Below are 115343 nucleotides of genomic sequence, written 5' to 3'. Positions count from 1 at the left end.
GCCTGGCGACCGGGTCCTATGTCTTGTTCAGTCTTGTTCTCGGCCCCCTGCTGTCCCCACTCGGAGATCGCCATAGCCGAATCAAGGTCTTTGGCTATGGTCTGGCAAGTAGCGGGATCTATTATTTCTTATGGGGTACAGGCCTGCTTGGCCTGGGCTATAGCAGGTCCGTGCTTCTGCTGCTGTCGCTTACCAATGCGTTCACGATGACCATCGTCGGACCGATTCGCATGGCCATTTTTCTGGACGCCAAGGGGGCTTGCGACGCACGCCGAGTGGTCTCACTTCAACGCACCCTGGACAACGTGGGACGCAGCCTGGGGCCGATACTGGCCGGGAGCGTCGGGGCCTGTTTCGGATTCGTGGTGGCATACCTCTTACAGCTGTCCTTTTTTGCCGCCGCAGTCGTCTTCTATTTAATGGCAGGCAGAGGGTTTTCCAGCACATTTCAACCGACAGGTCATTCGAGGCGAATTCGCGGGTGGATGGAAGATGTTCTTCTGGGGTTCCAACTCCGCTGCAGCGGCACGGGGCCACGGCTGCTTACGCTGACGCAGGTTCTCTATTCTGCTGTGGTGGCTTCATGCCTGGCCGTCGTGCTGCCACAGATCGTCCTCGACAACGGACGGGACAGTACGCAGCTTGGACTGATGTCCTCTGCTTCTTTCGTCGGCGGACTGCTCACCGGCATGGCCATGCTAGCGCCGCGCTTTCCAGCCGGGGCAAAGTGGGTCACCTCTTCCATGGCTCTCACGGCCATCTCGATCTTCGCGCTGCAAGTGCCACTGTCGTCATTCGCAACCCTTGTCGTCGCCTTCCTCATTGGCGCATGCACGGAGATCTACACACAGCGGGTCGGCTTCCGGATTGCGCTGAGCTATCCCGCCGACGTACGCGCGCGCCTGGCTGCTTCCGGGCAATTCATTGCAACCGCGAGCATTGCCTTATGGTGCGGGCTGATCGTTCCAGTGCATGCACAACTGGGCTTGGCAAGCACCCTGGCCGTTCTGACAACACTCATTCTGATTGCTGCGCTACTAAGCCTGCATCCGCTCATCGATTCGTTCCTGAGATGCCCGGACCATGAACTGGGACACTTCTGGGGCCGGCATGGTGGGCTGAGGGCGGCGGATGAGCCTGCATAGGCCGTGAAATGGCTCGGGCACGAGTGAGATCAATCGGCCTCTGAGCATCCAATGCACGCCTTCCACCCTTACAGCATGACCTGGGTGCCCAGTTCCACCACCTGGTTGGCGGGCAGCTTGAAGTAGCTGGCGGCCCCTTCCGACTGGCGCATCATCCAGGCGAACAGGCCGCAGCGCCAGCGTGGCATGCCCCCCGGGCCGTCGACGATGCGGGCGCGGGCGACGAAGTAGGTGGTGGTCATTTCCTCCAGTTCGAGGCCGTACCTGGCAGCCAGGGCCAGCGCAGCCGGCAGGTCGGGCTCCTCGCGGAAGCCGAAGCGCGCGTCCACGTTGTAGAGGCCGGGCGCCAGCTGGGTGACGGCGACGCGCTCGTCGTCGTCCACCCGCGGAATGCCTTCGTTCACCACGTGCAGGAAGATGATGCGCTCGTGCATCACCTTGTAGTGCTTGAGGTTGTGGAACAGCGCGCTGGGCACCAGGCTCGGCTCGGAGGTGAGATACACGGCGGTGCCGAACACCCGCGGCACGTCGGGCAGCGGGCCGCGCACGAAGCCGGCCATCGGCACGTCGATCTTGCAGCGCTGGTTGGCGAGCAGACGGCTGCCCTCCTTCCAGGTGGTGAGCATGAGGAAGATCGCCGCGCCGAGGGCCATCGGCATCCAGCCGCCTTCGCCGAGCTTGGTGAGGTTGGAGCTGAAGAACAGCAACTCCAGCGCACCGAACAGGGCCAGCGCGGCGAGCAGGCCGACACGGACCCGGCCTTCGGCCATCAGCAGGATGAAGGCGGTGAGCAGCGTGGTGATGATCATGGTGCCCGACACGGCGATGCCGTAGGCCGCCGCCAGCGCGCCGGAAGAGCGGAACTGCAGCACCAGCACGATGACCGCCACCAGCATCAGCCAATTGACGCTGGGGATGTAGATCTGGCCTTTCTCGGTGTCCGAGGTGTGCAGGATGCGCAGGCGCGGCAGGTAGCCGAGGCGGCCGGCCTGCAGGGTCATGGAATAGGCGCCGGTGATGGTGGCCTGGGAGGCGATCACCGTGGCGACGGTGGCGAGGCCCACCAGCGGCAGCAGGAACCAGTCCGGCGCGAGCAGGTAGAAGGGGTTCTCGATGGCCACCGGGGAGCGCAGCACCAGCGCACCCTGGCCGAAGTAGTTGAGCACCAGCGACGGCCACACCAGGCCGTACCAGGCGAGGCGTACCGGCCGTGCGCCGAAGTGGCCCATGTCGGCGTACAAGGCCTCGCCGCCGGTCAGCGACAGGAACACCGCCGACAGCAGGATGAAGGCGGTGTGCGGCCGCTCGATGGCGAACTGGAGGGCGTAGCGCGGATCGATGGCGCGCAGCACCTCCGGCGTCTGCAGGATGCTGCCGACGCCGAGGGCGCCGAGGGCCAGGAACCACACCACGGTGATCGGCCCGAAGAACTGTCCGACCCGGCCGGTGCCATGCTTCTGGATCATGAACAGGCCGACCAGGATGCCGACGGTGATCGGCACCACGTAGTGCTCGAACTGCGGCGTGGCGACGCTGAGGCCTTCCACCGCCGACAGCACCGAGATCGCCGGGGTGATGATCGCGTCGCCATAGAACAGCGCGGCGGCGAAGATGCCGCCGCCCACCGCAGCCAGCGCCCAGCGCGGCCGGTGGGAAACCCGCTGGGCCAGCGCGGTGAGGGCCAGCACGCCGCCCTCCCCTTCGTTGTCGAAGCGCAGCACGACCCACACGTACTTGATCGAGACGATCAGCAGGCCGGCCCAGAAGAAGGCCGACAGCGCGGCCAGTACATTGACCTCGGAGGGGTCGATGCCGTGGGGGCCGGTGAAGGCTTCCTTGAAGGCGTACAGCGGGCTGGTGCCGATGTCGCCATAGACCACGCCCAGCGCGGCGAGGGCGAGGCCGACCAGGCCGGAACGGGAATGACTGTCGGATTGGCTCATGCAGGACTCCGGAAGGACTGATGCGATGGCTGCGGGTTTCAGAGCTGGAAGCGGTAACCCACTCCCGTTTCGGTCAGAAAGTGACGGGGCTGCGCCGGATCGCTCTCCAGCTTGTGGCGCAGGTGCCCGACATAGATTCGCAGGTAATGGTTACTGTCGCTGGAGGCCGTGCCCCACACCTCGCGCAGCAGCTGGCGATGGGTCATGACCTGGCCGGCGTGGGCAAGCAGCACGGCAAGCAGGCGGTATTCGATGGGCGTCAGTTTGACTGCCTCGCCCTGGCGGCTGACCAGGCGCCGGGAGAAATCCACCTCCACGTCGCCGAAGCTGACCTGCGCCGCTTCGGCGTCGGCATTGGCGCGCCCGCGCCGCAGCAGCGCCCGCACACGAGCCTGCAGCTCACCGATGGAGAAGGGTTTGGTCAGGTAGTCGTCGGCACCGGCGTCGAGTACATCGATCTTGTCGTGCTCGGTGGAACGGGCCGACAGCACCAGCACCGGCGCCGACGACCAGCTGCGGAAGTCCTGCACGAAGTGGGCGCCATCGGTATCCGGCAAGCCGAGGTCGAGGATCACCAGGTCGGGCCGGCAATGGCCCGCCTCGATCAGGGCCTGGCGGCAGCTGTCCGCCTCCTGCACGCGGCAGCCCTCGGACTCCAGCGCCGAGCGCACGACGCGGCGGATCTGGCGTTCGTCCTCGACGACGAGGATCTGCGGGCCGCTCATGGCAACACTCCGGATTCCAGCGCCTCGACATCGATGGCCGGCGGCGTGCCGAGGGGCAGCGTGAAGGCCACGCAGCCACCGCCCTCCGGTGGGTTGAAGGCGCGAATGGTGCCGCCATGGACCTCGACGATGCTGCGACAGATCGCCAGGCCAACGCCGATGCCGGCCACCGGCCCCTCGCTGCCGCCACGCTCGAACAGCTCGAAGACCTGCTCCAGGCGGTCCGGCGGAAAGCCGTCGCCGCCGCTCCTCACCTGCACTTCGAGCAGCTCGGCGCCGGCGCGGGCGCTGACCTGGACCGGCGTATCCGGCGGCGCGTACTTGGCGGCGTTCTCGAACAGGTTGCAGAAGACCCGCTCCAGCAGCACCGCGTCGAACTGCACCAGCGGCAGCTCGCCAAGGCCGCTGGTGCGCACCGGATGGCGGGCCATCGCCGGGCCGAGCAACTGCAGGCTGGAGCCGACCACTTCCTCGATGGACTGCCATTCCCTGCGCAGGCTGACGCGGCCGCTCTGCAGGCGGGCCATGTCGAGCAGCTTGTCCACCATGCCATTGACGCGCAGGGCCTGGTCGCGGATCGCCGCCGCCAGTTCGTGCGCCTCGTCGGGCAAGACCTCGTGCTGCATCGCCAGGGAGTCCGCCATGCCGTAGAGGGCCGTCAGCGGCGTGCGCACGTCGTGGGACAGCGCCGACAGGATGGAACTGCGCAGCCGTTCGGACTCCGCCTCCAGCTGCGCCGACTGTGCCGCAGCCACGAAATGCAGGCGCTCCACCGCCGTCGCCGCCAGCGAGGTGAGGGCTTCCAGCAGCGGCAGCTCGTCGATCGCATCCTCGGCCAGCGAGACGATCAGCACGCCGCACACCTCGCCGGCCCCGGCCAGCGGCAGGAAATGGCGGCGCCGGCCGGACCGCTCTGACGCCCCCGACTCGATGACGCGGCCGCTGTCGAGCACCATGCGGCCGATCTGCATGTCCAGCGTGCCGAGCGTGCCGGCCGCCAGGCTTTCCGCCTGCGGGGCGCCGTCGGCATCGGGCAACAGCAGCCACGCGCCGGCCCCCAGCTGTTTGCCGATGAAGTCCCGCAGCGCCCGGTCTACCTCACCCGGCTGGCGCGCGCCGGCCAGACGCTTGGCGAGGTCGTACAGCGCACGGGTGATGCTTTCCCGATGGCCCGCATCGTAGGCCTGCCGACGCTGGCCGGCGGTGAGCTGGCCGATCAGCAGCGACACCGCCGACATCACCAGAAAGGTCACCAGGTACTGGCCATGGCTGATCGCCAGCGAGAAGCGCGGCGGCACGAAGAAGAAATCGAACAGCGCCACACAGGCGAGGGACGCCACCACCGCCGGCCCGCGCCCGAGGCGGCTGGCCACCAGCACGACGGCCAGCAGGAAGATCATCACCGCGTTGGCCAGATCGAGCACGTCGCGCAGCGGCAGCGCCACGCCGAGCGCCAGCACGCAGGCGAGCACGGCCAGCAGGTAGCGGAAGCGCACCGATTGCGACTCGAACAGCAGGCGGGACAAGGGGACGGGCATGGGGCACGGCGCCGGTCGGGACGCCCGAAGGGAAGACAATGCAAATTGTTGCACCGCCCACATAAAAAAGGCGTAAACACGCTGATCGGCAAAACCGGACTGTTTGGATATACTGTATTTTTATACACAAACACACCGATGAAGCCTGCTCCACTCCGCGGGCGCGGCAGCCGCCTGAACCCGGACAACCGCTTCGCCGCCTGGCGCCGCGACGGTTTCGACGACGGCTGGGAAGGCTCCGCTGACGCTGCAGACGACGCCACGGACCCACCCAGGGGCCCGGCGACGACGCTGATCCTCGACCAGGCCAAGTCGGTGATCACGCGCAACAGCTCGCCGGACGTGCCCTTCAACCAGTCGGTCAATCCGTACAAGGGCTGCGAGCACGGGTGCGCGTACTGCTTTGCGCGGCCAAGCCACGCCTACCTGGGCCTGTCGCCGGGGCTGGACTTTGAAACCAGGATCGCCTGGAAGCCCGATGCACCGGCGGTGCTGCGCCGCGAGCTGGCCGCCCCCGGCTACCGCTGCGAGCCGATTGCACTGGGCATCAACACCGACGGCTGGCAGCCGGTGGAGCGCCGCCTCGGCCTGACCCGCCAGCTGCTGGAGATCCTCGCCGAGACGCGCCACCCGGTATCCATCGTCACCAAGTCGGCGCTGATCGAGCGCGACGTGGATCTGCTCGCCGACATGGCGCAGGACGACCTGGTGCACGTGATGTTCTCGATCACCACCCTCGACCCGGCCCTGGCCCGCAAGCTGGAGCCCCGCGCACCGACGCCGGCCCGGCGCCTGGCGGCGATGGAACGCCTGCACGCGGCCGGGGTGCCGGTCGGCACGCTGTTCGCACCGCTGATCCCGGCCATCAACGACCACGAGCTGGAAGCGGTGCTCGAAGCGGCCCACGCAGCCGGCAGCGATACCGCCGGCTACGCGCTACTGCGCCTCCCCTACGAATTGAAGGATCTGTTCGCCGACTGGCTGGACAGCCATTTCCCGGACCGGGCCCGGCACGTGATGAGCCTGCTGCGCCAGTTGCGCGGCGGCGAGCTGTACGACAAGCGCTTCGGCCACCGCATGCGCGGCCAGGGCGTCTTCGCCGAGCTCTACAGCCGACGCATGCAGCGGCTGGCCGAAAGGCTTGGGCTCAACCGTTCGCGGCGGCACCTCAACACCACGGCGTTCCGCCCACCACCACGGCCCGGCGACGACCGGCAGTTAGCGCTTTTCTGAAAGGGGAATGCAGCGGGACTCAGCGCCGGATGCGCCCGCCCCAGCCGATGCCACCGTAGCCGCGCCAACCCGGGTAGCCCGGCGGATAGGCGTAGGGATAAGGCCAGAACGGATCCCAGTAGGGTTGGGGTTGCGACTGGCGGCGGTAGCGTTCCGCCTCGGCCTTCGCCTTGTCGAGGGCGGCGGCCTGTTCGGTGTCGCGGCGGACCTTGTCGGCGGTGGCCTGGTCGCGGGCCCAGCGCTCCTGGGCCGCCGCCAGTGCGTCGAGCACTTCCGGCGCCACGCCCTGCTCGCGCAGACGGACCGCCTCGGACGGACTAAAGGCATGGCGGGTACCGGTGGCACTCAGGGTTTCCAGCAGCTTCGCGGTCGGCACACCGGCGCGGGACTGGCGCACGACCTCCTCGAGGCTCAAGGGCGCTCCCGGACGGGCGGCCTCCAGACGGGCCAGTTCGGCCGGATCGAGCCGCTGGACGGCCTGCGGCGAGGACGACGGTGTCGCGCAGGCCGCCAGCCCGCAGGCGGCGGCGAGAACGATACCCCGCAGGACCGTACGCCCTGTGGCACGAAGCCGCCGCGCCAGCACGATCAACCGCCGGTACCGCCGACGGTCAGGCCGTCGATGCGCAGGGTCGGCTGGCCGACGCCCACCGGCACGCTCTGGCCGTCCTTGCCGCAGGTTCCAACACCGGGATCGAGCTCCAGATCGTTGCCGATCATCGACACACGGGTCAGGCAGTCCGGGCCGTTGCCGATCAGCGTGGCGCCCTTCACCGGGCGGGTGACCTTGCCGTCCTCGATCAGGTAGCACTCGGAGGTGGAGAAGACGAACTTGCCGGAGGTGATGTCCACCTGGCCGCCGCCGAAGTTGGCAGCGTAGAGGCCGTTCTTCACCGACGCGATGATCTCCGCCGGTTCGTGCTGACCGGCCAGCATGATGGTGTTGGTCATGCGCGGCAGCGGCAGGTGGGCGAAGGATTCGCGGCGGCCGTTGCCGGTGGGCGCAACACCCATCAGGCGTGCGTTGAGCATGTCCTGCATGTAGCCGACCAGGATGCCGTCCTCGATCAGCACGGTGCGCTGGGTCGGGTTGCCCTCGTCGTCGATGGTCAGCGAGCCGCGGCGGTCCTGCAGGGTACCGTCATCGACCACGGTGACGCCCTTGGCCGCCACCTGCTGGCCGATGCGGCCGCTGAAGGCCGAGCTTTCCTTGCGGTTGAAATCGCCTTCCAGGCCGTGGCCGATGGCTTCGTGCAGCAGGATGCCGGGCCAGCCGTTGCCGAGCACGACGGTCATGGAGCCGGCCGGCGCAGGGCTGGCGCCGAGGTTGACCCGCGCCTGGTGCACCGCCGCCTTGGCGAAGCCGGTCAGCACCGCGTCGCTGAAGTAGCCGTAGTCGTAGCGCCCGCCACCGCCGCCGGAGCCCTGCTCGCGGCGGCCGTTCTCTTCCATGATCACGGTGACGGAGACACGCACCAGCGGCCGCACGTCGGCGGCCAGGTGGCCGTCGCTGCGTGCCACCAGCACCACTTCCCAGGAGCCGACCAGGCTGGCCATGACTTCCTTGACGCGCGGGTCCTCGGCGCGGGCCATCGCCTCGAGGCGCTCCAGCAGCTTGACCTTGGCCACGTCGTCGAGGGAATCATGCGGGTTGTCGGCGCGGTACAGGGCCAGCGGCGCCTTCTTGACGGCCTCGATCTTGTGGGTCTTGCGGCGGCCACTGTCGGCGATCGCCCGGGTCGCGTCGGCGGCATCCTTGAGGGCCTTCAGGCTGATGTCGTCGGAGTAGGCGAAGGCGGTCTTCTCGCCGGTGATGGCGCGCACGCCGACACCCTGCTCGATGTTGAAGCTGCCCGATTTGACGATGCCCTCCTCCAGGCTCCACGCCTCCGAGCGGTGGTACTGGAAATACAGATCGGCGTAGTCGAGCTTGTGGCGGAACAGCTTGCCGAAGACCTTATCGAGATCCTCGAAGTCCAGGTCGTAAGGTTTCAGCAGCAGCTTGCTGGCAAGCTTGAGGGGGTTGGGCGGGGGATTCTGGCTCATGGTCTCTCGGGGAAAATGTGTTCTTCGGGTCAGCCGATCTTGCGGTGTTGCAGGGCCGGCAGGCTGGCGCGGACTTCGGCGATGCGCGCCGGGTCGAGGTCGGCCACCACCACGCCGGGGCCTTCCGGCAGGCGGGCGAGCACCTCGCCCCACGGGTCGATGATCATGCTGTCGCCCCAGGTACGCCGCCCGCTGGGGTGCTTTCCGCCCTGGGCGCTGGCCAGCACATAGCACTGGTTTTCCACCGCGCGGGCGCGCAGCAGCATTTCCCAGTGGGCCTTGCCTGTAGTGTAGGTGAAGGCCGCCGGCAGGACGATCAGATCGACGGTACCCATGGCGCGGAAAAACTCGGGGAAACGCAGGTCGTAGCAGATCGACAGGCCGACACGGCCACAGGGAGCCTCGAAGCTGACCACCTCGTTGCCGGCCTCGATGGTGGCGGATTCGTCGTAATACTCTTCGCCCTTGCGGAAGCCGAACAGGTGGATCTTGTCGTAGCGGGCCACGCGCCGGCCCTCGTCGTCGTAAACGAGGGTGGAGTTCTTGACCTTGTCGGGCTCCGAGGCTTCCATCGGGCAGGAGCCGCCGATCAGCCACACCTTGTGCTGGCGGGCGGTCTCGCGCAGGAAAGCCTGGATCGGGCCGCTGCCGTCATCCTGCTCGCGGATGCGCACCTTGGCGGTTTCGTCGGCGGTGATCAGCGGGAAATACTCGGGCAGCGCGACGAGCTGGGCGCCGGCCGCGGCGGCCTCGGCGATCAGGCGCCCGGCTTCGGCCAGGTTGGCGTCCACGTCGGGGCCGGAGACCATCTGTACGCTGGCAATACGGCAAAGCGGTTTCGTCATGGTCGTCTCCTCGACGGACTAGGGAGGTGTGGCAAGCGGCCGGACCGCCAGCTTGTCGACCTTGGGATCGGACCAGCTGCCGGTCACCCCGTACTCGAAGCTGAACAGCTTCTCGACCGGATCGCGCAGGACCTTCTGGACCAGGTAGGCGGCCAGCCCGATCGCCGGGTGAATCGCGCCGGTGGTGGCAATGGCGGAGCCGACCGCGATCGACTCGGACAGGGTGGGCTGCACCTTGACCCGCAGGTTCTGCGTTTCCCGCACCGCGTCGGCTTCGCCACTCATATAGACGCGGGCGGCGGGGCCGAACAGGTCGAGGTCATCGGTACGCAGCACGCCGTTATTCATCTGGATGCTACCGGAAATGCGGTCGAAGGCGAATCCTTCGGAAAACACGTCACGGAAATCCAGCGTGATGCGGCGCGGCAGCGACTGCAGGCTGAGCACCCCGAGCAGGCGCCCGACGCCGGGTTCGAGCTGCGTAAACTGCCCACTTTCCACATTGACCTGCAGCTTGCCCCCCAGGCTCGGGAAGTGGATGGACGTCGGCGCCCCGCGCCAGGACACGTCGCCCTCCATCTGGGCCTTGCCGCGCTTGACCGCCTCCGGGTAGCCGAGGCGGCTCAGCATTTTTTCGACGCTGCCCACGTCGAGCTTGAAATTGAGGCGGGTCTCCTCGCGGCTGCCGGGGCGCCAGCTGCCGTCGCCGGACAGGCTGCCGTCCGGGTTGACGATGCTGAGCTGCTCCAGGCGCCAGATGTCGCCCCGATTGGCGGCCTTCAGTTCGAGCTTGCCGAGGGGGTGGCCGCGCAGCACGAAGCTGTCGGCGCTGATGTCCAGGCCGGGCAGCTCGGACAGGCGCTCCTCGTCGGCGCGGGACGCGGTGTCGGCCGCCCCGTCCTTGCCACCGGCCGTACCGATGGCCAGCTGCTTGAAGCGCCCCTGCAGACGGCCACGGCCCTGGTCTCGCCAGACCACGTCGCCGCTGGCCTCGCGGCTGGCCAGCCGAGCCTGCCAGCCGCCCTCTTCCATCACTGCGCGCAGGCTCACGTCGTTGAGGCGCTGGCCGAGGAGGCGCAGCTCGCCGGCCCGCAGGGCCAGGCCGGACAGGGGAAAATCGCTGCTGTCCTGGCTGCCGTTGGCGGGCTTGCCGGCCGACTTGCCGGCCAGGGCCTTGCGCCACGCATCGGCATCCAGCCGGTCGGCATTGGCGGACACCAGCACCCCCTTGTCGCCGAGGCGCACCGGCTCGTTGAGCGCCATGCCGCCACGCACGACCACCGTGCGGTTGCCGTCGCGACGACGCTGGAACTGGGCCTGGAAGGCCTGGCCGGCGGCCAGCTTGAGGGTATCGCCGCCCGGCGCGCCATTGACGCCGGGATTGACGAGCATTTCGAAGTGGAACGGCAGCGCCGCGGCCGCCGACTTGTTGAGCGGATCCGGCAGGCTGGAGCTCACCCCTTGCAGGCCCGTGTCCAGCACGAAAGCCACGCCGCCCTGCTTCGGCACGGTGATCGCCCCCTTCCAGGCCGCGGAGCCCGACAAATGATCGAGCAGCGGCAGGTCCAGCTCGCGCCGCAGGGCCTGGGCGCTGAGGGTGCCCTGGGCATTGATCAGCACGCTGCCGTCGGCCCGGCTGCCACCCGCGACACTGACCGGATCGCCGAGTACGCGGGCGGTGCCGCTCTTGATCTGCAACTGGCTCTCGGTGAAAGACAGCTTCCCGCTCGTCTCGGTAAACACCGGCATCGCGGGATCGACCTGCAACTGGTTGTGGGTGAACTGGTACTCGCCCTTGACGCGCGAGTTCTCCATCTTCTGCAGCGGCAGGCTCAGGTGCAGGTCCAGGCTACCGCTGCCGTCGGCACGGAAGGGGTCGGTGAAATGGTTGATCTTGCCGGCAATCGGACTTTCGGAGAGAAAGCGCAGGAAATCCTGGGTCGGCCCGCTGGCGCTGCCGCGGATGCTCAGCACCTCATTGGTCTCGAAGTCCGGCAGCACCACCGCCACATCCTTCAGTTCGGCACCGAAGATGCGTCCGCGCTGGGCCTTCACGGTCATGCCGGCGCCCTCGAAGATCAGCTCGCCGGTGATGCCCTCGATCTTCGGCCAGCCCGCGGCGTACTCCAGGCTGCCGTCGGCAACCCGCGCGGTGACGCGGAAGATGCCGTCCTTCGGGTTGCGGAACGGGAACCTGGCCAGATTGCCCTTCAGGACCAGCCGCGTGTCCAGCGCCTTACCGCCGGTCAGGCCGTGTTGCAGCCAGTCGCGGGCATCCTTGCTCACCACGCTCGGCATGTAACGCCACACCGCCGTGCTCTCGGCCTCCGACAGGCGCGCCTGCAGATCGATCTCCCCCAGGGTGTCCGGCGTGGCCCGATAGCGTCCGGAGGCGCTGCCGCGGGCATCCTTGTTGGCGAAGCTGACCTTGCCCAGACTCACCTCCAGCGCCCCGCCGGGATGACTCCAGGCCCCCTCGGCCGCCAGCTCGGACAGGACCAGCCGGGGCTCGGCAAAGACCTGCGGCAGATCGACGGCCGCATCCTTGCCGTTTAGCGTGAAGCGACCGCCCCGGTCATTGCCCTCGATGCGCCCGGACAGCCCGGCAAAGCCCGGCCACGGCCCCACCGGCGCAATACCCAGGCGGCCGAACGAAGCATCCACCGCGTAGGTGGCAACGGACTGACCGTCGCTGGCGCCACTCCACTTCACGTTGAGCGGCGCCACCGTGCCGCTCGGCGCCAGCTCGGCCAGCCGTTTGCGAAAGTCCTCATCGAGGGGCAACCGACCAGCCAGGCCCGACAGCGCGGCCAGATCGAGCTGATTGGCGACGAACTCACCCTTGCTGGGCGTGCCGCCGCGGCGCTCCTGCAGGCGCAGGAAGAAGTCGGTCGGCGCCACGCTCAGGCCGTCGCGGGTCTGCAGGGACAGGCGCCGGGCGCTGGCCTCCATGACGCCGTTGTCGTTGCGGAAGCGCAGCCGCCCTTCGGCCCGCGTCAGCGGAATGTCGTCGAGGTCCTTGCCGAGACGGGCGTGGGCGTCGCGCAGCGCGAAATCGGCGGTCAGCGCGGTGAACTGGCCCTTCGAAAAATCCAGCCAGACCCGCAGCCCGCCCGCGCCGTCGGCATCGAGGGGGTAATCGACCCACTGCCGCCACGCGCCGAGATCGGCGTAGTCGAGACCGGCGTAAAGCTCGCCGCTCCAGCTGTCGAGGCGGGCCGGATCGCGGCCACGCAGTTCGCCACGCACGTCGAGGGTCGCCGCAAGCCCGGCCGGAGGTTGGGCCACCAGGCCGAAACGATGGCTGGAACCCCGGTTCTCCAGCCGGAACGACAGCTTGTCGAGGCTCAGCGGCGCGGCCCCGCGCAGCGCATCGGACCATTCCACCCGCGCGTTGCGGATCACGATCTCGCGCTGATCGAGCAGCCAGGCCGGAAAGTCGCTGGGTTCGCCGGCCGCATTGACCTGCAGCCCGGCCACGAAGATGCGCCCGTCGGCGAGGCGCCGGATGGCCAGCTCGGGCGCCTCGATCTCCAGCCGGTACAGGCGCAGGCGCATGAACAGCAACGACGACCAGCCCACCTCGGTGTCCACCCGGTCGAGGCTGAGGGCCGGCTGGCCGGCCTTGTCCTTGATGACCAGCCCGCCCAGCTGCAGGTGCGGGTGCAGCCCGTGCCAGTCGGCGGACAGGCTGGCGATGTCCACCGGCAGGCCGAGGGAACGGGACAGCAACTGGGCAACCTCGCCGCGGTAGGCCGGCACCATCGGCAACACCACGTGGCGCATGCCGAGAAAACCCAGCCCGCCGACGAAATAGACGATCAGCCCGATGCCCACCAGCCGGCGCACGCACAGGCGGGGCAGATGCAGCAGCGACCAGCGCAGGAACTCAGGCACGCGCGGCACAATCACCGGCGGCAGGCTTGACGAAAATCAGTCCGGCAGACATAACTCGGGGCGAACATAAACAGTCCCGCATTCTATCAATCGGCCCCGCCCATGTCCGAACCAAACATCATTCTGCCCGCCCCCGTCGACAGCGCCCTCGCCTGCTCCCGCTTCCTGCGCCGCCAGCTGGACAGCCGCCCGTGGCTGGCCGGGCAGCTCGCCGCCAGCATCGGCGCGCCCCTCGACGCCACCGCGCTGCGGGATTACCTGCGCACCGAGAAGGTGGACGACAACAACCTCAAGACGGTGCTGCGCAAGCTGCGGGCGTGGGTGATCTGCCACGTGCTGGTGCGCGACATCGCCCGCCTGGCCGACCTGGCCGAAGTCACCGAGACGATGACTCTGCTCGCCGACATCGCCGTCGAAACCGCCCACGACGTGCTGCGCGACCAGCTGGTGGCGCGCCACGGCATGCCGGTGTCGGCCGACGGGCGCGAGCAGGAGTTCATCATCATCGGCATGGGCAAGCTGGGCGGCCGCGAGCTGAACGTGTCGTCCGACATCGACCTGATCTTCGTCTATCCCGAAGACGGCGCCACCGCCGGGCCGAAGATCATCGACAACTTCGAGTTCTTCACCAAGCTCGGCCGCGGCGTGATCCAGGCCCTCAACGACCTCACCGGCGACGGCCAGGTCTTCCGCGTGGACATGCGCCTGCGCCCCAACGGCGACTCCGGCCCGCTGGTGGCCAGCTTCGACATGCTGGAAAACTACTTCATCACCCAGGGCCGCGAGTGGGAACGCTACGCGTGGATCAAGGCGCGCGTGATGACCGGCATCCGCGGCGCCGAGCTGTCGGCCATCGCCCGCCCCTTCATCTTCCGCAAATACCTGGACTTCGGCGCCATCAACGCGATGCGCGACCTGCACGCGCAGATCCGCCGCGAGGTCGCCCGCAAGGACATGGCCAACAACGTCAAGCTGGGCCCCGGCGGCATCCGCGAGATCGAGTTCCTGGCCCAGGTCTTCCAGCTGATCCGCGGCGGCCGCGACAGTGCGCTGCAGATCAAGCCGACCCTCAAGGTGCTCGACCGCCTCGCCGAGCGTGGCATCATCGCCCGCCAGGCAGAGCGCGAGCTGGCCGCCGCCTACGACTTCCTGCGCCGCCTGGAGCACCGCCTGCAATACCTGGACGACGCCCAGACCCACAATCTGCCGGCCAGCCCGGCGGATCAGGCGATCATTGCCCGGGCAATGGGCTTCGCCTCCTACGAAGCGCTGCTGGTGGAGCTGGACGATCACCGGGAGGTGGTCGGCCGCCACTTCAACGGCGTCTTCGGCGACCCCACCGAGGCCGGCCACGACCTCGACACACTGTGGTCCACCGCCTGTGACGAGACGCGCAGCAGCGAGGAGTTCCAGCGCCTTGGCTACCCCGACCCAGCCGCGGCCGCACGACGCCTGGCCGCGGTGCGCACCGGCAACCGCTACCAGCAGATGCCGCCGTCCATCAAGATGCGCTTCGACCCGCTGATCCCACGGGTCATCGAGGCCGCTGCCGAAACCGCCGATCCCAACGCCACCTTCGAGCGCCTGCTCGACATGCTCGACGCGATCAGCCGGCGCGGCTCCTACCTGGCGCTGCTGCAGCAGTATCCGCAAACCCTGCACAAGGTCGCCGAGCTGGTCAGTGCCTCGGCCTGGGCCGCCCAGTTCCTCAACCGCCACCCGCTGCTGCTCGATGAGGCCCTCGACCCGCGCATCCTCGAGGAAGAACTCGACCTGCCGGCCTTCCGCGCCGACCTGGCCCGCCAGCTCGACGAGATCGAGCCGGACATGGAGCGCCAGATGGACCTGATGCGCGAACAGCACCACGCCCAGGTGTTCCGTCTGCTCACCAAGGACATCGCCGGCAAGCTGACCGTCGAACGCCACGCCGATTTCCTGTCGGCGCTGGCCGACATCATCGTGGACCTCACCATCGCCGTGTGCTGGCGCAAGATCAAGAACCGCCACCGGGACGACCCGAAGTTCGCGGTGCTGGCCTACGGCAAGCTGGGCGGCAAGGAGCTCGGCTATGCCTCCGACCTGGACATGGTTTTCGTCCATGACGACGACGCCTCCGAGGCGGCCGAGGTCTACACCCGCCTCGGCCAGCGTACCAACACCTGGCTGTCCGCCCAGACCCCGGCCGGCCAGCTCTTCGAAACCGACCTGCGCCTGCGCCCCAACGGCGATTCGGGCCTGATGGTGGTGTCCCTCGAAGCCTTCCGCCAGTACCAGCTGGAAAACGCCTGGGTGTGGGAACACCAGGCCCTGACGCGGGCCCGCTTCTGCGCCGGCGACCGGGAGATCGGCCGCAAATTCGAGGAGATCCGCATCGAGGTGCTGCGCCAGCCCCGCGACCTGACCAAGCTGCGCGAGGAAGTGCTGGCGATGCGCCAGCGCATGGCGGATGCGCACACCAACAAGTCGGACCTGTTCGACCTCAAGCACGGCCGCGGCGGCCTGATCGACGTGGAGTTCATCGTGCAGTACCTGGTCCTCGGCTACGCTCATGAGCACGCCAGCCTGACCGGCAACCTGGGCAACATCGCGCTGCTCAAGATGGCCGGCGAGCTGGGCCTGATCCCCGCCGACGAAGCCACCGCGGTGGCCGACAGCTACCGGGAATACCGCCGCCTGCAGCACGGCCTGCGCCTCAACAACCAGGTCTCGCGGGTGGACCGGGCGCTGGTGGCAGAACAGGCCGCAGGCGTGCGGGCCCTGTGGAACCGGGTCTTCGGCGATACGCTGGACTGAGGAGGTGTCGCCGATGGAGAGGGCGCCAACCCTCCTCTTCGGCGCCTTCGATCGCCACAACGTCGGCAACCTGGCGCGGGCGCTGGATGCACCGGACACCGTGAGCAAACGCCTGGCACGGAAACTGGCCGCGGGCGATCAAGAAGGATGGACCGCACTCCTGAAGCCGGCCGCCGTCCCGTGGGGGCGAATTCATTCGCCCTCAGACTTCGCTCAACCGACTGAGGGCGAATGAATTCGCCCCCACAAAGCAGCCGCCCCCACAAAGCAGCCGCCCCCACAAAGCAGCTGCCCCCGCAAAGCAGCGGCATCCCGACCCGGCCCCCGCCCAGCCTCCGGGCCAGCCACCTGATGGCCAGCCAGTCGTCAGGCAGGCCGACCGTTCAAGCGCTCAGGCCCTGTCGCGCGTCTCCAGCCATACGTCGAGACCTTGGGCATTGAGCTCCACGTCCAGCGCCAGGATGCGCCGCCACTCGGCTTCCGGCACCGTCCAGCCCTGGCGCTGCGCCTCCTCGCCGACCAGCGTCCAGATGTCCGCCTCGATCGCCGCCTTGCGGTTGGCTCCGGCGGCCACATGGCGCTCGGCGATGGCCACGTGGGCGTCGATCAGGCGGTGCAGGTCGGCGGCCAGGCGCGGCACGTCCTGCACCTGGGCATAGTGGGTCAGGTACATGGCGGTCGGCTGCTCGGCTTCCATCCGGGCCACGGAGGCGTGCATGGCATCCGGTTCGAACTGCACCGGCGTGGTGGTCGGGAAAATGCTCGGCCGGCCGGCCACGTCGAGGGTCCGGTAGGACAGGCCGAAGGTGTCGCCGGTGAAGAAGGCGCGGCTACAGGTGTCGAAGTAGCACACGTGGTGGCGGGCATGGCCCGGCGTGTCGAAGACGCGGATCGTGCGTCCAGCCAGGTCGAGTTCCAGCCCGTCGGTGGCCTCGACGATCCGCCCGGCCGGCACCGGCACCAGCTCGCCGTAAAGCGCCCTGGCGCGCTCCGGCCCATACACTGCCGACACACCGGCAAACAGCTTGGACGGCTCGATCATGTGCCGCGCACCGCGCGGATGGACCACCAGCTTCGCGTTGGGAAAGGCCTGCATGAAAGCCCCGGCGCCGCCGGCGTGATCCAGGTGGATGTGGGTCAACAGCACGTAATCGACGGACGCCGGCGTCAGCCCGGTCTCGGCCAGCGCAGCCAGCACGTAACGCAGGGATTCGTTGTTGCCGGTGTCCACCAGCGCCGCCCGGCCCCCCTCCTCGATGAGGTGGATCGCCGCCACATCCGGCCCCGTGTAACCCGAATCCACCGCGTAGATGCCACTGCCGAAGCCAATCAAGCCATGCATGAAAATTCCTTCAAATAAAACGTGATTTTATCCACGAAGCGGACTTAAATTAGATTTGCCTTCCACCGAAGACCGTATCTGACGACGACCGTCCGGCCTCCCGCACCATCGGCGGAAAGCAAGCAGGAGAACGCCATCATGTTGACACTGCAAGACTGCATCGAGCTCTCTGACCTGAGCGAAGACGAAATTCTCGCCATTGCCGAGCACGAACACGTACCCGAAATGCTCGCGGTAGAAATGGGCTGCTATCTCTGCCACTCTCCCGAAGGCGACCGGCGCATCCGCCACATGATCGCCGACGACATCAAGCACTCCCGCGAAAAGGGCGACGAGGAACACACCGCAGAACTGCGCTCGGTGCTCAAGCACTACATCAACGAACACCACGGGGCCGTCTAGACATCATTCTGAGGTCGCTTCCAACAGAACGGGTTGGCATAATCGGCCAACCCGTTTTCATTTTCAGCCCCAATGGCGATTCTCCGATGCAACAAGTGCGGCCATGTGGCCGAAGCGCCGACCGAGGTGATCGGCACATCGATCGACTGCCCTGCCTGCGCAAATCCGGTCCCGGTCTACGACACCGTGCTCTTCGTGCGGAAAGTGCTGCAGCAATATTTCGCGCAGCAGGATGAGATCAAGCGCCTGCGCGCCACCGGGGAACCCACCACTGCAACGCCCCGCGGGGCGGACGTGGCCCCCCTTGCCACGCTCGACATTCACAATACGGACCACCTGGCCAGCGAAGAATGGCACCGGCAGATCGTGAGCTGGTTTCAGCGCCGCCAGATTCAGGTCCGCCCAAGCCTGGAAGCGGTCAATACCACTGGCTTCTTCGACGAGATCGCGGTCGAGATCGGCGACAACCATGATCTCCTCGGCGACGTGGTCGACAAAATCCGCTGGGGCCAGCAGAAGGATGTACCCCATTTCAGCCTCAAGCTCGGCGAACGCAGTCAGAAGGAAGGGCAAGCCATCAACGCCTTCTGCAAGCGCCTCTACGAGCACACCTTTCTTGCCAAGTACTTCTACCAGAAGCAGGACAAGATCGGCCGCGCGACCATCCAGTCGGTTCCGGCTATCCGTGCTTTCTTTGCGGGCGAATGGCTGGAGTGGTATGCACTGATGAAACTCCTCGCCTTCTTCCAGCAGAAGGGAAGGCCTTTCTCGTGCACCCGCAACCTGTCGGTCGTCTTTCCGAACGAAGACCTCCACGAACTCGACGTGTTCTTCCTGGTGGATGGCAACACGCCCATCTGCGTCGAATGCAAGACCGGCGAGTTCCGCCAGGATATCGACAAGTACCTCAAACTGAGGAAGCGCCTGGGCATCGACCGCAGCCAGTTCATCCTGTGCTGCACCGGTCTCGCCGACGAGCAGGCCGCCGGCCTGTCGGGCATGTACGAACTCACTTTCGTCAATCCCGCAGGACTATCCGCACATATCGCAAAGCTGTTCTGACCTGCAGCGCCGGGCGGGGTAAAATCCCGCCCCTATGAGCCGCGCCCGCGAAACCCTATTCCACGTCTTCGGTTACACCCAGTTCCGCGGTCCCCAGGAGGACATCGTCGAGCACGTGGCCGCCGGCGGCGACGCCCTGGTGCTGATGCCCACCGGCGGCGGCAAATCCCTGTGCTACCAGATCCCGGCGCTGCTGCGGCCGGGCGTGGCCATCGTCGTGTCGCCGCTGATCGCGCTGATGCAGGACCAGGTCAGCGCACTGAAGGAAGTCGGCGCGGCAGCGGACTTCCTCAACTCCAGCCTGAGCTTCGAGCGGGCCATGGAGATCGAGCGGGCGATGCTGGCCGGCGCCCTCGATCTGCTCTACGTGGCGCCGGAGCGCCTGGTCACGCCGCGCTTCCTCGACCTGCTCGATCACCTGCACGAGTCCGGCCAGCTGGCCCTGTTCGCCATCGACGAAGCCCACTGCGTGTCCCAGTGGGGGCACGACTTCCGGCCCGAATACCTGCAACTGTCGATCCTGCCGGAACGCTATCCGCAGGTGCCGCGCATCGCGCTGACCGCCACCGCCGACGCCCAGACCCGCCGCGAGATCGCCGAGCGCCTGCGCCTCCTCGATGCCCGCGAGTTCGTGTCCAGCTTCGACCGGCCGAACATCCGCTACACCATCGTCCCCAAGGACAATCCCCGCGCCCAGCTGCTGGCCTTCCTGAAGGACGGACATATGGACGAGGCCGGCATCGTCTATTGCAGCTCCCGCAAGAAGGTGGACGAGACCGCCGCCTGGCTGCAGGAGAAGGGCATCGCCGCCCTGCCCTACCATGCCGGCATGGGCGCCGACGAGCGGGCGCTCAACCAGGACCGCTTCCTGCGCGAGGACGGCATCGTGATGGTCGCCACCGTCGCCTTCGGCATGGGCATCGACAAGCCCGACGTGCGCTTCGTCGCCCACCTCGACCTGCCGCGCTCCATCGAGGGCTACTACCAGGAAACCGGCCGTGCCGGCCGCGACGGCCAGGCCGCCGAGGCGTGGATGGCCTACAGCGTGGCCGACCTGGTGCAGCAGCGCCGCTTCATCGACCAGGGCGAGGCCGGCGACGAGGTGAAGCGCGTCGCCACTGCCAAGCTCGACGCGCTGCTGGGCCTCTGCGAGACCACCGGCTGCCGCCGCCAGCGCCTGCTCGGCTACTTCGATGAAGACTCGGAACCCTGCGGCAACTGCGACACCTGCCTGCATCCGCCGCAGGTGCGCGACGCCAGTGAATCGGCCAAGAAGGCCCTGTCCTGCGTGTTCCGCACCGGCAGCCGTTTCGGCGCCGGCCACGTGGTGGACGTGCTGCTCGGCAAGACCACCGACAAGGTCAAGGAGTGGCAGCACGACCAGGTCAGCACCTTCGGCATCGGCTCCGAACTGGACGACAAAGGCTGGCGCACACTGATCCGCCAGCTGGTGGCCCACGGCGCGCTGGCGGTGGATCACGAACGCTACGGCGCGCTGACCCTCACCGAGGCCGCCCGCCCCATCCTGCGCGGCGAAGCCAGCTTCACGCTGCGCATCGACACCGCCCCCGCCAAGAAGGGCCGCAAGGGCGACACCACCCGCAAACTGCGGGAATGGCCGGAAGCCACCGGCGAAGAAGCCGCCCTGCTCGACCGCCTGCGCGCCTGGCGCGCCGCCACCGCCAAGGAACGCAACGTGCCTGCCTACGTGATCTTCCACGACGCGACGCTGCGCGACATCGCCCGCCAGCGCCCGGACAGCATCGAGGCACTGGCGACCATCTCCGGCGTAGGCGACCGCAAGCTGGATGCCTACGGGGAGGACATCCTGGCAGTGCTGGCCGAAACGTAAGAGCCCCTCTCACCCTGTAGGGGCGAATTCATTCGCCCGCAGACGTCGAGTGAGCCTCCGTGGGCGAATGAATTCGCCCCTACAGCTGATGTTGCGCGTGGCACCGCACAACAAATCAAAAAGGGCGCCATGGCGCCCTTGCTCATTCTCGCAATCCGCTACCGGATCACTTCAGTGCCAGCAGCTCCACTTCGAACACCAGCGTGGCGTTCGGCGGGATCACGCCGCCGGCGCCGCGGGCACCGTAGCCCAGGTTCGGCGGAATGGTCAGCTTGCGCTTGCCGCCGACCTTCATGCCCTGCACGCCTTCGTCCCAGCCGGCGATCACGTGGCGGGCGCCGAGGGGGAAGACGAAGGGGTCGTTGCGGTCCTTGCTGGAATCGAACTTCTTGCCGTCGGTGAGCCAGCCGGTGTAATGCACCTGCACGTGCTGGCCGGCGGTGGCTTCGGCACCGGTGCCGACTTCCAGATCTTCGATGACGAGGCCGCTCGCCGTGGTGACTTGGGTCATGAAACACTCCTTGTAATTGACCGGCGGATTCTATTTCAACTGGCCTTCACCCGCTTGGCGAACTTGCTGCGGAACTTCGCCACCTTGGGCGCCACCACGTACTGGCAATAAGGCTGGAAGGGATTCCGCGCGAAATAGTCGTCGTGGTAGGCCTCGGCCGGCCAGAAGGTCGGCGCCGGCAGCACTTCGGTGACGACAGGGTCGCGGAACACGCCTTCGCGGGTCAGTTCGGTGATCTTCGCGCGGGCAACGGCGTCCTGCCCGGCACTGGTGGTGAAGATCGCCGAGCGGTACTGGGTGCCCACGTCGTTGCCCTGGCGGTTCAGGCTGGTCGGATCGTGGATCGCGAAGAACACGTCGAGCAGGTCGGCGAAGCCGATTCGCGCCGGGTCGAATTCGACGCGCACCACTTCGGCATGGCCGGTGTCGCCGTCGCACACCTGCTGGTAGGTCGGCGAGTCGGCATGTCCGCCGATGTAGCCGGATTTGACCGACAGTACACCTTCCGCGTCTACGAACACCGCTTCCAGGCACCAGAAGCAGCCGCCACCGAGAATCGCGACTTCAGTCGCCACAGCTTGGGTTGTCATGTTCTCTCTCTTGAAATTGGGGTGTTCCACGCAGACCTCAGTCCGGCGGAAAAATTTCAAGATAAAGCAGATCGCTGGCAAAGGCGAGGCACGGCAGGGACAGCACCAGCAGCGGCGGACACAGGGCGGTAGCGATCAAGGCACCGGCGAGGCTCAGGCCCCACGCCAGCATCGCCGGGAAATTGCCGAACACCGCCCGCACACTGGCCGTCACCGCGGGTACCAGTGTGGCGCGGCGGTCGAACAGCAGCGGGATCGAAAAGGCCGACACGCAGAACACGATGAACGCCAGCACCGCCCCCATCAGGCTGGTGAAGGCATGGAAACGCAACACCCGGGCGGGGGTCGGCGGCTCGCTGCCGATCATGAAGCTGTACACCGTCGCCGCGTCGGTCAGCCAGATCATCAACAGCAGCGTGCACACCGCCGCCATCACCCACAGGCCGCGCGGCGCCTGGCGGAAGCCGGCCAGTGCGTCGGCCAGGCGGGCGCGCTGCCCCGCCCCGTGGGCCCGCCGCAGGCCGAAGAAGCCGGCCAGCAGGGCCGGACCGACGAGCAGGAAGCCGCCGGCAAAGGGCAGCATCATCGGCGTCAGGCCGAAGTGCCACAGCAGACCATGGATCAGCAGCCCCAGCGCGGCGAACACCCCGGCCAGCGCGACGGCCGGCTGCAGGCAATGGCGCAGGCAGCGCCAACCCTCACCGATGGCGGCGAACACGGCGGCAACGGGAATCCGGCGGGGGTCGAGGTTGGCGGGCACGGCACGGCTCCAATGGACGGGCCATCATCTCGCCGCAGCAGCCGGCCGCCGTCCATGACCGGGATCAAGCCGCTCCGCCGAGCTCAGCGGAAGGACACCGAAAACAGCATGTCCACCGCGTTCTCGCTACCCGCCCGGCCGATCACCGAGATGCCGCGGGTCAGCTGGTAGGTGAGCTTGACGATGCTGGTGGTGCCGGCAATCCCTTGTTCGAAGGACAGCAGCGCCCGCGTGGACAGCCGCTTGCCGATGGAGACCACCTGACCGGGCACCGTCGTCCCCGCCGAGCGGGACGACGCGCTGGAGGCCGTACCGGTGACGCTGCCGTTGGCCACGCTGCTGGTCTGCACACGGCTGCGCGGGTCGTTGCTGGCCCCGAAGGAGAACTCGTCGAAGCCCAGGTTGCGCGCCAGCGTGGCCGGCAGGCCACCGCCCGTCTCACCGAGCAGGGCCTGGGCGGCCGGCAGCAGCAACGCCATTTCGCCACCGGAGCCCTGATCGGGCGGCCGCCCGAGGACGATCCAGCCGAGCTTCTCCGGGTCCGGCACATTGGGTTCGGAGACCAGCCGCACCACCGGCCGGCGCGCCGTGCCGCCGATGCCGACACCGGCCTCCACGCTCAAGCCCTTGCGCAGCGCTACCACGTTGAGGCTGGGATTGGCGATCGGCCCGGCGAAGGTGACGATGCCGCGCTCGATGGACAGTTTCTGCCCGTAGCCCTCGAAGACGCCGCCCTGGGCGGTGATCACGCCGCTGGCGTGGAGGGGCTTGCCCTCGCCGGCCTGCAGGCGCAGCTCGCCAGCCAGCCGGGTGTCCACGCCGAGTGCCTTCACGTACAAGGCGTTGCCGAGATTGACGACCAGGTCGCTACCCATGTGGAAGGGGCTGGCCGACTTGCCGTTGTGATGAGGATCGATGACCTCCACGTCGTCGCCGAGGCTCGGCGCCGGCGTGCGCGACAGTTCGACGAAACCTGCATCGGCGACCAGCCGGCCCTTCAGCGTGGCGTAGTTCCAGCCGGTCAGCACCTCGCCCTCGCCGCTCAGCACCAGCCACTGGTCCACCCGCTGCAGCAGCGGCAGGCGCTCGGCACGGAAGCTGAAGCGCCCTTCGCCACTGGCCAGCTGCACCTCGCCGCGGGCATTCAGGGTGCCCGGCTGGCGGGTCAGGCGGGCCACGTCGATGCGGCTCTCCCGCGGCCGGACGCGGTTCGGCGAGACGAAGCTGAAATCCTCCAGGCGCAGGCGATCCTTGTCGAAATCCGCCGCCAGCGTGCCGCCGGACAGGTGCAGCCCCTGGTCGGCCATCACGAAGCCGAGCCGCTCGCCGCGGATGCGCCCGGAGGTTTCCGGCCGCGCCGGCGTGCCGGCCAGCGAGAATTCGCCCTTCAGGCTGCCCTCGGTCTTCATGTTCTGGTCGGCCAGCGGACCGGCCCAGGCGATGTTGGGGATGTCGACCTTGGCCGAGCCGAGCAGCGGCGCATCCGGCACCAAACGCAGCTCGCCCGACGGCGTGCGCTCGGCCAGCGCGGTGCCGGCCCCGGCGGCGCTGCCGAGCTGGCTGCCGTGGGCGCTGAAGCCGAAGGCCAGGCGGTTGGCCGCCGCCGACACGGACAGCTGCAAGTCGTCGAGCCCGAGGCGGACCGGCGAATCCCCTTGCAACACCAGGTCGCCCTTCTCCCGGTAGAAACGCACCAGGCCGTTGGCCTGCTCGCCGATGTCCACATCCCACTGGCCGCCGATCTGCAGGGAGTCGCCGGTGGATTTGACGGCCCGCGTCGCCGGATCGAGCATGAAGCCGACCTGCACGCCGCTGACGCTGCCGCGGGCGATCAGATGCCTGGCCTGCCAGCGGGTCTCGTCGAGGCGGATGCGCCCGCCGGCCCCGCCGCGCAGTTCGGCCGGGCCCAGCCGGATCAGATCCGCCGACAACACCAGCGGCGCCGCCGCCTGCAGACTCAGCGGATAGTCGCCGCGCGCCAGCAGGCTTTCCAGCCGGCCTTCCCAGCGTGGCCCGTCGGACAGGGCGCCAGCCAGGGCCAGGCTGACGGAATGACCCTTCAGCCCGCTGGCGTCCACGCGAATCCGGTTGGCGCTACGGGTCCCTTCGAAGCTGAGACTGCCACGGCTGAGCAGGGCCTCCGCCGCCGTCGCGCCCTGCAGCCCGGCCAGCCCGACGGAAACCGAAATGGCCCCATCGCGCCCTTCGGCCAGCCGGCCGCGGCCGTCCAGTCGCTCGATGCGCAGGCCAGCCAGCACCAGCTTCTCGCCCAGCAGCTCGAACTCGCCGGCGGGCTGGGCGGGCGTGCCGCGCAGCACGCCGTCCGCCTTCAGCCGTCCGGCCACACCACGGCCGAGGACGGCCAGCACCGGCGCATCCACATGCAGGGCCAGCGCGTCGCCCGGCTTGCCGTAGCGCCCCTGGGCGGACAGGCGGTTGCCGGCCAGATCGAGGTTCACATCCGCGTTGGCGATGCGCTGGCCGTCGATGGCCAGCTCGCCCTTGCCGAGCAGCGGCTTGCCTTCGAGACGGCTCGGCAGCAGTTCGAAGCCGACGCGCCCGACAAGCGTCGGCTGGCGGCGGCCACTGGCGTCGAAGCGGGTGTTCAGATCGGCAGCCGGCGCGCGGGTCACGAAGGCATGGGGGTCGAAATGGCTCAGCCGGCCGCGCAGCTCGAAGCGCCCGGCGCCGTCGAGGGCCAGCTTGCCGGACGCGTCCAGCCGGGCCTGGCGCGCGGTGGCGACGAGTTCCTCGACACTCAGCGCCCCCGCCGCATGGCGCGCCTTGATACGCAGTGCCAGTTGCGGGTCGCGCAGATCGGCGCTGAAGTTCTGCCCGGCGGCCTCCGCGTCGGCACGGAGATGGCCGTCGATGCGGGTCGCCACGGCGCGCCCATCCAGGTGGCGGGCATCGACGCCGCTCACCTGCAAATCGGCGTTCAGGTGGCCGAAACCCGCCTCAGCCTTGCCCTTCTCCTCGGCTTTCACGGGCGCCTGCCAGGCCAGGCGACCGCCGATCCGACCTTGGCCAGGCAGCAGTACCACCAGGTTGGACGCTGCCAGTTCGCCGCCGGCCCAGCGTAGCCGCGCACTCAAGGATTCGAGCGGCAGCTTGCCCTTGTCGTAGGGGCCGGGCTGGTGATTGCGGACGGTCAGCGGCCCGCCGACCACCCAGTCCTCCACCGCCAGCGGGCGACCGTCGGCCGGCTTCGCCGCGCTGGGTTCGAGATCCGCCTCCACGTCGAGCTGGGCCGCCGGCACTGCGGCATGGAAACGGCTCGGATCGACGCCCTGTACGCTGAGCTTGGCCGAGCGCAGCGGCAAGGCCGCGAAAGGCGTAGCCAGCACCTTGGCCGCCCCCTCCATGCCGGCCCCTTTGGCCTTGGCATGGAGCGCCAGCGTTTCCAGCGTGCCATCCGCCTGCGCCTCGATCGCGTAGGCTTCGCCAGCCTGACGGGTGTTCAGGCTGGCCATGGCTGTCAAGGCGAAAGGCCGCCGACCGTCGAGACGGCCGCTGGCGGCCAGCTGGCCGAAAGGCGCCGTGGCCTTCAGCTTCGAGAAATCGTGATGGCGCCCGTCCGATTCGAGGCTGCCGTCGAGCCCTGTGAGTTCGAAGTCCGGCGGCGCGGCCTGACCATCGATCAGCTTGCCGGTGAGCAGGCGATCGACGCGGACGCTGCCGAGGTGGACGGCGATGGGGAGTTCCAGGCTGAGCGGCAGGCTCAGCGGCGTGTCGTCGGGAAGGCTCGCGACGCGCAGCTCGGACGCCGCCAGCGAGGCCACGTCGAGACGACGGCTCGCCAGCGCGCCAGGACGCCAGTCCACCGCCAGATTGCGGATCTCCAGCTGCAGCGTCGGCGTGCGCAGTTGCAGGCTGCCGAGCTTGAATTCACCGAGGAGATAACCTTGCGGCTTGTCGAGGCTCAGCAGGCCGCCGCTGACACCATTGGCCAACCCGGCCAGCGCCCGCAGGCCGGACTCGCTGGCGCCGAGCCAGCCGAGCAGCAGCACGACGACGGTGAGCAGGCCGAGCACGGCCGCCAGCGCCCCGCGCAGCAGGCGGGCGGAAGGCGCGTCCCGACGCGGGGCCGGGGCAGGCGACGGAGCGCCGTCCGGCGCCGGATCGGCAGCGGGCTGCTCCGGCGCGTCACTCATGGATCAGCCGAACAGGCTGGCCAGGCCAGTACCCGGATCGTCGACACGCATGAAGGCTTCGCCGACCAGGAAGGCATTGACCTTGTTGGCCCGCATCAGCGCCACGTCGGCCGGCTGCAGGATGCCCGACTCGGTGACGACGATGCGCTCCGCCGGGATGCGCGGCAGCAGGTCGAGAGTGGTCTGCAGGCTGACCTCGAAGGTGCGCAGGTTGCGGTTGTTGACGCCCATCAGCGGCGTGCGCAGCTGCAGCGCCAGATCCAGCTCGGCGCCGTTGTGCACCTCGACCAGCACGCCGAGGCCGAGGCTTTCGGCGATGGCTTCCATCTCCTGCATCTCGGCCAGACTGAGGGCGGCGGCGATCAGCAGGATCGCGTCGGCGCCCATCGCACGGGCTTCATAGACCTGGTAGGGATCGACCAGGAAGTCCTTGCGCAGCGCCGGCAGGCTGCAGGCGGCGCGGGCAGCCTGCAGGTATTCGGGAGCACCCTGGAAGAACTGGCGGTCGGTCAGCACCGACAGGCAGGCGGCGCCGGCCTTCTCGTAGCTGGCGGCGATCTCGGCCGGGCGGAAGTCGGCGCGGATCACGCCCTTCGACGGGCTGGCCTTCTTGATCTCGGAAATCACCGCGGCCCGGCCGGCGGCGATCTTGGCGCGGATCGCACCGACGAAATCGCGGGCGGCGGGCTGGGCTGCCGCCTGCTCGCGCACCGCGGCGTCGGAGACGGCGGCGCGGGCGGCGGCCACTTCCTCGCGCTTCACGGCGAGGATCTTGTTGAGGATGTCGGACATTCAGTTCTCCTGTGGGGGGCGAATCGACTCTCCTGTGGGGGCGAATTCATTCGCCCGCGGAGGTCGATCAACGCACTGCGGGCGAATGAATTCGCCCCTACGGGGTCAGGCGAGTTTCCTGGTACAGGCGACAAAGGCTTCCAGCCTGGCGCGAGCCTCGCCGGAGACCAGCACCTCGCGGGCGCGGGCGATGCCCTCGTCGATGGAGCCGACCACGTTGGCCGTGTACAGCGCGGTGCCGGCGTTCAGCACGACGATCTCGCGGGCCGGCCCGGCGTGGTTATCGAGCACGCCGAGCAGCATCTCCTTCGATTCGTCGGCGGTGCTGACCTTGAGGCTGCGGCTGGACTTCATCAGCAGACCGTAGTCTTCCGGATGGATCTCGTACTCGCGGATCTCACCATCCTTCAGCTCGCCGACCAGCGTCGCCGCGCCGAGGGAAACCTCGTCCATGCCGTCGCGGCCATACACCACCAGCACGTGCTCGGCGCCGAGGCGCTGCATCACGCGCACGCAGATGCCGACCAGGTCGGGGTGGAACACGCCGAGCAGGGTATTCGGCGCGCCGGCCGGGTTGGTCAGCGGGCCAAGGATGTTGAACAGCGTGCGCACGCCCATCTCGCGGCGCACCGGCGCCACGTTCTTCATCGCGCTGTGGTGGTTGGGAGCGAACATGAAACCGATGCCGGTCTCCTGCACGCACTCGGCCACCTGCTGGGCGTTGAGGTTGAGATTCACGCCCAGGGCTTCCAGCACGTCGGCACTGCCCGACTTGCTGGAGACGCTGCGCCCGCCGTGCTTGGCGATCTTGGCGCCGCCGGCGGCCGCCACGAAGATGGTGGCGGTGGAGATGTTGAAGGTGTGGGAGCCATCGCCGCCGGTGCCGACCACGTCGAGGAAGTGGCGGTCGTAGGGCACCGTGACCTTGGTCGCCAGCTCCCGCATCACCGTCGCTGCGGCGGAGATTTCGCCGATGGTCTCCTTCTTGACCCGCAGGCCGGTGAGGATCGCGGCGGTCATCACCGGCGAGATCTCGCCGGCCATGATCTGGCGCATCAGCGACAGCATCTCGTCGTAGAAGATCTCGCGATGGTCGATGGTGCGTTGCAGGGCTTCCTGGGCGGAAAACGTCATGGCCAGCTCCGGTCAGGCTTGGGATTGTTCGAGGAAGTTGCGCAGCAGGTCGTGGCCGCGCTCGGTGAGGATGGATTCCGGGTGGAACTGCACGCCCTCGACGAACAGCGTCTTGTGGCGCACGCCCATGATCTCGCCGTCGTCGGTCCACGCGGTGACTTCCAGGCAGTCGGGCAGGCTTTCGCGCTCGATGGCCAGGGAGTGGTAGCGGGTGCAGGTCAGCGGATTGGGCAGGCCCTTGAAGACGCCCTTGTCCAGGTGATGGACCGGCGAGACCTTGCCGTGCATCAGCTTCTTGGCGTGGATGATCTTGCCGCCGAAGGCCGCGCCGATGCTCTGGTGGCCGAGGCACACGCCGAGCAGCGGGATCTTGCCGGCAAATTCCTTGATCGCCGCCACCGAGATGCCCGCCTCCGCCGGCGAACACGGGCCGGGGGAGACGACGAGCTGGGCGGGCTTGAGCTGGGCGATCTGCTCGAGGGTGATCTCGTCGTTGCGATACACCTGCACGTCGGCACCCAGTTCGCCAAAGTACTGCACGAGGTTGTAGGTGAAGCTGTCGTAGTTGTCGATCATCAGCAGCATGGCTGCGCATCCTTTCCGGAGCGGCGCCCCGCCGGCTGGGCGGGGGCCTTTGAGGGGTGTCGGGCCGGGGCGGCCGGGCATCGCGGGGCGACGCGCAGGGCCAGCCGGGCCACGGCGTTCTCTGTGCTTACAGGGCCGTATCGAGTCCGGCTTCGGCGATCTCGGCGGCGCGCAGCATGGCGCGCGCCTTTGTCTGGGTTTCCACCCATTCGGCCTGGGGGTCGGAGTCGGCAACGATGCCGGCGCCCGCCTGCACATGGATCTGCCCGTCCTTCAGCACCGCGGTGCGGATCGCGATGGCCAGGTCCATGTCGCCATGGAAGCCGATGTAGCCGACCGAGCCGGCGTAGATGCCGCGCTTGGTCGGCTCCAACTCGTCGATGATCTCCATCGCGCGCAGCTTGGGCGCACCCGACACGGTGCCGGCCGGGAAGGTGGCGCGCAGCACGGCCAGCGGATCAAGGCCGTCCTTCAGCTTGCCTTCCACATTGGAGACGATGTGCATCACGTGGGAGTAGCGTTCCACCGTGAACTGCTCGGTGACGCGCACCGAGCCGGTCCTGGCGACGCGGCCGCAGTCGTTGCGGCCGAGGTCGAGGAGCTGCAGGTGCTCGGCGCGCTCCTTCTCGTCGGCCAGCAGTTCCTTCTCAAGCGCCTGGTCCTCGTCGTGGGTCGCGCCGCGCTTGCGGGTGCCGGCGATGGGACGCACGGTGACGTCCTTGTCCTCGAGGCGCACCAGGATCTCCGGCGACGCGCCGACCACCTGGAAGTCCTCGAAATTGAAATAGAACATGTAGGGCGACGGGTTGAGGCTGCGGATCGCCCGGTACAGGGCCAGCGGGCTGGCGCCGAAGGGCTTGCTCATGCGCTGGCTGAGCACCACCTGCATGATGTCGCCCTCGACGATGTAGTCCTTGCCCTTCTGCACGGCGGCCTTGAAGGCCTCCTCGCCGAAACTCGACACCGGCTCGGACGGCTCGGCGCGGACTTCGACCGGCACAGACACCGGCTCGCGCAGCTTGCCGACCAGCTCCTTCAGGCGCTTCTGCGCGCGGCCGTAGGCGTTCGGCACGCCCGGCTCGGCATACACCACCAGGGTCAGCTTGCCGGACAGGTTGTCGACGATGGCAATTTCCTCGGACAGCAGCAGCAGGATGTCCGGCGTTCCGAGCACGTCCTTCTTTTCGGTCTTGGCCAGGCGCGGCTCGATGTAGCGCACCGTGTCATAGCCGAAGCAGCCCACCAGGCCACCGGCGAAGCGCGGCAGGCGTGCGCGCGGCGGCACCTTGATGCGCTCCATGAACTCGGCGATGTATTCGAGCGGATCGCCGCCGTCGCGGCGCTCGACGACGCGGTCGTTGGTCAGCAGCAGCACGGAGCGGCCATGCACCTCGATGCGCGTCGGGGCGGACAGGCCGATGATGGAATAGCGGCCGAAACGCTCGCCGCCCTGCACGGATTCGAGCAGGTAGGTGTTGGGCGCGTTGGCCAGCTTGAGATAGACGGAAAGGGGGGTGTCGAGATCCGCGAAGGTTTCGACGGTAACCGGGATGCGGTTGAAACCCTGGGCGGCCAGGGCGTGGAATTCGGCTTCGGTCATGGAGACTCCGGAAGGGCGTGGTGCTTTTTTCGCGAGGGTATCACGGGGCAGGCCCGCGACAGTTCTGGGCAGCTCAGGCGAGCAGCCATGACCGGCCGCCGCATCCGCCAGAGCGGGGGATACGAACGGCAGGGAACTCCTCTACGAAGAACACGCGCTTGCGGGTCACGATGATGGATGGGATCCGGTGATGTCAGCCCAGGATGCGCGGCAGCGCATCGGTGAGGCTCGATAGTAGCCCGTCGCATTCGATGCTGTCCACCGCCACGCCCTCGCTGTAGCCATAGGTGACGAGCAGCACCGGCATGCCGGCGGCGCGGGCGGCTTCGGCGTCGTTGGCCGAGTCGCCGATCATCAGCGCTTCGTCCGTCGCCGCGCCGAGCAGCGCGCAGGCGTGCAGCAGCGGCGCCGGGTGGGGCTTCTTGTCGGCCAGCGTGTCGCCGCTGACGGTGGCGCCGAAGAAGCCGGCGATGCCCATCCGTTCGAGCAGCGGCCCGGTGAAGGCGGCCGGCTTGTTGGTCACGCAGGCCATCGCCACGCCGCGCTCGCGCAGGGCCTCCAGCGCCGGAACCACGCCGTCGTAGATCAGCGTGCATTCGCCGTTCACGTCGGCGTAGTGGCGGCGGAAGGCGGCCACCGCCGCATCGATCTCCGCCTCCTCGGCCGAACCGCTCTCTTCCAGGCAGCGCCGCACCAGGTTGAGCATGCCCTTGCCGACGAAGCTGCGGATCACCTCGATGTCGTGGGGCGGACGACCGAGCTCCAGCATCATGCGCCGGCAGGCTTCCGACAGGTCGGGGATGGAATCGAGCAGCGTGCCGTCCAGGTCGAACAGCACGGCACGGACGGCGCGGGAAGCGGGGGCAAGGGCAGCGGACATGGCGGAACTCATCAGGCGGAACGGGAACGGGGGCACTTCTGCCGCCCCCGGACGCGCAGGATAAGGGAGATCAGGCCGACGGCGCCAGCAGCGGGCGGCGCCAGGCGCGCAGCAGCGCCACCGCGACCATCAGCACGGGCAGCGCCGCCAGGATATTGACCCGCTCCCAGCCCAGCCCATCCACCAGCGGCCCGGCGGCGAAGGTGGCCACACACACGGCGAGGAACACCAGGCTGTCGTTGAGGGCCTGCAGGCGCGCCCGGTCGGCCTCCTGCCAGCATTCGGCGAGGCGCGTCGTGGCGCCCACGTAGAGGAAGTTCCAGCCCAGCCCGACGCCGACCAGGGCCAGCTGGAAATGCCCCAGCGCATCGCCGCCCAAGGCCACGCCGACCGCCAGCAGCAGCGCGGCGCAGCCAGCCAGCATCACCGGCAGGCTGCCCCAGCGGCGGATCAGGTGGCCGGTGACGAAGGACGGCGCGAACATCGCCAGCAGGTGCCACTGGATCACCTCCGCGGTGGCGTCGAAGTCCAGCCGGGCGCACAGCATGGCCAATGGCGTGGCGGTCATCAGCAGGTTCATCACGCCATAGCCCACCGCACCGGCCGCCAGCGCCAGACGCACCCGCCCGTCGCGCAAGATCACCGCGATGGGGCGGGACGGGCCGGCGACGCACGCGGCCGGCTCCGGCAGGCGCAGCTGGCTGGCCAGCACCGCCGCCAGCAGCGACAGCCCGGCCAGGATCAGGAAGCTGGCCAGGAACGGGGTGTGGAAAAGATGGCGCGTCTCGCGGGCCAGGAACGGGCCGAGGAAGGCCGCCAGCACCCCGCCGCTGAGGGTCAGCGATACCGCCAGCCCGCGCTCGGCGGCGGGCACGGCCTCCAGCGCGGCGAAGCGGTAATACTGGCCGGTCGCCCCGTGCACGCCGATACCGATGCCGGCCAGCACGAACAGCGGGAAATGGCCCAGCGCGACGGCCAGCGCAGCCAGGACCAGGCCGGCCGCGCCGCACAGGGCGCCGGCCACGAAGATCGTCTGCCGGCCGAAGCGCGCCAGCAGGCGGGCGGCGACCTGCAGCGCAAGCAGCGTCGCCAGGTATTGGGCGGCCAGGGGCACGGTCGCCAGACCGGCCGCCACCGACAGGTTGTGGCTGATCGACACCGACGCGGCCAGCACGAAGCCGATGACGGTCATCGTCAGGGCCTGGCACAGGGCCAGCAGGAGGACATTGCGGTTCATGGAACGACTCCGGGAACTTGGACAGCGCCATCGTCGCAGGCTAGAGTCATGGCAGAAATGACCAACAAGCCACTTTTTCTGCCATGACGCGCTGCATCGCCCTCCTCGTCTATCCCGGCTTCCAGCTGCTCGACGCCGCCGGCCCGCTGAGCGCCTTCGAAGCCGCCAACGGCGTTATCCCCGGCAGCTACCAACTGGAAGCGCTGTCCCTCACCGGCGGCCCGGTGGCGAGCTCCAGCGGCATCCAGCTGCTGACCCGCGCGGCGGCGGCCAGCGACGCCATCGATACCCTGCTGGTGGCCGGTGGAGATGGCGTGGATGCGGCTTCGGCTGATCCCGCCGCCCTCGCCTTCATTGGCGCCGCCTGCACCGCAGCCCGGCGCGCCGCCAGCGTGTGCTCGGGGGCCTGGCTGTTGGCGGCGGCCGGTCTGCTCGACGGTCGCCGCGCTACCACCCACTGGCGGCGCTCCCCCGCCTTCGCGCGGCGCTTTCCGCAGGTCAGCCTGGACGCGGACCGGATCTACATCCGCGACGGCAAATTCTGGACCTCGGCGGGCATCACCGCCGGCATCGACTTGAGCCTCGCGCTGATCGCCGACGACCTCGGCGACAGCGTCGCGCGCCAGGTGGCGCGGCAGCTGGTGGTGTATTACCGGCGCCCCGGCGGGCAATCCCAGTTCTCCGAAATCGCCGGCATGCAGGTGGCCGGCGGCACTTTCACGGACTTGCTCGATTACGTCCGGCACAACCTGCAGGCGCGCCTCGACGTGGACGAACTCGCCGCACGGGCGTGCATGAGCCCGCGCCACTTCGCGCGGCGCTTCAAGGCGGAAATGGGGGTGACGCCGGCCCGGGCGGTCGAGCGACTAAGGGTGGAGGCCGCCGCCGCGGCGCTGGAGAGCGGCAGCGCGTCGGTACAGGCGGTGGCGCGCAGCTGCGGCTTCGGCGACGCGGAACGGATGCGCCGCGCCTTCCTGCGGATTCACGGCGTGCCGCCGTCAGCCCGGCGGCGCGGCCGTGTGGAAGAAGATCAGACGCCGGCCAGCGCGCCGCGCAGTTCGCCGATCACCGAATTGTAGCGCTGCGGGTCGCTGTCCTTGCCGGCCCCGAAGACGGCCGAGCCGGCCACGAAGGTGTCGGCACCGGCGCGGGCGATCTCGGCGATGTTGCCGACCTTCACGCCACCGTCGATCTCCAGCAGGATCTTGCGGCCGCTGCGCTCGGCGTAGGCGTCGATCTTGGCGCGGGCCTCGCGCAACTTGTCGAGGGCGCCGGGAATGAAGGACTGGCCGCCGAAGCCCGGGTTCACACTCATCACCAACACCACGTCGAGCTTGTCCATCACGTGGTCCATCCAGTTGAGGGGCGTCGCCGGGTTGAACACCAGGCCAGCCTGGCAGCCGCTGTCGCGGATCAGGCCGAGCGTGCGATCGACGTGCTCGGAGGCTTCCGGGTGGAAGGTGATCACGTTGGCGCCAGCCTTGGCGAAGTCCGGCACGATGCGGTCCACCGGCTTGACCATCAGGTGCACGTCGATGGGCGCCGTGGTGTAAGGACGGATCGCCTCGCAGACCAGCGGGCCGATGGTCAGGTTGGGCACGTAATGGTTGTCCATCACGTCGAAGTGGATCCAGTCGGCGCCGGCGGCGATCACGTTGGCAACCTCCTCGCCGAGCTTGGCGAAATCGGCGGACAGGATGCTGGGAGCGATGCGGTAAGTCATGGTAAGTCCTGGCGGGGGAGACGCGGGAGGGGCGCCAGTTTACCCGCCCTGCTCCAGCTCCGCCAACGCGGGCAGGCACGCTTCCGGAGCACCGCCGTCGCGGTTGCAGCTGCGGGGCAATTCAGTTTCAATAAGGGCTCCCCAACCCGAGCACCCACAAAAATGACAAACGCCATCGACCAGGAAGCCATCGAGGTCACCGCGGTTTCCCGCTTCATCGAAGAGCAGTCGGACCTGGAAACGAACCGCTACGTGTTCGCCTATCACATCACCATCCGCAACGTCGGCCGGGTCACCGCCCAGCTGGTCAGCCGCCACTGGGTCATCGCCGACGCCGAAGGCACGGTGCAGGAAGTCCAGGGCGCCGGCGTGATCGGCCAGCAGCCGGTGCTGCAACCCGGCCAGTCCTTCGAATACACCAGCGGCTGCACCATCGCCACGCCGGTGGGCACGATGAAGGGCAGCTACCAGATGGTCGCCGAGGACGGCACGCCCTTCGACGCGGACATCCCCGAATTCACGCTGGCCATGCCGCGCACGCTGCACTGAGGGCCGCGCGGCCGCCTGTCGTTCACACGACGAACTGGCCGATCGCCTTGCTCATGCGGTCCACCGACTGATCCAGGCTCGCCACCGCGCTCTGGGTCTGACTGACCACCGCCACGTTCTGGTCGGTCATCGACGCCACCCGCTCGATGTTCTGGGCCATCAGGGTCATCGCGCTGCGCTGCTCCGCGGACGAATGGGTGATGTCGTTCACCATGCCGAGGGTGCGCTCCATCTGCGCGTTGATCTCCTGCAGCGCACTCTGCGCCCCCTGCACCAGCAGCACCCCGTCGCGCACCTGGCCGGCACCGTCGCGCATGCCATCCACCGCCTTCTGGGTCTCGCCCTGAATGCCGGCCACCATCGTGCTGATCTCCTGGGTCGCCTTGCCGGTGCGCTCGGCCAGCTTGCGCACTTCATCGGCCACCACCGCGAAGCCGCGCCCCTGCTCGCCGGCCCGCGCCGCTTCGATGGCCGCATTGAGGGCCAGCAGGTTGGTCTGGTCGGCGATCTCGCGGATCACCCCGGTGATGCGCGAGATCTCCACCGACTGCTGCCCCAGCAGTTCCACCTGCCCGGCCGCCTCCCGCACGGTGTCGGCGAGGATCATGATCATGTCGCAGGCCTTGGCCGACACCTGGCCGCCGCGCTCCGACACTTCGCTGGCGGTCTGGGCCGCACCGCGGGTGGCACCGGCATGCTCGGCCACCTCGCCGATCGCCACGGTGATCTGCTGGATGCCGGCCGCCGCCGACGAGGTCGCGTCGCTCTGCACCCGCGCAGCCTCGTTCACATTGCTGACCCCCGACGCCACCTCGCCCGACACCACCGCGACCTGCCGGGCCGTATCGCCCATGCCCTGCACGGTGGCCTGCACCGACGACACGAAGCGGTCCGCATCGCGGGCGATCTCGCCCAGCACGTCGCTGCGTGACAGCTCGAAGCGCTGCCGCAGGTCGCCGGTGGCCAGCAGGCTGCCCAGATAGACGTGCAGCGCTGCCGCGTCCCGCGCCAGCCCCGGCACGAAACCGAGCAGGAAGAACAGGCCCCACAGCACGCCCAGGCCACCGGCGGCGAGCATGAACTCGCGCAGGAACGGCAAGCTGACGAAGCCCTGCAGCAGCGCACCGGCGGCCAGCGTCAGCAGCAGACAACCCGCCCCCGCCAGCTGGACCGGCGCGGACCGGAACACGGCCCACGGCGAGCGGCGCGCCGGCACGACCCGGCCATGCTCGATGCGGATCGAACGCTCGCCGTCGCGGATACGCCGGTAGGCGTCTTCCGCCGCCCGCACGTCCTCCCGGGACGGACGCGAACGCACCGACTGAAAGCCGACCACCCGGCCGTTCTCGCGCACCGGCGAGGCATTCGCCACCACCCAGTAGTAGCCGCCGTCGCTGCGCCGGTTCTTCACCAGGCCACGCCACGGCAGGCCGGCCTTGAGGTCGCGCCACATGTCGGCGAAAGCCTCCTTCGGCATGTCCGGGTGGCGCACCATGTTGTGGGGCTGGCCGAGCATGGCCTCGCGGCGGTAACCGCTGATGTTGGCGAAGGCCTCGTTGGCCTCGACGATGTTGCCTTGAAGGTCGGTGCGGGAATAGATGAACTCGCCTTCGGGAAGCAGTGTTTCAACGTTCGTGACGGGAAGGTTCGTGCGCATTCTGAATCACCGTGTTCGTGGGTTTGCCCGGTCTGCACCAGATCTGGCTCAAACAACGGTGCAGGGAAGAGTCCTGGGGGATCAAATGCAGATCCTGTGCCATGCCCCGGAGCCCCCTGTGGCACAAACCGGTGCCGGCATGGTCAGGCCCCCCCGGCAGCATCGGCGGGTGCAAGCCCCCGAAATTCGCAAAACGAGCCCCGTCAGGCCTGTTCTGCGGCGCATCCGGATTTCATCCGGGATATGAACAAACTCACTCATCAAAAATGAAAAAAAGAAAAAATGCTTAGTGATTTTGTCGACAATCTTACTTTTACACCCCAATTCGAGCCTTATTGCAGTGCACCACACTCGTTTGACGCACCACTCCAGTGCGTTTTGCCGGGAATTCCGGCAACGAACGCGGCCTGCGAGCGGGCATGGTGTTTGCTGAAGTGTAGCTACCCTCCATTGCAGCTCTTCGCAGGCCATCACCGTGCAAGCACAACTCGGACGCTCCCGTCGAACCAGCCTCCTCACCCCTCGGGCCGTGGACAGGACTCGCATCCTCGACACGCTGGTGAACAACCTGGAAGGCATGGTCTATCGCTGCAGGGACGACGCCTCCTGGACGATGGTCTTCGTCAGCCAGGGAAGTTCCGAGCTGTGCGGCTACGCCCCGGCGGAAATCGTCGACAACGCCTGTATCTCATGGGAAGAGATCACCCATCCCGACGACCGGGCCCGGGTCCGGGCGCAGATCCGCAGCGCGGCCCGCAACGGCCAGCGCTTTGCGGTGCAGTACCGCATCACCACCGCCAGCGGTCACACCAAGTGGGTGCTGGAACGGGGCATCACGGTGCCCGACGAGCAGGGCAAGAGTGTCATCGAGGGCTACGTGGAGGACGTGACCCCGCGGCGGGCCACGCTGGAAGCGCTGGAGCGCACCGAGCTGCGCTACCGCCACATCTTCGAATACGCCTCGGAAGGCATCTTCCAGACCACCCGCGAAGGCCGCTACCTGGCCGCCAACCCGGCCCTGGCCCGGCTTTACGGTTATGAAACCCCGCAGCAACTGATGGCCGACCTGTCCGACATCGAGAGCCGGCTGTACGTGGATCCGAGCCGCCGCGACGCCTTCCGCCACCTGATGGAAAACAACGGCGAAGTGATCAATTTCGAATCCCAGGTGCGCCGCTGCGACGGCTCGATCATCTGGATCTCCGAGAACGCCCACACGGTGCGTGGCCCCCAGGGCGAATTCATCTGCTACGAAGGCACCGTCCAGGACATCACCGAGCGCAAAAGCGCCGAGGAACATCTGCGCCTGCTGGCCACGGTGTTCTCCAACAGCAACGAGGCAATCATCGTCACCGATGCGCAGAACCGCATCGTCGCCACCAACCAGGCCTTCACCAAGCTCACCGGCTACCAGCAGGACGAAGTCGTCGGGCGGAACCCGCGCGTGCTGTCGGCCGGCAACACGCCGCCGGAAATCTATAAGGAGATGTGGGACAGCCTGACCCACAGCGGCGCCTGGCAGGGCGAGCTGTGGGACCGCCGCAAAAGCGGCGAGCCCTATCCCAAGTGGCTGTCGATCTCGCTGGTGCGCGACGCCAACGGGGAAGTGCAGAACTACATCGGCAACTTCATCGACATCTCGGAGCTGAAGGCCTCCGAGGAGCGCATCCGCCATCTCGCCCACCACGACACGCTGACCAACCTGCCCAACCGCTTCAGCCTCAACGAGAAGCTGGAGCAGGCGATCGGCTTCTGCCGCCGCAACGACATGCAGATGGCGCTGATGCTGATCGACCTGGACCGCTTCAAGGCCATCAACGACACCCTCGGCCACCACGTCGGCGACGAGTTGCTGATCCAGGTCGCCAACCGCCTGAGCAGCACGGTACGCAAGAGCGACATCGTGGCCCGTCTCGGCGGCGACGAGTTCGTCGTCGTGCTGCCCGATGTGGACACCCCGGCCGACGCGGCCTACGTGGCCGACAAGATCGTCAGCGCGATCTCCGCGCCTTACCTGATCAACGGCCAGGAACAGCGGACCTCGCCGAGCATCGGCATCTGCATGTACCCGGACGACGCGCTGGAGATCGGCGACCTGCTGAAGAACGCCGACGTGGCCATGTATCACGCCAAGGCCAAGGGGCGCGGCAACTACCAGTTCTTCACCGAAGGCATGAACGCCGCCACCACCCAGCGCCTGGCCCTCGAGTCGGAACTGCGCATCGGGCTCGAGCGGGAGCAGTTCGTGCTGTACTACCAGCCGCAGGTGGACCTGCGCAGCGGCCGTCTGGTTGGCGTGGAAGCGCTGGTACGCTGGCAGCATCCGACCCGCGGGCTGATCCCGCCGTCCGAGTTCATTCCGGTGGCCGAGGAAACCGGCATCATCGACGCGCTGGGCGACTGGGTGCTGCAGGAGGCCTGCCGGCAGCTGCGCGACTGGCGCAACAAGGGCCTCGGCGCGATCCGCATGTCGATCAACCTGAGCACCGGGCAATTCCTCGACAAGACCCTGCCGCGGCGCATCCACGCGCTGCTGGAATACCACGGTCTGCCGGCCGAGCTGCTCGACCTGGAAGTCACCGAATCCGTCTCGATGGCCTCCCCCGACGAGACCATCGAGGTGATGAAGGCGCTGACCGAGAGCGGCCTGACCCTGTCCATCGACGACTTCGGCACCGGCTACTCGTCGCTGGCCTACCTCAAGCTGTTCCCGATCCGCACCCTGAAGATCGACCGCTCCTTCGTGAAGGACATCGAGACCGACCCCAGCGACGCGGACATCTGCGACGTGACGGTGCTGCTGGCCCACAAGATGGGGCTGGAGGTGATCGCCGAGGGCGTCGAGACGGAAGCCCAGCTCAAGTTCCTGCTCAGCATCGGCTGCGAGAAGATCCAGGGCTACCTGATCAGCGAACCGCTGCCGGCCGACAAGGCCGAGGCCTTCCTGCTGCAGCGCGCACCGATGACCGGGCTGGGCACCGTGGATCTATGGACGACGCCGTAAACGCCACGGGCGCCGCCTGAGGCTGCGCCCGTCGAGCCGCCGCGCGGGGTCGGCAATCAGGCCAGCGCCGTCACCGGCACTTCGAAGTGCTCCAGCAGCATCTGTACCACCGCCGCCAGCGGCAGGTCTTCGGCACTGGTCGGCACCGGCCGCAGCGGCGCACCATCGGGCTCGGGGAAATCCAGGTTGATGCCGTAGCGCCCGGAGCGCTGGCCATAGGCATACACATAGGCGGCCAGCCCGACGTCGGCATGGCTGAAGAAACCCACCGCCTGTTCGTTGTCGCGCCACGCCTCGCTGACCACCACGCTGGCGCGGGACAAGGGTCCTTCCACCTGTTCCATCAGGTGGGCAATCGAGCGGAACTTGTTCATCGCGGTTCTCCTGTCGGGCTTCGTTCAGTTGGCGGTGTGGCGCAGCAGCTTCAGGCAACCGACGGTGGACGCCAGGTCCACCGCGCGGGCGTCGTCGAAGTTGCGGATGTAGGGGTCGGCTCCGGCGGCCAGCAGCACCTCGACCACCTCCGCACGGCCACTGGACGCGGCGTACATGAGGCAGGTCGCCCCGGTGTCATTAACGTTGTCCACGTCGATGCCAGCCGCGATGAGGCGCGCCAGCGTCGCCTTGTCGCGCGACACGCAGGCCAGCCACAGGGCGTTGTTGCCATCGCCGTTGCGGCGCGCCGGATTGACGCCGGCCGCCAGCAGTTCCTCCACCAGTCCGGCGGAGCCAGCATAGGCCGCCCGCATCAGCGGCGTGAGGCCCTGGGCACGTGCGGCATCCAGGTCGGTCGGGTCGAAGTCGAACTCGGCGACGAAAGCCTTCAGCGCCTCGCTGGCCTGCGGCGGCAGGGCCACCGAGGCGAGGCCGCCAGTACGCTGTGCCAGCGCCGCGTTGAGGGGCTCGAAACCGCCATCGACGCTGTACACCTCGGCGAAGCGGAAGTCGGCGAACATCTCCGCATACACCTGGCTGGCATTGCCGTGGTAGCAATAGATCAGCACCGGCGTGCTCTTCGGCAGGCGGCGGATCGTGCCGCCGAGCAGGGCCTCGGTGAGATGTTCGGCCCCGGCGATGTGGCGCCGCTCGAAGGTCGTACGGTCGCGCACGTCGAAGACGGCCAGGGCCGGCAGCGTGGTGTTGCCGCGACGGTGGATCAGGTCGGCGGCGGTATCCGCATCGATGCGGACGAAGCCGCCGGCATGGGTCTGGGCAGAAGAGGGAGTGGTCGTGGAATTCATCGCAGGGCATCCTTGCGCCCCGGGTAGGGGGGCGTGGTTTCAACGCGGCCGTCGATCACCGGCAGGCCGATGGTGAAGTGGTAGAGGGTCTGGAACACGCCGTCGTCGAGGCCGGCCACGCTGTGCACCGGATCGTCGAAGAAGCAGCCGATGCCGGTGCCGCGCAGGCCCAGCGCCTCGGCTTCCAGGTAGAGCACCTGGCCGAGGGCGCCGGCCTCCCGGTACAGGTCGCGGTAAGCCGGCGGATCGGCCTCGACCCGCTCGGCGAAGGGCGCCAGCATGCCGAAGGCGATGCTGGCGTTCGACGCGATGTCCTGGTGGCAGTGCAGGCTACGGGCCACCCGACGCAGCTCCAGCGGGTCCGCCGGGGCCAGGCTGAAAAGCGCGTCGGCAGCCGGCAGTCCGTCCACCGGCAGCAGCTTGTAGCGGGCCTGCAGGCGCTGCGCCAGGCCACCGTCGAGAGCGCCGCGTGGCAGGAAATAAACCCCGGGCGCCAGGCCGTCGACCCGATGGATGAACATCAACAGCCCGATGCGCGCGTCCGCCGCCGGCCGCAAGGCCTCCAGCAAGCGCTCGAATTCGGCCCGCCCCATCACGTGGGCGGGATCGAAGCGCTGGGCGCTGCGCCGTCGCAGAATCAGCGCCGCCGGCTGCACGCGCGGGATGCGCTGGGGGTTGGACGCAGCACCGCTGTCGTCGGCCCGCCGCGTCGCCGCGGCCACATCGGCAATGACCGGCCAGCGGAACATCGGAAAACGGTCGATCAGGCTGGCCACACCCTGCCAGCGGGCCGCCGCGCTGGCTTCGTGCAGGGCTGCGGGCTCCAGCCGGGTGGCACAGCCGGCGAAATCCAGCACCAGCAGCAGTTCCGCCTCCTCCTGGCTGACCTCGGCCCGCTTGCCGGGAAACTCCGCCGCCCGGTCCAGCCCCAGCAGGCTGGCCAGTGTGTGGCTGCCGACCTGCGGCTGCTCGACCGTATGCCAGCCCAGCAGAGCCGCGGCATAGCCGAGGCAGGCCTGGGCATGCCCGGCGTCCAGCTGGCAGTAGCGGAAGGCCCGCTCACCGTACTTCCAGGCCTCCCGCCACATCACGCAGGACAGGCCGACCGCCAGCACAGGGCCAGCCGCCACCGGCTGCAGATGGACCGCCCGCAGCTCCAGCGCATGGATTTCCGGGCGGTAGTGGTAAAGCCCGTCGGCCAGTTCCGGAATACCGGCCACGATCACGTAGGCCTCGACCGGGTGCAGGTTGCCGCTCGACGGATTGGCACGCACCGCCCAGCGGTCCGGCCCGAGGGTCTTCCAGGCGGTCAGGCCGAAGGACAGATGCAACAGCGCGCCGATGCTGGCCAGATCGGGAATGGCCGGGGTGACCGGCGCCGCAGTCAGGTCCTCGGCGCGGGCCAGCGGCAGCTCGATCGGCGGCACGCCCTCGTAATGGCGGAAAGCCGCCGGCTGGGCATCCCAGTCCAGCGTACCGGGGCTGGCGGCATAGGCTTCGAAGCGGTGCTTGGTCCGCTGATGGTAGGCCTGCACCACCGCCGCGGCGGACAGAGGGGCAGGCATGACATCGGGCGGGGCGGCGAGGGTCTCGGGCATGATGCGGAGGCAAAATGGGTTTGCCCCGATTCAGCAAGATCGGTGCCCGCCCCTAAAGCTTGCGTGTAGCGAGCAAGGACGCGGCTCCGCGTGTATGCCGTGGTCCGAAGCCCGGTCAGAGCGCCCGACAAACAGTCGCGTTTTGTCGGTTTCATGACAGCTGGCCATCGCAGACATGAGGTCCGCCCCCAAAGCCATTTGCGCAAAACACCGACCGTACGGGGCACGCTCGACCCGACGCACAAAAACATCAAAAACATCAATATCATCAAACATATTGACCTTTCACAAAGCGTAACGGAATTCCCGGCAGGACAATGCAGACATTCCCGACGCCTGCCGCTATAAGGCAGGGCGCCATGTCGAGGCGAAATGAATCGCCCCCGCACCGGGGTCACGCTTACCCATCAGCACAGTCAGGCAACACCATGTGGATCAGCAGGACAGCATACGAGAACCTCCAGGCTCAACTCCGCAGCGCCGGAGATCGAGAGGCAAGACTAAAAGGCGAGAACGAGGCGCTCCAGCAGGAAATCGACGGCTTGCGCAAAGCGGAAGACGCAAAGCGCATCCAGTGCGAGAACCTGCTCGGTGTCGTCCAGCGCATGGCCGAGTTCGGCTCGTCGCTGAGCGGCGCCCAGGGCAGCCTGGCCGAGATGGCCGGCCTGCTGCACGAGGAAAAGGACAAGGCCGTCGAGGCCGCCCATGTGTCCAAGGCCAGCGGCCAGGCCACCACCGAGATCGCCGAGAGCCTGCAGCGCCTGGCCGCCGAATCGGACAAGTCCGCCGCCGAAGTGGACACCCTTGCCCAGCGCGCCGACGAGATCGGGGCCATCGTCAATCTGATCCGTGGCGTGGCCGACCAGACCAACCTGCTGGCCCTCAACGCGGCCATCGAGGCCGCCCGCGCCGGGGAGGCCGGCCGCGGCTTCGCGGTGGTCGCCGACGAGGTGCGCAAGCTGGCCGAGCGTACCTCCAGCGCCACCGCCGACATCTCGACCCTGGTGGAACGCATCCACGACGACTCGACCAAGGCCCGCGACAGCATGCAGCGCCTGGCCGAGGCCTCCGGCCGCTTCAGCGACCGCGGCCAGAAGGCCACCGAGGACATGCGTCTGCTGATGGGCCTGTCGGCCAACATGGAGAATGTCATCGCCGGCAGCGCCGCGAAGAGCTTCGTCGAGGTCGCCAAGATCGACCACATCGTCTTCAAGTTCCGCATCTATCTGGCGGTCTTCGGCCTGCTCGATCTAAAGGCCCAGGATCTCGCCACCCATACCGCCTGCCGTCTCGGCAAGTGGTACTACGAAGGCGAAGGCCGCGCCTGCTTCAGCCAGCTGCCGGGCTACCGGGAAGTCGAGCCACCCCACATCGAGGTGCACCGGGCCGGCGTGGAGGTACTGAAGGCCCATGCCGACAACGACATGGACGCCGTCCTTCGGCACCTGGACAGCATGGAGCAGTCCTCCATGCGGGTCCTCGACAACCTGCAAAGGATGGGCGAGGCGGCACTGAACGACCCGTCCATCCTGTGCCTGGAAGAAGGCGGGCACCGCCACTGATGCCGACGGAACAGGGGCGCGCCACGCATTGACGCGCCCTCCCGCACCGCCGAGAATCGGGCGCCATGCCCAGCCTCGACACCCTCCTCGCCTTCCTCGGCATTTCGGTCCTGATCACCCTCGCGCCAGGCCCTGACAACCTGATGGTCATTGGCCACAGCCTGGCCCGCGGCCGCCGCGCCGGTCTGGCCTTCGGCATGGGCTGCGCCGCCGGCTGCGCGACCCACACCGCCTGGGCGGCCCTCGGCATCGCGGCGGTAGTGCGGGCATCGCCCGGCCTCCTGCTGGCGGTCAAGCTGGCCGGCGCGGCGTGGCTGCTGTGGCTGGGCATCCAGGCCTTGCGCAGCGGTGGCCGTCTCGCCCCGACCGGCGGCCTGCCGGCCCAGCCGTGGCGGCGCGACCTGCGCCGCGGCTTCGTCGCCAACGCGCTGAACCCCAAGGTCGGCCTGTTCTTCCTGGCCTTCCTGCCCCAGTTCACCGATCCGGCCACCGGCACCCCAAGCCTGCAGATGCTGGCCCTTGGCGCCGTCTTCGCCGCCCAGACCGTCATTGTGTTCGGCGGACTGGCGCTGGCCGCCGGCACCATCGGCCGCCTGCTGGCCCGCCGCCCGCGCCTGGGCCCGTGGCTCGACCGCCTGTGCGGCGTACTGTTCATCGGCCTCGCCATACGCCTGGCGGCCAGCGACAACTAAACGCCCGTTGGGGCGGATTCATTCGCCCTCGAACGCCATCGAAGCAGCGGAGGGCGAATGAATTCGCCCCAACGATGAAGTCGCCCCTACAATCGGCTTCGTCAATTCACGCAGCGGGGCACATGCAGCCGCCCCCACATTCAAAGAACAATGCGACGCTCCCCTTCCGGCCCCGCGCCCCTGCCCGCCAGCGGCGAACGCCATGACTGGCAGACCATCCAGAAGCTGCTGCCCTACCTGTGGGCCTACAAGTGGCGGGTGCTGTTTGCCCTCACCTGCCTGATCTCGGCCAAGTTCGCCAATGTCACCGTGCCGCTGATCTTCAAGCAGCTGGTGGACGGCCTCGACATTTCCCGCTCCCAGGCCTTCATCGTGGTGCCGGCGGCACTGCTGGTGGCCTACGGCGCACTGCGCTTTTCCACCTCGCTGTTCACCGAACTGCGCGAGATCGTCTTCGCACGGGTCACCCAGGAATCGGTGCGCGAGATCTCGCTGCAGGTCTTCGGCCACCTGCACGCGCTGTCCCTGCGCTTCCACCTGGAACGCCAGACCGGCGGCCTGACCCGCGACATCGAGCGCGGCACTCGCTCCATCGGTTCGCTGATCAGCTACACGCTGTATTCGATCCTGCCGACCTTCGTCGAAATCGGCCTGGTGCTGGCCATCCTGCTGGTCAAGTACGAGCCCAGTTTCGCGATCATCACCGTCGTCACGCTGGCGCTGTACATCACCTTCACCTTCAAGGTCACCAACTGGCGCACCGCGCTGCGCCGCCAGGCCAACGAGCTGGACTCGGCCGCCAACGCGCGGGCCATCGACAGCCTGATCAACTTCGAGACGGTGAAGTACTTCAACAACGAGGCCTTCGAAACCCGCCGCTACGACGTCGAGCTGAAAAAATGGACGGCGGCCCAGATCAAGAACCAGAAGTCCCTGTCCTTCCTCAACATGGGCCAGGCGGCCATCATCGCCGTCGGCGTCACCGCCATGATGTGGCGCGCCGCCGACGGCGTAGCCGCCGGGCGCATGACCCTCGGCGACCTGGTGCTGGTCAATGCCTTCCTGATCCAGCTCTACATCCCGCTCAACTTCCTCGGCGTGCTGTACCGGGAGATCCGCCAGGCCCTCACCGACATCGAGCGCATGTTCGGCCTGCTCGCCACCCACCGGGAAGTGGCCGACACACCCGGTGCCCATGCACTGACCCGCGGTCCGGCCAGCGTCAGCTTCGACGACGTTAACTTCGCCTACGACCCGAGCCGCCCGATCCTCCACGACGTCGACTTCACCATCCCCGCTGGCAAGACGGTGGCGGTGGTCGGCCACTCCGGCTCCGGCAAGTCCACACTGGCGCGCCTGCTGTTCCGCTTCTACGACGTGCAGGGCGGCGCAGTGCGCATCAACGGCCAGGACATCCGCAGCCTGACCCAGGACAGCCTGCGCGCCGCGATCGGCATCGTCCCGCAGGACACCGTGCTGTTCAACGACACCCTGCTCTACAACATCCAGTACGGCCGCCCCGATGCCAGCCGCGAGGAGGTGGAGGCCGCCGCCCGCGCCGCCCAGCTGGAGGATTTCATCGCCCGCCTGCCGGACGGCTGGCAGAGCCGCGTCGGCGAGCGCGGCCTCAAGCTCTCCGGCGGCGAGAAGCAGCGCGTGGCCATCGCCCGCACGCTGCTGAAGAACCCGGACATCCTGATCTTCGACGAAGCCACCTCGGCCCTCGACTCGAAGACCGAGAAGGCCATTCAGACCCAGCTCGACGCCGCCGCCCGTGGCCGCACCACGCTGGTCATCGCCCACCGTCTGTCCACGGTAATGAACGCCGACGAGATCCTGGTCCTCGACCAGGGCCGCATCGTCGAGCGCGGCAGCCATGCCGAACTGCTCGCCCACGGCGGCGCTTACGCGCAGATGTGGGCCCTGCAGCTCGAAGAACGGGCGGCCGAAGAGGAAGCCGCCTGAGCGACATTGCAAACCTTTGCAAACGGACGGAGGTGTAACCTCGGCGAAATGCAGGCCGCGTAGCTTCAGTCGATTCAGCTACCCGACCTGCAAGGAGTTTTTCCGATGTTCGCCCCCCGTCTGCTCGCCCTGCTCATGCCGGCCCTCGTGGCCACCTCCGCCCACGCCGGCGTCGCCCTGATCGGCACGGGCAGCCTGTCCGGCTCCGACCTGTCCGGCCTCACCGGCACGCTGGAAAACGGCGCCGCCGCCAACCTCCTCGGCGGCCTCGGCTCCGCCGTCGCCTGGGCCGGCGGCGACACCTTCCTGCTGACGCCCGACCGCGGCCCCAACGCCGTCAACTGGAACGCCGCGGTGGACAACACCACCAGCTGGATCCCGCGCTTCCAGACCGTCAGCCTGGGCCTGTCTTCCGCCACCTTCAGCGCCGCCAGCGTGGCCACCCTCGCCCCGACGCTGAACGCCACCACCCTGCTGTCCAGCACCACCGCCCTCAACTACGGCAGCGCCCCGGTGCTGACCGGCAGCGCGGGCCAGAACTACTTCACCGGCCGCTCCGACGCCTTCGCCGCCGGCCTGTCCACCAACAGCGCCAACGCCCGCTTCGATCCGGAAGGCATTCGCGTCGCCGGCGATGGCAAGAGCGTCTACATCTCCGACGAATACGGCCCCTACATCTACCGCTTCGACCGCGCCACCGGCGAGCGCACCGGCGTGATCGCACTGCCCGACAAGTTCGCGGTGTCCAACCTGTCCGCCTCCGGCGACGCCGAGATCGCCGGCAACACCAGCGGCCGCGTCGCCAACAAGGGCATGGAAGGCCTGGCCATCACCCCGGACGGCAAGACCCTGGTCGGCATCATGCAGAGCCCGCTGGCCCAGGACGGCGGCACCAACGCCGGCGTGGTGCGCATCGTCACCGTGGACCTGGCCACCGGCAAGGTCACCCACGAATACGCCTACCAGCTGGAGAACATCGGCACCGCCGCCAAGCCCAAGTACACCAGCATCAGCGAGATCGTGGCCATCAACGACCACGAATTCCTCATCGACGAACGCGACGGCAAGGGCCTCGGCGACGACTCCAAGGCCGGCTTCAAGAAGATCTTCCAAGTGGACCTGAGCACCGGCCAGGACGTCAGCAGCATCACCGGCGAAAGCGCGCTGGCCGCCAAGACCGTCGGCAAGAGCCTGTTCGTGGACCTGGTGGCCCTGCTGAAGGCCAACGGCTACACCGACCGCACCATCCCGGCCAAGATCGAGGGCCTCGCCTTCGGCCCCGACGTGCTGGTAGATGGCGTGCTGCAGCACACCCTGATCGTCACCAACGACAACGACTTCCTGGATACCGTCGGCGTCAACGGCACGCCCACCGCCAACCCCAACCAGTTCTTCGTGCTCGGCATCACCAGCGACCGGCTCGCTGGCTACCAGTCCCAGCACATCCCCGAACCGGCCAGCCTGGCGCTGGCGGCCCTGGGCCTCGGCGGCCTGATGCTGCGGCGCAAGAAGTAAGCACCGCGCCGCCACGGACCGGGACTCGCTAGCCCGGTCCGTGGCGGCCTGTGGGACTGGCCCGGGTCGGCGCACATCCGAAAGCCGCCCCTTGATGCACAATGAAGTCCCTTGCGGCTTCAACCGGACCCATGCCCCCGCTTCCTCGCAGCATCGCCCACCTGGACATGGACGCGTTCTACGCGTCGGTGGAGCTGTTGCGTTACCCGCAGCTGCGCGGCCTGCCGGCTGTGGTGGGCGGTCGCCGCGCCGCAGCGGTCGAGGACCCGACCCGCTTCCCGCGCCTGCGCGACTACGTCGGCCGCGGCGTGATCACCACCGCCACCTACGAGGCGCGGGCCCTCGGCGTGCATTCCGGCATGGGCCTCATGAAGGCCGCCCAGCTGGCGCCGGACGCACTGCTGCTGCCCGCCGACTTCGACACCTACCGCCACTACTCGCGCCTCTTCAAGGCCGCGGTGCGGGACATCGCGCCGGAGCTCGAAGACCGCGGCATCGACGAGATCTACCTGGACCTCACCGCCCTCAACCCGGACGGCAGCCGCGAAGGCGCCCGCACCATCGCGCTGCGCCTGCAGCAGGCCGTGCGCGACGCCACCGGCCTGTCCTGCTCCCTCGGCGTGGCGCCCAACAAGCTGCTCGCCAAGCTGTGCTCCGACCTGGAAAAGCCGGCCGGCATCACCGTGGTGGCCGCCGACGACCTGCCGGCCCGCATCTGGCCGCTGCCCGCCAAGCGCATCAACGGCATCGGGCCGAAGGCGGCGGCGCGGCTGGAGGCGCTGGGCATCCAGCGTATCGGCGAACTGGCCGCCGCCGATCCCCAGTGGCTGCAGGAACAGTTCGGCGAACGCTATGGCCAGTGGCTGCACCGCGCTGCCCGCGGCCAGGACGACCGCCCGGTGGTCACCCACAGCGAGCCGAAGAGCCTCTCCCGCGAAACCACCTTCGAGCGCGACCTGCACCCCCGCCAGGACCGCAGCGAACTGTCGCAGCGCTTCACCCGCCTGTGCGAGCAGCTCGCTGCCGACCTGGCGCGCAAGGGCTACTTCGGCAAGACCATCGGCCTCAAGCTGCGCTTCGACAACTTCCACACCGTCACCCGCGACCTGACCCTGCCCGGCCCCATCGGCGACGCGGCGGCGATCCGCCGGGCCGCCGGCGAATGCCTCAAGCGCGTGCCACTGGAACGGCGCATCCGCCTGCTCGGCGTGCGCGTCGGCAACCTGGTGAGACGCGACGCCATTCCCGAACACGAACCGCCAGCACCGGTCCAGGCCGAACTCTTCGCCTGAACGCACCTACACAACAGGACCTCCAGGAGACCCGCATGCAGCACCCGAACCTCGAACCGGCCATCCCAAGCGCCATCGAACCCTGGCGCCAGAACCTCCGCGGCGAACACGATGCCCTGCTGCGCGGCCCGCGCCCGGCCTGGTGGTGGACCGGGCTGGCCCCGGAGAATTGCCCCGGCATGCAGCCCGACGGCCGTCTCACCGCCCTGCCCCAGCCCGACCTCGCCACCTGTACCCGCGAATCGGTGCTGGCCACCTTCGACAACGGGTGGACGCTGACCGAGGTGCTGTTCGCCAGCCTGCAGGGCGAGGAAGCCTTCTACCGCCCGCCCTACCATCACCTGCGCCACCCGATGGTCTTCTACTACGGCCACCCGGCGGTGCTGTACGTGAACAAGCTGCGCGTTGCCGGCCTCATCGACACCCCGATCAATCCCTACTTCGAACGCATCTTCGAGACCGGCGTGGATGAAATGCGCTGGGACGACATGTCGAAGAACGAGATGCGCTGGCCCGGCTTCTCGGAAGTGCACACCTACCGCCAGCAGGTCTACCTGACGGTGCGCCGCCTCATCGAAACCCACCCCGGTCTGGTCCGCGGCCATGCCCCCATCACCATGGACGACCCGCTGTGGGCGTTGTTCATGGGCTTCGAGCACGAGCGCATCCATATCGAAACCTCATCGGTACTGATCCGCGAACTGCCCATCGACGACGTGCGCCGCCCGGAAGAATGGCCGGCCCTGCACGCCAGCGCCGGCACGCCGGCGCATTTTCCGCCGCTCGCCGGGCAGGACTTCCCGGCGCCGCGCCTGGTGGACATCCCGGCCGCCGTCGTAAAGTTAGGCAAGCCCCGCGACTGGCCGAGCTTCGGCTGGGACAACGAATATGGCGAACGCCGCGTCGCGCTGCAGGCCTTCAAGGTCGAGAACCAGCTGGTCAGCAACGGGGCCTTCCTGGAGTTCATCCAGAACGGCGGCTACCTGGAGCGCCAGTACTGGACCGACGCCGGCTGGGAATGGCGCGGCTTCCGCAACAGCAAGTGGCCCTGTTTCTGGGTGCCGGACGGCCCCGCCGGCCTGCACCGCTACAAGCTGCGCACCCTGTTCGAGACCATCGACATGCCGTGGAACTGGCCGGCCGAGGTCAATGCCCACGAAGCCGCCGCCTACTGCGCCTGGCGCAGCGCCCGCGACAGCATCCCCTGTAGGCTGCCCACCGAGGCCGAGCACCATGCACTGCGCGACGCCTCGTGGGCCGAAACCGATCCCCCCGCCCACCACGACGGCGCCGCCCTCGCCGCCGCCTGCGGCTGCAACAGCCAGCTCGCCCACGGCTCCCCGTGGCCGGTGGATGCCGGCACACCCAGCCTGGCCGGCGTGCATGACGTGTTCGGCAACGTCTGGCAATGGCACGGGGACGACTTCAGCCCACTGCCCGGCGCCCGCGTCCATCCCTATTACGACGACTTCTCGACCCCCTGCTACGACGGCCAGCACCAGATGATCCTCGGCGGCTCATGGATCTCCTGCGGCGACGAGGCCAGCGTGTGGGCGCGCTTCCACTTCCGCCCGCACTTCTTCCAGCACGCCGGCTTCCGCGTCGTGCAGGCCGCCCACGACGGCAACGTGGTCAAGCTCGACGGCGCGGACAGCACCAGCCAGGTCTATGAAGATGCCCGCATGGTGGACGACTACATGCTGCTCCACCACGGCGAACCGCAGACCCAGATGCCGTGGGCCGGCGGCCCCCAGCGCAGCACCTCCTTCCCCCAGCGCTGCGCCGACTGGCTGCTCGACGGCGCCAAGCAGTACCAGACGGGCACGGCCCGCGCGCTGGACGTCGGCTGCGCGGTCGGCGGCGGCAGCTTCGAACTGGCTCGCGGCTTCGGCGAGGTACTCGGCGTGGACCTGTCCCGCGCCTTCATCGACGCCGCCAGCACGCTGCAGCAGGACGGCAGCCGGCCCTACTTCCGGCACGACGAAGGCGAGCTGGGCGAAACGGTGACGGCCCGCATCGACCCGGCCATCGACCGCAGCCGGGTCAGCTTCCGCCAGGCCGACGCCTGTTCGCTGCCCGCCGAGCTGGCCGATTTCGACGCGGTGCTGCTGGCCAACCTGCTGTGCCGCCTGCCCAGCCCCATGTCCCTGCTCGGCCGCCTCGGCGGGCAGCGCGGGCTGGTCAAGGTCGGCGGCCTGGTGGCCCTGTTCTCGCCCTACTCGTGGCTGGAGCAATTCACGCCGCGGGAAGCCTGGCTCGGCGGCTACGAGAAGGACGGCCAGGCGGTGCGCAGCGCCGACACCCTCAAAGCCTTCCTGGCCGCCGAAGGCTTCGTGCTGCGCCGGGAGGAAGAGGTGCCGCTGGTGATCCGCGAACATGCCCGCAAGTACCAGTTCATCGTGACCCACGGCATGCTGTGGCAGCGGGAGCGCTGACGCAGCGCCTCACATCGCCAGCGCCTCGCGCATCCATTCGACGAACACCCGCACCCGCGCCGGCAGCAGGCGCGCGTGCGGGTAGACCACGCTGACCGGGCGCGGCGTCGGCTCGAAGTCTTCCAGCACAGGCTGCAGCCGCCCCGCGGCGAGGTGGCCGGCGATCTGGTAGGACAGGAAGCAGCCGAAGCCCAGCCCGGCCACGCAGGCGTCCACCGCCGGCGCCACGTGGTTGAACTCCAACCGCCCCTTCACCGGCACGCCGAATGAGCGGCCCTTGTCCTCGAAGCGCCACCAGCCCCCCGAACCTGACAGGAAGCCGATGCAATCGGCCTGCAGCAGATCCTTCGGATGAGCGGGTAGCGGACGCCCGCGCAGGGTGTCCGGACTGGCCACCACCATGCGCCGCACCGCGCCGACCGGATGGGCGATCAGCGTCGAATCCTCCAGCGCGCCGATGCGGATGCCCACGTCGATGCCTTCTTCCAGCAGGTTCACGACCCGGTCGAAGAGCAGCAGACGGCAGCGCAGCTGGTCGTGGCGCAGCATGAAGCGATTCACCGCCGGCGCCACGTACATCTGCCCGAACAGCACCGGCGCCGTCACCGTGAGCTGGCCGGACAGCTCGCCGGCCTCCTCCTTCAAGGCGGCTTCCGCCTCGTCGAGGGAAGCCAGCAGATTGCGGCAGCTCGCCAGGTAATGCCGCCCTTCCTCGGTCAGCGCGATGCGGCGCGTCGTGCGGTTGAACAGGCGTACGCCCAGTTCGGCCTCCAGCGCCGCCAGCGTGCGCACCACCGCCGGCAGCGAACTGCCCAGGCTGCGTGCCGCGGCACTGAGGCTACCGTCGTCGGCGATGCGTACGAAGGTCGCCATGGCCTTCAGCTTGTCCATGGTCATTACTCCATCTATCGGATGAGTGAAATCAGGATTGCGCCATTTATCCATAAATCGGATCAACGCACACTAGCTGCCATCACCCACACCAAAGGAAGAAACCATGAACACCCCCGCCCAGCCGATCAAGCTGTACCGCTTCCCGCTCTCCGGCCACAGCCACCGGGCCGAGCTCTTCCTGTCCCTGCTCGGCCTGCCCGTCGAGCCGATCGACGTCGACCTGGCCGGCGGCGAGCAGAAGACGCCCGCCTACCTGGCGATGAACGCCTTCGGCCAGGTGCCGGTGATCCAGGACGGCGACCTGACCATCGCCGACTCCACCGCCATCCTGGTCTACCTGGCCCGCCGCTACGGGGATGCGCACTGGCTGCCGACCGACGCGGCCGGCGCCGCCCAGGTCCAGCGCTGGCTGTCGGTGGCCTCCGGACAGGTCGCCTACGGCCCCTGCGCGGCCCGCCTGATCACGGTGTTCGGCATGGACTTCAACCCGAAGGAAGTCATCGCCCGCGCCCACACGCTGTTCGCGGTGATCGAGAAGGAACTGGCCGAACGCCCCTTCCTCGTCGGCGACCACGCCACCATCGCCGACGTGGCCAACCACACCTACATCGCCCACGCGCCGGAAGGCAATGTGTCGCTGGCCGACTACCCGAACATCCGTGCCTGGCTGGCCCGTGTGGAAGCGCTGCCCGGCTTCATCCCGATGCCGGCCACCGCCATCGGCCTGGCGGCCTGACGACCATGGCTGGCCCCAGCTTCCACACCGGCGAACAAGCCCTGCAGGCCCGCGCCGGCAGCCGGGAACGGCTGGCCGAGGTCGGCCCGCGGGTGATCCGGCCGGCCATGCCGGAAACCCACCAGGCCTTCTTCGGCCAGTTGCCCTTCGTCGTGGTGGGCGCGGTGGATGGCGACGGCCAGCCGTGGGCGTCGCTGCTTGCCGGCGCACCGGGTTTCATCACCGCACCGGCGGACGATCGCCTGCACATCGCAGCGCGGCCGCCGGCCGGCGATCCTCTCGAAGGTCTATTGGAAAACGGCGCCCGCGTCGGCCTGCTCGGCATCGAGGCCCACACGCGGCGCCGCAACCGGGCCAACGGGCGGGTCGTTGCGGTGGATGGGGCCGGTATCGACGTCCACGTCGAACAGAGTTTCGGCAACTGCCCCAAGTACATCCAGCCGCGCCAGGCCGAGTACACGCCCGGTCGTCCAGCCTTCCCGGAACACACGGATTTCACCGGTCTGGGCGAACCCGTACGAGCGCTCGTCGCGGCGGCCGACACCTTCTTCATCGCCAGCGCCCACCCGGACGACGACGGCCTGCCGGCCCACGGTGTGGATGTGTCCCATCGGGGCGGCCCGGCCGGCTTCGTGCGCATGGACGGCGACACGCTGACGGTGCCCGACCTGGCCGGCAACAACTATTTCAACACCCTCGGCAACCTGCTGCTGGCCCCGCGCGCCGGCCTGCTGTTCATCGATTTTGTGCGTGGCGACCTGGCCTGGCTGGCCGCCGATGCGGAGATCGTCGACGACGAGGCTGCCCTCGCCACCTTTCCCGAAGCCCGGCGCCTGCTGCGCCTTCACGTACGCACGAGTCGCCTCGCCCGGCAGGCCGCAGCCCTGCGCTGGCAGCCACCGCCCGCCTGAGCAAGCATCCGGCTCAGCGCTGCAACGCCTGCAGGGTGATCTTCTTGATCGCGCCGTCGCAGCGCTCGGCGACCCGGCGGTATTCCTCCGGCGTGTCGATCTGCGCCTGCACGAGCTCCACCTTGTTGATCTCGCGCCGCACGTAAGGCCCCCAGCGCTCCTCCAGCTCATTGGCGATGCGCGTCCGCGCCTGGCCGATCGGGCCGCGCCACGGGCCGCCGGTGGTGAAGCGGCGGGACAAGGTATCGGCAAGCTCCTTCTCGATGCCGGCCAGGTGCTGGCGATAGGCATCCACGTGGCGTTGCTCGTGCTGGTAGATCTCCCGGTAGGCACAGCTGTCCTTCGGAAATTCCTTCGCCACATACACCGTCAAGGGGCTGAAGCCGTAGGTCACGCTGATCTGCGGACTGGCGCACTCCCACTGGCGGGACGCATCGACGCGGGACACCACCCTGGTCTCGAAACGCACGATGGCCGCCCCGCGCGTCAGGCCGAGCACCCGCTGCCCTTCCTGCAGGGAACGCGGCCCCATCAGGCTGAGGGTGCGCAGGCCGGTTACGGTACCCAGCCCGACCGGCTCCTCGTGCAGCTTCACCGTCACCGACGGCTTCGGCAGCTCGTCGCAGACGTCGGCGAAACTGTTGCAGCAAAACAGGGCGAGCAGCAGGGGCAGGAAACGCATCGGTTCGACATGCGCACAAGCGTTGGAGCCGTGCTCAGGAGTGCCCATGATCTTCAAGCTGCAGCGCAGCAGACACCTGCCGCTGCAGCTGCGGCAGATCGCGGTGGATCGTCCGCCAGACGATTTCAAAATCCACTTTGAAGTAACCGTGCGCAAGGGCATTACGCATCTGATAGGCGAATGCCAAGGGCAGCTCCGGATGAGCGGCGGCGAACTCCGGATAGTGCCTTTCGATGTTGTTGCTGGCCTCGCCGATGATCTCGAAATTGCGGATCACCGCGTCCTGTACCAAGGGGTTATCCAGGAAGGCCACTTCCTCCATATCCCCGGTATACCGGTCGATACGCTCGATGGCTTCGAGGATGTGTGCCAGATAATCGGCCACTCGCTGCCGATCACGACTCATACCGGCCGGGCTTCCGCGAGCACAGCGGCTCGAAACGTGTCCGGCAATGCATTGGGAGTCAGCACGTCCACCGGCACACCGAGCAGCTTGCCCAACTCGTGGCGGATCGCCCCGATGTCGAACAGCGTTGTCTCCGGCGTCGGGTCGATGAGGATGTCCAGATCGCTGCCCTCCTTATCCAGCCCATGCAGCACCGAACCGAATACACGCGCATTGCGGGCACGATGGGACTCCACGACACGGCGGATCGCGGCGCGATTCGAGTCCAGCACTGCCGACGGTTTCATGCGTTCTCCCACACCAGATCCGGCTTGACGATAGAGCAGCCGTCGGCGCTTTGCAACCGCCAGGCGGATGCTGCGACATGATGGTTCTGGCCCCCGTCCATCAACCACCCGGCGCATCGAAACGCACACCCTGGGCCAGCGGCAGCGCGCTGGAGTAATTGATGGTGTTGGTGGCCCGCCGCATGTAAGCCCGCCAGGCGTCCGCGCCGGCCTCGCGGCCGCCGCCGGTCTCCTTCTCGCCGCCGAAGGCGCCACCGATCTCGGCACCGGACGGGCCGATATTCACGTTGGCGATGCCGCAGTCACTGCCGGCCGCCGACAGGAAACGTTCCGCCTCGCGCAGATCGGTGGTGAAGATCGCCGAGGCCAGCCCCTGGGGCACCCCGTTATGCAGCGCGAGCGCCTCGTCCAGCGTGCGGTAGCGCAGCACGTAGAGGATCGGGCTGAAGGTCTCGCGGCGCACCAGCGCGCTCTGGCCGGGCATCTCCACCAGCGCCGGGCGCACGTAGCAGCCGTCGGGGCAGTCGGCCACCGCCACCACCTCGCCGCCATGCACGCAGCCGCCCTCCGCGTGGGCCTGGACCAGCGCCGCGCGGTGGGCGTCAACGGCCACACTGTCGATCAGCGGGCCGACCAGGGTGGCGGGCTCCAGCGGATTGCCGACCGGCAGGCTGGCAAAGGCCGCCGTGAGGCGCGGCAGCAGGTGCGCCGCGACGGATTCGTGGACGATCAGGCGGCGCAGCGTCGTGCAGCGCTGGCCGGCAGTGCCGGCGGCGGCGAAGACGATGGCCCGCAGCGCCAGCTCCAGGTCGGCGCTGGGTGCGACGATCATCCCGTTGTTGCCGCCCAGCTCCAGCAGACTGCGCCCGAAGCGCGCCGCCACCCGCGGCGCCACGCTGCGCCCCATCGCCGTCGAACCGGTGGCCGACAGCAGCGCCACGTCCGGATGATCGGCCAGCGCCGTGCCGAGGGCGCCGGGGCCGATCACCACCTGGCTGAGGTCCGGCGGCACGTCGCCCGCCTCGGCCATCGCCTGGGCCAGCAGTTCCTGGCAGGCCAGCGCACACAGCGGCGTGCGCGACGACGGCTTCCACACCACCGCATCGCCGCACACCAAGGCCAGCGCGGCGTTCCACGCCCACACCGCAACCGGAAAATTGAAGGCGCTGATGACGCCGCACACGCCGAGGGGATGCCAGCTTTCCATCAACCGGTGGCCGGGCCGCTCGCTGGCCATCGTCAGGCCGTAGAGCTGGCGCGACAGGCCGACCGCGAAGTCGCACATGTCGATCATCTCCTGCACCTCGCCCTGCCCTTCGGACAGGATCTTGCCGCTCTCGATGCTGACCAGCCGGCCGAGTGCTGACTTATGCCGGCGCAGCGCATCGCCGAAGCGCCGCAACAGCTCGCCGCGGCGCGGCGCCGGCACAAGGCGCCAGGCCAGGAACGCCGCCCGCGCCCGCGCCACCACGGCATCCAGATCGTCGCACTCCACGCAGCTGCCGATGCGGCTGCCATCGATCGGCGAACGGGCCACCAGCCTACCGGCCCCCGGCACCGGCAGTCCGAAACCGGCAAACAGTACAGCGACTTCGGAAGACAACAGCGGATGCAGCATGGCGCCCTCCCAGCAAGGTGATCACGCCTGTTGGACACGCGGGAGCCAGGAACAATCCCGGCAGGGTCAGGCGCATTCCCCCCAACGACAGTCCCGCAATTCAAAAGCAAGCCGCGGAGTGCAAGCCGGCCCGGCAAGGGCTAGATTTCGGGTATCGCAGCAGCCCATCAAGACCCGACCATGGATGCCCCTCTCCACAGCCACGCCGCCCAAACCCTGGCCGACCCGCGCTGGGCCGCCGTGCTGGCCCGCGACCCGACGGCCGACGGCCACTTCTTCTACTCGGTGAAGAGCACCGGCGTGTATTGCCGTCCGTCCTGCGGCTCGCGCCGGCCACGGCCGGAGAACGTGGATTTCCACGCCAGCGCGCCGGACGCCGAAGCGGCCGGCTTCCGCCCCTGCCGACGCTGCCGGCCAGACCTGCCGCCCCTCGCCGAGCGCCAGGGGGCGCTGGTCGCCGAGCTGTGCCGCTTCATCGAGGACGCCGATCACGTGCCGAACCTGGACGAGCTCGCCCGCCAAGCCCAGCTCAGCCCCTTCCACCTGCAGCGTCTGTTCAAGGCAACGACCGGACTCACGCCACGCGCCTACGCCGCTGCGCTGCGGGCCCGCCGCCTGCGCGACGGCCTTGCCGCCAACCCATCGGTCAGCGCCGCCCAGTACGACGCCGGCTATGCCTCCAGCGGACGCTTCTACGCCGACACCGACGCCGCGCTGGGCATGACGCCAAGCCAGTACCGGGCCGGCGGCGCCGACACCGAGATCCGCTTCGCCATCGGCCAGAGCGCCCTCGGCGCCATCCTAGTCGCTGCCAGCCCGCGCGGCGTCTGCGCGATCAGCCTCGGCGACGATGCCGACGCCCTCGCCCGCGAACTGCAGGACCGCTTCCCCCACGCCGAGTTGGTCGGCGACGATCCCGACTTCGCCGCGCTGGTGGCCCAGGTGGCCGGCTTCGTCGAAAGTCCGGCCACGGGCCTCGACCTGCCGCTGGACCTGCGCGGCACCGCCTTCCAGCTGCGCGTGTGGCACGCGCTGCGGGAGATCCCGGTGGGCAGCCGGCTGAGCTACACCGAACTGGCCCGCCGCCTTGGCCTGCCACGGGCGGTGCGGGCGGTGGCCGGCGCCTGTGCGGCCAACACGCTGGCGGTGGCCGTGCCCTGCCATCGGGTGGTACGCAACGATGGCGGCCTGGCCGGCTACCGCTGGGGCGTCGCGCGCAAGCAGGCCCTGCTCGAACGCGAGGCCCGGCCATGACCCTCGACCTCTTCGCGGCGACCGACCCGTACCAGCCCATCGCCCCCGGCGCGATGCTGCTGCACGGTTTCGCGCTGGCCGACGCGGACGCCATCCTGGCGGACGTGCAGGCCATCGCCGCCCGCGCGCCCTTCCGGCGCATGTTCACGCCGGGCGGCCAGGCCATGTCGGTGGCGATGAGCAACTGCGGCAGCCTCGGCTGGATCAGCGACCGCCATGGCTATCGTTACGTCGCCGCCGACCCGGACAGCGGCCAGCCGTGGCCACCGCTGCCGCCGCGCCTGCTGCGCCTCGCCGGCGCCGCGGCGGAACGGGCCGGCTTCCCCGCGTTCGTGCCGGACGCCTGCCTGATCAACCGCTACGCGCCGGGCACCCGCATGTCCCTGCACCAGGACCGGGACGAGCAGGACTTCACACAGCCCATCGTCTCCGTGTCCCTCGGCCTGTCGGTCACCTTTCTGTTCGGCGGCCTGGCTCGCAGCGACAAGGCCGCCCGCCTCACCTTGAGCCACGGCGACGTGCTGGTGTGGGGCGGGCCGGCGCGGTTGCGCTTCCACGGCGTGCTGCCGCTGCTGGACGGCCGGCACCCGGCGACCGGTGCGTGCCGCATCAACCTGACCTTCAGGAAGGCGGGCTGACGGTGGCCGGGACGGTTCTTCCCGCCCCCACAGTCCAACCCACAGTCCAAACCGCAACCCAAACCCTCAGGTCTGCCCCTGAACCGGGGACCTGAGCACCGGGCCCGCAGAACCCCCACGGCTCCGCCAAGGATCACCGCCATGCGCCTCGCCCTTCCCGCCTCCTTCCGGCCCGCCGACATCCTGGCCTTCCAGGCCCGCGACCCGCAGCAGCTGGCCGAGCGGGTCGAGGCCGGCGGCTTTGCGAAGGGGCTGATCTGGCATGGCGCGCCGGCCTGCCTGCAGCTTGCGTTTCAAGCGGGGCACGTGGACGTGGAACTGGAGGTGGACGGCCCGCCGGCCAGCGCCGGAGCGGTCGCCGGCCTGGCCCGGCACGTCCTGGGCCTCGACCAGCCGGTGGACGCCTTCGAGGCGGCCCACCGCCACCATCCCCAGCTCGGCCCGCTGCTGAGCCGCCACGCCGGACTGCGCGTGCCGCAAGCCGCAACGCCCTTCGAGGCGCTCAGCTGGGCGGTCACCGGCCAGCAGATCAGCACCGCTGCAGCGATCTCCATACGCCGCCGGCTGATCGCCAGCATCGGGGTCCGCCACAGCGGCGGCCTGGCCTGCTACCCGGACGCGGCGCAATTCGCCGCGCAGGACGAGGCTCAGCTGCGCAGCGCCGGCCTGTCGCAATCCAAGGCTGGCACGCTGCTGAGGCTCGCCCGCCTGATTGCCGACGGCAAGCTGCCGCTGGAAGCCTGGCTCACCACCACGCCTGCCGAGGAGATCCGCGAGCGCCTGCTGGCCATCCGCGGCATCGGCCCGTGGACGGTGGATTACGCGCTGCTGCGCGGCTTCGCGCATCTGGATGGTTCGCTGCACGGCGACGCGGCGGTACGCCGCGGCCTGCAGAAACTGCTGGGAAGGGCAGAAAAAGTCGGCGAAGCCGAAGCCCGCGCCTGGCTCGCCGACTTCGCGCCCTGGCGGGCGCTGGCCGCGGCCCACCTGTGGGCGGTGGCGAAGGAGGCCTGAGGAAACCCACTCATGCGGGTTACTGCGGGGCTGGGCTGTGGGAGCGAATGAATTCGCCCCCACAGAAAAGTCTACTTGAGCCCGGCCGCCACCATCTTGCGGCGCAGGAAGGCGATCTGTGTCTGCAGCGGCAGCCCCTTGGGGCACACATCGTGGCAGCCGAGCAGGGACATGCAGCCGAACACGCCGGCGTCGTCGCCGATCAGTTCGTAGTAGTCCGCGTCGCTGCGCTCGTCACGGGGGTCGAGGCGGAAACGGGCGATCTTGTTGAGGCCCACCGCGCCGACGAAGTCCTCGCGCATGCGCTGCGTGCCGCAACCTGCCACGCAGCAGCCGCACTCAATGCAGCGGTCGAGCTCGTAGATGGCTTCGGCCAGCTCGGGCGCCATCGGCGTCTCGACGGCGGTCAGGTCGGGCTCGGCCTGGCTGTGGATCCAGGTTTCCAGGCGCTCGGCGGTACCGCGCATCCAGCTGCCGGTATCCACCGACAGGTCGCCGATCAGCGCGAACACCGGCAGCGGCGCCAGCGTGATCAGCGGCCCGAGGTCGCGGGTCAGGCTGCGGCAGGCCAGCCCCGGCCGGCCGTCGATGAGCATGCCGCAGCTGCCGCAGATGCCGGCCCGGCACACGAAGTCGAACTGCAGGGACGGGTCGAGGGTGTCGCGGACTTCGTTGAGGGCGATGAACAGGGTCATGCCCTCCGCTTCCTCGACGCGGAAGTCCTGCCAGTGGGGTGCCATCCCCTCGCTCGGACTGCTGCGCAGGATGCGCAGCGTCAGTTGGCGGGGCGTGTCGGTGGTCATCGGCGTATTCCTTGGCAAGGCGCTCAGCCCCGGTGCAGGCGCCGGCTGTCGTCGCGCAGCGCCCCCCAGCCGTCGGCGTGCTCGCCGGGCAGCACGCTGATCTGGGTACCGAGATCGCGGGTGAAGGTCGAACACGGCACGCCGGGCTGGCCATCGACGAACACCCGGCAGGTACTGCAGGCGCCGGCATGGCACATGAAGTTGTCGAGGCGGGTGGCCGGCAGGCTGCCACGCAACTGGCGGATCGCCCGCAGCAGGGTCATGCCACGGGTTTCGACCAGCGTGAAGGCGTGCAGGCTGCCGTTCAGCAGGGGCAGGCGCAGCGTGAGGACGCGCATGTCGGGTTTGGGGGCATTCATGATGCGTCTCCCAGTCTTTCATTGCGGCCCCGGAAACGCACCGGGACCAGGTGCTCGTAGGGCATCAGGGCCTGCTGCACGGTGAAGCGCTCGGCATGCCCGAAGGCCTCGCGGATGGCGGCGATCTCGGCCGCCCGGAGCGCCGTCGCCGGATGCTCGATGGCATCCCGCGCGCCATAGCCGCGCCAGCCCGGTGGCAGCTCCATGTGGCGCACGTCGAGGGCCTCGTAGGCCAACGTGGGCAGGGTCTGGAAGGGGTCGCTCCAGCTGGCGAGGGTGCGCTTGAGCCAGTTGGCGTCGTCGCGGCGTGGGTGGTCTTCCCGGTAGTGGGCGCCGCGGCTCTCGGTACGCTGGAGGGCGCCGTAGGCGACGCACAGGGCCAGCTTGAGCATCTTCTGCACGCGGTAGGCCGCCACCAGCTCCGGGTTGCTGCCCGGGCGCCGCGTTGCCACGCCGATCCGGCGGCTGCGCTGGAGCAGCGCCTGGAGCTCGTCGACGGCCTCGGCCAGCAGGTCGCCGCGACGGAAGATACCGACCTTGTCGGTCATGATGTCCTGCATGCGCCGCCGGATCTCGGTGGCGCTCTCGTTGCCATTGCCCTGCAGCAGAGTGTCGAGCTTCGCCTGTTCCGCAGCGAGGAATTCCCGCACGAGAGCCGTCGACACCTGCAGCTCGCCCGCGGACGATTCCACGAAGTCGGCGATGTTCTCGCCGACGATCATGCCGGCCACCACGGTCTCGGCCACCGAGTTGCCACCGAGCCGGTTGAAACCGTGCAGATCCCAGCACGCCGCCTCGCCACAGGCGAACAGGCCGGCCAGGCCGTAGGCCTCGCCGCGGGCGTCGGTGCGGATACCGCCCATCGAATAATGCTGGGCCGGCCGCACCGGGATGAAGTCGCGAGCCGGGTCGATACCGAGGAAGTGGCGGCAGATCTCCTTCACCTCGCGCAGGCGGCTGTCGATGTGGGCCGCGCCGAGCAGCGTGATGTCCAGCCACAGGTGTTCGCCGAAGCGGCTGTTCACACCGTGGCCGGCGCGGATGTGCTCCTCCATGCGGCGGGACACTACGTCGCGGGAGGCCAGCTCCTTCTTCTCCGGCTCGTAGTCGGGCATGAAGCGGTGGCCGGCGGCGTCCTTCAGCAGGCCGCCGTCGCCGCGGCAGCCCTCGGTGACGAGGATGCCGGCCGGGAAGATCGTCGTCGGATGGAACTGCACCGCCTCCATGTTGCCCAGGCAGGCCGCGCCGGTCTCCAGCGCGATCGCCGCGCCGATGCCCTCGTTGATCACCGCGTTGGAGGTAACCCGGTAGATGCGCCCGAAGCCGCCGGTGGCGATGCAGGTAGCCTTCGCCACGTAGGCGACGAGTTCGCCCGTCACCAGGTTGCGCACGATGGCGCCATGGCAGCGCCCGCCCTCATGGATCAGCGCGATGGCCTCCATCCGCTCATGCACCGGGATGCCTTCGGCCACCGCCTTGTCGCTGACCGCATAGAGCATCGCGTGGCCGGTGCCGTCGCTGACGTAGCAGGTACGCCATTTCTTGGTACCGCCGAAGTCGCGGGCGGCAATCAGGCCGTGGGCCTCGGGCCGTTCGCTGAGCGTGACCCGACGGCCATCCATCACCACCTCGCGCTCGCCGGCGCGCACCCGGTTCCACGGCACGCCCCAGGCCGCCAGCTCGCGCACCGCCTGCGGCGCGGCATGCACGAAGAGGCGCGCCACCGCCTGGTCGCAGCCCCAGTCGGAGCCGCGCACGGTGTCCTCGAAATGCACGTCCTCGTTGTCGCCTTGGCCCTTGGCGGTGTTGCCGAGGCTGGCCTGCATGCCGCCCTGGGCCGCCGCCGAATGGGACCGCTTGGCCGGCACCAGGCTGAGGATGACCACGTCGTGGCCGCGGCGCCGGGCGCCGACCGCCGCCCGCAGGCCGGCCAGACCGCCACCGATGACCAGCACGTCGGTATAGAGGATACGCATGTCAGCCTCCCCGGCGGACGGGCGCCATCGCCGGCGCCACGTTCATACCCGAGGCGACGTTGGCCGGCGTCCCGTCGCCGGACGGTACATAGCGCTCGCCGGCGCGATCGGCGTGGGCGATGCCCAGCCGCACATAAGCCAGCAGGCTGACCAGGCCCAGCGCGATGAAGAACAGGCTGAAAGCGGTTTTCAGCGCACGCAGGCGGCGCCGACCAGCCACCGGATCGCGGCCGGGCAGCCAGTCCCATTTCAGCGCCAGCCGGTACAGACCGATGCTGCCGTGGATTTCCGCCGCGAACAGCAACAGCAGGTACAGCGGCCACATGCTGCCGGTCCACACCCGGTCGGCGGATTCGTAGGGGCCGATCAATTCCGGATGCACCAGCATGCCGTAGAGGTGGATGCTGGCCAGGAAGAACAGCGCGAAGCCGGTCCATAGCTGGATCCACCACAGGCCGGTGTCGTCGTGGCGCAGGCCCGCCCGGTGCTCGGCAAAGGCCTTGTACTGGCGAAAGTTGGCCGGGAACTTGCGCAGCGCCAGCCAGGCATGCAGCACGAACACCGCCAGCACCCCGCCGACCACGCAGGAGACGATCCACGGCTGCGGCGTGGCGAGGAAATAGGCCCCCTCGAAGAAGCGCGCCACGGTGTAGAAGGCGTCCTGGCTGATAAGGATGGACGACACGAAGAACATGTGGGCTACCAGGAACAGCGCCAGGAACAAGCCCGACGCGCTCTGCAGCAGATCCAGCCGGGCCGGCCAGCGGCTGCGGCGATGCAAGGGTGCGGAGGGCGCTGCCGCCACGGGAAGCGGAGTCTCCGGCGCCAGGCTGCCGGCGGGGGTTGGCAGCGCACCGCTTCGTTCGAGCATGCGGCTCATGGCGATGGACCTCAAAATGCCACTCCCTTTGCGGGGGAGAGAAACCGGCCGGGCCGCAAGCGAATGCGCACACCGGCAACCCGGACTCCGGGCGGATGCCCAGCCTGCCGGAGCAAGGGCTCCGATATCGACCCGGCATCTCAATCTAACACAACACTATTGCACTGCAGCATATGCCCACCCCGCAACACCTACCGTGACAAAGCCCCTGAGCGCCGACAAATGGCGCAGCGATGTCGCATACGCGCCACACGCCCCGGCGCCAAGTCCTTGATTCCTTTTGCTGCGGCGCACTGGCGCAGAACCTGCTTGAAGGGGCACACCCTATTTGCGGAGCGCATCATGCCGAAACCGAAAAAGCACATCCTCGTCTGCGTCCAGGGCCGCCCGCCCGGCCACCCCCGCGGCTCCTGCCAGGAAAAGGGCTGCAACACGGTGTGGCAGGCCTTTCAGCAGGAATTCCAGCAGCGCAATCTGTGGAACGACTTCCTGCTCACCAACACCGGCTGTCTCGGCCCCTGTCAGGCCGGCCCCAGCGTGCTGGTCTATCCGGACAACGTGATGTACAGCGGCGTGACCACCGCCGACGTGACCGCCATCGTCGAAGAGCACATCCTGCTCGACCAGCCGGTGGAACGCCTGAAGGCCCCCGAAGGCGTCTGGTGACCCCCGTCGTCGGGCGCGGCGCGCGGTAAACTGGCGGGCCTCAGCACACCGGGCCTCCCGCCATGCAGATCTGGATCGACGCCGACGCCTGTCCGGCGGTCGTCAAGGACATCGTCTTCCGCGCCGCCGAGCGCCTGGAAATACCGACCATCCTGGTCGCCAACCGGATGTTGCGCACGCCTCCGTCGCGCTTCATCCGGGCCGTCCAGGTGCCGTCGGGCTTCGACGTGGCGGACGCCCACATCGTCAGCCAGGTGGCCGCTGGCGACCTGGTCATCACCGCCGACATTCCGCTGGCCTCGGCGGTCCTCGAACGCCAGGCTCACGCGCTGAATCCGCGCGGCGAGATGTACACCGTCGCCAACATCGCCGAGCGCCTGTCGATGCGCAACTTCCTCGAAGAACTGCGCGGAGCAGGCGTGCAGACCGGCGGCCCGCCCAGCTTCAGCCAGGCCGACCGGCAAGCCTTCGGCGCCGCGCTGGACCGCTTCCTGGCCCGCGCGATACGCAGCTGAACAACGGTACGGGCTCTCCCCGACAGCTCAGAAAGAGCGACCCGCCGAAAGGGGCAAGCGCTGGGGCTACAGGCTGTGGGGCTGAACCGTGGGGCGGCCCCTGCGGAAGGGAACACCTGCGGAAGAGAACAACTGTGGGGGCACTGTGGGGGCGAATTCATTCGCCCTTCATGCGTTGATCAAGCTCCGCGGGCGAATGAATTCGCCCCCACAGGCTCGAGCCCAACTGAGCCCACTCCAACCCAACCCAACCCAACCCAACCCAACCCAACCCAACCCAACCCAACCCAGCTTGGCTCAAGCCAGCTCAGTTCGGGCCACTCCCGCTCAACCCAGCTTCAGCGGTGCGGCACAACCGTCGTCGATGCCTTCGATCTCGATCTGGATGGTCGGGTGCTGGATGTGGAAGCGCGTCTCCAGTTCACGGGCGAGGTCCGTGAAGAAGGCGTCGCCGGGGTGGCCGGCGGGCATCACGAGGTGGGCGGTCAGGGCCACGTCGGCGGTGCCAAGGGCCCAGATGTGCAGGTCGTGGACGCCGTTCACGCCAGGCAGCGCGCGCAGCCAGGCATGCACTTCGAGCAGGTCGATGCTGTCCGGCACGCCGTCGAAGACGAGGTGCAGGGACTGACGGAACAGGCCCCAGGTGCCCAGCACGATGACCACCGCGATGGCCAGGCTGACCAGCGGATCGAGCCAAACCCAGCCGAAGTGGAGGTACAGCGCACCGGCGGCGACCACCCCGAGGGACACCAGCGCGTCGGCCGCCATGTGCAGGAAGGCGCCGCGGATGTTGAGATCGTCCTTGCTGCCGGACATGAACAGCGCGGCGGTGATGCCATTGACCACCACGCCGATGGCCGCCACCACGATGATCGTCCAGCCGCCGACCGCCTCCGGCGCCTGCAGGCGCTGCACGGCCTCCAGGGCCAGCGCCCCCATTGCGAACAGCAGCAGCATCGCATTGGCCAGCGCGGCGAGGATGGACGCGCGCTGCCAGCCGTAGGTGCGCTGGTGGGTCGGACGCAGGCGACCGGCCAGCGCGGCGCCCCAGGCGAGGATCAGGCCGGCGACGTCGGACAGGTTGTGGCCGGCGTCGGCGAGCAACGCCAGGGAGTCCGCGCTCCAGCCGTAAAAGGCTTCGATGAGGACGAAGCCGATATTCAGGCAGATACCGATCGCAAAGGCCCGGTCGTAGGACACCGGGCCATGGTGATGGTGACCATGCCCGTGTCCGTGGGCATGGCCATGATCCGCTGCGTGTTCGTGGTGGTGGTGATCGTGGCCGCAGGCGTGGTCGTCGTGGTGATCGTGATCGTGGGTGGCGTGGTTGTGATTCATCAGGCTTGCAGCATCAGTTCATCCACGCTCTTGCGCACCGAGCGGGACCGGGGGACAGGGGACATGCCGACCCGGCAGAAGAAGGTCAGCGCCTGCTCGCGGCCGAAACCGCCGATGCGCTCGAACTCCTCCGCCAGCGCCGCGGCGCCGCTGCCGATCTCGGGCAGCGCCGAAAAACTGCGGCCGGCACGGGCATACCAGCGGAAGATCAGCGGCGTCATCTCGGGCTGCAAATGCAGGCCGACGGCGGTGGCGGTCAGCCACAGGCGCTGCATCGCGACGCCGCCGCGCACGTAGTCCTCGACGCTCACCGGCGGCCGCTCGGGGCGGATCAGCACGTGGGACGCGCAGGCCAGCGCCGGGATGTAATCCAGCTGGACCCGCGGCGCAATGGTGCCGCCCAGGTACTTGTTGAAGAACTCCACCCGCCCCCAGCTGGTCATCACCCATTCCATCAGGCGCGCGGTGAGGCTATCCACGCCGACCGCCTGCTCCGGAATGCGGTCCTTGCTGTAGCGGCTGCGCCACTCGATGATTTCCTTGTGCACCGGGAAGGCTTCCGGGCAGGTCAGGCGCAGGTAGGCATTGCGCCACAGCAGGCCAGCCACCCGGCGGCGCGCAGCGAAGGATTCGAAGAACTGCACGCTGTAGCCAGCCCCCGGCGCGGCGGCCAGGGCCTGGCGCTGGACCTCGGTCAGCGGCGTGGTGCGCATCGGGCGGCGCTGCACCACGCGCGTCTCGATGAAAGGCAGCAGCGGGTCGGGCGCCAGCCCGGGCTGCTCCGTCAGGCGTACGTCGAACACCGGTGCCGCATCGCGGGAAGCCGGCCGCAAACTCCAGCTCGCGGCCAGCCCTTCGCCACTGGCGGCGACGCGCAGGGTTTCCAGCAGTGCGCCATGGGCCATGTGGCTGGCGTGGCCGTCGAAGTCGTAGAGGCACCAGTCGCGGGTGTCGTTGCCATGCACGGCAAGGTGGTCGTCCGCGACGATTTCGAAGCGCCACGGCTGGGTGTTGTCGCCGCTGGGCGCCCAGCGGGCCAGGTCGAGGATCTTGAGCAGGGTTTCGCGGCGGCTCATGGCCGGTCTCCTCAAACGCGCGCCGCCTCGCGCATCGCCCGCAACTGACGGCGGGCGATGGCGAGACCGATGCGCTGGATCGGGTTGTTGTTGCCGCCGGGCCGCCAGGTCTTCACGTAGCGGTTGCGGTAGGCATCGAACTGGAAGCCCCACGGCACGCACAGCACCTCGCCACGGCGCAGCAGGATCTTCAGGGATTCGGTGGCGGTCACCCCGGCACACAGCTGACAGGCGGCGATGGTGCTGGGGCCGCGCCGGGCGACGAAATCGACCCGCGACGGGTCGGCCAGGTAGGCGCGCTGCAGCATGGCCGGCGACAGCCCTAGCAGGAAGCGCACCGCCATCTCGTCCTCGTCGCAGCCATCGAGGCGGAAGTACTCTTCGAAGCTCATCCGCCCCGGCAGGAAGCTCAGCACCGCCGTGCCCATGCCCAGCGGCGCCGCGGTCACCGCCGGAATACCGAGCCGGTGACAGGCATTGAAGGTATCGCGCCGGGCGGTAAAGGCGAAGAAGTCGAGGCCATCGACGTAGAGATCGACGCCGGCCAGGAACTCATCCAGGTTGCCGGCATTGACGCCGCTGCCAAACACGCGGATGTCCACATCCGGGTTGATGTCGCGGGCCATCTCGGCCATCACCTCGGCCTTCGGTCGGTCCAGCGTGGACATCATCGCGCCGGCCTGGCGGTTGAAATTCACCAGGTCGAAGGTATCCATGTCGGCCACATGGAAGGCCCCCACGCCCAGACGGGTCAGGGTCAGCAGATGCACGCCACCGACCCCGCCGACGCCGGCAATGGCGATCCGCTTGCCGCGCAGGGCGGCCTGCTCGGCCTGGGTCACCCAACCGATATTGCGAGAGAAGGCTTCGTCGTAGTCAAAAGCGCGGCGCGACATGCTGTCTGTATCCTTCAGGCAGTGGAATCCTATGATACGACAGTTCCCTGCCGCCCCAGCCGGCACATCCACACCCCATACCGGGCGACGGAGAACGCCATCATCATGCTCACGTACTACAATTGGAACAGAGGCCCATTTCCCTTCAAGGAATCAGTATTACCAGCCGTAAATGGGTATCGCCAGTAATTCAGACTTCAAGGGCTACCGCCATGTCGCTACTCGATCGCTTCAGCCTCGGTGAAGGATTCAGGAAGTACTTCGAGATCGCCACCGCCTTCGACGATACCGGCCGCAACGACGTGTTCGGCATCCGGCACGAGGTGTATTGCGAGGAACTGGGTTTCGAGCCGGTCCGCCCGGACCGCCGCGAGACGGACGAATACGACCGTCACAGCCTGCACTGCCTGATGCGCACCTCCACCGAACCGCATTCGCTGGTCGGCTGCAACCGCCTGGTGATGGCCCGCCCCGAAGAGCCGGATTACCCGCTGCCCTTCGAGCGCACCTGCGCCGCCACGCTGGACCGCTCCATCATCGATCCGGCCAAGGAGCCCCGCGGCGCCATCGCCGAAGTCTCGCGCCTCGCCGTGCGCGCCTACTACCGCCGACGCAAGGGCGAAACCAAGGCCGCAGTGGCGATCAGCGACGAGGATTTCGGCACCCGGGAACAGCCGCGTTTCCCGTACATCCCGATCGGCCTCTACCTGGGCGTGATCGCCCTCGCCAAGCACGAGGGCATCGAGACCCTGTTCGTCCTCACCGAGCCGCGGCTGGCAGATCATTTCGCCAAGCTGGGCGTCAAGATCACCCAGATCGGCGGCCCGGTCGAGCATCGGGGCATCCGCGTGCCCTCGATGATGAACGTGGACAGCATCATCAAGGGCCTGCGTTTCTTCGTGAAGCCCATCTGGCGCGTCGTCGCCGAGGAAATCGAAGCCGGCTACACCACCAGCCGGCCGGCCTTCCGGCCGACCTGATCTTCCCCGACCCGGGGATTCCCCAGTGGCACCGGGTTCCGGAGCTGGCCCGTCTCTTGCAAAGGACGAGTCAGCACCAACCAAACCCAAACTGTCCTAGGAGAATCCCTCATGAGCAAGATCGGTCTTTTTTACGGTAGCGAGACGGGCAACACCCGCAAGGTGGCCAAGTCCATCGTGAAAAAGCTCGGCGAAGATGTGGTCGAGCTGTTCAACGTGTCCAAAGCCACCGCTGACGACGTTGCCAAGTTCAGCTCCCTGATCCTGGCGACCCCGACCCTCGGCGACGGCGAGCTGGTGGACTCCTGGAAAGAGTTCTTCCCGACCTTCAAGGGCGTTGATCTGTCGGGCAAAACCGTCGCCATCTTCGGTTTCGGCGACCAGGACGCTTACGGCCACGAGTTCTGTGACGCGATGATCCTGCTGTACGACGCCGCCAAGGCCCAGGGCGCCACCATCATCGGCGGCTGGTCAACCGACGACTACGAATTCTCCAAGTCCAAGTCCATCGTGGACGGCGAATTCGTCGGCCTGGCCCTCGACAACGACAACCAGAAGGATCAGACCGAAGAACGCGTCGACACCTGGCTGGACCAGATCAAGCCGGAACTGCTTGGCTGATGGCCACGCCCGCGCCTGTCGTAAACACGACAAACAGCGGGCGCGGTGTCAGGCATGTCACAGGTCGGGGGCGCCCATGAGTGGCGCCCCCGATGCCTTTGGCGGCGCCCGCCTGATCTTCGCCCACAAGCACCCCACCAGCGCACGCCTGCGTTTCGTCCGCTTCGAGCACGGCATGTGCGGCTTTGCCCCCTTCCCACCCGCAGCCAGCCTGTGCCCGGACGAGGAAGTGCCCGAATCCCCGGTCGTCACGCTGCCGTCGGTGCATCTGGCAGAAGCCGAACGGCGCCTGGGCCTTCCCTCCGGCGGGCTCAAGATCGAGCCGGAGTTCCGCCAGTGCGTGGATGTCGGCGAGGCCTGCGTGGAGGTCCACCTGGCCATGTTCACCGCCATGGATCCCCCCTTCGAGGCCATCGCCGGCGCTGGCGGCCGCTTCGTGGCGATCACCGAAGCCCGTGGCTGCCCGCAGATCGAGCTGGAACTGCTGCGCAAGGCCTACGAGGCCGTCCTCGGCGGCTGAGTCCTGCCCACCGGCCGGCCTGTCGCGGGCCGGCTCCCCATCACGCCGAACGGGCCTTCAGGTGCGCCGCCAGCGCCGCGTCCATCGTCGCCGCGTGCAGGTCGAACCAGCCCGGCACCTGCTCGCGGATATAGGCCTTGGCCATCATCGTCGAGCCCTTCTCGACCCGCTCGCGGAAACGCCGCAGATCGCCGAGCACGCGGCGGTGCTCGCCGGCATGCTCGCCCTCGGCCGGAAAGGCGCTGTCGCGCATCCATACTTCCTCATTGGCGAAATGGCTTTCGGTGTGTTCGCACAGGGCCGCAAAGGCCGCCACGAAGGCCGTACCACTGGCTGCTCCGGCCGCATTCACCAGGGCCACGAACTCCCGGTGGGTGTCATCCATTGCCGCCAGGCCAAGCAGGTGGCGCTCGTCGGACCATTCCATCGCATTCTCCACATCAAGATGCGCCGCCAGCCGGCGCCTCCCCGGTGTCAGCGAAAACCATGCCGGGCGTGGCACCGAAATTGCTGCGCTAGGGCATCACCACCCTAAACCGGAGAAGATCCATGGAAGACATCGGCCAATACCAGCTCGGAGACGTGGTGTTCTGCCGCGAAGACCTGTTCAGCGACGGCGGCCTGCCCGGCTATGAAGAAGGCGCCCTGGTCGCCGCCGCCGGCACCCGCGGCGTGGTGGTCCAGTTCGGCCACGTGGAGGCCATGCCCAGCGAGGAGATCTACCTGGTCCGCTTCGAGGGCGAGGACCAGAACCTCGGCCTGCCGATCGGCTGTCTGCCCGAGGAGCTGACCCAGGACGAGACCGAGGCGGCCAGCCTGCGTGCGGCCCACTGAGCGGAGCCCCTGCCGATGAAGATCGCCATCCCCGTCACCGGCGAGCGCCACGTCGCCGGCCATGCCGGCCAGGCCCGCAACTGGCTGCTCTACGACTGCGTTCCCGGCACGCCGCTGCCCGCCCCGAACGCCATCACGCTGGCCCGCGAGCAGGTCCTGCACCATTTCGAGGACGATGGTCCGCACCCGCTGGACGGCGTCGAGGTGGTCATCGCCGCCAGTGCCGGCGACGGCTTCGTGCGCCACATGGCCAAGCGCGGTGCCGAGGTGCTGCTGACCGGCGAACAGCAGCCCGACGATGCCCTGGCCCGCATCCTGGCCGGCGAAGCGCTGCCCGACCCGCGCTTCGACATTACCACCACCCTCTGCAAGATCCGCGACCTCTTCTCCCGGCACTGAACTCCCGCAGGGATGGCGGGTCTGTCACGTGCCTGCAACTACCGGGCCGTAGCCTGAGGCGGCCCCATCCCCGGAGAATGCCATGTACCTGTCCCCGTCCGACATCCAGCAGACCCGTCTCGCCACCCTCGACAACCTGCATGCTGCCTCCCGCGCCTGGGTCGAGGCCACCGAAAAGCTCGCCGAACTGACCCTACGCAACGGCCGCCAGCTCTTCGAGGAAGGCCGCAGCCACCTGGAGGAGCTGGCCTCCCGCAGCGAGATCAAGCTCGACACGCTGCCCGTCGAGCGCCTGTCCGACTGGCGCGCCGACTCCGCCAGCCTGGTCCGCGAGTACTTCGCGATCATCGGCGACGCGCACCAGTCCATCCTGCAGCTGGCCCGCGACCAGGTCGCCGTCCTCGATCAGGCCGTCAATCGCCAGCTCGAACACGCCGCCCGCAGCGCCGACGCCAACGGTGAAGCCGCCATCGGCCACGTGAAGAAGGCCTTGCGCCAGGCCGAAGCCGGCTTCAACGAACTGGCCGACGCCGCCGCCCGCGGCGCAGACCTGGTGGAAGAACAGGTCCGCCAGGTGTCGGAAGCCCTGAGCAGCGATGACGCGGACGACAATGTGGCCAGCGGCGAAACCGCCGTCGCGCCGCGCAGCCGTCGCCGCAGCAGCGCGGAATAAGCCGCCACCGCCGGCGGACCGGGCCGGTCCGTTGGCGGTAAAATCGGGATTCCCGGCGACGGGGCCTGGCGCCCCGCCGCCCGCCTTCACCATAGCCAGGAATCCCATGAGCACCGCATCCCTCTACCAGGCCCGTTACGGCAGCGCCGACGTCGCCGTACCGTCCGCCGGTTCCCCCATCATCGACCATCTGCTGGCCCACCGCTCGGTGCGCGCCTACCTGCCCGACCCGGTCAGCGACGACACCTTGGCGGCGATCATCGCCGCCGCCCAATCCGCCGCCAGTTCGTCCAACCTGCACGCCTGGAGCGTCGTGGCCGTCCGCGATCCGGCCCGCAAGGCCCGTCTGGCCGAACTGGCCGGCGACCAGGAACACATCCGCCAGGCCCCGCTGCTGCTGGTGTGGCTGGCCGACCTGGCCCGCCTGGAGGCGGTCGCGCAGAAGCTCGGCGAAACGCCGGCCGCGCTGGACTACCTGGAAATGTTCGAAGTGGGCGTCATCGACGCTGCGCTGGCGGCCCAGAACGCCGTCACCGCCGCCGAATCCCTCGGCCTCGGCACCGTGTATATCGGCGCGATGCGCAACCGCCCGGAAGACGTGGCCGCCGAACTGCAGCTGCCGTCGAAGGTCGTCGCGATGTTCGGCCTGTGCGTCGGCACACCCGACCCGCAGCAGCCTGCCTCGGTCAAGCCGCGCCCGCTGCAGTCCGTGGTGCTGCACCAGGAAACCTATTCCCTGCCCGCCCAGCAGGCCGGCCTGGAGTACTACGACAGCGCGATGAGCGCCTTCTACACCAGCCAGGGCATGAAGGTGCGCGGCACCTGGTCCAACCATTCGACCAAGCGCGTCCGCGACGCCGGCTCCCTGTCCGGCCGCGACCGCCTGGTGGAAGCCCTCAACACGCTGGGCTTCGCGCTGAAGTAAGCACAGCCTTCCGCGGCCTCAACGACAAACAGGCCCTACCCGGGCCTGTTTGTCGTTGGAGTCAGATCGCCGTTCAGGCCGCCTTCTTCATCTGCTTCTGGTACAGGAACTCGAGGATCGCCGCGCGGCATTCCGCGAAGTGCGGGTCGTGGGCCAGTTGCAGGCGGTCCCGCGGCTTGGCGAGCTTCACTTCGAGGATCTCGCCGATGGTCGCCGCCGGGCCGTTGGTCATCATCACTACGCGGTCGGACAGCAGCACTGCCTCATCCACGTCGTGGGTCACCATCACCACGGTGGCGCCGGTCTTCTCCATCACGCCGATCAGCTCATCCTGCAGGGACGCGCGGGTCAGCGCGTCGAGGGCGCCGAAGGGCTCGTCCATCAGCAGGATCTTCGGTTCCATCGCAAAGGCGCGGGCGATGCCGATGCGCTGCTTCATGCCGCCGGAGATCTCATGCGGCATCTTCTGCGCTGCATGGCTCATATGCACCATCTCCAGCGCCGCGTTGGTGCGGGCCTTGAGCTTGTCCTTGCCCTCCTTCGCACCAAAGACACGCTCGACGGCCAGATGGACGTTCTCGAAACAGGTCAGCCAGGGCAGCAGGGAATGGTTCTGGAACACCACCGCCCGCTCCGGGCCGGGGCCGGCGATCTCGCGGCCGTTGCAGATCATCGCGCCGGAGCTCGGCAGCGTCAGGCCGGCGATCAGGTTGAGCAGCGTGGATTTGCCGCAGCCCGAGTGGCCGATCAGGGACACCACCTCGCCCTGGCGGATCTGCAGATTGACGTTCTGCAGCGCGACGAAGCGGCCTTTCTTTGTGTCGAAAGTCATGCCGACGTTTTCGACCTTGACGATTGCGTTCATGGTGAGCTCCTCATTCCGGATTCAGTCAGTTGTTGCCATAGCTGAAGCGGCGGGCGATCAGCAGCAGGAATTGTTCGAGCACGAGACCGACGATGCCGATCACGAAGATGGCGATGATGATGTGCTCGACCTTGAGGTTGTTCCACTCGTCCCACACCCAGAAGCCGATGCCGACGCCGCCGGTGAGCATCTCGGCGGCCACGATGACCAGCCAGGCGGTGCCGATGGACAGGCGGATGCCGGTCAGCATGTAGGGCAGCACGGACGGGAAGAGGATCTTGGTGATGATCTTGAACTCGGACAGGTTGAGCACCCGCGCCACGTTCAAGTAGTCCTGCGGCACGCGCTGCACACCCTGGGCGGTGTTGAGGATCATCGGCCAGATGGAGCAGATGAAGATGGTCCAGGTGGAGGCCGGGTCGGCGGCCTTGAAGACCATCAGGCCGATCGGCAGCCAGGCCAGCGGCGAGACCGGGCGCAGGATGCTGATGATCGGTTCGAGCATGCTGTTCATGAAGGCGAAGCGGCCGATGATGAACCCCATCGGGATGCCCACCAGGGCCGCCACGCCGAAGCCGATGGCAACCCGCTTGAGGGACGACAGGATGTTCCAGCCGATGCCCTGGTCATTCGGGCCATTCTGGTAGAAGGGATCGGAAAACAGCGTGATGGCGGCATCGAGGGTCTTGGCCGGGCCGGGAAAATCGCTCGACTTCATCGCCACCAGCGCCCACAGGCCGATGATGAAGGCAAAACCAAGCAGCGGCGGCAACACCGCGCGCAGGAAAGCGCCGCAGCGCTCGCCGAAGGAGGTCGATGGCTCGGCAGGCTCGGCAGGCTCGGCTGCCGGAGCGTGGGTAAGGGGCGCGGCAGCCATGGGGGCCTCCTGCTTGGCAGCAATGACTTCGTCCCGCGTGTCGGGAGCGGCTTGGGTGTCCGGCCCGACAGTCACGAGGCCGGAGGTGAGGGTCGCAGTGCTCATCTGGGTCTCCAGAAATCTGCGGGGGTGAATCCCCGTGGGGGCGAGTTCATTCGCCCGCGGATTTTGTTCAACCGGACAAGGGCGAATGAATTCGCCCCCACGGTCAGGCGTGGATCTTGAAGCTGGCGGCGTACTTCTTCGGGTCCTTTCCGTCCCACACCACGCCGTCGATCAGCTTGGAGGTGCGGAAGTCGGACTTGGGCACCGGCACGCCGACGATGCCGGCGGCCTGCTTGTACAGCTCGGTCTTGTTGATCGCCTTGGCAATCGCCAGGTAATCCACATCCTGCTTGAGCAGGCCCCAGCGGCGGTGCTGGGTGAGGAACCACATGCCGTCGGACAGGTAGGGGAAGTTCACCAGACCGTCGTTGTAGAACTTCATGTAGTTCTTTTCGGACCAGCTCTTGCCGAGGCCGTTTTCGTACTGGCCGATCATGCGGCTGCGGATCACATCCACGTCGGTATTCACGTAGCTCTTGGCGGCCACGGTCTCAGCGGTCTTGGCGCGGTTGGCAGCACTGGCATCGATCCACCTGGAGGCTTCGAGGATCGCGCAGATCATCGCGCGGGCGGTGTTGGGGTACTTGGCGGCGAACTCGGCCGTGGCGCCCAGCACCTTTTCCGGGTGGTCGGTCCAGATGTCCTGGGTCGTCACCGCGGTGAAGCCGATCTTGTCCACGATCGCGCGCTGGTTCCACGGTTCGCCGACGCAGTAACCGTCCATGTTGCCGACACGCATGTTGGCGACCATCTGCGGGGGCGGCACGACGATGTTCTTGACGTCCTTGAAGGGGTCGATGCCGTGGGCCGCCAGCCAGTAGTACAACCACATGGCGTGGGTGCCGGTCGGGAAGGTCTGGGCGAAGGTGTATTCCTTCTCCTTCTTGGCGATGACCTTGGCCAGCGAGGCGCCATCCACTGCACCCTTGTCCTTCAGGCCGTTGGACAGGGTGATCGCCTGACCGTTGTTGTTGAGGGTCATCAGCACCGCCATGTCCTTCTTCGGGCCGCCGATGCCCAGGTGAAGGCCGTAAATCAGGCCGTACAACACGTGGGCGGCGTGCAGCTCGCCGTTGGCCAGCTTGTCGCGCACGCCAGCCCAGGAGGCCTCCTTGCTGGGGGTGATCTTGATGCCGTACTTCTTGTCGAAACCCATCACCGACGCCATCACCACCGAAGAACAGTCGGTCAGCGGGATGAAGCCGATCTTCACCTCTTCCAGTTCGGGCTTGTCGGAACCCGCAGCCCATGCACCGCCCATCGGGAGCATCGTCCCCATCGCTGTCATACCTCCAAGGGTCGCCCCGGCCTTGAGAAAGCCGCGGCGGGAAAGAATCGTGTCGTCGAATTGCGCGCTCATCACATGCCCCTGATCCGCTTACCCAAAAAAAGAGGCGTCACATCACTCCACGCACTTCGCGCAAGAGGGATGGACGCCTTTGTCCAAGTTTGATCGCCTGATCAAGCCGGACCGCCGTTGGTCCGACTTCTGTCTGGATTTAGCGAGGACCGTGCCAACAACAACAAACCATTGAATAAAAAAGAAAAGCCTAAAACAGGCATAAATCTACCCCCTAGGAGGTAGCAATACCGCGCCCCATGGATGCACTCCCGCAGTGCAGCAATCGAGCTGCCGGCACCATTCCGGCCCATTTCGAGGAAAGACCGGGAAATCTTCAAGAAAAAAGGGCGGCAACGCCTTCGCGCCACCGCCCTTCAACATCCACGCCCTACTGGACCCTACCCCATTCAGAGTAGGAGGTTGGCCATGTCGATCACGTCCTGGGCCACGTCGGCCACCTTGCGGCCGCGCTCCATCGCCAGCTTGCGCAGCGCGTGATAGGCCGCATCCTCATCGAGCCCGCGGGCCTTCATCAGCACGCCCTTGGCCTTGTCCACGACGATACGCTCGCTGAGCTTGCGGGTCGCATCGTCCCGCTCGGCGCGCAAGTGCTGGAAGGCCTCGAACTGGGCAATGGCCACTTCGACCAGCGCATCGAGCCTTTCGGACGACACCGAATCGACGACGTACGACGACACGCCGGCCTTCACGGCCCGGCGGATCGCCGCCGAGTCGGAGTCCTGCGAGAACAGCAGCACCGGGCGCGGACAGTCCCGGTTCATGATGGCCAGATGCTCGAGGGTATCGCGGCTCGGTGAATCCGCCTGGATGAAGATCACGTCCGGCTTGGTGGCCAGGACCTGCTCGGACAGATCAAGGGCATTCGACAGCACCGCCGCCACCTGATGGCCGGCCAGCGCCACCGCTGCGCAGACGTCCGCGGCACGCTCGCGGGAGGAGTCGACTACAAGCACTCGAAGCATGAGAAAAAACCCTGGAAAGACATGGCACTTTAAAGCATGAAGTGCGCCAGCGCAGGGCGATTTCACTCGCCCGCCAAAACATATCGACGCCTGGAGAGCGAATGAATTCGCCCCTACCGCATAGGCTGTCCTGTGCTACACCGCCCTGGCAAGGGCTTCCCCCGCCACCTGGCAGTCGAGGATCAGCACCGACACGTCGTCCCCGGCCGACTGGCGCCCCAGGTGACGAGTCAGCGCCTCGCGCAGTCCGGCCACCCGCGACGCCCGCGGCGTTGCGCACAGGGTCTGTTCCAGACCCGCGGCGCCGAAGGGCTGCCCCTGGCGACTCTCGGCCTCGGTCAGGCCATCGGAGCAGAGCACGATCTGGGACGGCACGCTCCAGCCGAAAGCCTCACAGGCGATGCCCGCCTCGGCGGACGGCAGGATGCCGAGGGGCAACTGGCGGGAGACAAAGCGCTGCACTACCGACCCGCTGTCGTCGATCAGCAGCACGTCGGGGACACCACCGACCCAGATCTGGCCTTCCGGTGCGGCCGCTTCCAGGCGCACCAGCGCCGAAGCCACGAAGCGCCCCGCCGGCAGCAGGCCGCACAGCAGATCGTTGAGTTCGGTCACCAGGTTGCTCAGGGGCGCATTGCGCGCGGCCCCCCGGTAGAAGGCGCCCAGTGCGGGCAGCACGCTCACTGCGGCGGCCAGGCCGTGTCCGGTGGCATCGGCCAGCATCGCGTAGAGCGAACCGTCCGGCGCACGCGCCACGGCCACCACGTCGCCGGAAAAGTTGCGTGCCGGCATCACCGCGTACTGCACCGCGCTGTCGTGCAACCAGTCGCTGCGGATCTGGCGTTCCATGATGCTCATCGCCAGTTCCTGCTCGCGCTCCGACTCGTCGTGGTAACGCTGCAGGCGCGCCGCATCCTCGGCCAGCTGGCGCTGGATGCGGCGCGCCTCGGAGACGTCGCGGACGACGCCGATGAACATCCGCCGGTTGGGCAGCTGGAGATCGGACATGCCGACCTCCATCGGGAAGATCGTGCCGTCCTTGCGCCGCCCGAGCATCTCGCGGATCTGGCCACCGGCCTTCATCTGCCCGGACGACAGCAGGCCGGGAATGGACAGTTCGGCGGATCCAAACTCGCCGTCGGACATCAGCATGCCGAGGGGCTGGCCGATCATCTCCGACGAGGGATAGCCGAAGATCTGGCTGGCCGCCCGGTTGACCGACAGGATGCGCCCGCTCTCGTCGGCCGAGATGATGCCGTCGATGACCCCATTGGCCACCGCCCGGACCTGCTCGAGGGAGCTCGCCAGCCGCCGCTGCATGTCGAGCAGGCGGCGCAAGGCCTTGAAGCGCGCCGCGAACACCGGAAAGGACAGCGGCTTGGCCAGGTAGTCGTCGGCACCGATGTCGAGGCCATGCACGATGTCGCCCTCGCCGCTCAGGGCGGACAGGATGATCACCGGCACCCAGCGGTCGCCGGCAATGCTGCGGATCTGACGGATCGCCTCGAAGCCGTCCATGCGCGGCATCATCAGGTCCATCAGCACCACGTCGGGCGATTCGCGCCGGAACAGCTCCACCGCCTCCACGCCATCCTCGGCGTAAATGGGAACGCAGTTCAGGTGGACCAAGAAGGTGCCCACGATGCTTCTGTTCGATGCGATGTCATCCGCGACCAGCACGCGCAACGGTTTTTCTGCCATTACAGAGTCTCTGCAGTTGGCGCGCACGCCCCTCACGGGCACGTACACGCAATATCCATCCAGTACGGATCAGGCCAGGCCCTGGACCTTGGGAACCGTAACCACCACCTGGTTGCCCGGCGGCAGGTAGGTCAGACTGGCGAAGGCCAGCTGGCGGGACAGGGCGATGCCGCGTCCATTGGGCGCGAAGGCGCGCTCCGGGTCGAAATCGAGGAACTTGCGCCAGTCGAAGCCCTCGCCGTCGTCGCGGATCTCGAACACCCAGCGGCTGTCGTCGCAGCGCACCCGCAGGCGCACGACCTTGTCCCGGTTTTCCGGCAGGGCGAGCCGGCGGGCGATCTCCTCCTCCCAGCTGTCGCTCTCGCGCAGGCGGCTCTTCTCGGAGAACTCGATGCCCAGGTTGCCATGCTCGACGCCGTTCACCAGCAGCTCGGACAGGCCCATCGCCAGGGTGTCCGGCTGGGGTCCCAGCAAGGCGATGAAGGAGGCCAGCACCCGTGCCTCTTCGAGGGTGCGGATGCGGAACTCGCCCTCCTTCATGCAGCGGAAGGCCTGCGCCTGCTCGGCAAGGCTGGCGGTCAGCTCGCGGCGCACGCGCATGTCGTCGAGGGCCGAGCGGATGATGGTCTGCAGTGCCTCGCCCTCGAAAGGCTTGGTGAGATAGTAGAAGGCGCCGGCGGCCAGGCCTTCACGGACCTGCTCGGGCGAGGTGGCGGCGGTCTGCATGATCACCGGGATGGAACGCAGGCGTTCGTCGCCCTTGATCAGGCGCAGCACGCTGATGCCGTCCATGCCCGGCATCATGCGGTCGAGCAGGACCAGGTCGAAGCGGGAATCGGGCTGGCGCAAGGCCTCCCAGGCCGCTTCGCCGGAATCCACCATCACCAGGTCGAAACCCATTTCGTCCAGGTATTCGCCGACGATGTCCAGATTGAAGGGCTCATCGTCCACCACCAGTATCCTTGCCTTGCTCATGTCTCTCCCTCTTCTGCCTTCGCCAGCAACGGCTTGTCCTGTTCAGTCAGCGGCAACGCAACGATGAATTCTGCACCGCCCGCCGCATTGTTGCGCGCCCGGATGTATCCACCATGGGCCGTGACGATCTCCTGGCAGATCGCCAGACCCAGCCCTGTTCCACCGGCGCCGGTGCGGGTTCGGCTGCTCTGCACGAACTTGTCGAAGACCGCCCCGAGCTCGCCTGCCGGAATGCCCACCCCCTCGTCGGACACGCAGAATACCAAGGCCGGGCCATCCTCGTACCCCGTCACCTCCAGCGCGCCGTCGGACAAGCGGCCGACCTGCAAGGACAGGAGAATGCCCTTGCCCTCCGGCGTGAACTTGGCTGCATTGGACAGCAGGTTCATCACCACCTGCCCCAGGCGCGCCGCATCCCCCCGTAACGATGGCAGATCGGCCGCCCGCTCCACACGGATCTGCAGGTCACGCGCCTGGAAGAGCGCCTCGAACTCCCGCAGGCCATCCTGCACCACCCTGGACATGTCGATCGTTTGCAGGTTCAGCACCATCCGGCCGGCCTCCAGTTTGGACAGGTCGAGCAGGTCGTTGAGCAGCAGGAGCAGCCGCTCGCCACTGACCCGGATGCGGTGGAAATAGCCGCGCAGCTTTTCGTGCCCAGCCTGGGCGACCCGGCCTTCCCCCAGGCGGGCGTAGCTGAGCACCCCGTGCATCGGCGTGCGCAGCTCGTGGGACATGTTGGCGAGAAACACCGACTTGGCCTCGTTGGCCGCCTCGGCCGCCTCCTTGGCGGCCTGCAGGTCGCGGGTGCGCGCCGCCACCAGCGTGGCCAGATCGAAATTGTGGTCGAGGATCTGGGCCTCGCGGGCCTTCACCTCGTCGATATCGGTCTGCGTGCCGATCATCCGCAGGGCCCGCCCGCTGTCGTTGCGTTCGACCACCAGCCCGCGCGCCAACACCCACTTGTACTGACCGTCCTTGCAGCGCAGCCGTGCCTGGTGCGTGAAATAAGGGGTGTCGCCGCGCAGATGGGCATCGCGGGCGGCCAGTAGCGCCGACAGGTCATCGGGATGGACACGCCATGCCCATTCGCTGCCGCTCTCTCCGGCCTCCTCCATGCCATAGCCGAGCATGCTCAGCCAGCGGGGGGAGCGGAAGATCCGGCCGGTCACGATGTTCCAGTCCCACACTCCATCGCCGGCGCCGTCCAGCGCGAACTGCCAGCGGGCCTCGCTTTCGCGCAGGGCCAGCTCGGTTTCCTTCAGATCGGTGACGTCGCGGATCACCGCCAGCGCACCGCCGGTGCGCACGGCCCGGAAACGGGCCTCGAAATGCCGCAGTTTGCCCCCACGGGTGGAGGTGTATTCGACACGCTGCAGACGCCCGCTGCGCGACGCGGCCTGCGCCGCCTCGGCGAAGCGGCGTGCCATGTCCGGCGACAGGGATTCGTCCAGGCGCTTGCCGAGGAAGGCCTCCGGCGGCATCGACAGGGCCTCCCGGCTGTCCGCGTGGTAGCGCACGATGCGCATCTCGCTGTTGAGCTGGAACAACATATCGGGCATCGCGGCAATCAGGGACTCGTTGGTCGCATGTGCCTCCTGGATGGCCTGCTGCTCCGCCTTGCGGGCCGTCACATCCTCGACGATGACCCAGCGCAGCCCGTCGCTGCCGCCGACCACGGAGGTGGTCACCAGCACCGGTACGCACCGCCCGTCCTTGCGCGCGAATTCCGTCTCGCGGGCAAGGGCCGCACCGGCCGGGTCCGCCCCGGCGGTGGCAACCAGCGGCGCGCCCTGCTCCAGTTCGACCCCGGCCCGCAGCGCCTCCTCGGCATAAGCGGTGATGCGGCAGAAGGCCGGATTGGCCTGCAGGTACCGCCCGCCCGCATCGATCAGGGCCATACCGAGAGAGGCATGCTGGTACAGCGCATCCAGACGGGCGTGGGAATCGATCACCGCCTGGCGGGCGCGCCGCAGGGCGGTGACGTCCGACGCGGCACCGGCGGTGCGCAACGGCCGGCCCTCACCATCCAGCTCGGCCTTGCCGGCCAGGTGGAACCAGCCGGTGCTGCCGTCGATGCGAGCCAGGGGCACCACGCAGTCGAGCGCCCGGGAATTGCGCAACAGGCCGCGGAAGGCCTCGATGAAATCGTGCCGCCCCTGCACCGACATGGAGCGCAGGATGCCGCGCCCGCTGCGCGGCAGGCCGCCTTCCGGGTAGCCCAGCAGACGGTCGCAGCGCGGCGACAGGAAGATCTCGCGCCGGCCGACCTGCCATTCCCAGATCCCTTCATCGGTCGCCGAAACGGCCAGCTCGAAGCGCTTCTCGCTGGTGCGCAGCTCCCGGGTCATGTCGGCGGCCAGGCTCTCGGCCCGCTTCTGCTGTCCGGCCAGGCTCGCCACCACCAGGGCCAGCAGAACGCTCGCGGTACAGCCGCCGACACCGGCCAGCGTTGACGAGGCCCACTGCCCCGTCGTCGGCGGCGCCAGGATCGACAGACGCCAGTCGCGTTCGCCGAAGTGCACTTCCCGCACGGCCACCGGTGGCGTGTGCATGGCGCTCTCGTCCATGTACACGCGCACGGGGGTGGTGTCGGTAACGTCATCCACCACCAGATCGTAGCCGGCGATGGCCGAAGCCCGCAGGCTGTCGAACAGCGGGGTCACGGCGATGGCCAGCACCACCAGGCCCTCGGCGCCCACTTCGGTCGCACTGAACTCGTCGATCGGCCGCGCCGCCTGATACAGCACGACGCCCGACACCCGCTCGCGCGATTCCCGCCCGGTCACCCTGGCCGGTGCGCTCATGGCCATTTCGCCGGATTTCAGCGCAGCATCCATGGCCTGCCGACGTACCGGGTCGGCGTAGGCGTCAAGGCCGATCACACTGTCCGCCCGCTCGTTGAGCGGCCACAGGTACACCAGCGGAAAGCTCAGCGGCCGGTGGCGCGGATCGGGCGCGGGCTGCACCCGGGTCGGCTTGCCGTAACTCGCCGACAGCAAGGCTTCGACGGCGGGGATGCGCGCCGGCTCGACACGCCGCGCAAAGCCGACCCCCAGCACCTCGGGCAGCGACTCGGTCGGCTTGAGGCCGGCCACATAGGTTTCGAATTCCCGACGCTCGACGATGTACTGGGCGGAGAACATCCCGGTGACACCACGCAGGATGAAATCCACCTTACCGAAGCGCTCCTTCAACTGGTGCTCGAGGCGGTCGACGGCCGCCTCGTGGCGGGCCTGCTCGAGTTCCGCATCCTGGTCGCGCAGGTAGGACCAGCCCCAGCCGGTGGCCAGCAGGCCCAGCCCGAGAACCAGCCCGAACCAGCGCCGCTCCCGCCCCGGCAGGCTGCCCAGGTGGCGGAGAACAGCGCGGATCCGGGCCAAATGGATTGCGGCGGTCGAACTCATCACCCGGAGGTGTACGGCCCGCCGCCGCAAAGCTTGAGCAACCCCGCCGGAGCGAGGCTCAGCGGTTGCCGACCTCGTCCTTGACGCCGAACTTGCGCAGGATGTTCTCCAGCGGACAGAAGCGTGTGAAACCGCTCTGCAGCAGGTTGGCGCCGACGAAGGCGGTGAACCACAGGAAGTTGTGACTGACGAAGAAGGGGCTGCCCTCCACGCCGAGGCCGAGGGAGACGAGTACAAAAGTGCCAGCGAAGACCCGCACCCACTGGTTGATGTTCAGTTTCATGATGACTCTCCGCCGTGCGCGCCGCGTCCGTGGGTAGCGGCAAAATACAGGACCGGAATGACGACCAGGGTCAGCAGCGTGGACACCAGCACGCCGAAGATCAGGCTGATCGCCAGCCCGTTGAAGATCGGGTCGTCGAGGATGAACAGCGCGCCGATCATCGCCGCCAGGCCGGTCAGGCCGATCGGCTTGGCGCGCACCGCCGCCGCGTGGATGGTGGCCTCCGCCATCGGCACGCCGGCCACCACCTGCTGGTCGATGAAATCCACCAGCAGGATCGAGTTGCGCACGATGATGCCGGCCAGCGCGATCATCCCGATCATGCTGGTGGCGGTGAACTGGCTATGCAGCAGCGCGTGCCCCGGCATCACGCCGATGAGAGTCAGCGGGATCGGCGCCATGATGATCAGCGGCACCAGGTAGCTGCGGAACTGGGCCACCACCAGCACGTAGATCAGCACCAGGCCCACCGCGTAGGCGGCGCCCATGTCGCGGAAAGTCTCGTAGGTGATCTGCCATTCGCCATCCCACTTGATGGCGTAGGCCGCGTAGGGGTCGTCCGGCTGGTGGATGAACCACTCGTCGAGGGTGCCGGCCAGGCGTTCGCCGACCAGCGGCAGGTCCTTCACGCGGCTGCGAATGTCGAACATGCCGTACAGCGGCGAGTCCAGCTTGCCGCCCATGTCGCCGGTCACATAGACCACCGGCAGCAGGTCCTTGTGGTAGATCACTTGCTCCCGCCGCGTCGGCTCCACCTGAACCAGCTCCGACACCGGCACCAGCGCGCCGCCAGCCTCCGCTGCGCGGGCTCGGACACGCATCTGCAGGATCTGCTCGATGCCCGACAGGTCTTCCGACGGCAGCGTCAGGCGCACCGGAATCTCGTACTTGTTGTCGCCGCCATGCACCGGCGTGACGTTCTCGCCGCCGAGGCCCAGGCGCACCACTTCGACAATGTCGGCCTGGGCCACGCCGAGCTGGGCCGCCTTGGCTTGATTGACGCGCAGCACCAGCTTGGGCGCCGCCTCGTCCACCGTGTCGTCCACGCCGACGATGTCCGCGCTGGTCTCGAAGGCCGCACGCACCTTGCCGGCCACCGCCACCTGCCCGGCGTAATCGGGGCCGTACACCTCGGCGACGATCGGCGACAGCACCGGCGGCCCCGGCGGCACCTCCACTACCTTGGCATTGCCGCCGTGCTTTTTGGCGATGGCAGCCACCGCGTCGCGCACGCTCACCGCGATCTCGTGGCTCTGCCGGCTGCGGTGATGCTTGTCCACCAGGTTCACCTGAATGTCGCCCATCTCGGGCTGGGCACGCAGGTAATACTGACGGACCAGGCCATTGAAGTTGATCGGCGACGCGGTGCCGGCGTAAGCCTGGAAGTCGGTGACCTCATCGACCTTGGCCAGCTCGGCACCGATTTCTCGCAACACCTCGGCCGTGGCCTCGACCGGCGTGCCGACCGGCATGTCGAGGACCACCTGGAACTCGCTCTTGTTGTCGAAGGGCAGCATCTTCAGCACCACCAACTGCACCACCGCGAGCGACACCGACAGGGCGATCGCCAGCACCACGCCGAACCACAGCCTGGCGCGCACACGGCCGCCGCGGACCGGATCGAGCAGCGGCGTCATCAGGCGGCGGAACAGGGCTTCGAGGCGGTGGGTGAGGCGGTCGGGGCCGTGGTCGGACGGGGTTTGGGCGATTGAAATCGCCCCCACGGGGGAGGCGGCGTCAGGAACGTGCCCGCCCTTCATCAGCTTGCCGGCCAGCCACGGGGTCACCACGAAGGCCACCGCCAGCGAAATGAACATGCCCATCGATGCGTTGATCGGGATCGGGCTCATGTAGGGGCCCATCAGGCCACTGACGAAGGCCATCGGCAACAACGCCGCGATGACCGTGAAAGTGGCCAGGATGGTCGGCCCGCCGACCTCGTCCACCGCCTTCGGGATCAGCTGCCACAGGGGCTTGCCCGGCTCCAGGGCGTGCCAGCGGTGGATGTTCTCGACGACCACGATGGCGTCGTCCACCAGGATGCCGATGGAGAAGATCAGCGCGAACAGGCTGACCCGGTTGAGCGTGAAGCCCCAGGCCCAGGACGCGAACAGGGTCGCCGCCAGAGTCAGGGTCACCGCCGCGCCGACGATCACCGCCTCGCGTTTGCCGAGCGCGAAAAACACCAGCAGCACCACCGCCGAGGTGGCGAAGACCAGCTTGCCGATCAGCTTGTCGGCCTTCTCGGTGGCCGTTGCGCCGTAGTTGCGGGTGATCGTCACCTCGACGCCGTCCGGCACGATGCTGCCCTTCAAGGCCGCGATGCGGCGGATCACGCCGTCGGCCACGTCGGCAGCGTTTTCGCCCGGCTTCTTGGAGATGGACAGGGTCACCGCCGGGAAGCGCTCGCCGGCCGCCGCGCCAGCATCGGGCGCCCCCTTGCCGAGGCCGTGCCACACATAGCGGGACGGCTGGTCCGGCCCGTCGAGCACCGTCGCCACGTCGGCCACGTGCACCGGCTTGCCGCCGGACACGCCAACCACCAGGCGCCGCACGTCGGCGGCGCTCTCCACGTAAGTGCCGGTCTGCACCAGCACCTCCTGATTGGCGCGGGTCAGCACGCCGCTCGGCTGGGACGCGTTGGCGAGCAGCAGCGCGCCCTTCAGGTCCTGCGGCGTGATGCCGAAGGCGTTCATCCTCCCCACGTCGAGCAGCACGCGCAGCACGTGACCGGGGCCGCCGATGGTACTGACGTCGCGGGTACCCTTGACGCGCTTGAGTTCGACCTCCACCGCCTGCGCCACCTGCTGCAGGTCGAAGGCCGAACGGGCCTCGTCGCGCGTCCACAGCGTAAGGGCCACAATCGGCACGTCGTCGATGCCCTTCGGCTTGACGATCGGCTCGGCCACGCCGAGCTCGGGGGAGATCCAGTCCCGGTGGCTGTGAATGGTGTCGTACAGGCGCACGATGGCGTCCTGGTTCTTGACGCCGACCTTGAACTGCACGGTGATCACCGCCATCCCTGGACGCGACACCGAGAAGACGTGGTCCATGCCGGCGATGCGCGACAGCACCTGCTCCGCCGGCCGCGCGACGAGGGCCTCCACGTCCTTCGCCGAGGCGCCCGGGAAGGCCACCATCACGTCGGCCATCGTCACGTCGATCTGTGGCTCCTCCTCCTTCGGCGTGATCAACGCGGCGAATACACCGAGCAACATCAGCACCAGAGCGAGCAGGGGTGTGAGGGCGTTGCGCTGGAACAGCGCCGCAAGACGTCCGGCGATGCCCATGGTTAGCGCGCCTTCCGGGCCAGGCCGGCACGCACCGGATCGAGCGCCACGCTCTCGCCGCCGGCGAGACCCGCCAGCACCTCGACGCTGCCATCGTCGAGCGCATTGCCGAGGCGCAGCTGGCGCAGGCTGAAGCCGCCCTTGCCGTCCGCCACGTAGATGCCGGTCAATTCGCCGCGGCGCAGCACCGCCGCCGCCGGCACCGCGATGCGCGGCGCCTCACCGACCGCGAAATGCACGCGCGCCGCCATGCCCGGCACCACGCCGGCCACCTCGGCCGACAGATTCACCCGCACGCGGGCAGTGTGGGTACGCGGGTCGGCCGCCGGCAGCACTACGACGGACGCCGCATCCAGCCAGCGCCCGGACTCAGGAAACTCGACCCGCGCCTTCATGCCGGCCTTGGCCAAGTCAGCCAGACGGGCCTGGGGCACGTCGGCCACCGCACGCAGGCTGCCCGGCTCATAGACGATCAGCAGCGGGCGCCCCGGCTGGGCCATTTCACCCGCCTCCGTGAGGCGCTGAGCAACGACACCATTGAGCGGCGAAGTGACGGTGGCGAAACCGCGCGAGGCGGCCGCCTGAGCGCGCCCGGCCTCGGCCGCCTTCTGCTGGGCCAGCGCCGCGTCGTAGGCGGCCTGGGCCTGGTCGAGGGCGGCAGCACTGACGAAATTGCGTGCTTTGAGACTGCGTGCGCGCTCCAGGCTCAAGCGGGCGTCGCCGAGCCGCGCCTGGGCCGCGGCCACGTTGGCGGCAGCGCCAGCTACCGCCTGGTCGGCCTCGCGGGTATCGATGCGCATCAACACCTCGCCCTGGCGCACGCGCGCGCCGGCATCCACCTTGGCCTCCAGCACGCGCCCCTGTACTTGGGACGCAACAGTGGCCTGGCGGACCGCCTCGATGACGGCTTCGCTGGCATAGGTGCTGGCGCGGGCTAATACACGGACCTGGACAGTGGGAACAGCATCCGCGCCATCGGCCGCCAGCAGCGGCCCATGGGTGAGCATCAGGCCGGCCAACAGGCCGGCGCCGAGAAGAGAGAAGTATCGCGACATAAATATTAGAATAATCTAATATTTAAAACCGTCAAGCCCTGGCAGAATCCCACAAGCGCGGCTGACTGCAGTAGGGGCCAATTCATCCGCCCCCACGACTTGAAGCCCCACCTCCATTCCACCGGTCAGGCGGATGAAGCCGCCTCCACAGCCTTGAGCCCCCCCACCGCCAGTAGTCAGGCTCCTGCTGAATAAGCGGCCATCGCCCGCACGACGCCGTCGTCCTCCCCCACTGCCGCCACCAGTTCGATACGACAGTCCGGATGACGGGCCCTGGCGGCCTCGACCAGGGCCGGCACATCGCGCTTGAGGTGGCCGCCCTGGGCCAGGAACAGCGGCACGATGCGCAGATTGCGCGCGCCCGCCGCAACCGCGGCTTCCACCGCGTCGGCCAGGGTCGGCTCCATCAGCTCGAGGAAGGCCACCGTCACCTGTGCGTCCGGCCGCAGGCCTTGCACCTCGGCCGCTACACGCCGGGCCGGCTTCGCCCATTCCGGATCCCGCGCCCCATGGGCAAACAATACGATTGCGTCCTGCGTCATCCTCTGCTCCTGCCTGTCTGCGTCAAAACTGATGTGACCATACTCGATGTTAATCCACGCAGCCGGTGGAACATGGTCAAATCCCCACCCCACTGCGTTCCCGCTCCGCCATGTTCATTCCGCCCCGCCTCCGGCACACCGCTGCCGCCCTCCTCCTGCTGGCCGGCAGCATCGGCCCCGCCCATGCCGAACTGCGCCCGGAATCGGTTCCCGGCGGCGTCGCATCCATCCTCGTCGCCGAAGCCAGCACGCCCCGCCCGGAAGTCCGCTACGCCGGCCATCCGGTGCTCCTGCAACAGCGCCGGGAAGGCTGGTACGCGCTGGTCGGCCTGCCCCTCGACACACCGGTCGGCGATCAATACCTGGAAATCGGCCCGGACGGCGCCCGCCGCACCCAGCCCTTCCACGTGGCCGCCAAGGCCTACCCGGTGCAGCGCCTGACCATCAAGAACCCCAAGATGGTCAATCCGGACGAGGAGGACCTGGACCGCATCAACGCCGAGCGGGATCGCCAGATCAGCGTACGCAGCCAGTTCCGCGACGTGCCGGTACCCCGCACGGATCTCACGCTACCGGCCACTGGCCGCCTGTCCAGCCGCTTCGGCCTGCGCCGCATCTTCAACGACGAGCCGCGCGCACCGCACACCGGGCTGGACGTGGCAGTACCGACCGGGACCGCCGTACGCGCCCCGGCCGACGGCGTGGTGACGCTGGTGGACGACTTCTACTTCAACGGGAAAACCGTCTTCGTGGACCACGGCCAGGGTTTCGTCAGCATGGTCTGCCACCTGGACAAAGCCGGCGTCCAGCTCGGCCAGGCGGTGCGCCGCGGCGACGTGCTCGGCCAGTCGGGCAGCAGCGGCCGGGCCACCGGCCCGCACCTGCACTGGAGCGTCTATCTCAACGGCGCGGCGGTCGACCCCGCCTTGTTCATCGGGCCGCAGCCAGCCCGTTGAGGACCCGCGCGGCGGCAAACAAACCGACGCTGGCAGTCACCGTCACTACCGAGCCGAAGCCGGCGCAGTTGAGGCCGGCCGGCCCCCCCACCGACACCTCGCAGGCCACGTCGGACGACGGGTAGCGCAGCGGCTCTGTGGAGAACACCGCCTCCACGCCGAACTTCTTCTTCGGATCGCGGGTAAAGCCGTGCGCCTTGCGCAACTGCCCACGCACCTTGGCCAGCAGCGGGTCCTGGATGGTCCGCGCCAGGTCGTCCACACGGATCTGCGTCGGGTCGATCTGCCCGCCAGCGGCACCACAGGTGATCACCGGCACACCGGCACGTCGGCAGAAGGCGATCATCGCCACCTTCACGCGTACCGCGTCGATGGCATCCACCACGTAGTCGAAGCCGGCGCCGAGCAGCTCGGCGGTGTTGTCGGCGGTCACGAAGTCATCCACCACATCCACCCGGCAGGCCGGGTTGTAGCCGGCGATACGCTCGCGCATGGCCTCCACCTTGGCCTGGCCGAGGGTCGCGTCCGCGGCGTGGATCTGGCGGTTGATGTTGGATTCGGCGACGTGGTCCAGGTCGATCAGCGTCAGCGCGCCGATGCCACTGCGGGCCAGCCCTTCGGCCGCCCACGAACCGACGCCGCCGATACCCACCACGCAGACCCGCGCCTCCGCCAGCCGGGCGCGTCCAGCCTCACCATACAGGCGGGCCAGGCCGCCGAAGCGGCGGGAATCGTCGGGGGCATCAAGATCGGTCGTTTCCATGGCGCACAAAATCCGGGTCGGGCGCGCAAATATACCCGACGGGGCCATAATCCCGGGTCCTTGCCGCTCATCACGCAACCACGCCCATGCCCCGCTACACCCACATCCTGTTCGACCTCGACGGCACCCTCATCGACTCCGCTCCGGCCATTCTGGCCAGCTTCCGCGACGCCTTCGCCCACGCCGGCCTGAACCCGGTGATCGCCATCGACGAGAGCATCATCGGCCCGCCGCTGCTGGAAACCCTGCAGCAGCTCAGCGGCAGCACCGACACGGCGCTGATCGCCCGCCTCGCCGACGGCTTCAAGACCAGCTACGACAGCGAAGGCTACAAGCAGACCGCCGCCTATGCCGGCGTCGGCGACATGGTCAAAGCCCTGAGGGAGGCCGGCCTGTCCCTGTCCATCGCCACCAACAAGCGCATCCACCCCACCCGCCTGATCCTCGCCCACCTGGGCTGGCTCGACTACTTCGACCACATCTACGCGCTGGACCTGTTCGAGCCGCGGCTGCCCAACAAGGCTGCGATGATCGCCCGCCTGCTGGCCGACCACGAATTGCCGAAGGACAGCGCCATCTACATCGGCGACCGCAGCGAGGACGGGGAATCGGCGGATGCCAACGGACTGCCGTTCATCGCGGCGACGTGGGGTTACGGAAGCATCGCGGCCGAAGCGCTGCCAGCCCACTGGCAGGCCGCCGCACAGCCCGGCCAGCTATCCGACGCCCTGCGCAAGGCCTGACCCTCCACGCACCCAGCCCCCAGGCCGGAGCCTGCGGCAGGACCACCGAAAGGAAATACCCGCACCATGAAAATCGCGCTGATCACGGGCATCACGGGCCAGGACGGATCCTATCTCGCTGAATTCCTGCTGCAGAAGGGCTACATCGTCCATGGCATCAAACGCCGGACCTCGCTCTTCAACACCCACCGGATCGACCACCTGTTCCAGGATCCACACCAGTCCGACGGTCGCTTCGTACTGCACCACGGCGACATGACCGACTCGTCGAGCCTGATCCGGATCATCCAGAAAGTCAGGCCGGACGAGATCTACAACCTGGCCGCCCAGAGCCATGTCGCCGTCAGCTTCGAGGAGCCGGAGTACACCGCCAACTCCGACGCCCTCGGCCCCCTGCGCATCCTGGAAGCCATCAAGATGCTCGGGCTCGAGGACCGGACCCGCTTCTACCAGGCCAGCACGTCCGAGCTCTACGGCCTCGTGCGGGAGACGCCGCAGCGGGAGACCACCCCCTTCTACCCCCGCAGCCCGTACGCAATCGCCAAGCTCTACGCCTACTGGATCACCATCAACTACCGGGAGGCCTACGGCATGTATGCCTGCAACGGCATCCTGTTCAATCACGAAAGTCCTGTCCGCGGCGAGACTTTCGTGACCCGGAAGATCACCCGGGCCATTGCGCGCATCAAGCTGGGCCTGCAGGACTGCCTGTATCTGGGCAACCTCGATTCGAAACGGGATTGGGGCCATGCCCGCGACTACGTCGAGATGCAATGGCTGATGCTGCAGCAGGACACGCCGGAGGATTTCGTGATCGCGACCGGCGTCCAGCACAGCGTGCGGGATTTCGTCGATGCCGCCGCCCGGGAGCTGGACATGTACATCAGGTGGGAGGGCAGCGGCACCGACGAAAAAGGGTACTGGGTGTCCGCCGATGGCACCCGGCACTCCCCACAACCGATCGTGGCCGTGGATCCACGCTATTTCAGGCCGACCGAAGTGGACAGCCTCCTCGGCGATGCCACCAGGGCGCGGGAAATACTCGGGTGGACCCCGAAAACAAGCTTTGCCGAACTGGTCGCGGAAATGGTGCGTGAAGATCTTTTGGAGGCCCAGCGGGACGAACTGGTCAAACAGCACGGTTTCAGTGCCTTCGATCATCACGAGTGATGACCGAAGGCGGGCAGCAGTAGGAGAACAATCGTGCGGATCTTCCTGACGGGCGGACGCGGCATGGTCGGCCGCAATTTCCTCGAACACCCCACCGCCCGGAGCCATGACATCCTGGCCCCGGACAGCACCGAGCTCGACCTGCGGGATGCCGCCGCGGTACACCGCTGGCTCGCGGCAAAGGCACCGGACATCATCGTTCATGCGGCAGGCAAGGTGGGCGGCATCCAGGCCAACCTGCGCGAGCCGGTCGCGTTCCTGGTGGACAACCTGGACATCGGACGCAACCTCGTACTGGCCGCACGTGCATGCGGCGTGAAGGCCCTCCTCAATCTCGGCAGTTCATGCATGTACCCGCGCGATGCAGCCAATCCGCTGTGCGAGGAGCGGATCCTGCACGGGGAGCTCGAGCCCACCAATGAAGGCTACGCCCTGGCCAAGATCGCCGTCGCCAAGCTATGCGAATACATCACCCGGGAAAACGCCGAGTACCAGTACAAGACCTTGATCCCCTGCAACATCTACGGCCGCCACGACAAGTTCGCGCCCGCTAGCGCGCACATGCTGCCCTCCATCATCCGCAAGCTCCACGAAGCGAAAACCGGTGGCCTCGAGCAGGTGGAAATATGGGGCTCCGGCGAGGCACGCCGGGAATTCATGTATGCCGGCGATCTGGCCGACTGCATGTGGCGCGCAGTGGAGCAATTCGAATCCCTGCCGCCGCTGATGAATGCCGGCCTGGGCCGTGACTGGACCGTCAATGAATACTATGCAATTGCCGCCCGCGTGATCGGCTATTCCGGCGGCTTTACCCACGACTTGACAAAGCCCGTGGGAATGCTGCAAAAGCTCGTCAGCATTGAGCGCAGTTCCCGCTGGGGTTGGCATGCCGCGACCCCCCTGGAGAAAGGCATTGAAATCACCTACGACTATTACCTGAAGGGTCCGGACCGATGAACAGCTTCAAGTACCCGCTTGCCACATCGAGCTGGGATGGTGCGGAAGAAGAAGCGATGCAGCGGGTCATCCGCTCCGGCATGTTCAGCATGGGGGCCGAGGTCCGGGCTTTCGAGGAAGCCTTTGCGCAATACATCGGCAGCCGGCATGCGGTAATGGTCAATTCGGGGTCATCCGCCAATCTGCTGATGGTCGCGGCCCTGTTTTATACGAAGGACAACCCACTCAAGAGAGGCGACGAGGTCATCGTCCCCGCGGTGTCCTGGAGTACGACCTATTACCCGCTTCACCAATACGGATTGAAACTGCGCTTCGTCGACGTCGACCTGAATACGCTCAATTACGATCTCGAACAACTGGCCTCCGCAATCAGCGGGAAGACGCGGCTTGTCATGGCCGTCAATCTTCTCGGCAATCCCAATGATTTCGACGTGATCCGCAAGCTGATTGCCGGCCGCGACATCCGCCTCATCGAAGACAATTGCGAATCGATGGGCGCCGAATTCGGTGGAAAGAAAGCCGGAACCTTCGGGGTCATGGGCAGCTTCAGCTCATTCTTCTCACACCACATTTCCACCATGGAAGGCGGCGTGGTTGTCACCGACGACGAAGAGCTGCACCACATCCTGCTTGCGCTGCGCGCCCACGGGTGGACCCGCAACCTGCCCAAGTTCAATCACGTCTGCGGCGAAAAGAGCGACGATCCGTTCAAGGAATCCTTCCGCTTCGTGCTGCCCGGTTACAACGTCCGCCCGCTGGAGCTGTCCGGTGCCATCGGCGTCGAGCAGGTGCGGAAGCTGCCCGGCCTGATTGCCGAACGCCGGCGGAATGGCGCCCGGCTGCAAGGTGCGCTGGCCGATCATCCACAACTGCTGATCCAGCGGGAAACCGGACGCAGCAGCTGGTTCGGATTCAGCCTCGTCATCCGGCCCGGATCGAAGCTGACCCGCGAGCAGTTGATCGCCAGGCTGGCGGGCGCCGGATTCGAATGCCGCCCGATCGTGGCAGGCAATTTCACCAAGAACGAAGTCATGCGATTTTTCGACGCCGAGGTGCACGGCGCACTCGACAATGCCGAACACATCGACCGGAACGGGCTGTTCGTCGGCAACCACCACTACCCCATTGCCGACGCCATCGACGAGCTCGGTCGGCTTTTCCAGTAGCGGTCTGCCCCGTCCGGCTCAACACGACGGCAGGCTTGCAGCACGACAGGGAAGCGCAGCACACCATGCAAAAAAGGACACTCGATGATTTACGTTAACATCCAGGGCGGGCTCGGGAATCAGCTATTTCAGTCTTGCTTCGGCCTCCTGGTGGAACAGCTGTCCGGGGTTCCGGCCCGGTTCCTGAATCACAGCTTCACGAACTACAGCTACGGATTCAAATACGAACTCGATTTGTTCCCCCACCTGCAGAACCGCGCGATTTCGCCGGACGTGATTCCGCCCGAGGCGATCATCCTGCGGGAGAACCAGAACGAGCTGGCCCCCGCAAACGCCCTCGGCCAGATTGCCCAGTTCGCCCGCGAACACAAGGACATCGTGCTTGACGGCTACTGGTCGAATGAAGCCTACTGGGCTGGCAATGAGGAATTCGTGCGTACCCTGGCGACGCCGGTCCCGCCCAACAGCGAGCTCGGCCAGCTCGGCACACAGATCAGGAACATGAACGCCATCGGCATTCATGTCCGCCGGCATGAATACGGACATCACGGCGTGGCGCGCATGGATTACTACCGGAATGCGCTGAAGGAAATACGGCGTATCCATGGCGATCTGCCCGCGCTGGTATTCACGGACGAATTCAATGTCTGCCAATTCGAATTCCAGGGCATTCCCAATATCGAGGTAGTCCGTGGCGATCCGAAAGATCCCTTCCTCGATTTCTATGCACTCTGCAGCTGCAGGCATTTCATCCTGTCGAATTCGTCCTATTCGTATTGGGGGGCGTTCATTGGAGAAACCCCCGATTCCATCGTCTACATGCCCTACCCGTTCTGCACCCACTCCAGTGCCACGGTCCTGCACCAACGGGCTCAGCGCTGGCATATCGTCGAAGGTGCGGTCCGGAAAGCCTGACAAGCACGGCGCAAGGCACGGGCTACGCGCAACACAACATGCAAAATGCTGATTGAGGTCATCGAGTGGGGAACGGAAGAGTCATATGGATAACCGGCTTGTCGGGAGCGGGGAAATCGACCCTCGCCCATGAAGTCGGCAAACACCTGCGGGCCCGCAACCCGGCGGTGGTCATGCTGGACGGGGACGAACTGCGCGAGGTTTTCGGCGCCACCGCCCAGAACAGCCGGAACCACGGGCGCGAAGGCCGCCTGGCCCTGGCCATGCAATACGCCCATTTGTGCCGGGTCCTGGCCCAGCAGGGGCTGACCGTCGTCATCGCCACCATCTCCCTGTTCCGGGAGGTGCATGCCTGGAACCGGCACCACCTGCCGGGGTATTTCGAAGCCTATTTGAAGGTGCCGCTGGAAGAATTGAGGAGACGCGACCCGAAGGGCATCTACCGCCGCTTCGATGCGGGCGAGCTCTCCGACGTGGCCGGGCTCGACCTGCCGATCGATGAACCCGAAGCTGCAGACTGGATCGCCGGATTCACACCGGGCGTCGACGTGGAGACACTGGCGTCCCGCTTACTGGAAACACTGGAAAGGGAAGGACAACAATGAAAACGGAATGGGACTACACGACGCTGGCCGACGCTTATCTGAAACGGCCGGACTACGCCGATGCGGCCATTGACGCGATGCTCTCCATCGCCGGCCTCCAGAAGGGCGACGCCGTTTGCGACGTGGGCGCCGGCGTTGCGCACCTGACCCTGATGCTGGCGGCGCGGGGCCTGAACGTCGTCGCCGTCGAACCCAACGACGCGATGCGCGCCAACGGCGTGACCCGCACCCGGGCACTGGGCAACGTGCGCTGGCATGAGGGCACCGGCGAACACACCGGCCAGGCCGGGCAGGCCTTCGACATGGTCACCTTCGGCAGTTCGTTCAACGTCTGCAACCGCCCCCTCGCACTGCAGGAGAGCGCCCGCATCCTCAAGCCCCGCGGCTGGTTTGCCTGCATGTGGAACCACCGCCACCTCGATGACCCGATCCAGGCCGAGATCGAGGCCATCATCAAGCGCCATGTGGCCGGCTACGGCTACGGCACGCGGCGTGAAGACCAGACCGCGGTCATCGACAGCAGCGGCCTGTTCGGCCCCGTCGTCCACCTCGACGCGCGGGTGATCCACGAGCAGACCGTAGCCGAATGCACGGAAGCCTGGCGCTCGCACGCCACGCTGGAACGCCAGGCCGGCGAGCGCTTCCACGAAGTTGTCGAGGCGATCGACCAGTATCTCAAGGGCCTCGGCGTGGCCACCATCCAGATCCCCTACTCCACCAACATCTGGGTCGCCCAACTGAACGGCTGACGCTCACCATGCCCATCACACTCGGCACCAAGGCCGGAACGCTCAAGCAGTTGCAGGGCCGGCTCCGGAGCGCACGGATTCCGCCGCTGGTGAGCTTCACGCAACAGGACTGGCAGTCCCGGCGCGGGGCCTGCCTCGCCGGCATCGGCGAGAGCATCGGCACCGGGCCGTGGATCGTCCGCTCCAGTTGCGGGCGCGAAGACAGCGCCGAAGCCTCATACGCCGGCGCCTTCCTGTCGGTGCCCGATGTGCGGGCAGAGGATCTGGAGGCCGCCATAGAAAGGGTGTTCCAGTCTTACGGCACAGCGCTGCCGACCGACGAAGTCCTGATCCAGCCCATGCTGAAGCAGGTGCTGCGCTCGGGCGTGGCGTTTTCCCATGATCCGAACACCTGCGCCCCATACCGCATCGTGAACTGGTCGGAAGGCAACGACACCGCGGCGGTCACCGGCGGCCTGGGCGGACGCATCTGGCAGCAGGCCGCCCAGGCGCCGCGGACGGCCACGCCCCCTACCCCCGCCCTGTCGGGCGTCATCGCGCTGCTCGACGAACTGTCCGCGCTGCTCGGCGAGGCGCCGCTCGACGTCGAGTTCGCGATGACGGCGGAGGACGACGGGGACGTGTTGTGGCTGCTGCAGGCGCGCCGCCTGGTGCTCCCCCAGCCGCCCGAGGCGGACCATGCCCAAACCACCCGCCTCCAGCTCATCCACGACAAAGTGGCGCGGGGCATGCGCCCCCACCCCTTTCTGATGGGACGGCGCACGGTCTATGGCGTCATGCCCGACTGGAACCCGGCCGAAATCGTCGGCATCCGCCCCAAGCCGCTGGCCTTGTCCCTGTACCGGGAACTGGTGACGGACTCGATCTGGGCCTACCAGCGCCACAACTACGGCTACCGCAACCTGCGCAGCTTTCCGCTGATGCCGCATTTCTTCGGCCTGCCCTATATCGACGTCCGGCTGTCCTTCAACTCCTTCATCCCCGCCGATCTCGACGAGGGCCTCGCCGGGCGACTGGTGGATCATTACATCGACCGCCTGCTGGCCGAACCCACCCTGCACGACAAGGTGGAGTTCGAGATCGTCTTCTCCTGCTACACGCTGGACCTCCCGGCGCGCCTCGAACGCCTGGCCGCCGCGGGCTTCTCCGCCCACGAGCGGGAGACCATCGCGCAGAGCCTGCGCAAGCTCACCAACCGCATCGTGCACCCCAAGGCCGGACTGTGGCGGGACGATGCCGCCAAGCTCGATACGCTGAAGACGCGGCGGGACGTCCTGTTCGCCTCCAACGCCGATCCACTGGAGCGCATCTACTGGCTGCTCGAGGATGCCAAGCGCTACGGCACCCTGCCCTTCGCCGGGCTGGCCCGGGCCGGCTTCGTGGCGGTCCAGCTGCTCAAGTCCCTGGTGGCCGTCGGCGTGTTCTCCCAGAGCGACTACGACGCCTTCATCGGCAGCGTGTCCACGGTGAGCGGCCAGCTGGCCCGCGACCGGGCCACGCTGGACCGCTACACCTTCCTGTCCCGCTACGGGCACCTGCGCCCCGGCACCTACGACATCCTGTCGCCGCGCTACGACGAGGCGCCCGAGCTGTATTTCGACTGGAGCCAGAAGCCCGGCGCACCGGAACCGTCCCACCCCTTCTCGCTGACCCTGCCGCAGATGCGGGACATCGTGAAGCTGCTCAACGAACATGGCCTGCAGCCCGATCCGGTCGGCCTGTTCGACTTCATGCAGGCCGGCATCGAACTACGCGAACTGGCGAAATTCCACTTCAGCCGCAACCTGTCCGATGCCCTCGCCCTGATCGCCGAGCTCGGCGCCCAATGGGGCTTCGAACGGGACGACCTGGCCTATTCCGACATCACGGTCTTCAAGGAGCTCCATGTCGCCGCCGCATCGCCTCGTGAGGCCCTGTTGCGCAGCATCGAGCGGGGCAAGGCCCAGTACGCCGAAACGCAGCGGATCTCGCTGCCGCCGCTGATCGCCCAGCCGGACGACGTGTGGGGCTTCGAGTGGCCGGAGACGGAACCCAACTTCATCACCCAGAAGCGCATCACCGCCCCGGTGATCGACTGCGATGCACGGGAGAAGCTGGCCGGTGCCATCGTCTGCATTCCCAACGCCGACCCCGGCTTCGACTGGCTGTTCGCCTATCCGATCGCCGGCCTGATCACCGCCTGGGGCGGTGCCAATTCGCACATGGCGATCCGCGCCGGCGAACTGGGACTGCCGGCCGTCATCGGCGCTGGCGAAGTGCTGTACCGCCGCTGGTCCGGCGCCCGCCACCTGCATCTCGACTGCGCCGGCCGGCGGGTGGAGATCCTGGATTGAAACGGGTTGCCGTCAGCCAGCGGGTCGATGCCTGGCCGGACCGGGGCGAAGTCCGCGATGCCCTCGATCAACGCCTCGTCGCATTCATTGCCGCGGCCGGTGGCCTGGCCATTCCGGTCCCGAACGCACTGGCCGCGGCGGATGCGCTCCCCGCCTGGCTGGCGGCCGTCGCCCCCGATGCCGTGGTGCTGTCCGGCGGCAATGACATCGGCGAGATTCCGACGCGGGATCGCACCGAAGGCCTCCTGCTCGACCACGCGCAGCAGCAGGGCCTGCCGACCCTGGGCATCTGCCGCGGCATGCAGATGCTGGCCTGGCATGCAGGCACCCCCCTTAAACGGGTCGCAGGGCATGTGCGCCGGCGGCATCAGCTCTCCGGCCGCATCGTGGGCGAGGTCAACAGCTTCCATCAATTCGCCCTGGCCGACTGCCCGGCCGGTTTCGAGGTCCTGGCCCGCTCGGAAGATAGTGAAATCGAAGCCATCGGCCATCGGACTCTGCCGTGGGAGGGGTGGATGTGGCACCCCGAGCGCGAAGCCGTTTTCTGCCCTGCCGACATCGCGCGTTTCCGCGCCCTGCTGAGCCCGGACCAATCATTGCCGGCGTCGCGCGGCCTATGTTAAAAGCTTTGCGCGACCATTCGACGAAGACTCCGCCGCCGTGGGCCGGCTGTACATACACACCGACTTGAGACCCCTATGACCCGAGCCGTAATCCTTGCTGCCGGTCGCGGCAGCCGCATGGGCGACATGACTGCCGAACATCCCAAATGCTTCACCCTGCTGCAGGGTCGCCGCCTGCTGGACTGGCAACTCGGCGCCTTGAGGGCCGCCGGCATTTCCGAGATCGCCATCGTCCGCGGCTACAAGGGCGAAAAATTTGCCGAACCGGTCCGCTATTTCGAGAACCCGCGCTGGCACGAAACCAACATGGTCCGCACCCTCGCCGCCGCACACGAATGGCTGGCCAGCGGGGACTGCATCGTCAGCTACAGCGACATCTTCTACTCGGCGGAAACCGTACGCCGCCTCGCGGCCTGCCCGGAAGCGCTGTGCATCTCCTACGACACAGACTGGCTTGCCCTCTGGCAAAAACGTTTTGCCGATCCCCTGCAGGACGCGGAGACTTTCCGGCTCAAGCCGGACGGCACACTGGCCGATATCGGGCAGAGGAGCGACCGGCTGGACACCATCGAGGGGCAGTACATGGGGCTTCTCAAGCTGACCCCGGCAAGCTGGCGGGACATCGCAGCCCACCTTGACGGGCTCGGGGCTGCCGCTGACCGACTCGACATGACATCCCTGCTCCGCCGGGGGCTGGAACAGGGCTGGCGCATCGGCACCGTCCCGGCCAGCGGCCCGTGGGGCGAAGTCGATTCGGCCAGCGATCTCGACGCCTATTCCGACATCGACCTCCATGACATTGCCAATTAACGACCTGAAGCGTCACAACGCCCCCCTCGACCCCGAGCTGCGGTCGGCCATCGGGCGCGTCCTCGAACGCGGCTACTACGTGCTTGGCCCGGAGAACAAGGCGTTCGAACAGGAGTTCGCAGCCTACCTCGGCACACCGGATGCAGTCGGCGTCGGCAATGGCACCGATGCACTGGAGCTGGCCCTGCGCGCAGCCGGAGTCGGCCCCGGACGCGAAGTCGTCACGGTCGCCAATGCCGGCATGTATGCCAGTACGGCCATCCGCGCGACAGGCGCAACGCCGGTCTATGTGGACGTCCGGGCCGACACACTGCTGGTCGATCCCGACCTGCTGGCGGCCGCCATCACGCCGGCGACGGGCGCCATCGTCGTGACCCACCTTTATGGCCGGATGGCCGACGTGGAACGCCTCGTCCCCGTCGCCCATCAGCGTGGCATCCCCGTCATCGAGGACTGCGCCCAGGCCCACGGCGCCCGCCGGCAGGGACGCGCCGCCGGCAGTTGGGGAGATCTGGCCGCGTTCAGCTTCTATCCGACCAAGAATCTCGGCGCGCTGGGTGACGGTGGCCTGGTAACCGGGCAGGACCCCGCCCTGCTGGCCCGGGTCAGGCACCTGCGCCAGTACGGGTGGACGACCCAGAAGTACGAATGCCGGGAAGCCGGCGGCAGGAACAGTCGCCTGGATGAAATCCAGGCCGCCGTCCTGCGCGTCAAGCTCCCCCACCTGGATGCCTGGAACCAGCGCCGCCGGGCCATCGTGTCCCTCTACCGGGAAGGGCTCAAGGATATCGGCTGGCAATTGCCACCCGCTCCCGCCGAAGACGATGTAGCCCACCTGTGCGTGGTGCGCCCGCGGCAACGGGACACGGTGCGGGCCGTCCTGCAGGAACACGGCATCGGCAGCGACGTTCATTATCCGATTCCGGATCACCTGCAGCCCGCCTACGCTGACGAGGGCCGGCCAGCGCTGCCGGTCACGGAGGACGCCGCGCGGGGCATCCTGAGTCTGCCGTGCTTCCCCGAAATGACCAACGACGAAGTCGCCACCGTGATCCAGGCCTGCCGGATCGCCTCCCAGAAGGAATGCCCGAAGTGAGCCATTTCATTCATCCGCAAGGCATCTGCGAAAGCCCCCGGATCGGGGCCGGTACGCGGATATGGGCGTTCGCGCACGTACTGCCCGGCGCGACCATCGGTGCCGACTGCAATATCTGCGACAACGTGTTCATCGAAAACGATGTCGTTCTCGGCGACCGGGTCACCGTCAAGTGCGGCGTGCAACTGTGGGACGGGCTGCGCGTCGGCAACGATGTCTTCATCGGCCCCAACGCCACCTTCACCAACGACCCCTTCCCGCGCAGCAAACGCCAGCCCGAACGCTTCTCGCCGACCACCATCGAGCACAACGCCTCGATCGGCGCCAATGCCACGATCCTGCCGGGACTGACCATCGGCCAGTATGCAATGGTCGGCGCCGGATCCGTCGTGACCCATTCGGTCCCGCCCTACGCCATCGTGGTCGGCAACCCGGCGCGGATCGTGGGCTACACCACCACGACGGCGGAAGGCATCACGGCGCGGGCGGACAGCCCGCCCGCGCACACGCCATCACGGGTCCGCGGGGTTGTACTGAAGGAGTTCCCGCGTCACCAGGACATGCGCGGCAGCCTGACCGTCGGCAACTTCGCCACCGACATTCCGTTCTCACCGCGCCGCTACTTCATGGTCTTCGACGTCCCCAGCCGCGACGTCCGCGGCGAGCATGCGCACAAGGCCTGCGAGCAGTTCCTGATCTGCACCAAGGGCAGTGTCCGGGTCGTGGCAGACGACGGCAAGGATCGCCAGGAGTTCCTGCTCAACAGCAGCAGCAAGGGCCTGTACCTGCCTCCGATGACCTGGGCCAGCCAGTACGCCTATTCGGCCGACGCCGTCCTGCTGGTGTTCGCGTCCCATGAATATGACGCCGCCGACTACATCCGCAACTACGACGAATTCCTCGAGCAGGCGAACGGCGGGGAGAGCGCAACGTGAGCCGGTCCGTCATCTGTTACTGCCACCATGTTTCGCATGTCTTCAACCTCGGTGAGATTCCCGCCATGCTGGCCGCCCGGGGTTGGCGCGTGCGCTGGCTCAACGCCTTTCCGGCTTCGTCCATGCCGGGCCCCCGGGCTTCAGGCATCGACTATCAGTTCGACGTTCCGCTGGAGACCCTGGGGCAGGAGAGCGCGTCGCTCTACCTGACGCCCCTGGTTGCCCAGTCGGCTCACTTCCCGCGCAATGCGCTGCGCGTGCATTTCCTGGTTTCGCTGACCAGCCTGGAAGGCGTCTACGACGAGGGCATGTTCGACCATTACGACGCCATCGTCTGCGCCGGCCATCACCACATCGAGGAGTTCGAAGCCCTCGCCCGGCGACGGGGTCTGGCCGACAAACTGCTGCTGCGCGTCGGCTATCCCAAGCTCGACGGCCAGCGCCGCCAGTTGCAGGCGTCCGGCCTCACGCCTCCGGAAAGCCCCCTCACCGTCGTCTTCGCTCCGACCCACGCCTATTACATCAACAGCCGTTTTTCGATAGTCGGCCAATACGGCCGGAAGATCGTCGGGACCCTGATCGACGCCGGCGTCAAGGTTGTCTTCCGCCCCCACGTGGAATCCTGGCGCGACCAGGATCGTACCGAGGTGGAAGGCATCGTCAGCCAGTTCGACGGCCACCCCCTGTTTGCCCTGGACCGCTCGGGCAACTACTTCGAAACCTACGCGCAGAGCCACCTGATGCTCACCGACATCTCGGGCACGGGTTTCACCTACGCCTTCACATTCGGCCGGCCGGCCCTGTTCTTCGCCCCCGATCCGGCATCCGAGGCTGGCAAGAAGGGCATCCAGTTCGAGCGCCGGGAGAACATCGGCCTCGTCGTCAGAAAACTGGACGACCTCCTCCCCGGAATCCTGGCCGCCCATCGCCACTCCGGCTTCCTGCAGACCCAGATTGCGGGGTTCCGGGATTACCTGCTGTTCAATGTCGGCAGCAGCGAGACCAACTTCGTCGAACACGCCCTGCCCCTTCTTGAAGCGCGGTCGGCCGCCAAACATCAGCGTTAATTTTTGCGCAGGAACACACCATGTCCCAGAGCCCGCGACCCGACATCACGGTCGCCATCATGTCGTACAACAATGCGCGCTTCATTTCGCACACCATCGACTCGGTCCTGGCGGAAACCGGCGTGCAGCTGGAGTTGATCGTTTTCGACGACCGCTCTTCCGACGACTCGCTCGCCGTGCTCGAACGCTACACGACCGACCCCCGCTTCAGCTTCGTGGTGAACGAGCAGAACCTGGGCATGATGGGCAACTACAACCGCTGCGTCGATGCGGGCAGCGGGCGCTATGTGGTGGTACTGGGGTCCGACGACCTCGTGTATCCCGGACATCTGTCCGCACTCTTTGCGGCCCTTGAGCTGCATCCCGAGTCGTCCCTCGCCTACACCCAGTGCAACTGGATCGACGAAAACGGCAGCCTGGTCCGCCACGCCGACCATCCCGGCCACCTGCCCCACTCCTATTTCGGCCACCGGGACGAGGTCGTCGACCTGCTGATCCACGACAACTACATCACGCCGTCGGCCGTCATGTTACGGCGCAGCATCCTGGACCAAGTCCGCCTGTCCGACGGCAATGTGCACGCCTCCGACATGATGGCCGGTGACTGGGAGCTATGGACACGGATCGCGCGGACCGCCCCTGATTTCATCTTCCTCCGCCAGACCACCCTCGGTTACCGGATCCACGGCGGCCAGGTGTCCCAGAGCTTCTATCGGTCAGACAAACCCCTGGCCGAACACACCCGCATCCTGGAGCTCAATCTCGCCGATCCGGCGGCCCGCCAGCGCCTGCAGAAATCCGCGGCGCCGGTGTGGGAACACTACCAGCGCCGCCTCGCCAGCTATCCGCAGGACATCCAGGAAAAGTACGCAGCGCGCGGCGATGCCATCCGGCACCTGCTGTTTCCCCGCGCCGGTCATGCAGCCGGTGCGACACCACTGTTCAGCGTCATCGTCACGACCTTCAACCGGCCGCAGCTGCTCATCGACACCCTGCGCAGCATCGACGAACAATCGTTCCTGGATTTCGAAATCATCCTGGTCAACGACTGCGGCGAGCCCGTCGAGCATCTGCTGAACCAGTTCTCGACACCCGTCTCCCTGATCCGCCACGGCGTGAACAAAGGTCTCAGCGCAGCCCGCAACACCGGCCTGAAACTGGCCCGCGGCCAGTACGTGGTTTACCTGGACGACGATGACCTGATGTTGCCGGATCATCTGGAGACGCTGGCCGGCGCCATCCAGTCGCACCCCGACAGCGTCGTGTATGTCGATGCGGATTACGTCAATGAGACCCTCGATGGCCGACGACGCATCGAGCACAGCCGCGGAAATCCCCTTCTGCACGACGCCTTCTCGGCCGACCGTCTGGCGGTTCAGAACTTCATCCCGGTCAACACCTTCAGCCACCCGCGTGCGATCGTCGACCGGATCGGCGGCTTCGACGAATCCCTGCCGGCCCTCGAAGACTGGGAGTTTCTGCTGCGCCTGTCTGACTCGCTGCCGTTCTGCCATATCCGCCGGACGACGGTGGAAGTGCGCACGCGCGTCAATGCCGCCGGCAGCCACATGCTGGACCGGGAGCAGAACCGGCTGCCCGAACTCTATCAGGCGGTCTACGCCCTGCACCCGACGACCGACAGGGACATACGCCAGGCGCGCGCCCAGCTCCTGGCACGCTTCGAGGAAACGCGCAGGGCGGCAAAAAATGCCGCCCGAATCGCCGGCAAGGACGAGGGCACACCCGAAACCGAACAGGGCGCCGCAGAAGCGGACCGGCACAACTACGCGGTCTGGCGCTCGCGCCAGACGCTGCAGGAGATCGACGCCCAGGTGCTGGCCGAACGGATGGTGCTCACCTGGACCCAACACCCGGGCATCCACCTGCTGCTGGCCCTGCATGCCGGCGAGGAGAACCTCCTGGCGGACACGCTGGACAGCCTCCCGCCGCAGCTTTACACCAACTGGCTGCTGACCATCGTCACGGACCTCGCAGCTCCCGCGGGACTGGCCGATGCGCCGAACGTGCAATGGCTGTCACTGCGCGATGCTGCCCATATCGATTATGTCATCGACGAGATGGCAGCAGCATCGCCGGGGGCCTGGCTGGCCCGTATCGAACCCGGACTGGTGCTCGAACCTCATGCGCTGCAGGTCATCGCCGACTACGTCAATGCCCGCCCGGCATGGAAGCTGATCTACTGCGACGAAGACACGTTGCAGGAGGACGGCAGCTACACCGACCCGCTGTTCAAACCCGATCTGAATCTCGACCTGCTGCGATCCCAGGCCTACTTCGGCAGTCTGGTGCTGGTCGCCAAGGAGAGTTTTCTCGCCAGTGGCCGCTATGGCGCACACAAGGGGGCGGAGAATTATGACATTGCCCTGCGCGTCCTCGACCAGGAAGGAGAAGGAGCGATCGGGCATGTCAGCCAGGTACTCGCCCACTTGTCCCGCCACACCCTGCGCTCCCTTGCTCCCGAAGCCGAAAAGACGGCCTTGCAGGACCACCTGGCGAGACGGCAACTGAGCGCGGACGTGCTCGACGGAGCGCTGTTCGGCACGCGCCGGGTCCAGTATCGCTGGCCCACCACGCCCCTCGTCAGCATCGTCATCCCGACGCGGGACAGGGAGGAATACCTGCGTCCGCTCATCGAGGGCATCGAGGAACGGACCCGCTATCCAAACTACGAGATCATTGTTGTAGACAATGACAGCAACGACCCGGACACCATCAGGTACTTGAACACCCTGCGGGAAAATCCCCTGGACCACCCGGTCAGGGTGCTTTCCTGCCCGGGCGAATTCAGCTGGGGGGCCAGCGCGAATACCGGCGCCGCCGCCGCCGCCGGCGACTACCTGTTCTTCCTCGACAACGACACCCATATCGTCCAGGACGATTGGCTCGAACGGCTGATGGCCTTTGCCCAGCGCCCCGAAGTGGGCATCGTCGCCCCTCGCCTGACCTATCCGGAAACTGCGAAAGTTCAGGATGCCGGCACGATCCTTGGACTCTACGGAATTGCAGGAAGTCCCTGGAACAACAATGCGGAAATCACCGATCCGGGCTACATGGGACGCGCCCTGTGCGACCAGAACCTCAGTGCGGCCAGCGGCTCGGCGCTGCTGGTCCGACGCAGCGTGTTCGTGCAGCTCCAGGGAATCGACAGCCACACCTTCCCCCTCTTCCACGGCGCCCTCGATTTGTGCCTGCGCGCCGGCGAACAGGGCCACAAGATCGTGTGGACGCCCTACGCGACGCTGGTCCACTACAACAGCATTTCCATCACCGCCCGGCAACGCAAGCTGGAAGTCAAGCTGGCTGACCTGAAGGCCGCGCAGGACGCCAGCGACGCCTTGCTCCAGCGCTGGATGTCGCGCCTCGCCAACGATACGGCCTACAACCGCAACCTGAGCCTGGCCATCCCCTACAAGCCGGACCACATCAGCCCCATCGACTGGGACCCGCAGTTCCACGACCGTCCCCGCATCCTGGCCACGCCGGTCCCCGGTGGAGCCGGCGAATACCGCCTGCGGGCGCCGCTGCGCAACATCAGCCAGGCCGGGCTCGCACACACCATGATCAGCGAGCCGCCAAAGGCCTTCACCATGCGGATCCTCACCCCCATCGAGATCGCGCGCGCCGCGCCCGACGTGCTGATCATGCACCAGCCCCTCGACGACATGCAGAGCGACGCCCTCGACGGCTACGCGCGCCATTTCCCGAAGCTGCGCCGCATCCTGACGATCGATGACCTGGTGACCGATCTGCCGCGGAAGCACCCGCTGTACAGGAACGGCTACAAGGACGGGCGCCAGCGCCTGCGCAGAAACCTGTCGCGGGTAGACCGGGCCGTCGTCAGCACCCCGCCGCTGGCCGACCTGTGCGCCGACATGATCGAAGACATCCGGGTCATGCCGAACACCCTGGAGTGGTCCCTGTGGGGCGACGCGGCGCCACCGCGGAATCCGCGGCGGAAACCCCGCGTGGGCTGGGCAGGCGCCCAGCAGCATCACGGCGACTTGGAACTCATCTACCCGGTCGTGGAAGCGCTCGCCGATGAAGTGGACTGGATCTTCATGGGCATGTGCCCTGACGCGCTGAAGCCCTTTGTCCGTGAAGACCGCGGCTTCGAGCTCGATTACCGCAAGTATCCGCAGGCCCTCGCCGCAATGGACCTGGATCTGGCCATCGCCCCGCTGGAGATCCATCCCTTCAACGAAGCCAAGAGCAACCTGCGCCTGCTTGAATACGGGGTGATGGGCTGGCCCGTGATCTGCACCGACATCTTCCCCTACCAGAGTGCGCCGGTAACGCGTCTGCGCAACGATCCAGACCTGTGGATCCGGACCATCCGTGAGCAGCTTGCCGAACCGGAAGCCCTGAAGCAGGCCGGCCTGGCCCTGCAGCACTGGGTCAAGACAGGCTTCATCCTGGAGAATCACACCGCGAGCTGGTTTGCGGCCTACGGGCCATGAAGGCCAACGCCCCCAAACCATCAAGCATATCGGCACCGGTAGAAAATGCGTTGAAGTTACATTTTTGCGCTAAAGCTTTGCGTGTTCTGGCCGCTATTGCTAGCCAAGCGGCAATCCGCCACAACACCAAAAATCCCGCAAAAAGAAAAAAGTCAACATTTTTCTAAAGTCTTTTCAGATCATCCCGTTAATGGTCTCAACAGCGGTTGCCTTACACTCACCGGGCAAGGCGAACCAAAGTTAGGCCGAGACGCTTAAGACTTGAACGGAATGAAGGAGAACCAAAATGGCTGCCACAATCAACACCAACTCAATGTCGCTGAATGCTCAGCGCAACTTGTCTTCGTCCCAGGCGGGCCTTTCCAAGGCCGTTCAACGCCTGTCTTCGGGCTTGCGCATCAACAGCTCCGCGGACGACGCCGCCGGTCTGGCCATTGCCGACCGCATGAACTCCCAGGCCAAGGGCTTTGACGTAGCCATCCGCAACGCCAACGACGGCATCTCCATGGCGCAGACCGCTGAAAGCGCGATGCAGGCCATTACCGACAACCTCCAGCGGATGCGCGAACTGGCCGTGCAGGCTGCCAACGGCACCTACACCAGCGGCGACCGCTCCAGCCTGGATCTCGAATTCCAGCAGCTGAACCAGGAAATCGCTCGTGTCGTGGGCGGCACCACCTTCAATGGCCAGAGCGTTCTGGGCTCCGGCGTGTCCTTCACGTTCCAGGTTGGCGCAGGCACTGCCAGCACCGACTCGATCTCCGTGACCAGCGCACAGGTTGGCCTGTCCAGCGCGAGCTTTGGTTCGACGACTGCCGGTGCTCTGTCCGGCTCCGGGATTTCCGCCAGCGTGGGCGCGGCCCAGTCTGCCATCGCATCGATCGATGCGGCCATCGACACCCTCAACACCGCCCGCGCCAACTGGGGTGCCGTGCAGAACCGCTTCTCCTCCGTCGTGCAGACCCTGCAGGTCGCCTCCGAAAACGCCAAGTCGTCCCGCGGCCGTATCATGGATGCCGACTTCGCCCAGGAAACCGCCAACATGACCCGCGGCCAGATCCTGCAACAGGCCGGTACGGCCATGGTCGCCCAGGCCAACAGCATGCCGAACAACGTGCTGTCCCTGCTGCGCTAATCCAGCCTCTAGAGTCCGCCGCAGCAGGCGCCGCACCTTCAAAAGGTGCGGCGCTCTCTGCATAAATGGGAGATCACCATGAGCATTCAACCCGTCGGCCCCGGTGCTGCGCAGCAGTTTTCGCCACCGGCACGCCCATCCACCAGCGTGGACGGCACCCGTCAGGCAGATGCTGCAACTCCAAGCGGCGACACTCAGGCGGTAAAAGCGGCCAATCAGGCCGAGAATACGCAGCTCACACCGGACCAGCTCGCCCAGGCGGTCACGCAGATTCAGGACGTCATCAAGCAGACGGCACAGAGCTTGCAGTTTTCGATCGACAAGGACACCGGGAGCACGGTAGTCAAAGTTGTCGATACCGAATCGAAGAAAGTGCTCCGCCAGATTCCGTCGGAAGAAGTGCTGGCAATCGCCAAGGCGCTCGACAAGTTGCAAGGCCTGCTCGTCAGGCAAAAGGTCTGAGTACCGACGAGTGCTTGCAGGACATCAACCCACCCGCAAGGTGGGTTTTTTTCTGGAAGGAACCTGCAACAACTGGCACGGTCCATGCTGATTAGATGCAGTCACGCTGACGCACTCAAGTTTCCTTTGCGCCAGCCGTAATCGCAATCAGCAGGAACACCGCATCACGGGGGTGCGTCATGGCAAGTATTTCATCTGCAGGTCTCGGCTCGGGCCTTAACGTCGAGTCGCTGGTTACCGGCCTGATGTCGGTTGAAAAACAACCGCTTAGCCGGCTGCAGACGCAGCAATCCAGCTATCAATCCAAAATTTCGGCAATCGGTACGCTGAAAAGCGCCCTTTCGTCCCTGCAAGCGGCAGCGAAAGCCCTCACGCCGACCACGGGCCAGACGGCAACGGCATCTTTTTCCGCCTACAAGGCAACTTTTGCCGACTCGACGATTGCCTCCGCCACGGCCAGCAATTCCGCGGTCGCAGGTACTTACGCCATCGACGTCACGTCCCTGGCTACCAATCAGCGCCTCGCCCTGAACACGACCTACACTGCCGGAGCGACAGCGCTCGACTTTGGATCGGACAGCTCCCGCACCCTGACATTGACGCTGGCGTCCGGCACCACGTCGACCATCACGCTGGACAGCAGCCAGAACACGCTCACCGCCGTGCGCGATGCGATCAACAATGCCAATGCGGGCGCCAGTGCGAGCATCGTCACCGACACCAATGGCAAGCAGAATCTGCTGTTGACCGCCACCACGGGCGGCACGGCCAGTACCGTCACCCTTGGCGGAACAGCCACATTCGTCGACCCCGCCAATCCGGGTACGCCGGTCGCAGCGGGAAGCGCCTTTACGCAGACCCTGGCGGCAACCGATGCGGTCGTCAAGATCCAGGGGGTGTCGATCGCCACCAAGGGCAATACCATCACCAGCGCCCTCGATGGTATCGACCTGACCGTCAACAAGACGGGCTCGACAACCCTGACCGTCACGCGTGACACGTCGGACCTGAAGGACAAACTGAACGCCTTCGTAACGGCGTACAACAACCTGAATTCGTCGATCAAGAGCCTCGGCGCCTACGATCCGACCACCAAGACCTCGGCCATCCTCAACGGCGATGCCTCCCTGCGCACCATTCAGTCGCAGGTGCGCTCCGCACTGACCAGCACGCCTGCGAGCCTGTCCGGCAGTGCATATCAGACCTTGAGCTCCCTAGGCGTATCGTTCCAGAGCGATGGCAGCCTGAAGGTGGACAGCACCAAATTCGACAAGGCTGCCAGCACCGACTTCTCGGCCGTCGCGACCGCCATTGGCGCCTACGGCAGCGCGCTGAAGACGACGACGACCGACCTGCTTGGAACGAGTGGTGTGATTGCCAGCCGGACCGACGGCCTCAATGCCAGCGTGAAGGGCATCAGCAAACGGATCGATGCAATCAACAACCGTCTGGCGATCATCGAACAAACCTACCGGACCCAATTTACGGCGCTCGACACCACGATGACCAGCATGGGTACAACGAGCACTTACCTCACGCAGCAACTCGCGCTCCTCAGCAAATAAGCCGTAAAGCCCAACCCAAACGGAGAACAAGATGTCGTTCGGCCTCGCCGCCCGTCGTGCCGCCGCAGCCTACAGCGAAGTCGGTTTCGAAACCGGGGTTTCCACTGCCGATCCGCACAAGCTGATCCTGATGCTGTTTGAAGGCGCCCTTCTGCAGATCGGCACCGCTACGGCGGCCCTCGAAGCACAGAATATCCCCGCCAAAGGCAAGGCCATCTCCCACGCGATCGAAATCATCGGCAACGGCCTCAAGGTCAGTCTCGATTACGAAGCGGGCGGGGATCTCGCCGAACGCCTTGGCGCCCTGTACGACTACATGATGCAGCGACTCCTCTACGCCAACCTGCACAACAGCAAGCCGGCCCTCGACGAAGTCGCCAAGTTGCTCACCGAACTGAAAGGCGCCTGGGAAGAAATCGGCACCCCCGACCAGGCCAACCGTTAAGACCGCCGGAGATACCTGCATGAGTTCCCTTGCCCTCCTGGAACAAATGAGCACCTACTCGACCGAGATGGTCGATGCTGCCCGCGCCAACGACTGGGATCGCCTCACCCGCCTCGAGCGGCAGGTGGCATCCCTGCGCGATCGTCTTGGCGTCGAAGAAGCCCTCGCATTTCCGGGCCGCCAGAGACGCATGTCCGAGGAAGAACGCCAGAAAAAAGTGGCTCTGATCCGCCGCATCCTCGATGACGACAAGGAAGTGCGCGTACACACCGAACCCTGGATGGACAACGTGCGCCAATTGCTGTCCGGCGGCACGAAGGAACGGAACGTACGCAAGGCCTACGGCGACCCCGACAAGAGTTAAGCGCAGGGGCAGGCAGGTGGTTTCACCATGATCCCCGGCGACCTCGCCTCCCGCCTGCGGATGCTCACGGAGGCGAGCTTCTTCTCCGGTGAGCCCACCGTCGCCCCGACTGCCCGCGTCCGGGCCGTCACGTCCATCCTGCCCGACTTCACGCCGGGGCAGCGCATCACGGCCAGCCTGCAATCGGTCGCCCAGGATAATACCTATCACGCCCGTATCGATGGACGCGAAGTCATCCTGTCCCTGCCCCAATCGGTGAAAGCGGGGGACACCCTCGAACTCATCGTCAGCAAGGTCACGCCCCAGGCGGTCATGGCGACCCTGGCCCAACCGACCATTGAAACAGCCACACCCAGCCAAGCCGCCCTCAGCCAGACCGGTAAACTGATCAGTTTCCTGCTGACGGGGCAGCCGGCCGTGCCCAGCGCCAGCCTCAATGGCGGCCAACCCTTGCTGCCAAGCGCCCCCCAAACCCCTGCCGCCACGGCCCAGCTGGCTGGCCAGCTCGGGACGGCGGTCACGGAGAGTGGCCTGTTCTACGAGGCCCACCAGGCCCGCTGGCTTTCCGGGCAACTGGACACATCAGCCCTGCGCAAGGAACCCCAGGGCAGCATGCCGGCGACGCCCCAGGCACCGACGACTGGAGCCCAGCTCCCAAGCCCATCCCCGACCGGAGGACCGCTGCCGGACCTGGTAACGCCCCAGCCCACCCGGGAGACACTCCTGAGCGGTGCTCAGGAAGCGGCCAGCAGCCAGGCAAATGCAGCCTCCGTTGGTGGAAAAACCGACAATGCCGCGCCGATCGCCGAAAAACTGTTGTCCATCGTGCATCAGCAACTGGACACCCTGGCCACCCACCAGGCGGTCTGGCAAGGGCAGATCTGGCCGGGGCAGACCATGGAATGGGAAATTGAAGATCCGTCCCGCGACGAGAGGAGCGCCGACAGCGACGACGAGGAACCCGAAGCCTACTGGAACTCGACCCTGCGGCTGACCCTGCCGAGTCTCGGCGGCATCGAAGCCCGGCTGCACCTGACCCCTGCCGGCGTGGCGGTGCGTCTGCTCGCCGACGACAGCACCACGCGCGATACGCTGCAGTCCGGCGAGTCACGCCTCGCCGATGCGCTATCCGCCGCCAATGTGCCACTCACCGGGCTGGTTGCCGAGCTCCGGAGCACGCAGTGAACCGCCCCGAGGCCCCGTCTGAAGTACGCGCCGAAGCGGTCGCGCTGGCCTACAACGCCAGCACGTCGGCGCCTACGGTGGTCGCCAAGGGGCGTGGCCTGATCGCCACGGAGATCATCGCCCGCGCCAAGGAAGCCGGAGTCTATGTACACGAATCCCCCGAACTCGTGGCGCTCCTGATGCAGGTGGATCTGGACACCCGAATTCCACCCGAACTCTACGTGGTGGTGGCGGAACTGCTGGCCTGGCTGTACAGCCTGGAGCAAGGCACCCAAAAGACCGCGGCCCCGGGAAACGGGGCCGCGCAAACGGTACAGAACTAAACAGCCTCAGGGCTTGGGCGGAACGTAGCCGCCGATTTGATCGGCACCGCCACCGAAGAAATAACGCTCCATCTGTTCGGCCAGATACTTGCGCGCGCGTGCATCCATCAGGTTCAGGCGGTTCTCGTTGATCAGCATGGTCTGATGCTTGACCCACTGCTGCCAGCCTTCCTTGGAAACGTTCTCGAAGACCTTCTTGCCGAGTTCGCCGGGAATCGGCGGCAGATCCAGACCTTCGGCCTCACGACCGAGCTTCACACAGTTGACCATGCGTGCCATGTTTCTTCACCTCTCGAATTGGGATTCCGGAGCAGCACCGCTGCCGCCCATGGGATAGCAAGATTCTAGCCCGCCGCGCCGGGGCGATCCAGTCGCCCCTCATCACTTTCAGCAAAAGCCCACGCATTCCCCCCGCGGGACTTGGCCACATACATCGCCCTGTCGGCAGCACCGATCAAGGATTCCCCATCGTTTCCGCAACCCGAACTGATGGCAATCCCGATACTGGCCGTCACTCCGACGCTTTCCGTTCCGCAATCGAAGTGCAGGGCCGCGATACAGGCGCACACCCGACGCGCCAGTTCGGCCAGTTCAACCCTCGTCCCCGAAGGCACCAGGATCGCGAACTCATCGCCGCCCATCCGGAAGAACATTTCGTTGCGGCGCACCACCGCGACTACCGCGGCAGCCAGGCCGATCAGCACCCTGTCACCGGCCTGGTGGCCGAAATTGTCATTGACCGGCTTGAAGCCGTCCAGGTCGATGGACAGCAGGCCGATGTCCTCCCCGTGGCGACAGCCGTCCGCCAACATGCGCTCCAGTTCTTCGTGAAAACGCCGCCGGTTGTAGATATTGGTCAGCGGATCGCGTTCG

At 67.3% G+C, this 115343-nt stretch carries 103 protein-coding genes (2 of these 103 cut by a window edge); 53 read left to right on the top strand and 50 right to left on the bottom strand.

Going from position 1 to position 115343, the window contains the following annotated elements; genetic code table 11:
• A protein-coding gene (locus B4920_RS03670) for an MFS transporter (RefSeq protein WP_139379410.1) crosses the window boundary here: on the top strand, positions 1–1145 show its 3' portion. 139 nt of this gene lie to the left of the window's left edge; the window shows 1145 of its 1284 coding nt (coding positions 140–1284); its start codon lies off the left edge, out of view; the stop codon is at positions 1143–1145.
• 68 nt (positions 1146–1213) lie between these two features.
• On the opposite strand, the gene B4920_RS03665 is transcribed toward B4920_RS03670, so the two are convergent.
• Genes B4920_RS03665 through B4920_RS03655 form a run of 3 tightly spaced genes read right to left on the bottom strand, consistent with a single transcriptional unit; the run spans position 1214 to position 5351 of the window.
• Positions 1214–3088 (bottom strand): potassium transporter Kup, encoded by a 1875-nt coding sequence (locus tag B4920_RS03665; protein WP_079433263.1) that lies wholly within the window; start codon positions 3086–3088, stop codon positions 1214–1216.
• A gap of 38 nt (positions 3089–3126) precedes the next feature.
• Positions 3127–3813, bottom strand: a complete 687-nt coding sequence (gene kdpE, locus B4920_RS03660; protein WP_079433262.1) for a two-component system response regulator KdpE — start codon at positions 3811–3813, stop codon at positions 3127–3129.
• Entirely contained in the window at positions 3810–5351 is a 1542-nt protein-coding gene (locus tag B4920_RS03655) for a DUF4118 domain-containing protein (protein WP_079433261.1), read from the bottom strand. The genes kdpE and B4920_RS03655 overlap by 4 nt, the downstream gene beginning before the upstream one ends.
• Positions 5352–5489: 138 nt before the next feature.
• Here B4920_RS03655 and B4920_RS03650 point away from each other — a divergent pair, with 138 nt between their 5' ends.
• Positions 5490–6584 (top strand): PA0069 family radical SAM protein, encoded by a 1095-nt coding sequence (locus tag B4920_RS03650; RefSeq protein WP_079433260.1) that lies wholly within the window; start codon positions 5490–5492, stop codon positions 6582–6584.
• A gap of 19 nt (positions 6585–6603) precedes the next feature.
• Here the strand turns inward: B4920_RS03650 and B4920_RS03645 are convergent, their stop codons facing one another.
• The 4 genes from B4920_RS03645 to B4920_RS03630 are packed head-to-tail and all read right to left on the bottom strand — an operon-like array spanning position 6604 to position 13372.
• Positions 6604–7170 (bottom strand): hypothetical protein, encoded by a 567-nt coding sequence (locus B4920_RS03645; protein ID WP_161493231.1) that lies wholly within the window; start codon positions 7168–7170, stop codon positions 6604–6606.
• A 2-nt stretch (positions 7171–7172) separates the two neighbouring features.
• Positions 7173–8630, bottom strand: coding sequence for a metalloprotease TldD (tldD, locus tag B4920_RS03640; protein ID WP_079433258.1), 1458 nt, complete (start codon positions 8628–8630; stop codon positions 7173–7175).
• A gap of 29 nt (positions 8631–8659) precedes the next feature.
• On the bottom strand, positions 8660–9475 hold the full coding sequence (locus B4920_RS03635; RefSeq protein ID WP_079433257.1) for a carbon-nitrogen hydrolase family protein: 816 nt from the start codon (positions 9473–9475) through the stop codon (positions 8660–8662).
• An 18-nt stretch (positions 9476–9493) separates the two neighbouring features.
• A complete protein-coding gene (locus tag B4920_RS03630) occupies positions 9494–13372 on the bottom strand; it encodes a YhdP family protein (RefSeq protein WP_139379409.1) in 3879 nt (1292 codons plus the stop codon).
• Between the two features lie 102 nt (positions 13373–13474).
• On the opposite strand from B4920_RS03630, the gene glnE reads away from it, so the two are divergent.
• The gene (gene glnE, locus B4920_RS03625; protein ID WP_079433255.1) at positions 13475–16165 is read left to right on the top strand and encodes a bifunctional [glutamate--ammonia ligase]-adenylyl-L-tyrosine phosphorylase/[glutamate--ammonia-ligase] adenylyltransferase; all 2691 of its coding nucleotides are present in this window, start codon (positions 13475–13477) and stop codon (positions 16163–16165) included.
• A 13-nt stretch (positions 16166–16178) separates the two neighbouring features.
• The gene (locus B4920_RS03620; protein ID WP_079433254.1) at positions 16179–16400 is read left to right on the top strand and encodes a hypothetical protein; all 222 of its coding nucleotides are present in this window, start codon (positions 16179–16181) and stop codon (positions 16398–16400) included.
• Between the two features lie 156 nt (positions 16401–16556).
• On the opposite strand, the gene B4920_RS03615 is transcribed toward B4920_RS03620, so the two are convergent.
• Entirely contained in the window at positions 16557–17507 is a 951-nt protein-coding gene (locus tag B4920_RS03615) for an MBL fold metallo-hydrolase (protein WP_079433253.1), read from the bottom strand.
• 138 nt (positions 17508–17645) lie between these two features.
• Here B4920_RS03615 and B4920_RS03610 point away from each other — a divergent pair, with 138 nt between their 5' ends.
• From B4920_RS03610 to recQ, 3 genes are all read left to right on the top strand, one after another.
• A complete protein-coding gene (locus tag B4920_RS03610; protein WP_079433252.1) occupies positions 17646–17909 on the top strand; it encodes a hypothetical protein in 264 nt (87 codons plus the stop codon).
• Positions 17910–17981: 72 nt separating this feature from the next.
• A complete protein-coding gene (locus B4920_RS03605) occupies positions 17982–18971 on the top strand; it encodes a hypothetical protein (RefSeq protein ID WP_088179368.1) in 990 nt (329 codons plus the stop codon).
• A gap of 34 nt (positions 18972–19005) precedes the next feature.
• Positions 19006–20823: a DNA helicase RecQ gene (recQ, locus tag B4920_RS03600; protein ID WP_079433251.1), complete on the top strand. Its 1818-nt coding sequence runs from the start codon at positions 19006–19008 to the stop codon at positions 20821–20823.
• 166 nt (positions 20824–20989) lie between these two features.
• On the opposite strand, the gene B4920_RS03595 is transcribed toward recQ, so the two are convergent.
• The 10 genes from B4920_RS03595 to B4920_RS03550 form a co-directional block, all read right to left on the bottom strand.
• Positions 20990–21334 carry an FKBP-type peptidyl-prolyl cis-trans isomerase gene (locus B4920_RS03595; protein ID WP_079433250.1) on the bottom strand — a complete coding sequence of 115 codons (345 nt, stop codon included), beginning with the start codon at positions 21332–21334 and terminating at the stop codon, positions 20990–20992.
• Between the two features lie 35 nt (positions 21335–21369).
• A complete protein-coding gene (msrA, locus tag B4920_RS03590; RefSeq protein ID WP_079433249.1) occupies positions 21370–21924 on the bottom strand; it encodes a peptide-methionine (S)-S-oxide reductase MsrA in 555 nt (184 codons plus the stop codon).
• Between the two features lie 37 nt (positions 21925–21961).
• On the bottom strand, positions 21962–22684 hold the full coding sequence (locus tag B4920_RS03585; protein WP_079433248.1) for a DUF2189 domain-containing protein: 723 nt from the start codon (positions 22682–22684) through the stop codon (positions 21962–21964).
• A gap of 83 nt (positions 22685–22767) precedes the next feature.
• Complete coding sequence (locus B4920_RS03580; RefSeq protein WP_079433247.1) at positions 22768–26838, bottom strand: translocation/assembly module TamB domain-containing protein; 4071 nt, start codon at positions 26836–26838, stop codon at positions 22768–22770.
• 3 nt (positions 26839–26841) lie between these two features.
• Positions 26842–27630, bottom strand: a complete 789-nt coding sequence (gene trpC / locus B4920_RS03575) for an indole-3-glycerol phosphate synthase TrpC (protein WP_079433246.1) — start codon at positions 27628–27630, stop codon at positions 26842–26844.
• A 105-nt stretch (positions 27631–27735) separates the two neighbouring features.
• Positions 27736–28764 (bottom strand): anthranilate phosphoribosyltransferase, encoded by a 1029-nt coding sequence (gene trpD, locus B4920_RS03570; protein WP_079433245.1) that lies wholly within the window; start codon positions 28762–28764, stop codon positions 27736–27738.
• A gap of 12 nt (positions 28765–28776) precedes the next feature.
• Complete coding sequence (locus tag B4920_RS03565) at positions 28777–29349, bottom strand: aminodeoxychorismate/anthranilate synthase component II (RefSeq protein ID WP_079433244.1); 573 nt, start codon at positions 29347–29349, stop codon at positions 28777–28779.
• A 127-nt stretch (positions 29350–29476) separates the two neighbouring features.
• Entirely contained in the window at positions 29477–30949 is a 1473-nt protein-coding gene (gene trpE, locus B4920_RS03560; RefSeq protein ID WP_079433243.1) for an anthranilate synthase component I, read from the bottom strand.
• 193 nt (positions 30950–31142) lie between these two features.
• On the bottom strand, positions 31143–31829 hold the full coding sequence (locus tag B4920_RS03555) for a phosphoglycolate phosphatase (protein WP_079433242.1): 687 nt from the start codon (positions 31827–31829) through the stop codon (positions 31143–31145).
• A 70-nt stretch (positions 31830–31899) separates the two neighbouring features.
• Positions 31900–33066, bottom strand: coding sequence for an MFS transporter (locus B4920_RS03550; protein WP_079433241.1), 1167 nt, complete (start codon positions 33064–33066; stop codon positions 31900–31902).
• A gap of 83 nt (positions 33067–33149) precedes the next feature.
• Here B4920_RS03550 and B4920_RS03545 point away from each other — a divergent pair, with 83 nt between their 5' ends.
• The gene (locus B4920_RS03545; protein WP_079433240.1) at positions 33150–34145 is read left to right on the top strand and encodes a GlxA family transcriptional regulator; all 996 of its coding nucleotides are present in this window, start codon (positions 33150–33152) and stop codon (positions 34143–34145) included.
• Here B4920_RS03545 and rpe read toward each other — a convergent pair.
• Positions 34097–34789: a ribulose-phosphate 3-epimerase gene (rpe, locus tag B4920_RS03540; RefSeq protein ID WP_079433239.1), complete on the bottom strand. Its 693-nt coding sequence runs from the start codon at positions 34787–34789 to the stop codon at positions 34097–34099. The two genes, B4920_RS03545 and rpe, sit on opposite strands and share 49 nt — an antisense overlap.
• A gap of 162 nt (positions 34790–34951) precedes the next feature.
• On the opposite strand from rpe, the gene apaG reads away from it, so the two are divergent.
• On the top strand, positions 34952–35338 hold the full coding sequence (gene apaG / locus B4920_RS03535; RefSeq protein WP_079433238.1) for a Co2+/Mg2+ efflux protein ApaG: 387 nt from the start codon (positions 34952–34954) through the stop codon (positions 35336–35338).
• A 22-nt stretch (positions 35339–35360) separates the two neighbouring features.
• Here apaG and B4920_RS03530 read toward each other — a convergent pair whose 3' ends face one another.
• A complete protein-coding gene (locus tag B4920_RS03530; RefSeq protein WP_079433237.1) occupies positions 35361–36995 on the bottom strand; it encodes a PAS domain-containing methyl-accepting chemotaxis protein in 1635 nt (544 codons plus the stop codon).
• A 475-nt stretch (positions 36996–37470) separates the two neighbouring features.
• Between B4920_RS03530 and B4920_RS03525 the strand changes: the two genes are divergently transcribed.
• Positions 37471–39999 carry a bifunctional diguanylate cyclase/phosphodiesterase gene (locus B4920_RS03525; RefSeq protein ID WP_139379408.1) on the top strand — a complete coding sequence of 843 codons (2529 nt, stop codon included), beginning with the start codon at positions 37471–37473 and terminating at the stop codon, positions 39997–39999.
• Between the two features lie 56 nt (positions 40000–40055).
• Here B4920_RS03525 and B4920_RS03520 read toward each other — a convergent pair whose 3' ends face one another.
• Genes B4920_RS03520 through B4920_RS03510 form a run of 3 tightly spaced genes read right to left on the bottom strand, consistent with a single transcriptional unit; the run spans position 40056 to position 42838 of the window.
• Positions 40056–40373, bottom strand: coding sequence for a hypothetical protein (locus tag B4920_RS03520; protein WP_079433235.1), 318 nt, complete (start codon positions 40371–40373; stop codon positions 40056–40058).
• A 24-nt stretch (positions 40374–40397) separates the two neighbouring features.
• Positions 40398–41240, bottom strand: coding sequence for an ankyrin repeat domain-containing protein (locus B4920_RS03515; protein WP_079433234.1), 843 nt, complete (start codon positions 41238–41240; stop codon positions 40398–40400).
• Positions 41237–42838 (bottom strand): SagB/ThcOx family dehydrogenase, encoded by a 1602-nt coding sequence (locus B4920_RS03510; RefSeq protein WP_216819733.1) that lies wholly within the window; start codon positions 42836–42838, stop codon positions 41237–41239. Before B4920_RS03510 ends, B4920_RS03515 begins: the two co-directional genes overlap by 4 nt.
• A gap of 542 nt (positions 42839–43380) precedes the next feature.
• On the opposite strand from B4920_RS03510, the gene B4920_RS30825 reads away from it, so the two are divergent.
• From B4920_RS30825 to ovoA, 6 genes are all read left to right on the top strand, one after another.
• Entirely contained in the window at positions 43381–44400 is a 1020-nt protein-coding gene (locus B4920_RS30825; protein WP_305847113.1) for a methyl-accepting chemotaxis protein, read from the top strand.
• A 65-nt stretch (positions 44401–44465) separates the two neighbouring features.
• The gene (locus B4920_RS03500) at positions 44466–45092 is read left to right on the top strand and encodes a LysE family translocator (RefSeq protein WP_079433232.1); all 627 of its coding nucleotides are present in this window, start codon (positions 44466–44468) and stop codon (positions 45090–45092) included.
• A gap of 150 nt (positions 45093–45242) precedes the next feature.
• On the top strand, positions 45243–47057 hold the full coding sequence (locus B4920_RS03495) for an ABC transporter ATP-binding protein/permease (protein WP_079433231.1): 1815 nt from the start codon (positions 45243–45245) through the stop codon (positions 47055–47057).
• 105 nt (positions 47058–47162) lie between these two features.
• The gene (locus B4920_RS03490) at positions 47163–48572 is read left to right on the top strand and encodes an esterase-like activity of phytase family protein (RefSeq protein WP_079433230.1); all 1410 of its coding nucleotides are present in this window, start codon (positions 47163–47165) and stop codon (positions 48570–48572) included.
• A 131-nt stretch (positions 48573–48703) separates the two neighbouring features.
• A complete protein-coding gene (gene dinB / locus B4920_RS03485; protein ID WP_079433229.1) occupies positions 48704–49864 on the top strand; it encodes a DNA polymerase IV in 1161 nt (386 codons plus the stop codon).
• 35 nt (positions 49865–49899) lie between these two features.
• Entirely contained in the window at positions 49900–52299 is a 2400-nt protein-coding gene (gene ovoA, locus B4920_RS03480) for a 5-histidylcysteine sulfoxide synthase (protein ID WP_079433228.1), read from the top strand.
• Positions 52300–52308: 9 nt separating this feature from the next.
• Here the strand turns inward: ovoA and B4920_RS03475 are convergent, their stop codons facing one another.
• Complete coding sequence (locus B4920_RS03475) at positions 52309–53190, bottom strand: LysR family transcriptional regulator (protein ID WP_079433422.1); 882 nt, start codon at positions 53188–53190, stop codon at positions 52309–52311.
• Between the two features lie 106 nt (positions 53191–53296).
• Between B4920_RS03475 and B4920_RS03470 the strand changes: the two genes are divergently transcribed.
• Complete coding sequence (locus B4920_RS03470; protein WP_079433227.1) at positions 53297–53929, top strand: glutathione S-transferase family protein; 633 nt, start codon at positions 53297–53299, stop codon at positions 53927–53929.
• Between the two features lie 5 nt (positions 53930–53934).
• Positions 53935–54840 carry a pyridoxamine 5'-phosphate oxidase family protein gene (locus tag B4920_RS03465; protein WP_079433226.1) on the top strand — a complete coding sequence of 302 codons (906 nt, stop codon included), beginning with the start codon at positions 53935–53937 and terminating at the stop codon, positions 54838–54840.
• A gap of 13 nt (positions 54841–54853) precedes the next feature.
• Here B4920_RS03465 and B4920_RS03460 read toward each other — a convergent pair whose 3' ends face one another.
• From B4920_RS03460 to B4920_RS03445, 4 genes are all read right to left on the bottom strand, one after another.
• Positions 54854–55522 carry a hypothetical protein gene (locus B4920_RS03460; RefSeq protein ID WP_079433225.1) on the bottom strand — a complete coding sequence of 223 codons (669 nt, stop codon included), beginning with the start codon at positions 55520–55522 and terminating at the stop codon, positions 54854–54856.
• A 34-nt stretch (positions 55523–55556) separates the two neighbouring features.
• Complete coding sequence (locus B4920_RS03455; RefSeq protein WP_216819731.1) at positions 55557–55907, bottom strand: DUF86 domain-containing protein; 351 nt, start codon at positions 55905–55907, stop codon at positions 55557–55559.
• Between the two features lie 17 nt (positions 55908–55924).
• Complete coding sequence (locus tag B4920_RS03450; protein ID WP_079433223.1) at positions 55925–56215, bottom strand: nucleotidyltransferase family protein; 291 nt, start codon at positions 56213–56215, stop codon at positions 55925–55927.
• 100 nt (positions 56216–56315) lie between these two features.
• Positions 56316–57833, bottom strand: coding sequence for an aldehyde dehydrogenase family protein (locus tag B4920_RS03445; RefSeq protein WP_079433222.1), 1518 nt, complete (start codon positions 57831–57833; stop codon positions 56316–56318).
• A 180-nt stretch (positions 57834–58013) separates the two neighbouring features.
• On the opposite strand from B4920_RS03445, the gene ada reads away from it, so the two are divergent.
• From ada to B4920_RS03430, 3 genes are all read left to right on the top strand, one after another.
• Positions 58014–59087, top strand: a complete 1074-nt coding sequence (gene ada / locus B4920_RS03440) for a bifunctional DNA-binding transcriptional regulator/O6-methylguanine-DNA methyltransferase Ada (protein WP_079433221.1) — start codon at positions 58014–58016, stop codon at positions 59085–59087.
• Positions 59084–59725, top strand: a complete 642-nt coding sequence (gene alkB / locus B4920_RS03435; protein WP_079433220.1) for a DNA oxidative demethylase AlkB — start codon at positions 59084–59086, stop codon at positions 59723–59725. The genes ada and alkB overlap by 4 nt, the downstream gene beginning before the upstream one ends.
• Before the next feature lie 141 nt (positions 59726–59866).
• Positions 59867–60739, top strand: a complete 873-nt coding sequence (locus B4920_RS03430) for a DNA-3-methyladenine glycosylase (RefSeq protein ID WP_079433219.1) — start codon at positions 59867–59869, stop codon at positions 60737–60739.
• Positions 60740–60810: 71 nt separating this feature from the next.
• Here the strand turns inward: B4920_RS03430 and B4920_RS03425 are convergent, their stop codons facing one another.
• The 4 genes from B4920_RS03425 to B4920_RS03410 are packed head-to-tail and all read right to left on the bottom strand — an operon-like array spanning position 60811 to position 64757.
• Entirely contained in the window at positions 60811–61542 is a 732-nt protein-coding gene (locus tag B4920_RS03425; protein ID WP_079433218.1) for a fumarate reductase iron-sulfur subunit, read from the bottom strand.
• A 23-nt stretch (positions 61543–61565) separates the two neighbouring features.
• On the bottom strand, positions 61566–61901 hold the full coding sequence (locus B4920_RS03420) for a 2Fe-2S iron-sulfur cluster-binding protein (RefSeq protein WP_079433217.1): 336 nt from the start codon (positions 61899–61901) through the stop codon (positions 61566–61568).
• Complete coding sequence (locus B4920_RS03415) at positions 61898–63877, bottom strand: fumarate reductase flavoprotein subunit (protein WP_079433216.1); 1980 nt, start codon at positions 63875–63877, stop codon at positions 61898–61900. The genes B4920_RS03420 and B4920_RS03415 overlap by 4 nt, the downstream gene beginning before the upstream one ends.
• Before the next feature lies 1 nt (position 63878).
• Positions 63879–64757: a fumarate reductase cytochrome b subunit gene (locus B4920_RS03410; RefSeq protein ID WP_079433215.1), complete on the bottom strand. Its 879-nt coding sequence runs from the start codon at positions 64755–64757 to the stop codon at positions 63879–63881.
• 342 nt (positions 64758–65099) lie between these two features.
• On the opposite strand from B4920_RS03410, the gene B4920_RS03405 reads away from it, so the two are divergent.
• Positions 65100–65423 carry a ferredoxin gene (locus B4920_RS03405; protein WP_079433214.1) on the top strand — a complete coding sequence of 108 codons (324 nt, stop codon included), beginning with the start codon at positions 65100–65102 and terminating at the stop codon, positions 65421–65423.
• Positions 65424–65485: 62 nt separating this feature from the next.
• Entirely contained in the window at positions 65486–65938 is a 453-nt protein-coding gene (locus B4920_RS03400; RefSeq protein WP_079433213.1) for a YaiI/YqxD family protein, read from the top strand.
• 327 nt (positions 65939–66265) lie between these two features.
• Here B4920_RS03400 and B4920_RS03395 read toward each other — a convergent pair whose 3' ends face one another.
• The 3 genes from B4920_RS03395 to B4920_RS03385 are packed head-to-tail and all read right to left on the bottom strand — an operon-like array spanning position 66266 to position 69248.
• On the bottom strand, positions 66266–67276 hold the full coding sequence (locus B4920_RS03395) for a cation diffusion facilitator family transporter (RefSeq protein ID WP_079433212.1): 1011 nt from the start codon (positions 67274–67276) through the stop codon (positions 66266–66268).
• Positions 67276–68352: a nitroreductase family protein gene (locus B4920_RS03390; RefSeq protein WP_079433211.1), complete on the bottom strand. Its 1077-nt coding sequence runs from the start codon at positions 68350–68352 to the stop codon at positions 67276–67278. The genes B4920_RS03395 and B4920_RS03390 overlap by 1 nt, the downstream gene beginning before the upstream one ends.
• Positions 68353–68363: 11 nt before the next feature.
• Positions 68364–69248, bottom strand: a complete 885-nt coding sequence (locus B4920_RS03385) for a ThiF family adenylyltransferase (protein WP_079433210.1) — start codon at positions 69246–69248, stop codon at positions 68364–68366.
• Between the two features lie 212 nt (positions 69249–69460).
• On the opposite strand from B4920_RS03385, the gene B4920_RS03380 reads away from it, so the two are divergent.
• The 3 genes from B4920_RS03380 (at position 69461) to B4920_RS03370 (ending at position 71369) form a co-directional block, all read left to right on the top strand.
• The gene (locus B4920_RS03380) at positions 69461–70228 is read left to right on the top strand and encodes a PEP-CTERM/exosortase system-associated acyltransferase (protein WP_079433209.1); all 768 of its coding nucleotides are present in this window, start codon (positions 69461–69463) and stop codon (positions 70226–70228) included.
• A 111-nt stretch (positions 70229–70339) separates the two neighbouring features.
• Positions 70340–70849, top strand: a complete 510-nt coding sequence (locus tag B4920_RS03375; RefSeq protein ID WP_079433208.1) for a flavodoxin — start codon at positions 70340–70342, stop codon at positions 70847–70849.
• A gap of 76 nt (positions 70850–70925) precedes the next feature.
• Positions 70926–71369 (top strand): hypothetical protein, encoded by a 444-nt coding sequence (locus B4920_RS03370; protein ID WP_079433207.1) that lies wholly within the window; start codon positions 70926–70928, stop codon positions 71367–71369.
• Positions 71370–71409: 40 nt separating this feature from the next.
• On the opposite strand, the gene B4920_RS03365 is transcribed toward B4920_RS03370, so the two are convergent.
• Entirely contained in the window at positions 71410–71796 is a 387-nt protein-coding gene (locus B4920_RS03365) for a hemerythrin domain-containing protein (RefSeq protein WP_079433206.1), read from the bottom strand.
• 122 nt (positions 71797–71918) lie between these two features.
• Between B4920_RS03365 and B4920_RS03360 the strand changes: the two genes are divergently transcribed.
• The 4 genes from B4920_RS03360 to B4920_RS03340 all read left to right on the top strand — a co-directional run bounded on the left by B4920_RS03360 (position 71919) and on the right by B4920_RS03340 (position 74200).
• Complete coding sequence (locus B4920_RS03360; protein ID WP_079433205.1) at positions 71919–72203, top strand: nitrogen fixation protein NifZ; 285 nt, start codon at positions 71919–71921, stop codon at positions 72201–72203.
• Positions 72204–72218: 15 nt separating this feature from the next.
• Positions 72219–72602 (top strand): hypothetical protein, encoded by a 384-nt coding sequence (locus B4920_RS03355; protein ID WP_079433204.1) that lies wholly within the window; start codon positions 72219–72221, stop codon positions 72600–72602.
• A gap of 82 nt (positions 72603–72684) precedes the next feature.
• Entirely contained in the window at positions 72685–73275 is a 591-nt protein-coding gene (locus tag B4920_RS28390) for a hypothetical protein (RefSeq protein ID WP_088179367.1), read from the top strand.
• A gap of 106 nt (positions 73276–73381) precedes the next feature.
• Positions 73382–74200 carry an NADPH-dependent oxidoreductase gene (locus B4920_RS03340; protein WP_079433201.1) on the top strand — a complete coding sequence of 273 codons (819 nt, stop codon included), beginning with the start codon at positions 73382–73384 and terminating at the stop codon, positions 74198–74200.
• Positions 74201–74273: 73 nt separating this feature from the next.
• Here the strand turns inward: B4920_RS03340 and B4920_RS03335 are convergent, their stop codons facing one another.
• The 11 genes from B4920_RS03335 to B4920_RS03285 all read right to left on the bottom strand — a co-directional run bounded on the left by B4920_RS03335 (position 74274) and on the right by B4920_RS03285 (position 89625).
• Positions 74274–75065 carry an ABC transporter ATP-binding protein gene (locus tag B4920_RS03335; protein WP_079433200.1) on the bottom strand — a complete coding sequence of 264 codons (792 nt, stop codon included), beginning with the start codon at positions 75063–75065 and terminating at the stop codon, positions 74274–74276.
• Between the two features lie 25 nt (positions 75066–75090).
• Positions 75091–76047, bottom strand: coding sequence for a nitrate ABC transporter permease (gene ntrB, locus B4920_RS03330; protein WP_254050823.1), 957 nt, complete (start codon positions 76045–76047; stop codon positions 75091–75093).
• A 103-nt stretch (positions 76048–76150) separates the two neighbouring features.
• Positions 76151–77407, bottom strand: a complete 1257-nt coding sequence (locus tag B4920_RS03325; protein ID WP_079433199.1) for a CmpA/NrtA family ABC transporter substrate-binding protein — start codon at positions 77405–77407, stop codon at positions 76151–76153.
• Between the two features lie 389 nt (positions 77408–77796).
• Positions 77797–78372 (bottom strand): ANTAR domain-containing response regulator, encoded by a 576-nt coding sequence (locus B4920_RS03320; RefSeq protein ID WP_079433198.1) that lies wholly within the window; start codon positions 78370–78372, stop codon positions 77797–77799.
• Between the two features lie 135 nt (positions 78373–78507).
• The gene (locus B4920_RS03315) at positions 78508–80073 is read right to left on the bottom strand and encodes a SpoIIE family protein phosphatase (RefSeq protein WP_079433197.1); all 1566 of its coding nucleotides are present in this window, start codon (positions 80071–80073) and stop codon (positions 78508–78510) included.
• Between the two features lie 69 nt (positions 80074–80142).
• On the bottom strand, positions 80143–81048 hold the full coding sequence (locus B4920_RS03310) for a response regulator (RefSeq protein ID WP_079433196.1): 906 nt from the start codon (positions 81046–81048) through the stop codon (positions 80143–80145).
• Entirely contained in the window at positions 81045–84431 is a 3387-nt protein-coding gene (locus tag B4920_RS03305) for a PAS domain-containing protein (RefSeq protein WP_161493230.1), read from the bottom strand. Before B4920_RS03305 ends, B4920_RS03310 begins: the two co-directional genes overlap by 4 nt.
• 82 nt (positions 84432–84513) lie before the next feature.
• On the bottom strand, positions 84514–84738 hold the full coding sequence (locus tag B4920_RS03300; protein WP_079433194.1) for a DUF2892 domain-containing protein: 225 nt from the start codon (positions 84736–84738) through the stop codon (positions 84514–84516).
• Complete coding sequence (locus tag B4920_RS03295; RefSeq protein ID WP_079433193.1) at positions 84735–88028, bottom strand: efflux RND transporter permease subunit; 3294 nt, start codon at positions 88026–88028, stop codon at positions 84735–84737. Before B4920_RS03295 ends, B4920_RS03300 begins: the two co-directional genes overlap by 4 nt.
• Positions 88029–88030: 2 nt before the next feature.
• Positions 88031–89083 (bottom strand): efflux RND transporter periplasmic adaptor subunit, encoded by a 1053-nt coding sequence (locus tag B4920_RS03290; protein WP_079433192.1) that lies wholly within the window; start codon positions 89081–89083, stop codon positions 88031–88033.
• A gap of 176 nt (positions 89084–89259) precedes the next feature.
• On the bottom strand, positions 89260–89625 hold the full coding sequence (locus B4920_RS03285; protein ID WP_079433191.1) for a sirohydrochlorin chelatase: 366 nt from the start codon (positions 89623–89625) through the stop codon (positions 89260–89262).
• Positions 89626–89735: 110 nt separating this feature from the next.
• Here B4920_RS03285 and B4920_RS03280 point away from each other — a divergent pair, with 110 nt between their 5' ends.
• The gene (locus B4920_RS03280; RefSeq protein ID WP_079433190.1) at positions 89736–90581 is read left to right on the top strand and encodes a peptidoglycan DD-metalloendopeptidase family protein; all 846 of its coding nucleotides are present in this window, start codon (positions 89736–89738) and stop codon (positions 90579–90581) included.
• On the opposite strand, the gene tcdA is transcribed toward B4920_RS03280, so the two are convergent.
• Positions 90556–91344 carry a tRNA cyclic N6-threonylcarbamoyladenosine(37) synthase TcdA gene (gene tcdA / locus B4920_RS03275; protein WP_079433189.1) on the bottom strand — a complete coding sequence of 263 codons (789 nt, stop codon included), beginning with the start codon at positions 91342–91344 and terminating at the stop codon, positions 90556–90558. The genes B4920_RS03280 and tcdA overlap by 26 nt on opposite strands.
• An 86-nt stretch (positions 91345–91430) precedes the next feature.
• On the opposite strand from tcdA, the gene B4920_RS03270 reads away from it, so the two are divergent.
• From B4920_RS03270 to B4920_RS03170, 22 genes are all read left to right on the top strand, one after another.
• A complete protein-coding gene (locus B4920_RS03270; RefSeq protein WP_079433188.1) occupies positions 91431–92087 on the top strand; it encodes an HAD family hydrolase in 657 nt (218 codons plus the stop codon).
• A gap of 66 nt (positions 92088–92153) precedes the next feature.
• Positions 92154–93257: a GDP-mannose 4,6-dehydratase gene (gene gmd / locus B4920_RS03265; RefSeq protein ID WP_079433187.1), complete on the top strand. Its 1104-nt coding sequence runs from the start codon at positions 92154–92156 to the stop codon at positions 93255–93257.
• A gap of 33 nt (positions 93258–93290) precedes the next feature.
• The gene (locus tag B4920_RS03260; protein ID WP_079433186.1) at positions 93291–94214 is read left to right on the top strand and encodes an NAD-dependent epimerase/dehydratase family protein; all 924 of its coding nucleotides are present in this window, start codon (positions 93291–93293) and stop codon (positions 94212–94214) included.
• Positions 94211–95380 (top strand): DegT/DnrJ/EryC1/StrS aminotransferase family protein, encoded by a 1170-nt coding sequence (locus B4920_RS03255; protein WP_079433185.1) that lies wholly within the window; start codon positions 94211–94213, stop codon positions 95378–95380. Before B4920_RS03260 ends, B4920_RS03255 begins: the two co-directional genes overlap by 4 nt.
• A gap of 84 nt (positions 95381–95464) precedes the next feature.
• Positions 95465–96295 (top strand): alpha-1,2-fucosyltransferase, encoded by an 831-nt coding sequence (locus tag B4920_RS03250; RefSeq protein WP_079433184.1) that lies wholly within the window; start codon positions 95465–95467, stop codon positions 96293–96295.
• A 65-nt stretch (positions 96296–96360) separates the two neighbouring features.
• Positions 96361–96900 (top strand): adenylyl-sulfate kinase, encoded by a 540-nt coding sequence (locus tag B4920_RS03245; RefSeq protein ID WP_079433183.1) that lies wholly within the window; start codon positions 96361–96363, stop codon positions 96898–96900.
• Positions 96897–97649 (top strand): class I SAM-dependent methyltransferase, encoded by a 753-nt coding sequence (locus B4920_RS03240; protein ID WP_079433182.1) that lies wholly within the window; start codon positions 96897–96899, stop codon positions 97647–97649. The genes B4920_RS03245 and B4920_RS03240 overlap by 4 nt, the downstream gene beginning before the upstream one ends.
• A gap of 8 nt (positions 97650–97657) precedes the next feature.
• Positions 97658–99982 (top strand): PEP-utilizing enzyme, encoded by a 2325-nt coding sequence (locus B4920_RS03235; RefSeq protein ID WP_079433181.1) that lies wholly within the window; start codon positions 97658–97660, stop codon positions 99980–99982.
• Entirely contained in the window at positions 99979–100605 is a 627-nt protein-coding gene (locus B4920_RS03230; RefSeq protein ID WP_079433180.1) for a gamma-glutamyl-gamma-aminobutyrate hydrolase family protein, read from the top strand. The genes B4920_RS03235 and B4920_RS03230 overlap by 4 nt, the downstream gene beginning before the upstream one ends.
• Positions 100606–100680: 75 nt before the next feature.
• Entirely contained in the window at positions 100681–101415 is a 735-nt protein-coding gene (locus B4920_RS03225; protein WP_079433179.1) for an NTP transferase domain-containing protein, read from the top strand.
• Positions 101399–102511: a DegT/DnrJ/EryC1/StrS aminotransferase family protein gene (locus tag B4920_RS03220; protein ID WP_079433178.1), complete on the top strand. Its 1113-nt coding sequence runs from the start codon at positions 101399–101401 to the stop codon at positions 102509–102511. Before B4920_RS03225 ends, B4920_RS03220 begins: the two co-directional genes overlap by 17 nt.
• A complete protein-coding gene (locus tag B4920_RS30730) occupies positions 102508–103446 on the top strand; it encodes a WxcM-like domain-containing protein (protein WP_079433177.1) in 939 nt (312 codons plus the stop codon). The genes B4920_RS03220 and B4920_RS30730 overlap by 4 nt, the downstream gene beginning before the upstream one ends.
• Positions 103443–104513 (top strand): CDP-glycerol glycerophosphotransferase family protein, encoded by a 1071-nt coding sequence (locus tag B4920_RS03210; protein ID WP_079433176.1) that lies wholly within the window; start codon positions 103443–103445, stop codon positions 104511–104513. The genes B4920_RS30730 and B4920_RS03210 overlap by 4 nt, the downstream gene beginning before the upstream one ends.
• A 20-nt stretch (positions 104514–104533) precedes the next feature.
• Positions 104534–108991 carry a glycosyltransferase gene (locus tag B4920_RS03205; protein WP_079433175.1) on the top strand — a complete coding sequence of 1486 codons (4458 nt, stop codon included), beginning with the start codon at positions 104534–104536 and terminating at the stop codon, positions 108989–108991.
• Positions 108988–109158, top strand: a complete 171-nt coding sequence (locus tag B4920_RS29425) for a hypothetical protein (protein ID WP_161493229.1) — start codon at positions 108988–108990, stop codon at positions 109156–109158. The genes B4920_RS03205 and B4920_RS29425 overlap by 4 nt, the downstream gene beginning before the upstream one ends.
• 119 nt (positions 109159–109277) lie before the next feature.
• Positions 109278–110126, top strand: coding sequence for a flagellin (locus tag B4920_RS03200; RefSeq protein ID WP_079433174.1), 849 nt, complete (start codon positions 109278–109280; stop codon positions 110124–110126).
• A gap of 78 nt (positions 110127–110204) precedes the next feature.
• Positions 110205–110588: a flagellar protein FlaG gene (locus B4920_RS03195; RefSeq protein WP_079433173.1), complete on the top strand. Its 384-nt coding sequence runs from the start codon at positions 110205–110207 to the stop codon at positions 110586–110588.
• A 179-nt stretch (positions 110589–110767) separates the two neighbouring features.
• A complete protein-coding gene (gene fliD, locus B4920_RS03190) occupies positions 110768–112153 on the top strand; it encodes a flagellar filament capping protein FliD (RefSeq protein WP_079433172.1) in 1386 nt (461 codons plus the stop codon).
• Positions 112154–112184: 31 nt separating this feature from the next.
• Positions 112185–112598 (top strand): flagellar export chaperone FliS, encoded by a 414-nt coding sequence (gene fliS, locus B4920_RS03185; protein ID WP_079433171.1) that lies wholly within the window; start codon positions 112185–112187, stop codon positions 112596–112598.
• Between the two features lie 19 nt (positions 112599–112617).
• Positions 112618–112962, top strand: coding sequence for a flagellar protein FliT (locus B4920_RS03180; RefSeq protein ID WP_079433170.1), 345 nt, complete (start codon positions 112618–112620; stop codon positions 112960–112962).
• Positions 112963–112989: 27 nt separating this feature from the next.
• Positions 112990–114147, top strand: a complete 1158-nt coding sequence (locus B4920_RS03175) for a flagellar hook-length control protein FliK (protein WP_079433169.1) — start codon at positions 112990–112992, stop codon at positions 114145–114147.
• Positions 114144–114470 (top strand): EscU/YscU/HrcU family type III secretion system export apparatus switch protein, encoded by a 327-nt coding sequence (locus B4920_RS03170; protein WP_079433168.1) that lies wholly within the window; start codon positions 114144–114146, stop codon positions 114468–114470. The genes B4920_RS03175 and B4920_RS03170 overlap by 4 nt, the downstream gene beginning before the upstream one ends.
• 6 nt (positions 114471–114476) lie before the next feature.
• Here the strand turns inward: B4920_RS03170 and B4920_RS03165 are convergent, their stop codons facing one another.
• Both B4920_RS03165 and B4920_RS03160 read right to left on the bottom strand, forming a co-directional pair.
• A complete protein-coding gene (locus B4920_RS03165) occupies positions 114477–114749 on the bottom strand; it encodes an oxidative damage protection protein (protein ID WP_079433167.1) in 273 nt (90 codons plus the stop codon).
• Positions 114750–114814: 65 nt separating this feature from the next.
• Positions 114815–115343, bottom strand: partial view of a GGDEF domain-containing protein gene (locus B4920_RS03160; RefSeq protein WP_079433166.1) — the final stretch only. It continues 1160 nt past the right edge of the window; only the last 529 of its 1689 coding nucleotides appear in the window; its start codon lies beyond the right edge, outside the window; its stop codon occupies positions 114815–114817.

Origin of the sequence: Zoogloea sp. LCSB751, assembly GCF_002028455.1 — a bacterium.
GTDB lineage: Bacteria > Pseudomonadota > Gammaproteobacteria > Burkholderiales > Rhodocyclaceae > Zoogloea.
Note: the sequence above shows the minus strand (reverse complement) of the source record. Positions and strands in the feature narration are given on the sequence as shown.

What these genes read in the sequence shown, in the direction of transcription:
- B4920_RS03665 (WP_079433263.1), bottom strand. Translation starts at nt 3,088, where the DNA reads ATGAGCCAATCCGACAGTCATTCCCGTTCCGGCCTGGTCGGCCTCGCC.
- kdpE (WP_079433262.1), bottom strand. Translation starts at nt 3,813, where the DNA reads ATGAGCGGCCCGCAGATCCTCGTCGTCGAGGACGAACGCCAGATCCGC.
- B4920_RS03655 (WP_079433261.1), bottom strand. Translation starts at nt 5,351, where the DNA reads ATGCCCGTCCCCTTGTCCCGCCTGCTGTTCGAGTCGCAATCGGTGCGC.
- B4920_RS03650 (WP_079433260.1), top strand. Translation starts at nt 5,490, where the DNA reads ATGAAGCCTGCTCCACTCCGCGGGCGCGGCAGCCGCCTGAACCCGGAC.
- tldD (WP_079433258.1), bottom strand. Translation starts at nt 8,630, where the DNA reads ATGAGCCAGAATCCCCCGCCCAACCCCCTCAAGCTTGCCAGCAAGCTG.
- B4920_RS03635 (WP_079433257.1), bottom strand. Translation starts at nt 9,475, where the DNA reads ATGACGAAACCGCTTTGCCGTATTGCCAGCGTACAGATGGTCTCCGGC.
- glnE (WP_079433255.1), top strand. Translation starts at nt 13,475, where the DNA reads ATGTCCGAACCAAACATCATTCTGCCCGCCCCCGTCGACAGCGCCCTC.
- B4920_RS03620 (WP_079433254.1), top strand. Translation starts at nt 16,179, where the DNA reads ATGGAGAGGGCGCCAACCCTCCTCTTCGGCGCCTTCGATCGCCACAAC.
- B4920_RS03615 (WP_079433253.1), bottom strand. Translation starts at nt 17,507, where the DNA reads ATGCATGGCTTGATTGGCTTCGGCAGTGGCATCTACGCGGTGGATTCG.
- B4920_RS03610 (WP_079433252.1), top strand. Translation starts at nt 17,646, where the DNA reads ATGTTGACACTGCAAGACTGCATCGAGCTCTCTGACCTGAGCGAAGAC.
- B4920_RS03605 (WP_088179368.1), top strand. Translation starts at nt 17,982, where the DNA reads ATGGCGATTCTCCGATGCAACAAGTGCGGCCATGTGGCCGAAGCGCCG.
- recQ (WP_079433251.1), top strand. Translation starts at nt 19,006, where the DNA reads ATGAGCCGCGCCCGCGAAACCCTATTCCACGTCTTCGGTTACACCCAG.
- B4920_RS03595 (WP_079433250.1), bottom strand. Translation starts at nt 21,334, where the DNA reads ATGACCCAAGTCACCACGGCGAGCGGCCTCGTCATCGAAGATCTGGAA.
- msrA (WP_079433249.1), bottom strand. Translation starts at nt 21,924, where the DNA reads ATGACAACCCAAGCTGTGGCGACTGAAGTCGCGATTCTCGGTGGCGGC.
- B4920_RS03580 (WP_079433247.1), bottom strand. Translation starts at nt 26,838, where the DNA reads ATGAGTGACGCGCCGGAGCAGCCCGCTGCCGATCCGGCGCCGGACGGC.
- trpC (WP_079433246.1), bottom strand. Translation starts at nt 27,630, where the DNA reads ATGTCCGACATCCTCAACAAGATCCTCGCCGTGAAGCGCGAGGAAGTG.
- trpD (WP_079433245.1), bottom strand. Translation starts at nt 28,764, where the DNA reads ATGACGTTTTCCGCCCAGGAAGCCCTGCAACGCACCATCGACCATCGC.
- B4920_RS03565 (WP_079433244.1), bottom strand. Translation starts at nt 29,349, where the DNA reads ATGCTGCTGATGATCGACAACTACGACAGCTTCACCTACAACCTCGTG.
- trpE (WP_079433243.1), bottom strand. Translation starts at nt 30,949, where the DNA reads ATGACCGAAGCCGAATTCCACGCCCTGGCCGCCCAGGGTTTCAACCGC.
- B4920_RS03555 (WP_079433242.1), bottom strand. Translation starts at nt 31,829, where the DNA reads ATGTCCGCTGCCCTTGCCCCCGCTTCCCGCGCCGTCCGTGCCGTGCTG.
- B4920_RS03550 (WP_079433241.1), bottom strand. Translation starts at nt 33,066, where the DNA reads ATGAACCGCAATGTCCTCCTGCTGGCCCTGTGCCAGGCCCTGACGATG.
- B4920_RS03545 (WP_079433240.1), top strand. Translation starts at nt 33,150, where the DNA reads ATGACGCGCTGCATCGCCCTCCTCGTCTATCCCGGCTTCCAGCTGCTC.
- rpe (WP_079433239.1), bottom strand. Translation starts at nt 34,789, where the DNA reads ATGACTTACCGCATCGCTCCCAGCATCCTGTCCGCCGATTTCGCCAAG.
- apaG (WP_079433238.1), top strand. Translation starts at nt 34,952, where the DNA reads ATGACAAACGCCATCGACCAGGAAGCCATCGAGGTCACCGCGGTTTCC.
- B4920_RS03530 (WP_079433237.1), bottom strand. Translation starts at nt 36,995, where the DNA reads ATGCGCACGAACCTTCCCGTCACGAACGTTGAAACACTGCTTCCCGAA.
- B4920_RS03520 (WP_079433235.1), bottom strand. Translation starts at nt 40,373, where the DNA reads ATGAACAAGTTCCGCTCGATTGCCCACCTGATGGAACAGGTGGAAGGA.
- B4920_RS03515 (WP_079433234.1), bottom strand. Translation starts at nt 41,240, where the DNA reads ATGAATTCCACGACCACTCCCTCTTCTGCCCAGACCCATGCCGGCGGC.
- B4920_RS03510 (WP_216819733.1), bottom strand. Translation starts at nt 42,838, where the DNA reads ATGCCCGAGACCCTCGCCGCCCCGCCCGATGTCATGCCTGCCCCTCTG.
- B4920_RS03500 (WP_079433232.1), top strand. Translation starts at nt 44,466, where the DNA reads ATGCCCAGCCTCGACACCCTCCTCGCCTTCCTCGGCATTTCGGTCCTG.
- B4920_RS03495 (WP_079433231.1), top strand. Translation starts at nt 45,243, where the DNA reads ATGCGACGCTCCCCTTCCGGCCCCGCGCCCCTGCCCGCCAGCGGCGAA.
- B4920_RS03490 (WP_079433230.1), top strand. Translation starts at nt 47,163, where the DNA reads ATGTTCGCCCCCCGTCTGCTCGCCCTGCTCATGCCGGCCCTCGTGGCC.
- dinB (WP_079433229.1), top strand. Translation starts at nt 48,704, where the DNA reads ATGCCCCCGCTTCCTCGCAGCATCGCCCACCTGGACATGGACGCGTTC.
- ovoA (WP_079433228.1), top strand. Translation starts at nt 49,900, where the DNA reads ATGCAGCACCCGAACCTCGAACCGGCCATCCCAAGCGCCATCGAACCC.
- B4920_RS03475 (WP_079433422.1), bottom strand. Translation starts at nt 53,190, where the DNA reads ATGGACAAGCTGAAGGCCATGGCGACCTTCGTACGCATCGCCGACGAC.
- B4920_RS03470 (WP_079433227.1), top strand. Translation starts at nt 53,297, where the DNA reads ATGAACACCCCCGCCCAGCCGATCAAGCTGTACCGCTTCCCGCTCTCC.
- B4920_RS03465 (WP_079433226.1), top strand. Translation starts at nt 53,935, where the DNA reads ATGGCTGGCCCCAGCTTCCACACCGGCGAACAAGCCCTGCAGGCCCGC.
- B4920_RS03460 (WP_079433225.1), bottom strand. Translation starts at nt 55,522, where the DNA reads ATGCGTTTCCTGCCCCTGCTGCTCGCCCTGTTTTGCTGCAACAGTTTC.
- B4920_RS03450 (WP_079433223.1), bottom strand. Translation starts at nt 56,215, where the DNA reads ATGAAACCGTCGGCAGTGCTGGACTCGAATCGCGCCGCGATCCGCCGT.
- B4920_RS03445 (WP_079433222.1), bottom strand. Translation starts at nt 57,833, where the DNA reads ATGCTGCATCCGCTGTTGTCTTCCGAAGTCGCTGTACTGTTTGCCGGT.
- ada (WP_079433221.1), top strand. Translation starts at nt 58,014, where the DNA reads ATGGATGCCCCTCTCCACAGCCACGCCGCCCAAACCCTGGCCGACCCG.
- alkB (WP_079433220.1), top strand. Translation starts at nt 59,084, where the DNA reads ATGACCCTCGACCTCTTCGCGGCGACCGACCCGTACCAGCCCATCGCC.
- B4920_RS03430 (WP_079433219.1), top strand. Translation starts at nt 59,867, where the DNA reads ATGCGCCTCGCCCTTCCCGCCTCCTTCCGGCCCGCCGACATCCTGGCC.
- B4920_RS03425 (WP_079433218.1), bottom strand. Translation starts at nt 61,542, where the DNA reads ATGACCACCGACACGCCCCGCCAACTGACGCTGCGCATCCTGCGCAGC.
- B4920_RS03420 (WP_079433217.1), bottom strand. Translation starts at nt 61,901, where the DNA reads ATGAATGCCCCCAAACCCGACATGCGCGTCCTCACGCTGCGCCTGCCC.
- B4920_RS03415 (WP_079433216.1), bottom strand. Translation starts at nt 63,877, where the DNA reads ATGCGTATCCTCTATACCGACGTGCTGGTCATCGGTGGCGGTCTGGCC.
- B4920_RS03410 (WP_079433215.1), bottom strand. Translation starts at nt 64,757, where the DNA reads ATGAGCCGCATGCTCGAACGAAGCGGTGCGCTGCCAACCCCCGCCGGC.
- B4920_RS03405 (WP_079433214.1), top strand. Translation starts at nt 65,100, where the DNA reads ATGCCGAAACCGAAAAAGCACATCCTCGTCTGCGTCCAGGGCCGCCCG.
- B4920_RS03400 (WP_079433213.1), top strand. Translation starts at nt 65,486, where the DNA reads ATGCAGATCTGGATCGACGCCGACGCCTGTCCGGCGGTCGTCAAGGAC.
- B4920_RS03395 (WP_079433212.1), bottom strand. Translation starts at nt 67,276, where the DNA reads ATGAATCACAACCACGCCACCCACGATCACGATCACCACGACGACCAC.
- B4920_RS03390 (WP_079433211.1), bottom strand. Translation starts at nt 68,352, where the DNA reads ATGAGCCGCCGCGAAACCCTGCTCAAGATCCTCGACCTGGCCCGCTGG.
- B4920_RS03385 (WP_079433210.1), bottom strand. Translation starts at nt 69,248, where the DNA reads ATGTCGCGCCGCGCTTTTGACTACGACGAAGCCTTCTCTCGCAATATC.
- B4920_RS03380 (WP_079433209.1), top strand. Translation starts at nt 69,461, where the DNA reads ATGTCGCTACTCGATCGCTTCAGCCTCGGTGAAGGATTCAGGAAGTAC.
- B4920_RS03375 (WP_079433208.1), top strand. Translation starts at nt 70,340, where the DNA reads ATGAGCAAGATCGGTCTTTTTTACGGTAGCGAGACGGGCAACACCCGC.
- B4920_RS03370 (WP_079433207.1), top strand. Translation starts at nt 70,926, where the DNA reads ATGAGTGGCGCCCCCGATGCCTTTGGCGGCGCCCGCCTGATCTTCGCC.
- B4920_RS03365 (WP_079433206.1), bottom strand. Translation starts at nt 71,796, where the DNA reads ATGGAATGGTCCGACGAGCGCCACCTGCTTGGCCTGGCGGCAATGGAT.
- B4920_RS03360 (WP_079433205.1), top strand. Translation starts at nt 71,919, where the DNA reads ATGGAAGACATCGGCCAATACCAGCTCGGAGACGTGGTGTTCTGCCGC.
- B4920_RS03355 (WP_079433204.1), top strand. Translation starts at nt 72,219, where the DNA reads ATGAAGATCGCCATCCCCGTCACCGGCGAGCGCCACGTCGCCGGCCAT.
- B4920_RS28390 (WP_088179367.1), top strand. Translation starts at nt 72,685, where the DNA reads ATGTACCTGTCCCCGTCCGACATCCAGCAGACCCGTCTCGCCACCCTC.
- B4920_RS03340 (WP_079433201.1), top strand. Translation starts at nt 73,382, where the DNA reads ATGAGCACCGCATCCCTCTACCAGGCCCGTTACGGCAGCGCCGACGTC.
- B4920_RS03335 (WP_079433200.1), bottom strand. Translation starts at nt 75,065, where the DNA reads ATGAACGCAATCGTCAAGGTCGAAAACGTCGGCATGACTTTCGACACA.
- ntrB (WP_254050823.1), bottom strand. Translation starts at nt 76,047, where the DNA reads ATGAGCACTGCGACCCTCACCTCCGGCCTCGTGACTGTCGGGCCGGAC.
- B4920_RS03325 (WP_079433199.1), bottom strand. Translation starts at nt 77,407, where the DNA reads ATGAGCGCGCAATTCGACGACACGATTCTTTCCCGCCGCGGCTTTCTC.
- B4920_RS03320 (WP_079433198.1), bottom strand. Translation starts at nt 78,372, where the DNA reads ATGCTTCGAGTGCTTGTAGTCGACTCCTCCCGCGAGCGTGCCGCGGAC.
- B4920_RS03315 (WP_079433197.1), bottom strand. Translation starts at nt 80,073, where the DNA reads ATGGCAGAAAAACCGTTGCGCGTGCTGGTCGCGGATGACATCGCATCG.
- B4920_RS03310 (WP_079433196.1), bottom strand. Translation starts at nt 81,048, where the DNA reads ATGAGCAAGGCAAGGATACTGGTGGTGGACGATGAGCCCTTCAATCTG.
- B4920_RS03300 (WP_079433194.1), bottom strand. Translation starts at nt 84,738, where the DNA reads ATGAAACTGAACATCAACCAGTGGGTGCGGGTCTTCGCTGGCACTTTT.
- B4920_RS03295 (WP_079433193.1), bottom strand. Translation starts at nt 88,028, where the DNA reads ATGGGCATCGCCGGACGTCTTGCGGCGCTGTTCCAGCGCAACGCCCTC.
- B4920_RS03290 (WP_079433192.1), bottom strand. Translation starts at nt 89,083, where the DNA reads ATGTCGCGATACTTCTCTCTTCTCGGCGCCGGCCTGTTGGCCGGCCTG.
- B4920_RS03285 (WP_079433191.1), bottom strand. Translation starts at nt 89,625, where the DNA reads ATGACGCAGGACGCAATCGTATTGTTTGCCCATGGGGCGCGGGATCCG.
- B4920_RS03280 (WP_079433190.1), top strand. Translation starts at nt 89,736, where the DNA reads ATGTTCATTCCGCCCCGCCTCCGGCACACCGCTGCCGCCCTCCTCCTG.
- tcdA (WP_079433189.1), bottom strand. Translation starts at nt 91,344, where the DNA reads ATGGAAACGACCGATCTTGATGCCCCCGACGATTCCCGCCGCTTCGGC.
- B4920_RS03270 (WP_079433188.1), top strand. Translation starts at nt 91,431, where the DNA reads ATGCCCCGCTACACCCACATCCTGTTCGACCTCGACGGCACCCTCATC.
- gmd (WP_079433187.1), top strand. Translation starts at nt 92,154, where the DNA reads ATGAAAATCGCGCTGATCACGGGCATCACGGGCCAGGACGGATCCTAT.
- B4920_RS03255 (WP_079433185.1), top strand. Translation starts at nt 94,211, where the DNA reads ATGAACAGCTTCAAGTACCCGCTTGCCACATCGAGCTGGGATGGTGCG.
- B4920_RS03250 (WP_079433184.1), top strand. Translation starts at nt 95,465, where the DNA reads ATGATTTACGTTAACATCCAGGGCGGGCTCGGGAATCAGCTATTTCAG.
- B4920_RS03240 (WP_079433182.1), top strand. Translation starts at nt 96,897, where the DNA reads ATGAAAACGGAATGGGACTACACGACGCTGGCCGACGCTTATCTGAAA.
- B4920_RS03235 (WP_079433181.1), top strand. Translation starts at nt 97,658, where the DNA reads ATGCCCATCACACTCGGCACCAAGGCCGGAACGCTCAAGCAGTTGCAG.
- B4920_RS03225 (WP_079433179.1), top strand. Translation starts at nt 100,681, where the DNA reads ATGACCCGAGCCGTAATCCTTGCTGCCGGTCGCGGCAGCCGCATGGGC.
- B4920_RS03220 (WP_079433178.1), top strand. Translation starts at nt 101,399, where the DNA reads ATGACATTGCCAATTAACGACCTGAAGCGTCACAACGCCCCCCTCGAC.
- B4920_RS03205 (WP_079433175.1), top strand. Translation starts at nt 104,534, where the DNA reads ATGTCCCAGAGCCCGCGACCCGACATCACGGTCGCCATCATGTCGTAC.
- B4920_RS29425 (WP_161493229.1), top strand. Translation starts at nt 108,988, where the DNA reads ATGAAGGCCAACGCCCCCAAACCATCAAGCATATCGGCACCGGTAGAA.
- B4920_RS03200 (WP_079433174.1), top strand. Translation starts at nt 109,278, where the DNA reads ATGGCTGCCACAATCAACACCAACTCAATGTCGCTGAATGCTCAGCGC.
- B4920_RS03195 (WP_079433173.1), top strand. Translation starts at nt 110,205, where the DNA reads ATGAGCATTCAACCCGTCGGCCCCGGTGCTGCGCAGCAGTTTTCGCCA.
- fliD (WP_079433172.1), top strand. Translation starts at nt 110,768, where the DNA reads ATGGCAAGTATTTCATCTGCAGGTCTCGGCTCGGGCCTTAACGTCGAG.
- fliS (WP_079433171.1), top strand. Translation starts at nt 112,185, where the DNA reads ATGTCGTTCGGCCTCGCCGCCCGTCGTGCCGCCGCAGCCTACAGCGAA.
- B4920_RS03180 (WP_079433170.1), top strand. Translation starts at nt 112,618, where the DNA reads ATGAGTTCCCTTGCCCTCCTGGAACAAATGAGCACCTACTCGACCGAG.
- B4920_RS03175 (WP_079433169.1), top strand. Translation starts at nt 112,990, where the DNA reads ATGATCCCCGGCGACCTCGCCTCCCGCCTGCGGATGCTCACGGAGGCG.
- B4920_RS03165 (WP_079433167.1), bottom strand. Translation starts at nt 114,749, where the DNA reads ATGGCACGCATGGTCAACTGTGTGAAGCTCGGTCGTGAGGCCGAAGGT.